The organism is Exiguobacterium sp. SH3S1 (assembly GCF_004337105.1).
In the GTDB taxonomy this organism is placed as follows: Bacteria; Bacillota; Bacilli; order Exiguobacteriales; family Exiguobacteriaceae; genus Exiguobacterium; species Exiguobacterium aurantiacum_A.
Map to the genome: position 1 here is coordinate 1 of NZ_SJUW01000007.1, position 115,343 is coordinate 115,343.

The 115,343-nt window shown below is 48.4% G+C and carries 114 protein-coding genes, 1 rRNA gene, 1 pseudogene, 1 CRISPR repeat array and 2 riboswitches (1 of these 119 running past the window's edge); of the genes and pseudogenes, 36 read left to right on the top strand and 80 right to left on the bottom strand.

Annotated features, from left to right (window positions below; genetic code table 11):
* A 16S ribosomal RNA gene (locus tag EVJ26_RS09070) occupies positions 1–111 on the bottom strand; the annotation flags it as partial.
* A 334-nt stretch (positions 112–445) separates the two neighbouring features.
* Between EVJ26_RS09070 and EVJ26_RS09075 the strand changes: the two are divergent.
* Positions 446–1,279: pseudogene (locus EVJ26_RS09075) on the top strand (VanW family protein).
* Positions 1,280–1,298: 19 nt separating this feature from the next.
* Here EVJ26_RS09075 and EVJ26_RS09080 read toward each other — a convergent pair.
* From EVJ26_RS09080 to EVJ26_RS09105, 6 genes are all read right to left on the bottom strand, one after another.
* A complete protein-coding gene (locus EVJ26_RS09080) occupies positions 1,299–2,660 on the bottom strand; it encodes an NCS2 family permease (RefSeq protein WP_131458890.1) in 1,362 nt (453 codons plus the stop codon).
* A gap of 88 nt (positions 2,661–2,748) precedes the next feature.
* Positions 2,749–2,850, bottom strand: a riboswitch (purine riboswitch).
* Between the two features lie 134 nt (positions 2,851–2,984).
* Complete coding sequence (gene guaA / locus EVJ26_RS09085) at positions 2,985–4,508, bottom strand: glutamine-hydrolyzing GMP synthase (RefSeq protein WP_035386677.1); 1,524 nt, start codon at positions 4,506–4,508, stop codon at positions 2,985–2,987.
* 111 nt (positions 4,509–4,619) lie between these two features.
* Positions 4,620–4,720: riboswitch (purine riboswitch) on the bottom strand.
* A gap of 41 nt (positions 4,721–4,761) precedes the next feature.
* Positions 4,762–6,858 (bottom strand): transglutaminase domain-containing protein, encoded by a 2,097-nt coding sequence (locus tag EVJ26_RS09090; protein WP_131470282.1) that lies wholly within the window; start codon positions 6,856–6,858, stop codon positions 4,762–4,764.
* Positions 6,855–7,922 carry a DUF58 domain-containing protein gene (locus EVJ26_RS09095; protein ID WP_131470283.1) on the bottom strand — a complete coding sequence of 356 codons (1,068 nt, stop codon included), beginning with the start codon at positions 7,920–7,922 and terminating at the stop codon, positions 6,855–6,857. The genes EVJ26_RS09090 and EVJ26_RS09095 overlap by 4 nt, the downstream gene beginning before the upstream one ends.
* Positions 7,919–8,872: an AAA family ATPase gene (locus EVJ26_RS09100; protein WP_070329107.1), complete on the bottom strand. Its 954-nt coding sequence runs from the start codon at positions 8,870–8,872 to the stop codon at positions 7,919–7,921. The genes EVJ26_RS09095 and EVJ26_RS09100 overlap by 4 nt, the downstream gene beginning before the upstream one ends.
* A gap of 171 nt (positions 8,873–9,043) precedes the next feature.
* On the bottom strand, positions 9,044–9,649 hold the full coding sequence (locus EVJ26_RS09105) for a flavin reductase family protein (RefSeq protein ID WP_131470284.1): 606 nt from the start codon (positions 9,647–9,649) through the stop codon (positions 9,044–9,046).
* Between the two features lie 234 nt (positions 9,650–9,883).
* Here EVJ26_RS09105 and EVJ26_RS09110 point away from each other — a divergent pair, with 234 nt between their 5' ends.
* Together EVJ26_RS09110 and EVJ26_RS09115 are read left to right on the top strand one after the other, a co-directional pair.
* Positions 9,884–11,722 (top strand): ATP-binding protein, encoded by a 1,839-nt coding sequence (locus EVJ26_RS09110; RefSeq protein WP_236635542.1) that lies wholly within the window; start codon positions 9,884–9,886, stop codon positions 11,720–11,722.
* Between the two features lie 204 nt (positions 11,723–11,926).
* Positions 11,927–12,247 (top strand): hypothetical protein, encoded by a 321-nt coding sequence (locus EVJ26_RS09115; protein WP_131458895.1) that lies wholly within the window; start codon positions 11,927–11,929, stop codon positions 12,245–12,247.
* A gap of 60 nt (positions 12,248–12,307) precedes the next feature.
* Here EVJ26_RS09115 and EVJ26_RS09120 read toward each other — a convergent pair whose 3' ends face one another.
* The gene (locus EVJ26_RS09120) at positions 12,308–13,570 is read right to left on the bottom strand and encodes a helix-turn-helix domain-containing protein (RefSeq protein WP_131470285.1); all 1,263 of its coding nucleotides are present in this window, start codon (positions 13,568–13,570) and stop codon (positions 12,308–12,310) included.
* Positions 13,571–13,839: 269 nt separating this feature from the next.
* Between EVJ26_RS09120 and EVJ26_RS09125 the strand changes: the two genes are divergently transcribed.
* The 3 genes from EVJ26_RS09125 to EVJ26_RS09135 all read left to right on the top strand — a co-directional run bounded on the left by EVJ26_RS09125 (position 13,840) and on the right by EVJ26_RS09135 (position 16,355).
* Entirely contained in the window at positions 13,840–14,517 is a 678-nt protein-coding gene (locus EVJ26_RS09125; protein WP_131470286.1) for a hypothetical protein, read from the top strand.
* A gap of 64 nt (positions 14,518–14,581) precedes the next feature.
* Positions 14,582–14,833 carry a hypothetical protein gene (locus EVJ26_RS09130; protein WP_131470287.1) on the top strand — a complete coding sequence of 84 codons (252 nt, stop codon included), beginning with the start codon at positions 14,582–14,584 and terminating at the stop codon, positions 14,831–14,833.
* Positions 14,834–15,026: 193 nt separating this feature from the next.
* Positions 15,027–16,355, top strand: a complete 1,329-nt coding sequence (locus EVJ26_RS09135) for an N-acetylmuramoyl-L-alanine amidase family protein (protein WP_236635543.1) — start codon at positions 15,027–15,029, stop codon at positions 16,353–16,355.
* 35 nt (positions 16,356–16,390) lie between these two features.
* Here EVJ26_RS09135 and EVJ26_RS09140 read toward each other — a convergent pair whose 3' ends face one another.
* Positions 16,391–16,912: a GNAT family N-acetyltransferase gene (locus EVJ26_RS09140; RefSeq protein ID WP_131458899.1), complete on the bottom strand. Its 522-nt coding sequence runs from the start codon at positions 16,910–16,912 to the stop codon at positions 16,391–16,393.
* Between the two features lie 25 nt (positions 16,913–16,937).
* The gene (locus EVJ26_RS09145; RefSeq protein ID WP_131458900.1) at positions 16,938–17,789 is read right to left on the bottom strand and encodes a CPBP family intramembrane glutamic endopeptidase; all 852 of its coding nucleotides are present in this window, start codon (positions 17,787–17,789) and stop codon (positions 16,938–16,940) included.
* Positions 17,790–17,951: 162 nt separating this feature from the next.
* Between EVJ26_RS09145 and EVJ26_RS09150 the strand changes: the two genes are divergently transcribed.
* A complete protein-coding gene (locus EVJ26_RS09150) occupies positions 17,952–20,306 on the top strand; it encodes a bifunctional diguanylate cyclase/phosphodiesterase (protein WP_236635544.1) in 2,355 nt (784 codons plus the stop codon).
* 153 nt (positions 20,307–20,459) lie between these two features.
* Complete coding sequence (locus EVJ26_RS09155; protein WP_131458901.1) at positions 20,460–20,795, top strand: hypothetical protein; 336 nt, start codon at positions 20,460–20,462, stop codon at positions 20,793–20,795.
* A gap of 15 nt (positions 20,796–20,810) precedes the next feature.
* Here EVJ26_RS09155 and EVJ26_RS09160 read toward each other — a convergent pair whose 3' ends face one another.
* Genes EVJ26_RS09160 through EVJ26_RS09180 form a run of 5 tightly spaced genes read right to left on the bottom strand, consistent with a single transcriptional unit; the run spans position 20,811 to position 23,090 of the window.
* Positions 20,811–21,281: a hypothetical protein gene (locus tag EVJ26_RS09160; protein ID WP_131458902.1), complete on the bottom strand. Its 471-nt coding sequence runs from the start codon at positions 21,279–21,281 to the stop codon at positions 20,811–20,813.
* Positions 21,274–21,783: a hypothetical protein gene (locus EVJ26_RS09165; RefSeq protein ID WP_131470289.1), complete on the bottom strand. Its 510-nt coding sequence runs from the start codon at positions 21,781–21,783 to the stop codon at positions 21,274–21,276. Before EVJ26_RS09165 ends, EVJ26_RS09160 begins: the two co-directional genes overlap by 8 nt.
* The gene (locus EVJ26_RS09170) at positions 21,783–22,226 is read right to left on the bottom strand and encodes a hypothetical protein (protein WP_131458904.1); all 444 of its coding nucleotides are present in this window, start codon (positions 22,224–22,226) and stop codon (positions 21,783–21,785) included. Before EVJ26_RS09170 ends, EVJ26_RS09165 begins: the two co-directional genes overlap by 1 nt.
* A 4-nt stretch (positions 22,227–22,230) precedes the next feature.
* On the bottom strand, positions 22,231–22,659 hold the full coding sequence (locus tag EVJ26_RS09175) for a hypothetical protein (RefSeq protein ID WP_131458905.1): 429 nt from the start codon (positions 22,657–22,659) through the stop codon (positions 22,231–22,233).
* On the bottom strand, positions 22,659–23,090 hold the full coding sequence (locus tag EVJ26_RS09180; protein ID WP_131468142.1) for a hypothetical protein: 432 nt from the start codon (positions 23,088–23,090) through the stop codon (positions 22,659–22,661). Before EVJ26_RS09180 ends, EVJ26_RS09175 begins: the two co-directional genes overlap by 1 nt.
* A gap of 194 nt (positions 23,091–23,284) precedes the next feature.
* Between EVJ26_RS09180 and EVJ26_RS09185 the strand changes: the two genes are divergently transcribed.
* The 6 genes from EVJ26_RS09185 (at position 23,285) to EVJ26_RS09210 (ending at position 27,823) form a co-directional block, all read left to right on the top strand.
* On the top strand, positions 23,285–23,995 hold the full coding sequence (locus EVJ26_RS09185) for a GntR family transcriptional regulator (protein ID WP_131458907.1): 711 nt from the start codon (positions 23,285–23,287) through the stop codon (positions 23,993–23,995).
* Positions 23,996–24,148: 153 nt separating this feature from the next.
* Positions 24,149–24,496 (top strand): PTS lactose/cellobiose transporter subunit IIA, encoded by a 348-nt coding sequence (locus EVJ26_RS09190; RefSeq protein WP_070329089.1) that lies wholly within the window; start codon positions 24,149–24,151, stop codon positions 24,494–24,496.
* Positions 24,493–24,801, top strand: coding sequence for a PTS sugar transporter subunit IIB (locus tag EVJ26_RS09195; RefSeq protein ID WP_131458908.1), 309 nt, complete (start codon positions 24,493–24,495; stop codon positions 24,799–24,801). The genes EVJ26_RS09190 and EVJ26_RS09195 overlap by 4 nt, the downstream gene beginning before the upstream one ends.
* Before the next feature lie 15 nt (positions 24,802–24,816).
* Positions 24,817–26,223, top strand: a complete 1,407-nt coding sequence (locus tag EVJ26_RS09200) for a glycoside hydrolase family 1 protein (protein ID WP_131458909.1) — start codon at positions 24,817–24,819, stop codon at positions 26,221–26,223.
* A gap of 12 nt (positions 26,224–26,235) precedes the next feature.
* Positions 26,236–27,564, top strand: a complete 1,329-nt coding sequence (locus EVJ26_RS09205; RefSeq protein WP_131458910.1) for a PTS sugar transporter subunit IIC — start codon at positions 26,236–26,238, stop codon at positions 27,562–27,564.
* 76 nt (positions 27,565–27,640) lie between these two features.
* Complete coding sequence (locus tag EVJ26_RS09210) at positions 27,641–27,823, top strand: hypothetical protein (protein WP_131458933.1); 183 nt, start codon at positions 27,641–27,643, stop codon at positions 27,821–27,823.
* Between the two features lie 79 nt (positions 27,824–27,902).
* Here the strand turns inward: EVJ26_RS09210 and EVJ26_RS09215 are convergent, their stop codons facing one another.
* The 8 genes from EVJ26_RS09215 to EVJ26_RS09250 form a co-directional block, all read right to left on the bottom strand.
* A complete protein-coding gene (locus tag EVJ26_RS09215; protein WP_131468144.1) occupies positions 27,903–28,358 on the bottom strand; it encodes a WapI family immunity protein in 456 nt (151 codons plus the stop codon).
* Positions 28,358–28,861 (bottom strand): hypothetical protein, encoded by a 504-nt coding sequence (locus tag EVJ26_RS09220; protein WP_131468146.1) that lies wholly within the window; start codon positions 28,859–28,861, stop codon positions 28,358–28,360. The genes EVJ26_RS09215 and EVJ26_RS09220 overlap by 1 nt, the downstream gene beginning before the upstream one ends.
* A gap of 98 nt (positions 28,862–28,959) precedes the next feature.
* Positions 28,960–30,312 (bottom strand): GH1 family beta-glucosidase, encoded by a 1,353-nt coding sequence (locus tag EVJ26_RS09225; protein ID WP_131468148.1) that lies wholly within the window; start codon positions 30,310–30,312, stop codon positions 28,960–28,962.
* A 24-nt stretch (positions 30,313–30,336) separates the two neighbouring features.
* Entirely contained in the window at positions 30,337–31,263 is a 927-nt protein-coding gene (locus EVJ26_RS09230; RefSeq protein ID WP_201738355.1) for a carbohydrate ABC transporter permease, read from the bottom strand.
* Positions 31,264–31,266: 3 nt separating this feature from the next.
* Entirely contained in the window at positions 31,267–32,166 is a 900-nt protein-coding gene (locus EVJ26_RS09235) for a carbohydrate ABC transporter permease (RefSeq protein ID WP_131458938.1), read from the bottom strand.
* A 62-nt stretch (positions 32,167–32,228) separates the two neighbouring features.
* Positions 32,229–33,542: an ABC transporter substrate-binding protein gene (locus EVJ26_RS09240; protein WP_236634147.1), complete on the bottom strand. Its 1,314-nt coding sequence runs from the start codon at positions 33,540–33,542 to the stop codon at positions 32,229–32,231.
* Between the two features lie 197 nt (positions 33,543–33,739).
* Entirely contained in the window at positions 33,740–34,753 is a 1,014-nt protein-coding gene (locus EVJ26_RS09245) for a LacI family DNA-binding transcriptional regulator (RefSeq protein WP_131470290.1), read from the bottom strand.
* Between the two features lie 146 nt (positions 34,754–34,899).
* The gene (locus EVJ26_RS09250; RefSeq protein ID WP_070329078.1) at positions 34,900–35,772 is read right to left on the bottom strand and encodes a TetR/AcrR family transcriptional regulator; all 873 of its coding nucleotides are present in this window, start codon (positions 35,770–35,772) and stop codon (positions 34,900–34,902) included.
* 154 nt (positions 35,773–35,926) lie between these two features.
* On the opposite strand from EVJ26_RS09250, the gene EVJ26_RS09255 reads away from it, so the two are divergent.
* The gene (locus EVJ26_RS09255) at positions 35,927–37,426 is read left to right on the top strand and encodes a DHA2 family efflux MFS transporter permease subunit (RefSeq protein WP_131470291.1); all 1,500 of its coding nucleotides are present in this window, start codon (positions 35,927–35,929) and stop codon (positions 37,424–37,426) included.
* Positions 37,427–37,535: 109 nt separating this feature from the next.
* On the opposite strand, the gene istB (EVJ26_RS09260) is transcribed toward EVJ26_RS09255, so the two are convergent.
* From istB (EVJ26_RS09260) to EVJ26_RS09310, 11 genes are all read right to left on the bottom strand, one after another.
* Positions 37,536–38,309, bottom strand: coding sequence for an IS21-like element helper ATPase IstB (gene istB, locus EVJ26_RS09260; RefSeq protein WP_031424696.1), 774 nt, complete (start codon positions 38,307–38,309; stop codon positions 37,536–37,538).
* On the bottom strand, positions 38,306–39,535 hold the full coding sequence (gene istA / locus EVJ26_RS09265; RefSeq protein WP_131470292.1) for an IS21 family transposase: 1,230 nt from the start codon (positions 39,533–39,535) through the stop codon (positions 38,306–38,308). The genes istB (EVJ26_RS09260) and istA (EVJ26_RS09265) overlap by 4 nt, the downstream gene beginning before the upstream one ends.
* Before the next feature lie 238 nt (positions 39,536–39,773).
* A CRISPR array of direct repeats spans positions 39,774–41,853; the repeat unit is 32 nt; unit sequence ATTTCAATCCACGCACTCACATGGAGTGCGAT.
* Positions 41,854–42,033: 180 nt separating this feature from the next.
* On the bottom strand, positions 42,034–42,324 hold the full coding sequence (gene cas2 / locus EVJ26_RS09270; protein WP_131468152.1) for a CRISPR-associated endonuclease Cas2: 291 nt from the start codon (positions 42,322–42,324) through the stop codon (positions 42,034–42,036).
* Positions 42,325–42,333: 9 nt separating this feature from the next.
* Entirely contained in the window at positions 42,334–43,365 is a 1,032-nt protein-coding gene (gene cas1c / locus EVJ26_RS09275; RefSeq protein WP_131468154.1) for a type I-C CRISPR-associated endonuclease Cas1c, read from the bottom strand.
* The gene (cas4, locus tag EVJ26_RS09280) at positions 43,362–44,021 is read right to left on the bottom strand and encodes a CRISPR-associated protein Cas4 (RefSeq protein ID WP_131470293.1); all 660 of its coding nucleotides are present in this window, start codon (positions 44,019–44,021) and stop codon (positions 43,362–43,364) included. The genes cas1c and cas4 overlap by 4 nt, the downstream gene beginning before the upstream one ends.
* Positions 44,011–44,865 (bottom strand): type I-C CRISPR-associated protein Cas7/Csd2, encoded by an 855-nt coding sequence (gene cas7c, locus EVJ26_RS09285; protein ID WP_071398950.1) that lies wholly within the window; start codon positions 44,863–44,865, stop codon positions 44,011–44,013. The genes cas4 and cas7c overlap by 11 nt, the downstream gene beginning before the upstream one ends.
* Positions 44,862–46,736, bottom strand: coding sequence for a type I-C CRISPR-associated protein Cas8c/Csd1 (gene cas8c / locus EVJ26_RS09290; protein ID WP_131468156.1), 1,875 nt, complete (start codon positions 46,734–46,736; stop codon positions 44,862–44,864). The genes cas7c and cas8c overlap by 4 nt, the downstream gene beginning before the upstream one ends.
* A gap of 12 nt (positions 46,737–46,748) precedes the next feature.
* A complete protein-coding gene (gene cas5c, locus EVJ26_RS09295) occupies positions 46,749–47,447 on the bottom strand; it encodes a type I-C CRISPR-associated protein Cas5c (RefSeq protein WP_070329072.1) in 699 nt (232 codons plus the stop codon).
* A 15-nt stretch (positions 47,448–47,462) separates the two neighbouring features.
* A complete protein-coding gene (gene cas3 / locus EVJ26_RS09300) occupies positions 47,463–49,805 on the bottom strand; it encodes a CRISPR-associated helicase Cas3' (protein ID WP_131468158.1) in 2,343 nt (780 codons plus the stop codon).
* Positions 49,806–49,943: 138 nt separating this feature from the next.
* Positions 49,944–50,588, bottom strand: coding sequence for a plasmid pRiA4b ORF-3 family protein (locus EVJ26_RS09305; protein ID WP_131458946.1), 645 nt, complete (start codon positions 50,586–50,588; stop codon positions 49,944–49,946).
* 14 nt (positions 50,589–50,602) lie between these two features.
* Complete coding sequence (locus EVJ26_RS09310; RefSeq protein WP_131468160.1) at positions 50,603–51,052, bottom strand: hypothetical protein; 450 nt, start codon at positions 51,050–51,052, stop codon at positions 50,603–50,605.
* 133 nt (positions 51,053–51,185) lie between these two features.
* Here EVJ26_RS09310 and EVJ26_RS09315 point away from each other — a divergent pair, with 133 nt between their 5' ends.
* Both EVJ26_RS09315 and EVJ26_RS09320 read left to right on the top strand, forming a co-directional pair.
* Positions 51,186–51,803, top strand: coding sequence for a glucosaminidase domain-containing protein (locus EVJ26_RS09315; protein ID WP_131458949.1), 618 nt, complete (start codon positions 51,186–51,188; stop codon positions 51,801–51,803).
* Positions 51,804–52,016: 213 nt separating this feature from the next.
* Complete coding sequence (locus tag EVJ26_RS09320; RefSeq protein WP_131468162.1) at positions 52,017–52,637, top strand: SAM-dependent methyltransferase; 621 nt, start codon at positions 52,017–52,019, stop codon at positions 52,635–52,637.
* A 28-nt stretch (positions 52,638–52,665) separates the two neighbouring features.
* Here EVJ26_RS09320 and EVJ26_RS09325 read toward each other — a convergent pair whose 3' ends face one another.
* A complete protein-coding gene (locus EVJ26_RS09325; protein ID WP_161566983.1) occupies positions 52,666–53,739 on the bottom strand; it encodes a HAMP domain-containing sensor histidine kinase in 1,074 nt (357 codons plus the stop codon).
* A complete protein-coding gene (locus tag EVJ26_RS09330; RefSeq protein ID WP_071398959.1) occupies positions 53,736–54,428 on the bottom strand; it encodes a response regulator transcription factor in 693 nt (230 codons plus the stop codon). The genes EVJ26_RS09325 and EVJ26_RS09330 overlap by 4 nt, the downstream gene beginning before the upstream one ends.
* 268 nt (positions 54,429–54,696) lie before the next feature.
* On the opposite strand from EVJ26_RS09330, the gene EVJ26_RS09335 reads away from it, so the two are divergent.
* Together EVJ26_RS09335 and EVJ26_RS09340 are read left to right on the top strand one after the other, a co-directional pair.
* Complete coding sequence (locus EVJ26_RS09335; RefSeq protein WP_131470294.1) at positions 54,697–55,176, top strand: DedA family protein; 480 nt, start codon at positions 54,697–54,699, stop codon at positions 55,174–55,176.
* 210 nt (positions 55,177–55,386) lie between these two features.
* Positions 55,387–56,886 (top strand): phytoene desaturase family protein, encoded by a 1,500-nt coding sequence (locus tag EVJ26_RS09340; RefSeq protein WP_131468168.1) that lies wholly within the window; start codon positions 55,387–55,389, stop codon positions 56,884–56,886.
* 37 nt (positions 56,887–56,923) lie between these two features.
* Here the strand turns inward: EVJ26_RS09340 and EVJ26_RS09345 are convergent, their stop codons facing one another.
* Positions 56,924–57,937 carry an ABC transporter permease gene (locus EVJ26_RS09345; protein WP_131468170.1) on the bottom strand — a complete coding sequence of 338 codons (1,014 nt, stop codon included), beginning with the start codon at positions 57,935–57,937 and terminating at the stop codon, positions 56,924–56,926.
* Positions 57,930–58,658 (bottom strand): ABC transporter ATP-binding protein, encoded by a 729-nt coding sequence (locus tag EVJ26_RS09350; protein WP_131470295.1) that lies wholly within the window; start codon positions 58,656–58,658, stop codon positions 57,930–57,932. The genes EVJ26_RS09345 and EVJ26_RS09350 overlap by 8 nt, the downstream gene beginning before the upstream one ends.
* 169 nt (positions 58,659–58,827) lie before the next feature.
* On the opposite strand from EVJ26_RS09350, the gene EVJ26_RS09355 reads away from it, so the two are divergent.
* Positions 58,828–59,445 carry a TetR/AcrR family transcriptional regulator gene (locus tag EVJ26_RS09355; protein WP_035386467.1) on the top strand — a complete coding sequence of 206 codons (618 nt, stop codon included), beginning with the start codon at positions 58,828–58,830 and terminating at the stop codon, positions 59,443–59,445.
* 3 nt (positions 59,446–59,448) lie between these two features.
* On the opposite strand, the gene EVJ26_RS09360 is transcribed toward EVJ26_RS09355, so the two are convergent.
* Genes EVJ26_RS09360 through EVJ26_RS09380 form a run of 5 tightly spaced genes read right to left on the bottom strand, consistent with a single transcriptional unit; the run spans position 59,449 to position 63,915 of the window.
* Positions 59,449–60,756, bottom strand: a complete 1,308-nt coding sequence (locus EVJ26_RS09360; protein WP_131470296.1) for a HAMP domain-containing sensor histidine kinase — start codon at positions 60,754–60,756, stop codon at positions 59,449–59,451.
* Positions 60,753–61,427, bottom strand: coding sequence for a response regulator transcription factor (locus EVJ26_RS09365; RefSeq protein WP_131470297.1), 675 nt, complete (start codon positions 61,425–61,427; stop codon positions 60,753–60,755). Before EVJ26_RS09365 ends, EVJ26_RS09360 begins: the two co-directional genes overlap by 4 nt.
* Before the next feature lie 18 nt (positions 61,428–61,445).
* Positions 61,446–62,597, bottom strand: coding sequence for an ABC transporter permease (locus EVJ26_RS09370; protein WP_236635545.1), 1,152 nt, complete (start codon positions 62,595–62,597; stop codon positions 61,446–61,448).
* On the bottom strand, positions 62,594–63,277 hold the full coding sequence (locus EVJ26_RS09375; protein WP_131458961.1) for an ABC transporter ATP-binding protein: 684 nt from the start codon (positions 63,275–63,277) through the stop codon (positions 62,594–62,596). Before EVJ26_RS09375 ends, EVJ26_RS09370 begins: the two co-directional genes overlap by 4 nt.
* Positions 63,274–63,915: an efflux RND transporter periplasmic adaptor subunit gene (locus EVJ26_RS09380; protein WP_071398966.1), complete on the bottom strand. Its 642-nt coding sequence runs from the start codon at positions 63,913–63,915 to the stop codon at positions 63,274–63,276. Before EVJ26_RS09380 ends, EVJ26_RS09375 begins: the two co-directional genes overlap by 4 nt.
* A 144-nt stretch (positions 63,916–64,059) precedes the next feature.
* On the opposite strand from EVJ26_RS09380, the gene EVJ26_RS09385 reads away from it, so the two are divergent.
* Genes EVJ26_RS09385 through EVJ26_RS09405 form a run of 5 tightly spaced genes read left to right on the top strand, consistent with a single transcriptional unit; the run spans position 64,060 to position 67,909 of the window.
* Entirely contained in the window at positions 64,060–64,785 is a 726-nt protein-coding gene (locus EVJ26_RS09385; protein WP_070329057.1) for a hypothetical protein, read from the top strand.
* A 9-nt stretch (positions 64,786–64,794) separates the two neighbouring features.
* Positions 64,795–65,043, top strand: a complete 249-nt coding sequence (locus EVJ26_RS09390; protein ID WP_131470298.1) for an ATP-binding cassette domain-containing protein — start codon at positions 64,795–64,797, stop codon at positions 65,041–65,043.
* Positions 65,044–65,088: 45 nt separating this feature from the next.
* Complete coding sequence (gene istA, locus EVJ26_RS09395; protein WP_131469566.1) at positions 65,089–66,630, top strand: IS21 family transposase; 1,542 nt, start codon at positions 65,089–65,091, stop codon at positions 66,628–66,630.
* On the top strand, positions 66,627–67,385 hold the full coding sequence (gene istB, locus EVJ26_RS09400; RefSeq protein ID WP_131469567.1) for an IS21-like element helper ATPase IstB: 759 nt from the start codon (positions 66,627–66,629) through the stop codon (positions 67,383–67,385). Before istA (EVJ26_RS09395) ends, istB (EVJ26_RS09400) begins: the two co-directional genes overlap by 4 nt.
* Positions 67,386–67,417: 32 nt before the next feature.
* Positions 67,418–67,909, top strand: coding sequence for an AAA family ATPase (locus tag EVJ26_RS09405; protein ID WP_131470299.1), 492 nt, complete (start codon positions 67,418–67,420; stop codon positions 67,907–67,909).
* A 435-nt stretch (positions 67,910–68,344) separates the two neighbouring features.
* Here EVJ26_RS09405 and EVJ26_RS09410 read toward each other — a convergent pair whose 3' ends face one another.
* The 7 genes from EVJ26_RS09410 to EVJ26_RS09440 all read right to left on the bottom strand — a co-directional run bounded on the left by EVJ26_RS09410 (position 68,345) and on the right by EVJ26_RS09440 (position 72,359).
* Positions 68,345–68,794: a hypothetical protein gene (locus tag EVJ26_RS09410; protein WP_131470300.1), complete on the bottom strand. Its 450-nt coding sequence runs from the start codon at positions 68,792–68,794 to the stop codon at positions 68,345–68,347.
* 323 nt (positions 68,795–69,117) lie between these two features.
* A complete protein-coding gene (locus EVJ26_RS09415; protein ID WP_131470301.1) occupies positions 69,118–69,507 on the bottom strand; it encodes a hypothetical protein in 390 nt (129 codons plus the stop codon).
* A gap of 20 nt (positions 69,508–69,527) precedes the next feature.
* Positions 69,528–70,013, bottom strand: coding sequence for a hypothetical protein (locus EVJ26_RS09420; protein WP_131470302.1), 486 nt, complete (start codon positions 70,011–70,013; stop codon positions 69,528–69,530).
* Between the two features lie 13 nt (positions 70,014–70,026).
* Complete coding sequence (locus tag EVJ26_RS09425) at positions 70,027–70,506, bottom strand: hypothetical protein (RefSeq protein WP_131470303.1); 480 nt, start codon at positions 70,504–70,506, stop codon at positions 70,027–70,029.
* A 67-nt stretch (positions 70,507–70,573) separates the two neighbouring features.
* Positions 70,574–71,293, bottom strand: a complete 720-nt coding sequence (locus EVJ26_RS09430) for an SMI1/KNR4 family protein (protein WP_131470304.1) — start codon at positions 71,291–71,293, stop codon at positions 70,574–70,576.
* A gap of 86 nt (positions 71,294–71,379) precedes the next feature.
* Positions 71,380–71,877 (bottom strand): hypothetical protein, encoded by a 498-nt coding sequence (locus EVJ26_RS09435; RefSeq protein ID WP_131470305.1) that lies wholly within the window; start codon positions 71,875–71,877, stop codon positions 71,380–71,382.
* On the bottom strand, positions 71,862–72,359 hold the full coding sequence (locus tag EVJ26_RS09440; RefSeq protein WP_071398977.1) for a hypothetical protein: 498 nt from the start codon (positions 72,357–72,359) through the stop codon (positions 71,862–71,864). The genes EVJ26_RS09435 and EVJ26_RS09440 overlap by 16 nt, the downstream gene beginning before the upstream one ends.
* Positions 72,360–72,437: 78 nt before the next feature.
* Here EVJ26_RS09440 and EVJ26_RS09445 point away from each other — a divergent pair, with 78 nt between their 5' ends.
* Complete coding sequence (locus EVJ26_RS09445) at positions 72,438–72,641, top strand: hypothetical protein (RefSeq protein WP_071398978.1); 204 nt, start codon at positions 72,438–72,440, stop codon at positions 72,639–72,641.
* A 3-nt stretch (positions 72,642–72,644) separates the two neighbouring features.
* Here EVJ26_RS09445 and EVJ26_RS09450 read toward each other — a convergent pair whose 3' ends face one another.
* From EVJ26_RS09450 to EVJ26_RS09525, 16 genes are all read right to left on the bottom strand, one after another.
* On the bottom strand, positions 72,645–73,118 hold the full coding sequence (locus EVJ26_RS09450; protein WP_131470306.1) for a DMT family transporter: 474 nt from the start codon (positions 73,116–73,118) through the stop codon (positions 72,645–72,647).
* 12 nt (positions 73,119–73,130) lie between these two features.
* Entirely contained in the window at positions 73,131–73,790 is a 660-nt protein-coding gene (locus EVJ26_RS09455; protein WP_131470307.1) for a Crp/Fnr family transcriptional regulator, read from the bottom strand.
* Positions 73,791–73,801: 11 nt separating this feature from the next.
* Entirely contained in the window at positions 73,802–74,227 is a 426-nt protein-coding gene (locus EVJ26_RS09460; RefSeq protein ID WP_131470308.1) for a DMT family transporter, read from the bottom strand.
* 18 nt (positions 74,228–74,245) lie between these two features.
* Positions 74,246–75,184, bottom strand: coding sequence for a DMT family transporter (locus EVJ26_RS09465; RefSeq protein WP_131470309.1), 939 nt, complete (start codon positions 75,182–75,184; stop codon positions 74,246–74,248).
* Between the two features lie 121 nt (positions 75,185–75,305).
* Entirely contained in the window at positions 75,306–76,199 is an 894-nt protein-coding gene (locus tag EVJ26_RS09470; protein ID WP_131466293.1) for a carbohydrate ABC transporter permease, read from the bottom strand.
* Positions 76,200–76,211: 12 nt separating this feature from the next.
* Entirely contained in the window at positions 76,212–77,099 is an 888-nt protein-coding gene (locus EVJ26_RS09475; protein ID WP_131466295.1) for a carbohydrate ABC transporter permease, read from the bottom strand.
* Between the two features lie 43 nt (positions 77,100–77,142).
* The gene (locus EVJ26_RS09480) at positions 77,143–78,384 is read right to left on the bottom strand and encodes a sugar ABC transporter substrate-binding protein (RefSeq protein WP_131466297.1); all 1,242 of its coding nucleotides are present in this window, start codon (positions 78,382–78,384) and stop codon (positions 77,143–77,145) included.
* Between the two features lie 146 nt (positions 78,385–78,530).
* Complete coding sequence (locus tag EVJ26_RS09485; protein ID WP_131466299.1) at positions 78,531–79,505, bottom strand: LacI family DNA-binding transcriptional regulator; 975 nt, start codon at positions 79,503–79,505, stop codon at positions 78,531–78,533.
* A gap of 17 nt (positions 79,506–79,522) precedes the next feature.
* Entirely contained in the window at positions 79,523–81,055 is a 1,533-nt protein-coding gene (locus EVJ26_RS09490) for an alpha-glucosidase (RefSeq protein ID WP_131470310.1), read from the bottom strand.
* Between the two features lie 35 nt (positions 81,056–81,090).
* Positions 81,091–84,309, bottom strand: a complete 3,219-nt coding sequence (locus tag EVJ26_RS09495; RefSeq protein ID WP_131470311.1) for a GH36-type glycosyl hydrolase domain-containing protein — start codon at positions 84,307–84,309, stop codon at positions 81,091–81,093.
* Positions 84,306–86,459, bottom strand: a complete 2,154-nt coding sequence (locus tag EVJ26_RS09500) for a glycoside hydrolase family 3 N-terminal domain-containing protein (RefSeq protein ID WP_131470312.1) — start codon at positions 86,457–86,459, stop codon at positions 84,306–84,308. The genes EVJ26_RS09495 and EVJ26_RS09500 overlap by 4 nt, the downstream gene beginning before the upstream one ends.
* 283 nt (positions 86,460–86,742) lie before the next feature.
* Positions 86,743–87,231, bottom strand: a complete 489-nt coding sequence (locus EVJ26_RS09505; protein WP_131470313.1) for a hypothetical protein — start codon at positions 87,229–87,231, stop codon at positions 86,743–86,745.
* Positions 87,228–87,680, bottom strand: coding sequence for a hypothetical protein (locus EVJ26_RS09510; protein ID WP_131470314.1), 453 nt, complete (start codon positions 87,678–87,680; stop codon positions 87,228–87,230). Before EVJ26_RS09510 ends, EVJ26_RS09505 begins: the two co-directional genes overlap by 4 nt.
* A 17-nt stretch (positions 87,681–87,697) precedes the next feature.
* Positions 87,698–88,180 carry a hypothetical protein gene (locus tag EVJ26_RS09515; RefSeq protein WP_131470315.1) on the bottom strand — a complete coding sequence of 161 codons (483 nt, stop codon included), beginning with the start codon at positions 88,178–88,180 and terminating at the stop codon, positions 87,698–87,700.
* Positions 88,181–88,191: 11 nt separating this feature from the next.
* On the bottom strand, positions 88,192–88,653 hold the full coding sequence (locus tag EVJ26_RS09520) for a hypothetical protein (protein WP_131470316.1): 462 nt from the start codon (positions 88,651–88,653) through the stop codon (positions 88,192–88,194).
* A gap of 11 nt (positions 88,654–88,664) precedes the next feature.
* A complete protein-coding gene (locus tag EVJ26_RS09525) occupies positions 88,665–89,120 on the bottom strand; it encodes a hypothetical protein (RefSeq protein ID WP_131470317.1) in 456 nt (151 codons plus the stop codon).
* 150 nt (positions 89,121–89,270) lie between these two features.
* On the opposite strand from EVJ26_RS09525, the gene EVJ26_RS09530 reads away from it, so the two are divergent.
* On the top strand, positions 89,271–90,476 hold the full coding sequence (locus EVJ26_RS09530; protein WP_131470318.1) for an MFS transporter: 1,206 nt from the start codon (positions 89,271–89,273) through the stop codon (positions 90,474–90,476).
* 21 nt (positions 90,477–90,497) lie between these two features.
* Positions 90,498–90,929 (top strand): MarR family winged helix-turn-helix transcriptional regulator, encoded by a 432-nt coding sequence (locus EVJ26_RS09535; protein ID WP_236634146.1) that lies wholly within the window; start codon positions 90,498–90,500, stop codon positions 90,927–90,929.
* A gap of 41 nt (positions 90,930–90,970) precedes the next feature.
* On the opposite strand, the gene EVJ26_RS09540 is transcribed toward EVJ26_RS09535, so the two are convergent.
* Positions 90,971–92,005 (bottom strand): flavin monoamine oxidase family protein, encoded by a 1,035-nt coding sequence (locus EVJ26_RS09540; RefSeq protein WP_131470319.1) that lies wholly within the window; start codon positions 92,003–92,005, stop codon positions 90,971–90,973.
* Entirely contained in the window at positions 92,002–92,541 is a 540-nt protein-coding gene (locus tag EVJ26_RS09545) for a DUF3841 domain-containing protein (RefSeq protein ID WP_131470320.1), read from the bottom strand. The genes EVJ26_RS09540 and EVJ26_RS09545 overlap by 4 nt, the downstream gene beginning before the upstream one ends.
* Positions 92,542–92,674: 133 nt before the next feature.
* Between EVJ26_RS09545 and EVJ26_RS09550 the strand changes: the two genes are divergently transcribed.
* From EVJ26_RS09550 to EVJ26_RS09560, 3 genes are read left to right on the top strand one after another with little or no spacing between them, the layout of a single operon-like run.
* Positions 92,675–92,902, top strand: coding sequence for a hypothetical protein (locus tag EVJ26_RS09550; RefSeq protein ID WP_131470321.1), 228 nt, complete (start codon positions 92,675–92,677; stop codon positions 92,900–92,902).
* Complete coding sequence (locus EVJ26_RS09555; protein ID WP_131470322.1) at positions 92,902–93,117, top strand: hypothetical protein; 216 nt, start codon at positions 92,902–92,904, stop codon at positions 93,115–93,117. Before EVJ26_RS09550 ends, EVJ26_RS09555 begins: the two co-directional genes overlap by 1 nt.
* Before the next feature lie 18 nt (positions 93,118–93,135).
* Positions 93,136–93,414, top strand: coding sequence for a hypothetical protein (locus EVJ26_RS09560; RefSeq protein WP_131470323.1), 279 nt, complete (start codon positions 93,136–93,138; stop codon positions 93,412–93,414).
* 37 nt (positions 93,415–93,451) lie between these two features.
* Here EVJ26_RS09560 and EVJ26_RS09565 read toward each other — a convergent pair whose 3' ends face one another.
* From EVJ26_RS09565 to EVJ26_RS09580, 4 genes are all read right to left on the bottom strand, one after another.
* Positions 93,452–93,922 carry a hypothetical protein gene (locus EVJ26_RS09565; protein WP_131470324.1) on the bottom strand — a complete coding sequence of 157 codons (471 nt, stop codon included), beginning with the start codon at positions 93,920–93,922 and terminating at the stop codon, positions 93,452–93,454.
* A 19-nt stretch (positions 93,923–93,941) separates the two neighbouring features.
* Positions 93,942–94,607, bottom strand: a complete 666-nt coding sequence (locus tag EVJ26_RS09570; RefSeq protein WP_161567615.1) for a DUF3841 domain-containing protein — start codon at positions 94,605–94,607, stop codon at positions 93,942–93,944.
* A gap of 94 nt (positions 94,608–94,701) precedes the next feature.
* The gene (locus tag EVJ26_RS09575) at positions 94,702–95,010 is read right to left on the bottom strand and encodes a nucleotide pyrophosphohydrolase (protein WP_131470326.1); all 309 of its coding nucleotides are present in this window, start codon (positions 95,008–95,010) and stop codon (positions 94,702–94,704) included.
* Positions 95,011–95,023: 13 nt separating this feature from the next.
* The gene (locus EVJ26_RS09580; protein WP_131470327.1) at positions 95,024–95,404 is read right to left on the bottom strand and encodes a hypothetical protein; all 381 of its coding nucleotides are present in this window, start codon (positions 95,402–95,404) and stop codon (positions 95,024–95,026) included.
* A gap of 136 nt (positions 95,405–95,540) precedes the next feature.
* Here EVJ26_RS09580 and EVJ26_RS09585 point away from each other — a divergent pair, with 136 nt between their 5' ends.
* The 3 genes from EVJ26_RS09585 (at position 95,541) to EVJ26_RS09595 (ending at position 98,211) form a co-directional block, all read left to right on the top strand.
* The gene (locus tag EVJ26_RS09585) at positions 95,541–96,527 is read left to right on the top strand and encodes a LytTR family transcriptional regulator DNA-binding domain-containing protein (protein ID WP_131470328.1); all 987 of its coding nucleotides are present in this window, start codon (positions 95,541–95,543) and stop codon (positions 96,525–96,527) included.
* Positions 96,528–96,658: 131 nt separating this feature from the next.
* Positions 96,659–97,507 (top strand): ABC transporter ATP-binding protein, encoded by an 849-nt coding sequence (locus EVJ26_RS09590; RefSeq protein ID WP_131470329.1) that lies wholly within the window; start codon positions 96,659–96,661, stop codon positions 97,505–97,507.
* Positions 97,504–98,211: an ABC transporter permease gene (locus tag EVJ26_RS09595; protein WP_131470330.1), complete on the top strand. Its 708-nt coding sequence runs from the start codon at positions 97,504–97,506 to the stop codon at positions 98,209–98,211. The genes EVJ26_RS09590 and EVJ26_RS09595 overlap by 4 nt, the downstream gene beginning before the upstream one ends.
* Positions 98,212–98,274: 63 nt before the next feature.
* Here the strand turns inward: EVJ26_RS09595 and EVJ26_RS09600 are convergent, their stop codons facing one another.
* The 4 genes from EVJ26_RS09600 to EVJ26_RS09615 all read right to left on the bottom strand — a co-directional run bounded on the left by EVJ26_RS09600 (position 98,275) and on the right by EVJ26_RS09615 (position 104,281).
* On the bottom strand, positions 98,275–98,841 hold the full coding sequence (locus EVJ26_RS09600) for a YdeI/OmpD-associated family protein (protein ID WP_131470331.1): 567 nt from the start codon (positions 98,839–98,841) through the stop codon (positions 98,275–98,277).
* Between the two features lie 112 nt (positions 98,842–98,953).
* Entirely contained in the window at positions 98,954–101,062 is a 2,109-nt protein-coding gene (locus tag EVJ26_RS09605) for a Piwi domain-containing protein (RefSeq protein WP_161567616.1), read from the bottom strand.
* Between the two features lie 147 nt (positions 101,063–101,209).
* A complete protein-coding gene (locus EVJ26_RS09610; protein ID WP_131470333.1) occupies positions 101,210–102,109 on the bottom strand; it encodes a DUF5655 domain-containing protein in 900 nt (299 codons plus the stop codon).
* Positions 102,110–102,121: 12 nt separating this feature from the next.
* Entirely contained in the window at positions 102,122–104,281 is a 2,160-nt protein-coding gene (locus EVJ26_RS09615) for an AAA family ATPase (RefSeq protein WP_131470334.1), read from the bottom strand.
* 255 nt (positions 104,282–104,536) lie between these two features.
* On the opposite strand from EVJ26_RS09615, the gene EVJ26_RS09620 reads away from it, so the two are divergent.
* Complete coding sequence (locus tag EVJ26_RS09620; protein ID WP_131470335.1) at positions 104,537–108,715, top strand: AAA domain-containing protein; 4,179 nt, start codon at positions 104,537–104,539, stop codon at positions 108,713–108,715.
* Positions 108,716–108,802: 87 nt separating this feature from the next.
* Here the strand turns inward: EVJ26_RS09620 and EVJ26_RS09625 are convergent, their stop codons facing one another.
* Complete coding sequence (locus tag EVJ26_RS09625) at positions 108,803–109,249, bottom strand: hypothetical protein (protein WP_131470336.1); 447 nt, start codon at positions 109,247–109,249, stop codon at positions 108,803–108,805.
* A 143-nt stretch (positions 109,250–109,392) separates the two neighbouring features.
* On the opposite strand from EVJ26_RS09625, the gene EVJ26_RS09630 reads away from it, so the two are divergent.
* Complete coding sequence (locus EVJ26_RS09630) at positions 109,393–110,022, top strand: helix-turn-helix domain-containing protein (protein ID WP_131470337.1); 630 nt, start codon at positions 109,393–109,395, stop codon at positions 110,020–110,022.
* Between the two features lie 76 nt (positions 110,023–110,098).
* Here the strand turns inward: EVJ26_RS09630 and brxL are convergent, their stop codons facing one another.
* The 3 genes in view from brxL to EVJ26_RS09645 are tightly spaced (at most 37 nt apart) and all read right to left on the bottom strand, a layout consistent with a single transcriptional unit that may run on beyond the window.
* Positions 110,099–112,144: a protease Lon-related BREX system protein BrxL gene (gene brxL, locus EVJ26_RS09635; protein ID WP_131470338.1), complete on the bottom strand. Its 2,046-nt coding sequence runs from the start codon at positions 112,142–112,144 to the stop codon at positions 110,099–110,101.
* Positions 112,145–112,162: 18 nt separating this feature from the next.
* On the bottom strand, positions 112,163–114,721 hold the full coding sequence (gene pglZ / locus EVJ26_RS09640; protein WP_131470339.1) for a BREX-1 system phosphatase PglZ type A: 2,559 nt from the start codon (positions 114,719–114,721) through the stop codon (positions 112,163–112,165).
* A gap of 37 nt (positions 114,722–114,758) precedes the next feature.
* Positions 114,759–115,343 carry the 3' portion of an abortive infection family protein gene (locus EVJ26_RS09645; RefSeq protein WP_131470340.1) on the bottom strand. Its footprint extends 249 nt past the window's final position, so only the last 585 of its 834 coding nucleotides appear in the window; the start codon falls outside the window, past its right edge; its stop codon occupies positions 114,759–114,761.

The following is a 115,343-nucleotide window of genomic DNA, read 5'->3' on the forward strand; positions in this document are numbered from 1 at the left end:
TCATTCCGTCGACTTCCCCCCGAAGGGTTCCGTCGATTTCCTGCGCTCGACTTGCATGTATTAGGCACGCCGCCAGCGTTCGTCCTGAGCCAGGATCAAACTCTCCAAAGAATTTGATATAGCTCTTGAAAATGACGAAGCTTGCGCTTCAATCAAAACTTGTAAAACTTTTTTTGCCTCATCGTTCAGTTTTCAAAGTTCGTCTGTCGCCGTTAGCGACTAAATGATAATAACATTTCTTTTTAAATCATGTCAACAACTTTTTTCTCATTTTCCGAAAGCGTTGTTGGCAACAGAGATAACTATATCATCCCCCAAACTGCCTGGCAAGCATTATTCTAAAAAAACTTCAGAAAAATTTCTCTTCTCTTTTTCATTAAAGAAGGAATCACTCTCCGCTACTCGAATACGTTCCCTATACTCATTCACAGAAGGTGGCCACAACATGCAGCAACTCCAACCAAAACACAGGTCGCCCCTACGTATCTAGGCTGGGACACAAGCATATACGCTCAAACGAAGTCTCGAATGGATGACGGACGAGAAGCACTATGCGTCCACTAAAAGTAAAGCGCCGTTACCTCATTTGATCCACACCCATCGCACACCTTTATACAGAAGACTCCGTGATGTCGATATGGAAATGCAACGAAACAAAGTGATCAACCTGAACATCGCAATCAAGCAACTTAACAACTTGATCGTCCACCCTGGTGAAGTATTATCTTACTGGAAATCAATCGGGCGGCCGACGAAACGGAAAGGATATGTCGACGGCATGATCCTTCACTACGGCAAAGTCACTACCGGTGTCGGGGGCGGCCTATGTCAACTTTCGAATTTGATTTACTGGATCACACTGCACAGCCCACTCACCGTCACCGAACGTTATCGGCACAGTTACGATGTATTCCCGGACTCTAGACGCGACCAACCGTTCGGCAGCGGGGCGACATGTTCATACAATTATCTCGATCTGCAAATTATGAATCAGACAACCCAAACGTATCAATTGCTTCTATATATAGAAGGAGATGAACTTGTCGGCGAATGGCGATCCGACATCCCGCCGGCCGTCAGTTATAAAATATACGAACAAAACCACCATTTCACAAAGGAGTGGTGGAGCGGGACAATCCGGCACAATCAAATTTTCCGAGAAGTCATTTCACAGGACGGCACACTGCTACGCAATGAGTTCATCACTGAAAACCACGCACTCACGATGTATGATCCGTTCCTGCCAGAAAACACTGCATACAAAAAGGCCGACTCCTAATCGAGTCGGCCTTAGCCATTTAAGCGTGTGGCAAGAACATGAAGTATGCGAGGAAGATGACGAGCATTCCGTACACAATCGGATGAACCTCTTTCGCCTTCCCTTTCGCCATCATCATGAGCGGATACAGGATGAACCCGAGCCCAATCCCGGTCGCAATCGATGAAGTGAGCGGCATCATGAGAATCGTCATGAACGCAGGGATCGCAATCTCAAGCTTTCTCCAATCGATATCGAGAAGTGCTGACGCCATCAATACACCGACGATGATGAGCGCCGGGGCTGTGACTGCCGACGTGACGACTGCGAGAAGTGGCGAGAAGAAGAGTGCTAGTCCGAAGAAGAGACCCGCAAATACTGCTGTCAATCCAGAACGGCCACCTGCAGCCACACCCGCTGACGATTCGACGTAAGATGTCGCTGTCGACGTACCGAAAATCGCACCAGCGACTGTAGCTGTCGAGTCAGCCATGAGTGCTTTACTCGCACGCGGTACTTTGTTGTCTTTCATGATGCCCGCTTGACGAGCGACCGCAACGAGCGTACCCGCTGTATCGAAGAAGTCGATGAAGAAGAACGTCAAGATGACGACGAGCATTTGTACCGTGAACACGTCCGCAAAGTTGATGAATGCTTGACCGAACGTTGAAGACATGCTCGGCGGCATCGAGACGATATCCGAGATCGCCGTCGGTGTCGGGACGAGGTTGAAGATCATTCCGACGATTGCTGTCGCGAGCATCCCGATGAAGATACCACCTTTAACGTTTCGGACCATGAGAAGCGCTGTGACGACAAGACCGAATACCGAGAGAAGCGTCGTCCCTGTACCGAGTGCACCGAGACCGACGAGCGTCGCTTCGTTGGCGACGACGATACCGGCGTTTTTCAATCCGATGAAGGCGATGAAGAATCCGATACCAGCGGCGACCGCCATTTTAAGCGGAGCCGGAATCGCATTGACGACCGTCTCACGAATACCTGAAAGTGTTAACACGATAAAGAACAATCCTGAGACGAGAACACCCGAGAGCGCCGTCTGCCACGGGATGCCCATCCCGATGACGACACTGTAGGCGAAGAAGGCGTTAAGCCCCATACCTGGCGCGATAGCGATCGGGTAGTTGGCGAATAGCCCCATCGTGACCGATCCAATAAGTGCGACGAGACCGGTTGCCACGAAGACGGCACCCATGTCCATCCCAGCAGCCCCGAGCACGTTCGGGTTGACGAACAAGATGTACGCCATCGCGAGGAATGTCGTGAATCCTGCGACGAGTTCGGTTTTCACGTTCGTTCCAAGTTCATTCAACTGGAAGTGACGTTCGATCCGGCTTTCTGACGGTTGATGTTTCGGTTCTTGCTTGAGCTGTGTGCTCATTGGTTTTCCTCCTTGGCTCGCCGTAAAACGAGAAAGGTCCCCGATCAATGACCGAGGACCCCACGCGAAACATACAGGGACAGACGTCCCCTTATATATGTCTCGCCGTAGTGAAATCATTTAAGGTGATTTCGTAGAGACTCTCGGGCCATATTCCCGATATTATACGGCAAAATTTAATTTGATTGTTCGGATATGAATAAGAACGTTTTTATCTTATCAGCGTTAAAATTGAATGTCAACAAAATAACGGATTTTATTAATAATTTTTTGTTAAATGTTCGGTTTTAGATAAAAAAGCAGAGGGAGTCCCTCTGCTCAAGATTATTCCCATTCGATTGTTGCTGGTGGCTTCGACGTGATGTCGTACAGGACACGGTTGACGTGACTGACTTCATTGACGATTCGAACTGAAATCTTTTCAAGCACGTCCCAAGGGATACGCGCCCAATCCGACGTCATCCCGTCAATCGACGTAACGGCACGAACGCCGACCGCATAGTCGTACGTCCGTTCGTCGCCCATGACCCCGACCGAACGGATCGGTGTGAGGACCGTGAAGTACTGCCAGATATCGCGTTCGAGTCCAGCCTTCTTCACTTCTTCGCGAAGGATCGCATCCGACTCGCGGACGATTTCGAGCTTCTCTTCCGTGATCTCACCGAGGACGCGAATTCCAAGACCTGGTCCCGGGAACGGCTGACGCCAAACGATGTATTCAGGAAGACCGAGTTCTGTCCCAAGTTCCCGTACTTCATCTTTAAATAGCGTGTTGAGCGGTTCGATCAACGTGAAGTTCATATCTTCAGGCAGGCCACCAACGTTATGATGCGACTTGATCGTCTGCGCCGTGTCGGTACCGCTCTCGATGATATCCGTGTAAAGCGTCCCTTGGGCAAGGAAGTTCATATCGACGAGTTGAGACGCTTCTTCGTCAAACACGTAAATGAACTCATTGCCGATAATTTTCCGCTTCTGTTCCGGATCCGAGACGCCGGCTAGTTTCGCCATGAAGCGTTCTTGCGCGTCGATTTTGATGACTTTCATGTTGAATCCGTCCGCGAACGTCTTCATGACGCTATCCGCCTCGTTTTTACGGAGCAAACCATGGTCGACGAACATACACGTCAACTGGTCTCCAATCGCGCGATGGACGAGTGCTGCGACGACAGATGAGTCGACACCGCCAGACAAGGCGCAGAGGACTTGTTTATCGCCGACGATCTCACGGATCTTCTCGACTTCGATGTCGATAAAGTTCTCCATCGACCACTCGCCTTTGGCACCACACACTTCATAGATGAAGTTTTTCAAGATGTCGTTGCCGTACTCCGAGTGACGTACTTCCGGATGGTACTGGACACCATACATTTTGAGGTCGTCGTTTTTGATCGAGGCGACCGGGCAAGACGGGTTCGTCCCATCGACGATGAACCCTTCCGGTGCTTCCATGACGAGGTCACCGTGGCTCATCCAAACCGTGTGCTCAACTGGCAAGCCTGTGTAAAGGGCAGATGCTTCAGGTGTCGAGAACAGCGTCGCTTTCCCATACTCGCGGTGGGCCGCACGTTCGACGCGTCCACCAAAGTGATGCGTCATCAGCTGCATGCCGTAACAGATCCCAAAGATCGGGATACCGAGTTCAAAGATTTCTGGATCGCAGCGGTACGCACCTTCCGCGTAAACGCTGTTCGGTCCGCCCGAGAAAATAATACCGGCCGGGGCAAGTTCACGAATCTCGGCAGCGGTCATCTTATGGGAATGAAGCTCACTGTACACCCCAAGGTCACGCACTCGGCGTGTGATCAACTGATTGTATTGTCCTCCAAAGTCGAGCACCAAAATCATTTCTTGTTCTATCTTCACAAAACCTCCACCTTTCTGCCTTCATCTCAAAAAAAGAGCGAGCCTCTCCCACGGATTCACCAAACCGAAGAAGAAGCACGCCCTTTTTTCTGTATACGAAACGTGCTCCTTCATAGTCGGTCCATTTACGGTGGTCCGGTAGAGACTCTCGCGCCAATTCGCGAGTATATACGAAGGAATGCTTTGTTCAATTGTCTAACTAATGCGTCTATCTTACTGTATGCACCCGTTCACTTCAACTCATAATTCGGCGAATCATGATTTTCCAATATTCTTTATATTTTGAATTCGGAGTTTGATCGGCGTAAAGGCTCTGTTCGAACAAGCGCGTCAGGCGCGTCATTTCGTCCGATTCGTAGTACGCATCGACTTCGGCCGCGAGCTCGGACGGCGTCCGGCCCTCAACTTTAAATCCGGCGCCGCGAAGCCGTTTCACGAGATAACGATGCATCGCCACGAGCCGTGGTTCATTGAGCGGACGTCTCGTCCACCAGAGGACCATGATCAACCGTTCGAGTGACTTGCGGTTCCAGACGAGCAAGGCAACTGCGAACACGATGAGCACCCAAGCCCAAACCGGTATGTTCCACGACTCGGCCGCCGTCTCGCCTGTCGCGACGTCATCGAGCGCCAAGTCTTCTTGCGGACGGTTCGTCTGTTGATTGTTTTGGTTCGCCTGAGGGTCGTTCGCCACTGGATCATCTGCCCGGATGTCCGATTCCGTCTCGACTTGCAACAAGCTGGCGTCAGAGAAACTGATCGTCGCCTCGAGCGGTACCCATCCAGCTCCTTCCACGAAATACTCGACCCACGAGTGGGCGTGGCGGTTTCGGACCGTATATTCTTCTTCGCCTTGGATGACTCCGCGTGTATCCCCCATCGTAAAGCCTTTCACCCAGCGTGTCGGCACACCGTTCGCCCGCAAGAGCACGGCAGCTGACGTCGAGAAGTTATCACAATACCCGACGAGCGTATCGAACAAGAACTGGTCGACATAGTCGGTCTCACCTTCCGGGGTCGCCACATCTTCCGTATCATATTGGAACTCGCCTGACTGGAAGAAGGCTTGGATCGCTTGCGCTTGTTCGTACGGGTTCTGACTGTCGGCCATAATCTCGACCGCTAAATCACGGACCCGGTCCGGTAGCGTATCCGGCAACTGCAAATAGGCTTGTTGTTCCTCATCCGTCAACGTCGTCACCGGTTCGTTCAGTTCGAGTTGCTGTTCTGTAAATGAAGGAACGCTGTATCGCAACTGAATCGTCTCCGGCGTCACTTGTCCGTCATTATCGAATACGATTTTTCCGGAAGGACGAATGTGGATCGTCTCATTCGGGAACGACTCGTCGATGTCTCCGACAAGGAACTCCGTCCCACTCTCCGTCTCCACCGCCTGCGGGTACTCCCCACCATACGGGACGAACGACTGGCGGCGGTCAAATCGGAGTAACGCCTGTTCCGGGGTCGTATCGACCTCATCGTCGACGAGTTGCCCCCGGTTATAGTCAGAATCGAGGACAGGGGATTCGACCCATCCTTTACCCGTGTAAATCTCTTTCGCCTCGATGCGCCAATAGCGGGCCGGCACACCGCGGGCGATGAATACGATGCCGTCATCTTGTTCGAACGGACCGCCGAGCTGTTCATCGTTCACGCCATAACCGACACGACCGCTCCCTGAACCGCCCTCGTTCACCGCGTTTTGGAAACTCGTCGTCAACCGATCGGACCAGTCACCTTCGATTGTCGGAGACACACTGCCGAGTACGATGACGACCGTCGCGAGCAGGCCGATGCTGACGTAACGGACGAGCGATTTGCTCGGACGCTTCGCAACATCGGTCACGAACAAGAGGAAGAGCGATGCCAAGATGGCGAATAGGATTTTACTTTCGCCATCATAGAGTGTCCACGTGTCAAAATACGCCATCAACCCAAGTGTCGAGACGATCATTCCGAGAACGAAGCCGTAGCTCGGATACGTCCGGCCGACCAAGATGGCAAACAAGACACCGATGAGCGCCATCGCCGAGAAGAAAATGGCTTCTTCAGGCAGCGCCCCGCTCAATACGCCCGTCAAGTCGTCGAGCCATAGCCCGAACCAGTCGAGCAAACTGCCGTGATAAATGTAGAGGACAGTAAAAAAGTTGAGGACGATGACAGCGATAAAGCCGTACCAAGGGAGCAGACTCGCAAACATCGGCACGAGCAGCAAAAATAAAAACGGCCAGTTCACGTCAAACGTCGTGCTTCCGACGATCGGTTCAACCCAAAATGACAATAAGTAAGCGGCCAGCGCCGTATAGACGATTCGCTTCAACCACTCGGTCATGTCATCACCTCGTTCGCCGTATAGAGATGATAGCTGCCTTGGGTCTCATGCATCAGTTCGCGCACCCATTTCGTCTCGAACGGACTGATCAAAATCAAGTTGCCCGTCTCTTGCGGCAAGTTGCGCTTGACCCGCTCGACGAGACGGCCTTCCGGTTCCGGCGTCGCCGTCAACAGATAATGCCCAAGCTCGGCACTTTGGTCCGGCAAGTGGAACAAGCGGACTTGCTCTTCGATGACGTACAGTTCAAATGGTAAGTTTTTGCGCTCGAGTTGCCGAATCGCCCCGACGAGCAGTGATAGCGAACGTTCGAACGCTTCCTCATGCCCGGCCGAAGCCGACGGCACGAATACGAGCGATAGTTTCTTTTCTTGCTCTTGGTCGAACGTCTTCGTCATCAAGTTGTCTCGACGGGCCGACGCTTTCCAATCGATCCGGCCGATACGGTCTCCGGCCGCATACTCACGGACACCGCTCGTCGTGTTGGCGACTTCGGTATATGTCCGGGTGCGCCGATATTGCTCGCCCCGTCCGCCGACGTGTTCATCGCGCGGCAAATCGAAAGGAAGTTCAGCCGGGGAGACTTCGACGACCGTCTCAATCCGAAGCGTCCGTTTACGGTCGAATAACCCAAAGACGTCACGCACGTGAAAAAGCGTCCGGTCAAACACATGAATGCCACGTTTAATGTGTTCCACTTCATAATGGACCGTCTCACTGCGTCGAAAGAAACGATCGACCGGGATCACGATTGGATCCGTCACCTCGGCCAAGCGCGGTGGCGGTGTCTCTTCGAGCGTGACGACACCGACGAGGAACGGGTACTTCCGTTCGATTCGAAGTGCCACGTCCATCGTCTGCCCGGAGACGAGGCGTTTTGTCGTGACGCGACGAGATACGTTCGCCGCCGTGACCGGATACACCATGAACAGCGTCCAGTACACGGTCAAGACGAAAAATGACCACCATAGCGTCGACGCGACGATACTCCCTTCGATGCGAGCGAACGCATAAAGTCCGAATGCCGCCGCCCAGACGAGGAACAGCTTCATCCAATTTTTCATACTTCCTTGACCTCGCGATCCATCGGGACAGGAAGTGTGTCGAGCCACCCTTTGACAAGTTGCTCTGACGTCTTCCCTTTATAGCGCGCTTCCGCCGTCAACAATACCCGGTGCCCGAGCACGCTTCCCGCGAGCGCCTTGACGTCATCCGGTAAGACGAAATCACGGTTATGGATGTATGCCCACGCCTGAGCCGTTTTCATTAGAGCGAGCGTCGCCCGCGGACTTCCGCCGAGGTATGTGAACGGGTCGTTCCGCGTCTCATGAATCAAGCGGACGATATACTGCTTGACCGCGCTCGAGACGTGGACGTCGCGTACTTCACGCTGCATCTGTTCCACTTCTTCTTTCGAGATGACACTTTGCAACGCTTCTAGCGGTTCTGCCTTCTCGAAACGGGTCAACAAGGCAATCTCCTCATTGAATGACGGATAGCCCATCTCGATTTTGAGAAGGAAACGGTCGAGTTGGGCTTCCGGTAACGGATACGTCCCTTCATGCTCGATCGGGTTTTGGGTCGCCATGACGAAGAACGGCGACGGAAGAATCTTCACTTCGCCGTCAACGGTCACACTGCGCTCCGCCATCGCCTCTAAGAGCGCCGACTGCGTCTTCGGTGACGTCCGGTTGATCTCGTCGGCTAGGACGATGTTTCCCATAAGCGGACCGGGACGATATTCAAACTCTTTCGTCTTTTGGTTATACATCGAGATGCCCGTCAAATCGGACGGGAGCATGTCTGGAGTGAATTGAACGCGTTTAAAGTTAAGGTCGATGGCACGGCTGAACGCACGGACGAGCATCGTCTTCCCGACACCCGGGACATCTTCTAACAGCACGTGACCTCCGGCAAGCAAAGCAGTCAAACTTTTCGCGATGACATCTTCTTTTCCGACGATCACCGTCTCAATGGCGGTGATGATCGATTGAATGGCTGGACGATAAGACATGGCCGACTCCCCTTTTTCTCTTGTTCCTGTCTCTTCCGAAATTCGAATGTTCTGATTTTATTGTGACATATTGAGCCGCTTGAATGAAAGAAATACCTCGTGCGAATCGGCTTTCCGTTCTTTACCCAAAAACAGGCACCCTCTCTCCAAAACGAGCGGGCGCCTGCTAGATTATTTAGGTCGTTCAATCTCGAACTGTTCACCGAGTTTAGCATAAAAATTGCCGGCCAGACGGCTGACCGGTGCCAATTGAGCTACGTCGACGCGCCCGGCTTGAAACAATTCGGGATCAACATGAAAACGTACGACACGGGCGATTAAAACATCGGCCGTCACTTTTCCGTCATGTTCAATTGGAACGTGATGATGAAGTTTACACTCCATCCGGATTTTCGCTTCTTTGACGCCCGGCGTTTCAATGACGTCACTCGGTTCGATGGTGAACGTCGTCCGGTCGAGCTCACTTTCCTCCGGCCCTAGGTTTGCCGCCGTCTCGTTTACGAGTGCGACGTTCGTCTCATCGACGATATGAATCACGAGTTCTTCCGTCGCAACTGCATTCCGAGCCGTATCTTTCATGACGCCGTCTTTTCGTTGAATCGACACCGAGACGAGCGGAGGGTTTGACGCGATGATATTAAAGTAACTGAACGGGGCAGCATTGATGACATCGCCATTGCGCGTCGTCACAAAAGCAATCGGCCGCGGGACGATGCTCCCGATTAAAAACTTATACGTGTCTCGTTCAGTCAATGCAGTCGGATCGATTGATAACATAACCCACCTCTTCTTTCATCATATTGTTACTTTCAAGCTAGCTGTTTCGAATGGACGATGTCAAACGTAAACGCATCGGAATGTGTAGGATCATTAAATTAGGGGTAAATCTGTCTAGATATATTAATTAGATAAAAAGAAAAATCAGACGATTTCTCTTTATGTATATTTCGATTATTTGATGAATGAATGAAGTGAAGTGGTTTTTAGATATGGAAGGAAGTAGAGAGAATTATGAGCAAGTGGGTTGAACAATTGGACAGTCGCCAAATACTCCGCATCTTATACGGAGTATGTATCGCCAGCCTCGTCTTGACCGGGATCGGAGCTTGGTTCGTTCGAGACGGGACTGTCTCGTCAAGCGAACTGATGTCGCTGCGTTGGATCTGGGTAGTCGGGTTAGCCATGTTTATCGGAGCTATTTTATTAATCGGGCGACCGCTCATTAAACGGACGTCTGCTCAAAATGAAAACATGCACGCGAAGCAGCAAGAGATGCAACAAGTGCTCGAGGAATCAAAACAAAACGAGACCAAACTACAATCCCGAAACGAATTAATTGAAGTGCTCGCCTCAAAGGAATCGTTGTTCGATTACTCGTCGGTCATCGAAAAAATCGTCTCGTTGACCGAAGCAGAATTCGGCGCGTTGTTGCTCGTCAAAGACGGAGAAATCCATTCGGTCGTCCCAAACGGAATGACCGAGGAACAACAAGAGAGCTTAATCGAAAAATCATATCTATTACAACGTACCATGACCTCACAAGCACTCGAGGCGACGTCGAAAAAAATTGCCGACGATGTTCACAACTATCCTTACTATATCCACGAGACGGCCATCCCGGTAAAGGATCCGTCTGACGGCACGATGATCGGGTGCCTCTATCTCGCTTGTTATGACGAACAGTTCGATGCGAGCGAAAAGTCGGAATTGAACGCGTTCGCGAATCAATTAGCGATTTCCTTGCTACGGACGCGCCTTTACAGTCAGATGCAACAAGATCGGAAAGAGACGGCCCAATTGATCAACTCGGTGCGCGAAGCGATCCTCTACTTGAACTATGAAGAACAGACCGTCGTCGGTAACCGGGCTTTCGTGCGCATGTTCGATGAGCTTCAGTTCGAATACAAAGGCTATGAGGAATTGGCCACCGTCTCGATCGATATCGAACAGTTGGCCGAACGCGTCGACCAACGTGAGTTGTTCATCGACTATGTCGAACGCGTCTTCAACCAAGACCCTCCGGTAGACGGACTTTCGATCTCGCTTGACCAGGGGGATTGTCACCTCCAAGTGTATGCGGAGAGTATTTACCGGGACGAGACGCTTCACGGAACGATGCTCGTCTTACGTGATGTGACGGCTGAAACCGAAATCGACCGAATGAAGTCCGAGCTCGTCTCGACCGTGTCTCATGAATTACGGACGCCGCTGTCATCGATTTACGGGTTCACAGAATTGATGCTCGAACGTAATTTGAAAGACAGCCGCCGCGAATTGTATTTGAAGACGATTCATGACGAGGCGAAACGCCTCTCCTACTTGGTCAGCGACTTCCTCGACCTTCAAAAGATGGAGGCCGGAAAACAGACGTTCGAGTGGGAACATGTCGATTTGTATACACTAGCACGCGACAGCATCACATTCTATCAAGAGACGACCGACCTGCACCACATTCACCTCGACGCCGACTCGGCCCAAGATTTTCATATCGAGGCAGATCTCGGCGGGATGCAACAACTACTCGGCAACTTGCTCAGCAACGCCATCAAATACTCACCAGAAGGCGGCAACGTCCTCGTCTCGCTCGAACGGATCGACGATCAAGTCGTCATAAAAGTACGCGATAACGGGATCGGCATCCCTTCGTCCGCTCTGCCGAACTTATTCGGAAAATTTTATCGTGTCGACAATTCGGACCGTCGTAAAATCGGCGGGACCGGGCTTGGCCTTGCCATCTGTAAGGAAATCACTAAAGCACACGAAGGCCACCTACACGTCGAATCGATTTACGGTGAAGGCAGCACGTTCATCTGTGAATTACCAACTTTAAAAGAAGCGGTTCATCAATGAACACGATTGGCATTTAAGCCGATCGTGTTTTTTACTGCCTTTTGCCTTTTAATAAAGGAATCTTTTGGCATAATATAGAAAAACAATAGCAACGGAACAGAATTCGTTCACTCGGTTACACCTATGCCAATATTCTTACACGTCTTTTATAGAAAAGAAGTTATACTAAGGAAGAAGAGAGACACACGATTGGAGGTCATGAAGTTGGATCACCAGGACCCACCCGCGTTTTCAGAATTAGGCGACTTTAAACAATGGGGACGTTTTGATTTAAACGTTCCACTTCAAGGTGGACAAACCGAACTCCAGATTGCCGTATCAATCGTGAGAAACCACATCCCGCTTCGCTTAGGTGGTTTCTACATCATCGCGAACGAGGATCATATCCTCCACAGCGGTTCCCACGATTCAAACTTGCAAAAGCACATCATCCACTTGATCCAACAAGTACAGGCAGGGCATGCGGAACAAGAGTCACTTCTCCATGAATCGTTTTGGACGATTCACTATTTCACCACACCATGAGAGAGACGATTCGGGCGTCTCTTTTTTTTGCGCGTGAAAAAACGCCTCCCGAGGGAAGCGTTAATCAGATTGAGACATAATCGTTATTACTTTTTCGTAGTATTCAGTGGCTAGTTTATACTTACCATTCTCTCTTAATTCTCGCGCAAGCCAAAATGCATACTTTTGAATATAGACATAGTCATCATGCAGTTCGAAATACTGCACTGCTTTTTTCAACGTAATTATCAGCTTAATCTTGTCTTTTTCCTGATAGCAATTTTTATAAATTTCAAAGTGATGAATGAACTCCTCTAAATTTTCCTGCTCTTCCATCAACTCATATCCCTTTGATAGCCAGTTAAGAATTCCTTCTCGATCATTATAGTTAGAATACGCTTCGATTAGTGAAAGCACACTATATAGTTTACTCTTCACTTCAACCTTATACGTAAAACTTTGCATAAAATACTCTAGCGCTTTATCTTGATCACCTAAAGCAGAATAGATTTCCCCCATATTATTGTAAAGCATCCCATTGTAATTTTTTAAATCAGTTGCGCTAATTACTTTTACTGCTCTTTGGTAATGAGAAAGTGCATCCGTAAGACGCCGTCTCCGTTTATGAGACAAACCGATAATGAGGTGACACTCTACAATTCTTTCTAAATAAAAGTTGTCTTGAAAATAATTTAAAGCACTTTTAACATTTTCTATAGCTTGTAAATACTCTGTTGCCCTATAGTATAGACCTCCCATAATATAGCGCATATCAGCCATCTCCCAATCGTGAATACCTGAACTCGGAAGATGTTCATTAAGTTTTTCTAGCAACTCAAGTGCTTTTTCTTTTTCATTATCTTGAAACGATTTCAAACATTTTATAAGAGTATACCTTAACTGATCATCGCGATTGAGTTGATCTTCAATCCAGCCAACCTCAACAAAATATTTTTGATCACCGCCTGGCATCATACCAAAACGAGTTAAAGTTACTAAAAGCATGATGTAAAGCTCTTTCGACTGACTCACAACAGGATTTGTAAGATATTTTTTTAATTTTTCATGTTTATCTATGTCTTTTCTGGTTAGAACCGCTTCTTTTAACAATTCTAAAATTTCACTTTTTATTTTGTCGATTTGCTCACTAAAATCAAAATAGAGCGGTACACTTAAGTCGAGTTTTTCAAAAATAAGTTCTAGGACTTCTTCACTAGGAGAAGTTTGATTGTTTTCAATTTTACTTAAGTAAGATACTGAGCAGATTCCTCTTGCTAAGACTGATTGCTTCATATTCCTTCGCATTCGCTCAATTTTGATTAAGTTCCCATAATTATATTCCATCTTAAGCAATAGCCCCTTCGCCCTAAATATTAGCGTTTTTTTAGTTACTGCTTTATCTTAAGTATCTAAACTAGGAAATTATGATTCATAAGCTCGAATAAAAGCTTACTTTCTGCTCTCATTTTCCCAACTGATAGCAGTCCAATAGTCTAATTATCCGTGATAAAATTTAACTATACAAAAAAAAGTAACAAAGTCTTCATCTAGGTATAACGATTCAAATTAAAAATAATAAAAGGTAATTCAATTTCCGGAGGTGAATACAACAAATGGGTAAATTAAACTTTTTACTTGCAGAAGATTACATTAAACCTAGAATTTACTTCCAGCCGAAGCAAGCGTCTTCTTTCAAAGCTTCCTATTCCTATGCTGACACTAATCAGTTTGAGGGATTAGAGCATTTGACCCAATTGTTACGTTCATCTAAAGGCTTTATCCTCAACGCGTTTCAAATTGATTACTATCAGGCTTTACCAAAACTAATCGCTAGAACGCTTCAAGAAAATCGTTCTCATAAAAAGCTATACATTCTTGGTCCTGAACTGTCTCTCTCTATTCTAAAGCGCAGTTCAAAAACAGTCTATGAGAAACATTTTCAAGAGTTCGGCTATATCAACATTGAACAGGATCAACAAAGTGTTGTTAGCCAGTGTCTATCTTTATTGAAAGAAGGACACATCTTATATATTCTTCCAGAAGCATCAATCTGCTGGCGACCAGAACCACTCCAACAGTTTGAAAATCAATTTCCTCCTCTTTGCAGCACACTGCTCAGTCAAGAAGCCCATGTTCCAATTTTGTCATCTGCTACGACAGAAGAGTCTGACAAAGTTACGCTCTATGAACCGAACATGCCACAACAATTCATCGGAGATTTTGAATCACGGATTGAACAACAATCTGAAGCAATCTACACATTGCTAGAATCACCACTCTCTGACTACTGAGCGACATCACACTAGGGATCACAGCTTATCCACATAAACCAACACACATCGGAGGAATTTAATCATGAAAAAAGTAACTGGTATCTTCTTTATCGCAGCAGCAGTATTACTTCTAGGCAGTTCATTCAAACCATTGGGTGAAGAATTACCGCGCCTTACAAAAACAGTAATTCCGGTTCAACAATTCGGGGAAGAGTTACCACGTCTTACAAAATCAGTGGTACCAACTCAACAGTTCGGTGAAGAATTACCACGTCTTACAAAACTCGACTCCACTGTTAGACCATTTGGGGAAGAACTCCCACGCTTAACTTAATACTTAAACGAGACGCCTCTGTGCGTCTCTTTTTTATTCCGGGTGCGACTATCGTTCTATTTTTTAAAAAAAGATAAACAATTTACATATTAATCTCCATTTTTTTCTTGTTTGCTTATATAATAGCGAAGACATGAAGACGATTTCATTTCATCGTTATTTCAAAGATTCAAGAAAAAGGAGCGAATCACGATTGAATATAGAAAAAACACCTTGGCATTTAAAACTCTTACTTAGCACATCCCTCGTCTTCACTGGCGTAGCAGTCATCCCGCTCGAGCTTTCACAGACCGGATTTGAATCAACTCGTGTCGAAGCGGCCACTACATATAAAACAACTGCCAATTTAAATCTTCGCCTTAGTGCAGCGACTTGGAGCAAAGTCCTTCTGACAATCCCAGCAGGCGCGACGATCAAATATATAAGCAAGTACGGCTCGTGGTATAAAGTCTCTTACGGTGGCAAGACGGGGTACGTCGCTTCACAGTATGTGAAGCAGACAACCGCTTCGACGATGACGACCAGTTCAACGAAAGCCTATACGACAACCGTCAACTTAAATTTACGGAAAAGCGCCTCGACGAGAGGTACGATTCTGTTGACGATTCCAACAGGGAAACGAGTGACTTATGTCAGCACATACGGTTCATGGTACAAAGTGACGTATGGCGGACAGACCGGTTACGTCTCCTCACAATATTTAAAAGCTTCAAGTCCATCGACAACGACAAGCTCGACGAAAGCTTATACAACGACTGTCAACTTGAACTTGCGGAAGAGTGCCTCGACGACCGGAACGGTATTGCTTACCATCCCATCTGGCCGCAATGTGACTTACCGAGGGACGTATGGCTCGTGGTATAAAGTCTCTTACGGTGGGAAAACCGGCTACGTCGCAGCGCGCTATTTGAAAGCGGGCACAACGACGACACCCACTACTTCAACCGGATCAGGACGCACCGTCGTCATCGATGCCGGTCATGGCGGGAACGATCCGGGTGCGGTTTACGAATCTGTCCAAGAGAAAGTCATTGCACTCGACATCGCTAAGCGCCTGGCGAACACTCTCTCGAGCACGTACAACTATAACGTCAAAATGACTCGTGCAAACGATGGCTATTTATCCTTAGCCCAGCGTGTCTCGTTGACAAAGTCTTATAAAGGGAGCGCTTTTGTAAGCGTCCATGCCAACTCGGCACCGAGTACAGCCTATCACGGTCATGAAGTCCTCGTCCCGACGACGGAAAGCTACACGACGAATCCTTATGCCTCCGCAAGTCGTAACTTAGGAGCGGCCATCAACCGTGAACTCGGTGTACGCATCCCGACCATCCGCAACCGTGGTGTGAAATATCAAAACGTTTACGTCGTCGGAAAGAATACCGTCCCGTCGACGCTCGTCGAATACGGATTTATTAGCAACGCGAACGATCGCGCTCATCTGACGAGTACGACATATCGTCAACGGATGGCTGATGCGACTGCTTCCGGCATTCATCAATTCATGCGTTCATCTAACTAATTCAAAGAGACCCGGCTGAATGTTCAGCTGGGTCTCTATTTGTATTGCGTCACATCGCACCGCCAGATTTTATGAGGCGCGCCGAGTCCCCAGTAATGGTCGATCGTGAGTACAGGTGGACCCATCCGTTTTTCCCAGTACGTTTGGGAAGTCGGAAACCCCGCATCGAGATAAAAAATCGGCTGTCCCCTGCTCAACAGCTCGTCCATCACGTTTTTAAGCAAGAAATGACCGACCCCTTGCCGCTGCTCACTCGGCGTCACATAGATGCATCCGACTTCCGGTACGTCCGGCTCGACATCGAGATGTGCCGTGATAATCTCGTTCGGAGGAAGGATGGCCGCTGTTCCAACGATGACGTCGTCTTTTAGCACGACAAACAATTGGACAGTCTCATCATCCAAACTATCTTGAACGGTCGTATTCAAGCGGGCTACTTCCTCGTCCAACAAATCAGCGTCTTCAAACTGTTCCCGGCGGATCAAATCGCTCAGACTCTCCATAAACAAACGCTGGAGCGGTTTGACATCATCTCGTTCAAGCGGACGAAAGTTCAATATTTCCACTTCCCTCTATCCATAATCATACGTTTCCTTCTTTACCCGCGTCTCTGCCTACCGTAACGTTCGGTTGATGCGACCCTTCCACCGCCTCGAGTTGTTCGAGATGGTCATACCCGAGATGCCCGTGCGTCTTCCAGACGAGCACGATTGCCGTCGTGAACAACAAGAGCGTCAAATAAAGAAACCCGATTGAGACCTGCCCCGGCTCGATTAAGGGGACGAGGGCAAACGAGACGTTAAACGTCGTATGCAGTAAAAAAGCCGCCCATAAGTTCATCGTCGTGACGTTATATAACCACGAGATGATCAACGTAAACGATAGAATGGCGACGGCGTAAGCCCAAAACGGGAGGGATGCCTGTCCGGTGCCCGTCATCAAGAAGAGCGGAATATGCCAAACCGCCCACACCACGCCGACGAACAGGCTCGCCTGGAGCGGCGTCTTGTTGAGTTGCAGCGCGTCGAGCAAATACCCGCGCCAACCATACTCTTGTTGAATCGTTCCCCCGAGAAATAACATGTAGAGGAAGTACGGGATGACGAGCCAAGGTTCGTTCAACAGTAACGCACCGCTCGCATCGGTCAGCCAGTACGCGAGGACAAATAAGAACGGGATGAGCAACAGGCCGAACGCATAGTACTTACCAGCCATCCGCCACTCGAAGCCTCGCTTCCACAGTGTCCGCACCCCACTCCATCCGTTTTCTCGAAACGCCATATAACCGCCGGCCACGCTCGGTCCGAACGAACCGATCAAGACGGTCGCTAGAATCGGCAGGCTTGTCCACGTATAGAGCCCCCACCAGCTTAACCATGAGAACGCGAACGCGATGATGATAAACGTTATGACTTCTTTTCGTGTCGGGATCATGCGCTCCGCCTCCTTTTATATGTAGTTTACCCACTCTAGAAGCGACTTGCCTACTTCACCGGCAAAATATTTTTACCATACGAAGCAAAATGATAGGTCGGCTACTATTTGCCGAGGTATAATCAGAATTACAACAAAATCACATTTACTAGCGAGGTACACATGGAACCAGTAGTCGAACACTCGATGAGTCACAATTACTTTCTCGTGATTCTTTCTTATATTATCGCCGCCGTTTCCGCTTATGCTGCCATCGAACTGGCACGCCGCGTGAATGCGACGAATCGCTCCACCCAAAATATGTGGATTTTGGCGGGCGGTGCCACCCTCGGACTCGGGATTTGGTCGATGCACTTCATCGCCATGCTCGCTCACGAGGCGTTGCGCCCCGTCACATATTCGATCCCTCTCGTTTTACTGTCCGTCATCATTGCGATGGCCGGCTGTATCTTTGGCTTCTTGATTGTCTCGCGCCGTAAGACTCATCCTGCTTTGATCGGTGCAGGACTGTTGATGGGAATCAGCATCGCCAGCATGCATTACGTCGGTATGGACGCGATTCAAGGCGTCGCGATTTCGTATGATCCATGGTTGGCCATGTTGTCGATCATCATCGCCATCGCCGCCTCACTTATCGCCTTATGGATCGGCTTCTACTCGAAGTACGCCAAACAAAAGATTGACCTCGAGTTAAAAGTGTTCTTTTCACTGCTCATGGGCATCGCGATTTTCGGGATGCATTTCGTCGGCATGGCCGCGTCATCGTTCGCGTTCATCGAAGCGAACGGTCCGTTCGCCAATGCCGTCGAACCGTCGCTCCTCGCCTGGCTCGTCACGGCGATCACGGTCATCTTGTTTGTCATCTTCTTCTTGTCGCTCACGCTCGATCATCATCTAAAAAAACGAGAACTCATCCAAGCGACGATTCTCGATTCGACGACGGATGCGGTCGTCACGACGACGAAAGATGGTGTGATCCAGTACGCCAACACCGCGTTTTATCGTTTGTTTGATCAGACGGACGATACTTTTTTCCAAGACTATCATTCGTCCTTGACGATCAATCAACCGTTCTATGACCCGAGACGGGTCGAGATCGACGATAAGACGATTGAAGTGACGAGCTATCCGCTCAAAGGTGAAACGATGGACCAAGTGCTCTGGTTTTTACGGGACGTCTCGGAGGCGATCGCCTCACAACGTCTCGTCGAACATATGGCGTATCACGATACGCTCACTGATCTGCCGAACCGCCACAAGCTCGAACGCATCCTTGCGGAACATATTCAAATCGAGGACCCAGTCGCTTGTCTTTACATCGACATCGACCGCTGGCGTTTCTTGAGCGATATGCTCGGACATCACGGCACGGACGAATTGACGATGCAAATCGCCGAACGTCTTCGCGTCACGATCCATCCAGATGACATTTTGACACGAGTCGGTGCTTCGGAATTCATTATCTTACTGTTCGATAAGCGCAGCACACTCGCCAAACAAAAAGCGGAGAAGTGTATTAAAGCGATCTCGCAGCCGTTCGATATCGACGGGACGACCGTCGAGCTCACGATGAGCGCCGGCGTCAGTCATTATCCGAAAGACACGACGTCCGCGGACGAGCTCGTCCAATACGCGCGACTCACCGTCCACGAATCAAAACGGATCGGGAAAAACCAAATTAAAGAGTTTGAAGACGAATCGAAACATCAAATTTTACGCACGGTCGAGATCGAGAAAGCGCTCATTCACGCACTCGATCGTCACGAGTTCACGCTCGTCTATCAACCGAAAGTATCGCTCACGAAAAATCGACTCGAAGGCGTCGAAGCGCTCTTGCGTTGGAATCATTTCGAACTCGGCGATGTCACACCGACCGAATTCATCCCGATCGCAGAAAACACCGGACTGATCCATCAGATCGGCAACTGGGTCATGCGCGAGTCGTGTCTCGCTTGGGTACGGTGGAACAAGTCCGGCGTCAAGCCGTTCACGCTCTCGGTCAACGTGTCACCGCTCCAGTTCGCGCGTGAAGACTTCGTCGAGACGCTCCAAACCATCTTACAAGAGACCGGCATGGACCCGATGTTCCTCGAGCTCGAAGTGACGGAATCATCGATGTTGTCGTACGAGGCGTCGACACGCGAGAAGCTCGCCCAACTTCATCAGTACGGGATTTTGATCTCGCTCGATGATTTCGGGACTGGTTACTCGTCGTTCCGCCAACTGCGCGAACTTCCGGTCCAAGTGCTCAAGATCGACCGCTCGTTCATCGTCAACTTGTTCACAGACCGCAACCAAGAAGCGATCGTCCGCTCGATGATCCAACTCGGCCATAACCTCGGCATGAAAGTGTTGATGGAAGGCGTCGAAACGTCTGACCAACTCGAATGGTTGCTCAATGAGCAGTGCGACTACGTCCAAGGCTTTTACTTCAGTCGTCCGCTTCGCGAGAAAGACGTCGTGAAGCACGTCAAATCGGTCACGACCTATATCGAGTTCGGGAAGACCCGGGCTTAACGAGACTGCAGTTCGCTGCAGTCTTTTCGTATGCAAAAAATCTCCTATGCCAGGGGGACATTCGTGCCCGAACCGCAAGCGTTTTTGAGACTTGTTCGTTTGCTGCGGTTCGTGCATGATAATAGTATATAGAGATGAAACGGAGGAACGGATATGAGCGGACTCTTTCTCGTCATCGGCATCACCTTATCGATTCTCTCGAAATGGCTGCAGTTTAACGGACAGAACGCGCGCGGGGATATGCTCGTGTTTCCGGCGGCGTTCTTTCTCGGCTTGGCGCTGTTGTTCAGCTTGCCGTTCTTTAAAGAGTGGTGGGAGGAACCATCAAAGCGACCGAAAGCGCTCCGCTTCGCCGGACTCGTCGCCGCTGGTCTGCTATCGTTCCAGTTGTTCGCCTGGATCGTTTTCGGCCAAGGCGAATGGCTCGGTGCACTGTTCTTAATCCCCTTCCTCGGCTGCCTTTACTTCATCATCCGTACGTTCAAATGAAAACGGGGAAAGCGCTCATGCGCTCCCCCATTTTCGTTCTTCTCGCAATTCGGCTTCGGTGACATAGTTGTTGTCGAGAGTGACCATGTGGCGTTCATACAAACGTTGTTCGACGATGGCAATCAAATACGCCACCAAACCAATCAACGCAAACGTTTGGAGCGAAATCAAATCCGTCAGCAGCGCATATACCCATACCAAAATGAGCGGTAGGAAGATGAGCCCGAACAATGAATTGAAGTGAATGAGCCGCCTCGCTTCCCGCGACTGTAAATACTGTTTCTTGATGTTCTCACGACGCCACATTTTCCGGAAGTCCGGCAGACTCGCTACCGCACCGAGAAACATAACCATCACCGGCGAGAGCCAGCCACATTCTAGCGAGAAAAACATGAGCCCAGCGAACACCGCTGAGATGAACGCGACCGTGGAATGCTTTGCCTCATCGAACGCCGTCAATTCACGCATCTGGCTCCGCTTATCCATATCGTTCTTCCTTTTCAATTTCCCGCGCTTCTTTAATTGCTTTGATATCTTGATCCGTCAAATAGTTCCCATCATGTTTTTGAATGATACGGTCGAGCCATTTCCCAAAGAACGTCGCGCCCCAGAAAAAGGCTTGTGATAAAAGAAATGCTTGGAACGATTGCGGCTGCGACGTTTGATTGAACACAACGATCCCGTAGTAGCCGAGAGCGACAAGTCCCAGTAAATAAGCGGTATGCCGCAGCATCAACAGCTTTCGCGCCTTCTCATTTTTCACGAAGCGGCGCCACATCCGAAAACGCATCACCTCTGTCGTGACGACGAGACTAAATATAGAGAACATGAATATCAGGAAAAATGAATCCGGCCTCTCCCAATACGACGCGTAAATCAGCATGCCGATAATTGCTGACACACCGATTATGCCGACGCCCCAGCTTGTCCATTTATCCATTCGCAACACTGTATCGATCTGTTGTTTCGTTTGCGGTGATAGTTCCATTATGGTTTCATCCTTTCAATCACTTGGTCGTATGTCGGCATGTCAGGGTCAACCGCTTTCAGTTTGTTTCTAATCAATCGGTCTCGATAAGAATCGGTAAAACGCATCATAGCAAATAAAGCCCCAATCAAAAATCCGATTGAGTGATTGAGAACCAGCGCCGTCATTGAAGTCGAAAGCAATAGTGCATCCAACCAAGTCATTGCATATTGTATGCGAAGCAATTTGAGGGTTTGAAAAGTTTCTGCAAAATGACGCATGATGCGATATTCTTTATTCCCCATGATGATGAGAAAAATTGCGAGTAACCACATCAAGGGAATGAGCCAGATCTGTTCAAAGAAAAGCGCGAATAGAAAGGTGGCCATATAAACAATCCATATCGGGACACCATACCTTCGAATATTGACGACTCTCTTAACATCGTGTCGCACCTGGTCCACTTCCTCACCTCCCTATTTCTTTATATGTAGAACGCCATACATCTTCCTGCTTCATCCGCTTATCGATTCTCATCGTCATCCATCCGGCTAACACAATCACGAGTAAACCGACTGTATAGAAAACTTTCGCCCCCAACAATTCATTGCCGTTCAATGCGATAAAGAAGGCAACCGTATTCAACATGTCACTCCCCAACTGTTGGCGATAGCGATGCGTCAATTTCGGATTCAACCGTTGTCGCATCTGATAGCGACGTATATACATCACATTGACGGGAACGAGCACGAGTGCCATGTAGACGATGCCCCAAAACAGACTGTCCGTCCACCAAACGATTGGAAGAATGACGACTAGAAACATCCCTACAATCCCATACATGAGTTGTTGGAACGAACAAACCCACGTCCGTTCCTGTTCTAATCGATTTGACATCATGTCACTTCCTCCGCTTCAAGCGAGCGTAATATCGGATCATGTTGATTCAAACGGCGTGACACCGTTTCTGTCAACGTCCCCCAAATGAACACCCCGAACGCCCAATACAGGTCGTCTTGATTGAAGACCAACAGGCCACTCACTAAAATGAGTAAACCGATCGAGCTCACGATATCGTACACGAGATGTCGTCTTAACACCTTCCGCGTAGCGAAATCGACTAAACGCGCACGTCTCATCTGGTATTTCTGCACGTCTAACATGAGCATTCTGACCCCAACGACAGTGAGAGGAATGATGAGCCACAGTTGCTTCCCGAAGAAGGATAAGACGATGGCCAATACAACGACGCTTAAAAAGATGTATCCGACCCGTGTCTGTTGCTTCTTCCAAGCCGTCTCTTGTTCAATTCGTGTCGGTTGATCCATGACTTCCCCTCCCTACTATTCTCTTACTGTATACGGAAATGAAACGATGAGGTTTCAAGTTATCCAAATATTCCCTCCATAATCATTCGACGTTTTTCAACAATTGGCGAATGATTTACGACCGTTACCAATTATTTCTGCTATAATGATAGCGTATTCATTCCTACAAATTGATGTGAAAGGTGCAAACAGTCATGGCCCCAAAGTATAAGCAAGTGGCTGAACAGATTGAGACGGATATCGTCAATCACGTCTATCAGCATACGAACAAACTCCTCACGGAAGACGAATATGCGACGAAATACGCCGTCAGCCGCAACACGGTCCGGAAAGCGATCGAGATTCTCGTCAACAAAGGCTACGCATATCAAGTCCAAGGGAGCGGCGTCTTCGTCCGTGACCATTACGACAGCGATTATGTGAACCTCGAAAAACTCCAAGGTCTCACGAGCGACTTCAGTGGACGAAAAGTCGAGACACATGTCCTCGCTTTTGAGGAGACGACGGCAAACGAGAAAGTCGCGGAACGGATGAAGTGTCCGGTCGGGACGCCTGTCTATTACGTCAAGCGGCTGCGTCTCGTCGACGACCACCCGTTCTCGCTCGAAGATTCGTACTTCCGCAAAAACCTCGTTGTCTATCTCGATCGAAACATCACCGAGAAGTCGATCTATAACTACTTCCGTAACGACCAAAAGCTCGCCATCGGTTTTGCCGACCGCGTCATTTACGCCGATTTCTTGAATGCCGATGATGCCGCCTTACTCGGGTTGAACGAAAACGATCCGGCCCTTCTCGTCGACAACACCGTCTATTTAACGAACGGTCAAATCTTCGACGTATCGCGCTCGACACATCATTTCCGCCATGTTAAGATGCTGAAAGTCTCTAACATCAAGTCTTAAACGCACTCGAGAGGTTGATCTCGCGTGCGTTTTTTTTCGTTCACATTTTATTCAAAAAGAAAGGGTTTACATGTAAGCGGTGTCGTGCTAGTATCAAACTATAGAATTTGTACCTATGAATCTTAGTTATCCATACAAAAAAGGAGAGATATTATGGTTTCTGAAACAATCGAAATTACACCCGAAGACATCTTCGGTTTAATCGCCCTCTCAGGTGACGCGAAAGCAAGTTACCACCACGCAATGCTCCTCATGCAAGAAGGCAAGCCAGAGGAAGCAGCTGAAGCGGTGACAGCCGGTGACGCGACGTTGAAAGAAGCACACGCTATCCAAACAAAATTCGTCACGCTCGAAGCACAAGGGAAAACGGCGACAGTCGGCGTCCTCATGGTGCACGCGCAAGACCATTTGATGAACACGATCCTCGTAAAAGAGATGCTCGGCTACATGATGAACATGCAAAACGAAATCAACCAATTGAAAGGAATGGATCAAAAATGATGAAAATCGGACTCTTCTGCGCAGCAGGTATGTCAACAAGTATGTTAGTAGAAAAAATGAAAGCGGTTGCCGCTGAACGTGGCCTCGAGGCAGAAATCGCAGCCTACCCAGAATCAGAAATGGAAACGTATGTGAACGACCTCGACGTCGCTCTTCTCGGACCACAAGTGAAGTACTTGCTTTCAAAAGGCAAACTGATCTGTGAGCCAAAAGGCGTTCCAATCGACGTCATCAACACAGTCGACTACGGCATGATGAACGGAACGAAAGTACTAGACCACGCACTTAAGCTTGTAAATAAATAAACTGAGGTGACTACTTTGAAAATGCCTAAAACTTTCTTGTTCGGCGCTGCTTCGGCTTCTTACCAAGTCGAAGGCGCATGGAACGAGGACGGGAAAGGCGTCTCGAACTGGGACGTCTTCTCGAAAATTCCTGGAAAGACATTTGAAAACACGAATGGCGACGTCGCTGTCGACCATTACCACCGTTATAAAGAAGACATCGCGCTTATGGCCGAAATGGGACTCGAGTCATATCGCTTCTCAATCTCATGGCCACGTATCTTCCCGAACGGTTCTGGCGAAGTCAACGAGAAGGGCCTCGAGTTTTACAACAACTTGATCGACGAGTGCTTGAAGCACAACATCGTACCGTTCGTGACGCTCTACCATTGGGACCTTCCACAGGCACTTGAAGAAAAAGGCGGTTGGCGCAGCCAAGAGACAGTTGACGCATTCGTTCGTTTCGCCGATACTTGTTTCCAATCGTTCGGCGACCGTGTCCGTCACTGGATCACGTTCAATGAAGCGGTCATCTTCTGCTCGCTCGGCTACTTGTCAGGAGCACACCCACCAGGTATCGAAGGTGATGTCAAAGCGTACTTCCAAACGACACATAACGTCTTTGTCGCTCACGCCCGTTCAATCGAGCTCTTCAAAGAAGCCGGTTACGAAGGTGAGATCGGCATCACACACGTGTTCAGCCCATCGTTCAGCATCGACAACGACCCGGACAACAAGTTCGCCGAGATGCATGCGAACGAATATGCGACACACTGGTTCTATGACCCGATCTTGAAAGGGACTTACCCTGAGTACGTGGTCAAAGGACTTAAAGAGAAAGGCCTGCTCCCTGACTGGACGGAAGAAGAACTCGACCTGCTCAAACGCACGGCTCCGATGAACGACTTCATCGGTCTCAACTACTACTGCCCGCAACGCGTCATGAAAAATGACACAGCGCTCGTCATGGCCGGTGGCCGTGAGAACTCGACGGGCCGCCCAGGTAACCCATCGTTCGACGGCGTCTACAAGACAGTCGAGATGGAAGACAAGGTTTACACGAAGTGGGGCTGGGAAATCGCGCCAGACGCGTTCCTCGAAGGGCTCCGCATGCTCAAAGCTCGTTACGGCGACGTCAAGATCTACATTACAGAGAACGGTCTCGGTGATGTTGACCCAATCGTCGGCGAAGAAATTATGGATACACCGCGGATCGAGTACATCGAAAGCCACTTGCGTGCCGTGAAACATGCCGTTCAAGAAGGCATCAACGTTTCAGGTTACTACGCTTGGTCGGTCATCGACCTCCTCAGCTGGCTCAACGGATATAAGAAGCAATATGGCTTCATCTATGTTGACCACGCTAACGGTCTCGCCCGCAAGAAGAAACAGTCGTTCCATTGGTACAAAGAGATCATCGCCACGCGCGCTGAAGACCTATAAGGAGGTTTCCCCATGAGCCGCTTAGAAAGAGTATTTGAAAAGTTCACTCCAGGTTTCGTTCGTTTTGCGAACGCAAAGCCCGTCCTTGCAATTAAGGACGGGTTCATCCTGACAATGCCGATGACGATCATCGGTTCACTGTTCCTGCTTATCTTGGCACTACCGATTCCAGGTTGGGCCGAGTTCATGTCAGGATTATTCGGAGCCGATTGGACGCTCCCACTCACGCAAGTCGTCGGTGCGACGTTTGACATCCTCGCTTTAATCGGGGTATTCGGAATCGCCTACTCGTACGTCAAAAACGAAAAGATTGAAGGCGTACCAGCTGGTATCCTCGGAATCATCTCGTTCTTGATCATCACACAAGCTTCTGTCCTCTCTGAATCAGGAGAAGCAGTCAACGGAGTCATCCCGAAAGTATGGACAGGTGGACAAGGTGTCCTCGCTGCCATCGTCGTCGGTTTAGTCGTCGGATTCATTTATTCGCAATTCATCAAACGCGGGATCAGCATTAAAATGCCTGACGGTGTCCCACCTGGTGTTTCGAACTCATTCTCGGCACTCGTTCCTGGTCTTGCGATCATCGCACTTGCTGCTGTGACATTCGCTGTCTTCCAAGCAGTTGCAGAGCGTACGTTCACAGAAGTCGTCTATGACGTGCTTCAATCACCACTTCAAAACTTGACAGACACGCTCGCAGGAGCAGTCATCATCATGGTTCTCATGTCAGTCATGTGGTGGTGTGGAATTCACGGTGCCGCAATCATCATGGGTATCATGGGGCCACTCCTTACAGCAAACGCGCTTCAAAACCAAGCACTCATCGATGCGGGTGAAACACTCGTTGCCGGTGAGAACGCGAAAATCGTTACAATCCAGTTCCTCGACGTCTTCACGAAGCTCGGTGGTTCAGGAATCACGATCGGATTCATCATCGCCACACTTATCGTCGCCCGTTCGGCTCACTTGAAACAGCTCGGTAAGCTCTCGCTTGCACCAAGTTTGTTCAACATCAACGAGCCGGTCATCTTCGGGATGCCGATCGTGTTCAACCCGATCATGTTCGTACCGTTCGTTATCGTACCTGCAATCGCATCGTTCATGGTGTACTTCTCAATCCTTTGGGGCTGGGTCGATCCGTTCAACGCACTTCAAGTGCCATGGACGACACCACCGATCATCTCTGGTTTCTTAATCGGCGGATGGCGTGCAGCGCTCTTGCAGATCGTCACGATCGCAATGGCAGTAGCCGTCTACCTCCCGTTCGTCCGCATGCAAGACCGCGTCTCGTACGGTGAAGAGTTGAAAGCACAAGAAGAAGCAGAAAAAGCGTCAGCCTAAGTAAAAAACGACAGCCCTTCTCAGCGATGAGAAGGGCTGTTATATTTAGGGAAACAAATAAGGAAGTTGAGATAATATGAAAAACTACACACCCAGTTTTATGATATTGTCGAGCGCAGCCCTCGCCTTCGGACTTGGATTCAAGTCTATCTTCCCTTATGCGATGCTGATCGGCGCTGGCCTACATACGATTTTCCTACTGTGCGCTGCCTATTCGTTAGGCAAGTATCGGGCCAACACATCACAACTCGACTCGTAACGCCATGACACTTACTGTCACGGCGTTTTTTTATCACGTCACTGTTCTGTTGGCCGTGGCTTTCCTGACGTATAATTACTTATTCCGTCACCATGCGAACCGGGAACTGATCCGCGATGTCCCGTAAGCCTTTTAGAAAGCGCTCAACGTTCAACACGGACGTCTCAAACTCGAACCTCAACTCTTCCGTATCGTCCCCGAGCGGATGCTCCAGATGGCCTCGTACGCCCACCTCGTCTCCGTCGCCATCTCTTCTCGTCAACGTCAAACTGACGAACGGTTCCGTCGGCTCGAACTCGACTTCCTGCACGTCACCCGCTACGAACGACTCAAATACTGGTATGTAGTGCGCGACGAGCAAACTATCAAGCATGATGTCATCGAACGTGATGCGGTGGTCCGGTGCGTGAAACCCGATCCAATTGCGGTGCCACGCCGCGTCATGGACGTTGTCGGCGTCAGGATAAGCGTACGCGTAGCTCTCAATCGTCACATCAATCGTTTCGTCGCGCGACATCAGTTTTGTGATCGCCATTACTTTTCTTCCTTCCGCAACGAATAGCCGTCAATCTCTAAGAGGCGCATCCGCTTCTGGTCGATTGCCGCATGGACGATGACGATCACCCCAGGATTGAGTTCCATCATCTTTTTGATTTTCGTCAAATCGTCCCCTTTGATTTCGACCGGTAAGACGAACTCGCCTTCCTTCAAATGAATGAACTTGATTTTGCCTTTGTCGTCGTAGCCTGTCACTTCGTACGTCGCATATTCGCGTTTCATCAACATTTCCCCCTCTTTTGAGTCGAGCTCGATCCCCATCTCGCGAATCGCTCGTTCCCGCTTGATGCGGTCATCGCGCCGAAACACGCCTTTGATTCCGAAGACGAGCAAAAAACAAGATAAGAAGACAACGGCAACGTCCCGATACACCACACCGTACAACATCCCAAAGATGAACCCGTTGAGCGTCCACATGAAAAGCGCTGTCGTCCAACGGTCTTCGGCGCGTTCTTCGTCTGTTCGATAGTCCAACGCCATCGTCGCTCCTCCTCCCTACTTCATACGTTCCCCCCTTGAATAAGTTCCACACAAAAACAGCCAATCCCCGTAGCGGCAGGGACTGGCTGTTTTGTTGGTTACGCTTCGACGCTGTCGGCGTGACCTGCTTTATGCTGTTCGATGACACCGGCGTACCATTTCGCACTATCTTTCCAGACGCGCTCTTGCGTCTCGAAGTCGATGTAGAGAATGCCGAAACGCTTCTCGTAACCGAAACTCCATTCGAAGTTGTCCATGAGCGACCAGAGGTAATATCCGGCGATGTTCATGCCTTCGTCGTTCAAGTCAGATACGGCTGTGAGGTGCTTTTTGACGTAGTCGATGCGTTTATCGTCATGGACTTCGCCGTTCTCAAGCACGTCGTCATACGCTGCGCCGTTTTCTGTGATGATGATTGGAAGATCTGTGTACTCGTTACGTAAGCGACGGATCAGGTCTTTGAATTCGTTCGGGGCGATATCCCAGCCCATGCCCGTCTTGTCGTAATCGGAGTAAGCGGCGACTGTCATGAAGTCGTTCGCTGCGCTGAACTCGACGAGTCCGCGACTGTAGAAGTTGATGCCAAAGAAATCGCACTCTGTCGAGATTGTCTCCATGTCACCTGGTTTGATGAAGTCGTACGAGTGAACGTATTTCGAGAACAAGTTCATCATGTCGACCGGATACTGGCCTTTGAAGACCGGATCGAGGAACCAACGATTCGAGTACCCGTCCGAGTTGTTCTGAGCGAGTTTGTCGTTCGCCGAGTCCGTCTTCGCGTACACCGGTGATAAGTTGAGCGTGATGCCGATCGGTGTCGTCGACTTCATGTCGTTCTTGAGCAATTCAACTGCTTTACCGTGTGACAGCAACATGTGGTGCACGGCGCGGACCGCTTCGTTCATGTCACGATGTCCCGGTGCGTGAACACCGGCATGGTAGCCGAGGAAGCCGGCACACCATGGTTCGTTGTGCGTGATCCATGAGTCGACGATGCCGTCGAGCTCATCGAAACACACTTTCGCGTACTCGAGGAACCAGTCGACCGAGTCGCGGTTCACCCAGCCGCCTGCTTCATGGGCCCACATCGGGAGGTCCCAATGGTAGAGCGTGACAGCCGGCTTGATGCCTTCTTCACGGAGACGCGTCGCAAGCGTCTTGTAGAATTCCATACCGGCCGGGTTGAACTCACCTTTGGCCGGGAAGATGCGTGGCCAGGCGATCGAGAAGCGATATGTGTCAACGCCGAGCTTTTTGATGTGCTGAATGTCTTCTTCATAACGGTGGTAGTGGTCGCAAGCGACGTCACCGTTATGCTTTTCGAACACACGTCCGTCGATGTCACAGAACATGTCCCAGATCGACGGCGTACGCCCGTCTTCGTTGTGGGCGCCTTCGATTTGATAAGACGAAGTTGCCGTTCCGAAGACGAAGTCTTTGTTAAACTGCATAGTCAATTCCTCTTTTCTGTCTAGTTATTCTTTGACCGCACCAGCCGAGATACTGCTGACGATGTATTTCGACAAGAACAAGAAGGCGATCATGATCGGCACGACTGAAATCGCGATACCGAGGTAAAGGGCGCCGAGGTTTTCGGCGACTTGCGAACCTTTCAAGAAGCCCATGAGTACCGGCAACGTGTACTTCTCTGGTGAGAACAAGAGCACGAGCGGCATCAAGTAGTTGTTCCACGAGCCGATGAACGTGAAGATCGACATCGTCGCAACAGCTGGCATCATCATCGGAAGCGCGATCGTATGGAAGATGCGAAGCTCGCTCGCTCCATCGATCCGCGCTGCTTCGATCATACTGACGTGCAGCGTCGCTTGCGTGTACTGGCGGATGAAGAAGACGACGAACGGACTCGCGATCGACGGTATGATGAGCGGGATGAACGAATCGAGAATCCCGAGCGTCTTGCTGATCTCGTAGAAACCGATGAGTCCGAGTTGTCCCGGGACCATCATCATGACGAGCATGAAGATGAAGAGTACGTTTTTCCCTTTGAAGTCGTAGAATGCAAATCCGAACGCAGTCATGGCTGAGAAGTAACCCGAGAGTAACGTCACGAGCACCGCAACAATCAAACTGTTTTTAAATCCGGTCCAAATGTTGATGTAGTCGCTCAAGATCGCATAGTTATCGAGCAGTGATGTCCCTGGGATGAGCGAGAAACCGGTCATGATTTCTCCGTTCGTCCGTGTCGCGTTGACGAGCATCATGAGGAACGGGATGAAACAGATAATCGTCAAGATAATCAAGGCCGTATAGATCAATCCACGGCTAAACCGTTTCTTTTTGACCTTGTTTTTTGGTGGCTCCACGCGGAGAGGTTTCTCCTCGCGCGGCGGCTGTACTTCGCTGTCGGCGAGCATACGCCGTGATTCTGCATTTTGTTCCATTGGTTATGCTCCCTTCTGCGCAGCGCGCTCTTTACGGAACATGCCTTTGAAGACGACCGCCGAGAAGACGAGCGTGATCAAGAACAAGCCGTAAGCAACCGCTGATGCATAGCCGTAGTTGTTATACTTGAATGCTTGGTTGTACAAGTAAAGCACCATCGTGTTCAGTGATCCATCTGGCGCACCGACTCCATCCGTCAACAAGAGCGGAAGGTCGAACAGTTGCAGGCCACCGATGAGCGATGTGATCATGATATACAAGAGAATCGGTTTAAGCAGTGGCACCGTGACGTTCGTGAACATCTGCCAACGGTTCGCGCCATCGATATGGGCAGCTTCGAAGAAGTCTTGCGAAATCCCCGATACACCGGCCATGACGATGATGAACGAGTGACCGAACCACATCCATGTCAAAATGAGTGAGACGGACAGTTGTGCCGTCACCGGTTGCGATAACCAATTGATTGGGTCTGAGATAATGCCGAGTTTCAAGAGCATCATGTTGAGTGATCCGTGCTGCCAGTCAAGCAAGATTCCAAACAAGAGTGCGACCGAACTGATCGTGATCAAGTTAGGAAGATAGAAGAATGAACGGAAGAACGCGAGGCCCTTCAATTTCAAACGAAGATCTGAGAACAAGAGCGCGAGAGCCAGTGCGAGACCGATTTGCAAGGCAAAGTTTATTCCCCAAATCTTAATCGTATTGACGAACGCCTCGATGAAGTATGTGTCTGTCAACAAACGCGCGTAGTTCGCGAAACCGACGACCTCTTCACCCGGGCTGCCGGTATAGTTGGTGAAACTGTAGTACAGGGTCAAGAAGACCGGGTAGATACTGAATGTCAAAAAGACGACCCAAAATGGGGCAATAAAGGCATAGCCGTAACGGTCTAGTTTTTTCACGTCGTGTTACTCCTTCCATAGCAACCCTTAAGGGGGGAAATCCCCCCACGGGTTAGCTTGCTTCAGTCAACTGTAATGTCTGGGTAAGCGTTCTTCGCTTGTTTTTTGAACTCTGCGATTGCTTCGTCTTTCGACTTCTTGCCTTCAACGTATTGGAGGACAGACGCGCCGTAGAGTGTGTCGAGCTGCTGGTCGTATTTCGTTACGATCCCTGGTGTGATTTTATCAGCTTGGTCGAGGAAGAACTCATAGTTGTTCTGTCCGCCGAGGAACTCGTCGCTGAAATCGTCTTTGATCTTATCTGTGACCGGTTTGTAAGAAAGAACGTCACCAGTCTCTTCAGCCCAACCTGTCAAGAACTCTTCGTCTTGCGTCATGAGTTTAACGAAGTCGTATGCTGCTTCTTTGTTTTTCGATCCTTCGTAAACTCCGAGCCATGTGCCGCCCCAGAAGTACGGGCTTGGACCGTTCGTGACTGCCCAGTCACCAGCTGTATCTTTCGCGCTGTCTTTCAAGACGCTGTGGAGACCCCATGTTGGGAGGACGTACGAGAAGACTTGTGTTTCGACTTCTTTGCCGCCTTCTTTAACTTTGATCGGTTTAGACATACCTTCGAACCAAGATGGTGACCATTCTGGAGCGAGTGCCGTGTATTGTTTCTCACGAAGCTCTTTCGCGTAGTCCATGTAGTCGATCTTGTCTTGTGTCAAGACGAGTTCGTTCTTGTCGTTTACCCATGCTTCAGGGTTTGCGCCTTGTGAGAACCAACGGATTGCGCCTTCATCTGGGAACATACGATAGCCTTTTTGTTTCATCTTCTCAGCAACTTCGAAGACGCCGTCCATCGAGCTCATCATGTTTCCGATTTCAGTCGGATCATCCGTGCCGAGCACTTCTTTCGCTAGGCTACGTTTGTAGTAGACACCACCTGGAGTCGTTTGCCATGAAAGGGCGCGCACGTTGCCTTCTTGATCTTTCCCGAGGTCAAAGACGTATGGGATGTAGTCGTCCGCGATTTCATTTACATTGTATGGCTCGTCTGAAAGGTTTTCCCAGTAGCCTGCGTCAACCCATTGCTTAAGGAACGCGATTTCCCCAGTGAATACGTCCGGTGCCCCAACGCCGCTTTCAAGTGCTGGCTTGAGTTTTGTCGGATAGTCAGCGATTGGAACGATTGTCAATTCTACTTTGACGCCGTTGCGCTCTTCGTACGTTTTGATTGGTTCTTTGAGCTCATCTGTGAACGACCAAACTTTTAGAACGTCGTCTTTAGAAGCTGTTTCAGAACCTGAAGTTTCTTCGTCGTTTGAGCACGCGCCCAAGACGCCGACTGATAGTGCTCCGATTGAAAGTAAGCTGACTAATTTTTTACGCATGTGTGAACCCATCCTTTTAATGTTTTTTAGAAAGCGTTTGCAAGAAGAGGTAATAATTTGTCGAAAGCGCTTTCGGTAATGTCGAAATAAAATATCGAAAGCGATTTCGATTTTTTGAGAATGACTTTCGAAATCGCGCTCTTCCCTCTATCCGGTTAAAGGGGAGAGAGCGACTTCGAAATATCATCGGGACTACTCTACTTTTTGACCGGTGCGCATGACAAGCGTTCGATCAATTTGACCGGAATGACGCGACGTTCTGTGAGTCGTTCTTTAGCGGTCATCTGTTCAATCAACAACTCGGCCGCTGCTTCGCCGATCTCGTCCGTATCTTGACGAATCGTCGTCAGCTTCGGCGTGATGTACTTGATCATGTCGATGTCATCGTAACCGATGATCGAGATGTCTTCCGGTACCCGGAGACCATGCTCATGGACGGCTTCAATCGCACCAATCGCCATCTGGTCACCCGCGACGAATACTGCGGTCGGAGGGGTTTCGAGCTGGAGAAGCTTCTCCATCGCTTGTTTACCTTCTTCGACTGAAAAGAATCCGGCGTTGATCAAATAACCTGGTTCAATTGGAAGATCGAGTGCCTGCATGGCGAGCTCGTACCCTTTGATTCGGGTCGCACCGGCGTCAATCGTTCTGTCACCGGCGATATGTGCGATCTTGCAATGACCGAGCTCGTACAAGTGGTTCACGGCTAGACGTGCACCCGCGATATTGTCCGAATAGACGACGCTACAATCCGCGCTGTCCATATCGACGACGACGATCGGGATGTCGCTTTGCATGAGTTCTTGAACTTGCTCATCCATCCGGTCCGAGCAGATGACGACGATGCCGTCAACGGCGCGGTGTTTGAAGTGTTCGAGATAACTCATGTCACGGTTGCGGAGGTTCCTTGAGGCAAACATCAAATCGTAGCCTTGTTCCTCTGTCGCGTGACGGAAACTCTCAATGATTCCGTTGAAGAACGGGTGTTTCATCCCGACTTCGTTCGCTTCCGAGAACATGACTCCGATCGCCCACGACTTCTTCGTCGATAACGACTGGGCGTGCGCGTTCGGCAGATAGTCCATCTCGGCGGCAGCTTTTAAAATTTTGGCTCTCGTCTTTTCGTTTACGTCCTTGTAGTTGTTCAACGCTTTAGAGACGGTCGTGATCGAAAAGCCGGTTTTCTTTGCTAAATCATAGATCGTACCCATGTCAGTCTCCTCTTCCCGAAAGCGCTTTCGGTAACTTGATTGTAGCGCATGAATTTGTAGGAATCAATTCTTTTTCGTGGAATATTTTGAGATTTATTTTTGTGACGTCTTTCTTCTATATAACAGCAACAAGAAAGTTTTTGTCGTCAATGTGTCCGTGTATACAACCAGACAAGATTCGTAAATTTTTGTACCTCGGTCTCGCCGGTCACACCTTTGAACAAACGTTGGAACGGCTTGAGCAATTGCTCGATGACAATTTTCCGAAGCCGCTCTTGATGCAGTTCATACGTGATCGCCTCAAATAAATCCCCTTGTTCTTCCGTCATCAGCACATGCTTTTGGATCCGCTCTGCCATTTTGAGCAACTCTTCTTTCGTGACCAAGTTTTTATCCGTCGTCCCCCGCATTTGATCGACCGTGACCGGGTTCAAAATATGTTCGCCCGTCTCGACCATCCGTGCCGCCATCAGCTCGACGTACGCATACAGGTTGCGGACGAGCTGTTGGATCGAGTAGGCCGTGTTGGTGATGCGAAGTGTGAATAGCACGTGTTGCAACATCCCGTTGAATAGAATCGTCAATTCGATCGAATACGGACGAATCGCTTCGCCGATAATTTCCGTCAGGCGCATGGCGAGCCACTCGATCTCATAGACGCGGTGCTGCAAGACGAGTTTTTTCAGTTCGGGTTCGTTTGCCGACATGATCGACTCGAACAAGGCGTACAGATTACGTTCCTCATTTAACTGAATGAGAATCGAGATCTGCTCAATGAATACGTCTTTATCGCGCTTGTCCCGTCCCATCTGCATCTCGATGCGACGCTGGCCGGCGTCATAGCGCAAGTTCTCAAGGATGTTGGCGACACAGTCCGTTTTCGAGGCGAAGTAGTTGTAGAAAGTCCCTTTCGAGATGTTGGCTCGCTCGATGATTTCTTGGACCGACGTCTGCTGTACCCCATTCTCGATGAACAACGTCATGGCGACGTCCGCGACTTTTCGTTTCTTATCTTTCATATACTGATTACTCCGTTCTGTTTGATTTGTATCCTAAGTATAGCATTTTAAACTCACGGTACAAAATTGTTGATTTATTTGTACAACGGGTATAAAATCATGTCATTGACACTTACTAGTATATAACTATTTATAAAATAAAGGAGCAGTCCAGATGAAACCAGAATTCCAAAAGAAACCGCCGTATCTCATGCTCGCGGTCTTGTTCGTCGGGGCATTCATCGCCTTCTTGAACAACTCATTACTTAACGTCGCGCTCCCATCGATCATGGTCGATTTGGACATCGCCGACTACTCGACCGTCCAATGGCTTGCGACCGGCTTCATGCTCGCGACAGGTGTCCTCGTCCCGGCATCGGCCTACTTGATCACCCGCTTCTCGAACCGGGCGCTCTTCATTACGTCAATGGCAATCTTCACTCTCGGGACGGCGATTGCCGCCTTCTCTCCGACGTTTGGCTGGTTACTCAGTGGCCGGATGATTCAAGCGGTCGGGGCTTCGACGATGGGACCACTCTTGATGAACGTCATGCTCGTCAGCTTCCCGCGTGAGAAACGTGGAACGGCGATGGGCATCTTCGGACTCGTCATGATCACGGCACCGGCGATCGGTCCAACACTGTCAGGCTATATCGTCGAGTATTATAACTGGCGTGTCTTGTTTGAGATGATTCTCCCGCTCGCTATCATCGGACTCGGACTCGCGATTTGGAAAGCCGAGAACGTCATGGTGCAAAACAAAGACCAATCGCTCGACTACTTGTCGCTCGTCTTGTCGACGCTCGGCTTCGGCGGAATTTTGTACGGGGTCAGTTCGGCGAGTTCGGACGGCTGGGATAACCCGATCGTCTTGACGACGATGATCGTCGGTCTCGTCGCTTTGATTGCGTTCATCGTCCGCCAGCTCAACATGGAAAAACCGCTCCTCGACTTGCGGGCATATAAATATCCGATGTTCGCCCTCGCGTCGGTCATCGCGATGGTTAACGCGGTCGCCATGTTCTCAGGCATGATCTTGACGCCGGCCTACGTCCAAAGCGTCCGCGGCATCTCACCGCTCGACTCAGGACTGATGCTGTTGCCAGGTGCCATCATCATGGGGATCATGTCACCAATCACGGGGAAACTGTTCGATAAATTTGGGCCGAAGCTCCTCTCGATCACCGGTCTCACGATCACGGCGATCTCGACGTATATGCTCGCCAACGTCCAGCTCGACTCGACGTATACGTATATCGTTACGACGTACACGCTTCGTATGTTCGGGATGTCGATGGTGATGATGCCTATTTTAACAAACGGTCTCAACCAATTGCCGACGAGCCTGAACCCACACGGCACGGCCATCAACAACACGGCACAACAAGTGTCCGGTGCGATTGGAACGGCTATTTTGGTGACAATTATGAACTCAGTGACGCGGACTGAAGCCGAGTCACTCATGACCGGCGTCGACCCGTCGACACTCACTGAGAGCGGGATGGGCGCGTTAACGCAACAAGCGCTACTGTCAGGGATTCAAGTGTCGTTCTACGTCGCATTAGGGATGAACATCCTAGCGCTCATCTTGGCGTTCTTTGTGAAACGGGTTGATGTTCGAAACCTTGATTTCAAACAAGAAGATATAAACAAAGAATTGAAACGCGCAAACTAAACAAACATGAAATTAATTTACAGGCAAATGGACGAATCTCTGAGGAGGTTTGTCAACAGCGGTTTAAAATTCCTTCTTAATAACGGATTAAAAATCCCTTTTTTACACGTTACTCTTGGAAACTATCGACACGGGTCGGCTGGATGCCGGCCCGTTTCTTTTCCCTCATCCGATATGAATCTCCCCGAATGTTAAAAGTGGTCGCATGATGAAGAAGGCGATCTAAAATTGCGGTTGCCAAAACCTCGTCACCAAATATTTTTCCCCATTCAATATATGACTTGTTTGAAGTCAGGATGATCGAGCCTCTCTCATATCTCTTCGAGATGATTTGAAACAGCGCATTCGCACTGATGGGGTCGAACGGAAAATAACCGATTTCATCTAGAATGAGTAGCTCGGATCGACAGTACCTTTTGATGATACGAGGAAGAAGGCCAGATTTCTCTGCTTTTTGACACTCCTCGACAAAATCGTTCGCGGTAATGAACGAAGTCCGATAACCTTTCGTGACAGCTTCCGCAGCGATTGAAATTGCCAAGTGTGTCTTCCCCACCCCCGGTGGGCCCAATAATAATACATTGAAGCCGTTATCGATGAACCGACAGGTCATCACCTCCCTGACGCGCTTTTCATTGATGCTCGGCTGAAACGCAAAGTCGAAGTCTTCTAGCGTCTTAAAATAGGGGAGTCTGGCACGTTTTATTCGTTTCGATAGCTCTGTTGACTCACGGTGTTCGATTTCCGTCATCAGAATACTGTTTAGAAAGTCCGAATATGCTACATTATTCTTGGAGGCATCTTCAAGGATTCCTTCAAGCTGGTTGGCCGACAATTGCCATCCAACTTTTTCTAAGCGTTCAGTGAGAAGGTCCGTGTTCATTCGTGATCGCTCCTTTCGAACTGTTCGTACACTTGAAGGGAACGACGTTCCACTTCAGGAATATCGGGCTGGAGACGACGGGTCGGCAAACCTTTTTGAGTCGTTTCTAGCCCTTTGTAATGCTCTAAATTTAATTGATACTTCAAGTTCCCGGAGGCAATCGGATGTTGGGCGATTTGTTCGCCATCAGCGTAGACCTCGAGATGATGGTCAAGGGTGATTCTAATTCGTACATGCTGTCCGACGAACCGGAACGGAACTGAATACTGTCGTCCTTGGTAGGACACAAAACAGTCTTTGCTTACTTGACGTGTTTCCCAGCGATGTACCGGATAATGCGGCTTCAAATGTCCTGGTGCTAGAAAACCTTGTTCAACCTCGAAGCGTTTCTCAGGTGACTCTTTCGTCGTATCGTTTTTCTTTTTATTGGCCGTGTTTTGTAGCCACTCCAGGACGTCACGATTCAATTGTTCCAATGTCTTTCCGATACGTCGTTTGAAAAAGTTCTGTTTCATATAGCCGAATGAGCGCTCGATCTTCCCTTTCGTCTGTGCCCGTCTGGGCTTGCACGCCTTCGGCGTAATCCCATAATAGGCTAAGAAATCTTCGAATTTCTGATTGAACTTGATACCGTTTGGATTGTGGCTGATGACCGCAGTTTTCATGTTGTCATAGAGAATCTGTTGCGGTACGCCATTGAAGAAGGCGAACGCATTCATATGGCACTTCATCAGAGTCTCCAGCGTCATGTCGGTTGTGAACTCGATGTATCGCATTCTTGAATACCCGAGGATGATGGAGAAGGCATATACCATACGCATTTCACCGTCTACTTCATACATCCCGGCATCACTCCAATCCATCTGTCCCTGTCGTCCAGGCGGTGTTTCAAACCTGACGGTAGCCTGCTTTTTAGGCTGAAGTCTGTAAGGTCTCACGTACTCTCTCAGAATCGTCATTTTCCCTTCATAGCCTAGCTTTTGAATCTCATCGAACAGAACCTCGCAATTGGTTGTACCTTCTTTTATACGTTCGTTTATGTAGTCTTTGTAGGGTTCGAGTTTTCCTTTCCTCTTTTTCCGCTTCACTTTCGTAGGTGCATTTTCCATCTTCAAATACTTTCGGATTGTCTTAGGATCATATCCCGTCTCGTCAGAGATGGCTTTGATTGTCCATCCTTTGCTTCTTAACTCACGAATCATAAAAAATCCCTCACTTCGGATCATGTCTCACACTCCATTTTCAGGTTGTCAGAATCATTATCCGTTAATTTGAGGGATTTTTAATACGTTGATATAAGGGATTTTAACAGCGTTGATTACAGAGGTTCGTCCATTTGCCTGTAAAAACGATATAAGTCACTTAGAAATGTCAATGCTTATGATACTGATTATGCCTTTTCAATCCACGCACCTACACGAGGTGCGACCTTATCCTCGCGTTCTTCGTGAAACGGGTCGATGTATTTCAATCCACGCACTCACGTAGAGTGCGATCTCGGAATCAGGACGTGCCTTATAGACATAGCGATTTCAATCCACGCACTCACATGGAGTGCGATTGCTCGCGGCAATCGACGAGTTCAACGACCGTTTATTTCAATCCACGCACTCACATGGAGTGCGATCGGGAACAAAACGGGAACACTATCACGTTAAATAAATTTCAATCCACGCACTCACATGGAGTGCGATGCCTCAGGAGGTGCTAACTAATGCGGAATGGTCATATTTCAATCCACGCACTCACATGGAGTGCGATGCCTCAGGAGGTGCTAACTAATGCGGAATGGTCATATTTCAATCCACGCACTCACATGGAGTGCGATGTCTATCGTGTCGGACACTGGCAGCAGCAAAGGGGATTTCAATCCACGCACTCACATGGAGTGCGATGAGCGCCGTCTACAAATTCCCAAACCAAATTTTATTTCAATCCACGCACTCACATGGAGTGCGATGATAAGACGAACATGAGTAGACGCAAAGCAATTATTTCAATCCACGCACTCACATGGAGTGCGATAGGCGATTTCATGGCGTCATCATCTTTTACAGGTATTTCAATCCACGCACTCACATGGAGTGCGATTAACTTCGTCGCAATTGGTTCAAATGTCGACGAAATATTTCAATCCACGCACTCACATGGAGTGCGATGCCTACAATTATGACTCGGAGTTGCCGGAAGCAATTTCAATCCACGCACTCACATGGAGTGCGATGGCGCGTCATGGCTAACACGGGGCTTTACAGACATTTCAATCCACGCACTCACATGGAGTGCGATAGGGTGGTCTAAGTGAGCATATCGCGCTCCATGTATTTCAATCCACGCACTCACATGGAGTGCGATCAGCTTCACGTTACAAGGACAAGGGCAATTCACAATTTCAATCCACGCACTCACATGGAGTGCGATCAGCTTCACGTTACAAGGACAAGGGCAATTCACAATTTCAATCCACGCACTCACATGGAGTGCGATCAGCGCCGTGTACATCTGTAGCGTCGCGGATTCATTTCAATCCACGCACTCACATGGAGTGCGATGCTCACGGCAGTGGTCGAAGACTCGGTTTTTATATTTCAATCCACGCACTCACATGGAGTGCGATGGTATGCGATGTCGAAGTAGTGCGTCGGGTCGACATTTCAATCCACGCACTCACATGGAGTGCGATGGGGAGCCCCGTATGGGACGCCACCCGCCCGGCCGCCATTTCAATCCACGCACTCACATGGAGTGCGATGTGATGAAGTATCGTGATGGATTGAACAGTGACGAATTTCAATCCACGCACTCACATGGAGTGCGATCTGCGTGCTCATAGCCCCAGTCAACACCGGCATAATTTCAATCCACGCACTCACATGGAGTGCGATGACGAAGTACAACCGACTCGCTAAGGTGGAGCAAATTTCAATCCACGCACTCACATGGAGTGCGATCCGAGAGGACGCCCTCACGTTTCAAGCGCGCGTTATTTCAATCCACGCACTCACATGGAGTGCGATCTCGGTGATGGCGATTCTCCTAGCTCTAGCCCGGCTATTTCAATCCACGCACTCACATGGAGTGCGATGGCGGATAGGTGATACGTCTCGCCCCAGTAGCTATTTCAATCCACGCACTCACATGGAGTGCGATTCGAGAGATTTACTCTTACATTGCAGACAAAATATTTCAATCCACGCACTCACATGGAGTGCGATTGCAACAGATGGTCGCGGACTTGGAGATCGGTCTATTTCAATCCACGCACTCACATGGAGTGCGATGGCAAACGCTACGAGGGCGACGCCATCATCACGATTTCAATCCACGCACTCACATGGAGTGCGATTCTGTGATGGCAATTCGTCGCGCGCGGGCTCGGCTATTTCAATCCACGCACTCACATGGAGTGCGATTCGGAAATGACTCGGTGGCACAACACGTGGATATTTCAATCCACGCACTCACATGGAGTGCGATGGGGAATGGGGCGAGCTTGGCGGACTCATCTTCAAATTTCAATCCACGCACTCACATGGAGTGCGATAGCCGATTTAAGCTAAAAAAACCGACTAAAATAAATGTGATAAACAATATTACCTATTTTTGTATTCCGAAGACTAGATTCGTTGATCTTTCATTCAAAAACTTTATAAAAACCAGGTGCGAACCTCTCTAGAAAATGATGTGCACTTCAAGTTCGCACTCACTGAAAACACCTTCATCTTTAAAAAATGAGAGGGCCTTCCAAATCTAAAGATTCTTTCACTCCATAATGCTCTACTTTAGATACATGTTGGTTCCCAAGTCTATAAAAACGAAGACTATCACGGTCTACGTCTACAATCTCTTGTAACCGCAATTTCAAGGTCGTAAATTCTGTCTGATCAACGATACATTCAAACACACTATTCTGAACTCGCTGACCGTACTGCTGACAAACTTTTGCTACTTGTCTAAGCCGTTTCGTGCCTCCGGGTGAGATAGTATTCACATCATATGTCACTAAAACGAGCACATGCATCCCTCACTTATGCAAGAAAGTTGGATATTCCTCTAAATCTCCACGCAAATGTCTAGCCAATAGCAAGGCTTGCGCGTAAGGTACGAGTCCCCACATCATTTTTTCTTTTAAATAAGGATGCTGAATCATCTCCTGTTTTCTCTTCTGCCATGCTGAGAGGAAGACTTTGCGCCCTTCTTCAGTCATGAGTACAGCACCATTTTCTTTTTGAACGAAATGTTTCGCTTGAATTACTTTCATATTTATTAGTGAAAGTACGAACCGATCCGCATAAATCCCTCTCAACTCTTCCATCAAGTCAAGAGCCAGCGAAATCCGTCCTGGACGTTCCCGGTGCAAAAATCCGACGTACGCATCGAGACCAACTGCTTCGAGTGCAGCGCCAGTATCGCGTGCCAACAAGCTATAGGCGAATGACAACATCGCATTCACGCGATCAAGTGGTGGTCTTCTCGAACGTCCTTTGAACACGAACTCTTCTTTCTGCTGAAGAATCATGTCATCAAAAAGTTGATTATAATGAACCGCCACTTTCCCTTCAAGACCTCGTAATCTTTCCAGATCTCCGCACTCACGAATTTCTATTAGCTTTTTCGAGAAGTATTGCGATGTTTCCTTGAAGCGTGTAACGTCAACCCGCATCGGATAGTCGCGAGTCGTCCGTTCAAGCATCCATTTTTGATTGTATACTTTTCCGAGAATAAAATTCCGAGCGAGTTTTACCGATTGAAGTTCACAGTCAGATTGTCGATACTGCGTTTTGCGTAACACGACATTACCTTTACTTTCTCCGATGACACGTGCTAAAAATCGACCGTTCTTTGTCATAAACGTTAGAGGCACATCGTTCTCGGCGCAATACCCCATCAATGCAGGACTAGCCCCGGTATATCCGAACGTAACGATTCCTTCAAGGTTATGGAGAGGCACTCGCCCTAAAACTTCGTCGTCTTTCTTTACTACTACATTCCCGCCATCAAGAGCAAGGTATGCATCCGATTGGTTCACGAATAGCGTATTCAACATCTTTTTCAATCCCGAAGTCTCCTCTCCATATACTCACTGACACTCTCTCGAACCATCAATTCTGGCAAGCAGATATTTTGGAGAGAACAACTTTTACAATGCGGTCCCGTTTTTACTTTTGGAGTATGTCGCCGCCTATAGTAGTCGTTCATTTTCTCAACGATCTCCCTAACTTCATGTTTCAAACTTTCCGATAGCAGTACCGGATGACGATGCTTCGTTTCATTGTAGTAAAGATAACCTTCGGTGATTTCACATAAAAACATCTCTTCCAGACAGATGGCTTGTGCAGCCAACTGAAGTTCGTCTTCTTTTCCCACTTTCGGTTTCCCACGCTTATACTCAACGGGAATGGGTCGATACGTACCAGGGTTTCCATACAAAGAGACCCCTGCTGGATCTTGGACAAATTCAACGATATCGCACTGGCCGCTAACGTTTAACACTTCTGACTTAATTGCCATCCCTCGCACAATTAGTTTATCTTTCCGTTTTTCACGCGCGAACGGATCGTTCGCTTTTTTGTGCAAGTGTTGCCCTTCAATGGTTCGAGAATTCTCTTCCCATTGCTGTTCGATGTGGATGAGCGCCCACTGCCTCGGACAAAATTGAAAGTGTTGAATGCCCGACAACAACAAATAGGAATCGTCTTGTTTATAATCCATCCAACACTTCAGGTTCTAAGCCATCAAGTGGAGCAATATGAATTTCATAATCCGAAAAGTCTTTTGGCTCTTCTGTCGTCGGATTTACCGAAATGGAACGGTGCACTTTCGCAGACGAATATTGTCCTAATTTCGAACTATGTTCCCACCAATACACTTTATGAACCTCCATGCTTCCTTCAGGACGAGCGGAAGAAGCATCATTTTCAAACAGTGTAACAAGAACCTGTTTTAATTTTTCTGCATCTTCTTTCGTAAAATTCGTCTTTTCAGCAAGTTGAGTATTAATGCTTCCATTCAACACATATACTCCGTGATCGACGCGGTGTTTCATTCCCATTGTGTCAGAGCCACGTTCTTTTCCACTCTCAGAGTTCACACTTTTTGTAATCTGCATACTCGTAATATCAATCGGTGCAACGCTTGTTGCCGTATGAATAGAGACAGGTCCTCGCACACCGATCGACACCCCAGATTTTTCACCTTTGAACGCGAACACTTGGCCAAATGAACGCACGTCCATCCAAGTCGCACATGCTTCTTGAGCGAACTGGTCACCCATGCCTTTTCCTTTCATCAATTTCTTCAGCTCTTCATTTCCCTCGGCACGGTCGCGTAGACTCTCGTAACTATCCGAACGACGGTCATTCGATTGTACAAAAATCGTCTCTCCCATATCTTGTAGACGGTTGCGAATTTTACGTTTGATGGCAACATCTGAAATCTCGCCGTAGCCATCATAATTTTGACGTGGACGATTTCCATTGAGCGGGTCTCCGTTCGGATTCGCTTTCGAAACAGATAACACAACAGTAAAATCGATTTTATGGTCTAGTACGTTCATGCTTCAACACTCTCCTCTTTGGATGTTTGCGTTTCTTCACGCTTCTGATACAAATCATGTCGCTGACTGTAGAAACCTAATAAGTATTTGCCAGACAAAGGCTTATTCGTAAAATCACTCGGATCGATTTGTGCCCCAACCTCGTCAATTAAACGATTGATGTACGTTAATTTTGTTCCGAGCTTAGCCTGATACGGCTGAAGTGCACTTTGAATCGTCATCCACGTCCGAGCCGGATTTTGAGAAAATGCATTCATATAACGGATTGCATTTGTGGCACGTTTTTCATTCCCTAGCGCCCGACGTTCCAAATAATCAGCAAGTGCCAATAGCCGTCCAAACAAATAATCTCGATCTGTCATGTCTTGATTCAATGCCATGTTCATCCCTTCTTTCTTGTTAATCATTCCGCAGGCAATTTGTAGCGTTTTCTCCCATTCCCAGTTTTCCATACCAATCGGATTCGATGCTCGCTGAGTCAAACTACGTCGAATATCGTCCGGTACGCCACGTCCATCTACTACACAAGGAATCAACCGCTCGACAGTTGCTTTGATTAATTTTTCATTAGCACGCGGTCCATAGGCCATTGTTGCAATATCGTTCAAAGCAGGTGCACCAATGAATACTCGTCGTTTCTTCTCGCTATCAAAGTAGGTGTACTCCCATGGATGTTCCGTATGCCATGCTTCAAGTCGACTAAAGTAGTGCTCTTGGTCAAATGAACGGTAATAAAGGATCGCCAAACGACCTGTCGTTGCCGCATCTAGTATTAAAATATTCACGGTTTGTCGAGGTAACTTTCTTTTATAACCGATTAGTGCGTCAGAAAATGCTCGTGCACCGCCCTGGTTCGTATCGAATACTTCTTTCTCCTCCACATCGTCAAACAATGCAGCAAGTGAGAAAGTCGAATCAACTGCACTTGGCATCTCCGTCGCTTGACTCCCCCAAACCAGAAAGACACGTTGATCAATCATTCTTCCTTGTCTTTGAATGAGCCATTTCAAAGCGTTATGCGCTTTTTGTGATACCTCGTAACTAATCGAGGCAGCTTCAGAAGATTTATCGAATCGACCTCGAAAAGTGAATCCGCTACTATCATTTGCAGAAATGAGTTTAGCTTTGTCTCCAGCATTCCGAATCTTATTCGCGTGTTTCGTCGACCCAACTTTTTGTTGTCCAGTAACGAAACATAAGGTGGATTCACCTGCCTGCTCGGCATAATAATCAATAAAGGATTGGTAAAACTCAGGATCTCGCCATGGCTCTTGGTTCAATTGTTCAGACGAATGGACATGAAAACGGATAAATGCCCCTTCAAGCCCCCCTGTCACAACAGAGTAAATCAAAGGTTTCTCCTCTTTCTCTTTCCACGTCCATTTCAACGTCCCATCAGTCTCTGCAAAAAGCACCTTCTCGTCCACTAAATCTTCAATGAGTCGTCCCTTTTGCAAATACGAATAGATGCTCTTCAACCGATCAAATCCATAAGAGGATTCAGACCATTTTTTCAAGTTATCAATATAAACCAGATGCGCATTATCTTTTTTATACACCCCGCCAAATGCTTCATAGTCTCCAGCCACATAAGGCAATTTGTCATGTAACGGATACGGTGCGACGACACTCCCTGCTCGACTAGATGAATCTTCGGTACTTGGAATCAATGTGTTTCCGTTACCCTTCTCGATCACTTCAGCCGAGTGGAATTCGCCACTTGGCGTTATGTTGACAGTTATGTGCGCTGTTTGCGTCGTATGAGAAATCGGGAGTAACGTGAACGTCTTGCCTTCCCAACGACTTTCTGGCTTACCTACTTCATCAAGATGTTGATTATACGTCTCGTATAGTTGTTGCCACACGCTCATACATTCACCCTCCTATAGTTGTTCATACAACAACTCTGCTGACTCAATATCCTCTTCTATAAATGTTTTCGCCTGCATTTTTTTAATTGGTTGGACGAGTGAACAGTCTTCTGGTCTTGTGAATGTGATCACCCCGTCTTTCATCACTGGTTGCCACAAGCGAACGGCAAGTTCATCGACACCCGTCTCATCTGGATAATTGAAGCCATGCACCATTGTCCCAAAGTGAAGATCAACTCCGTCATAGAAGCCTTCTCCTTCATCAAACTCGATGGGCTCCACGTAGGCTTGACACTCTCTCGCCCCGAGGAAGATGTCTCTACGACCCCCGGCTTCAAGCGAGCGTTTTAAAATGGCATAGTGTTTTCCTTCATTTCGATCAAACGCCAAGTCCGGGCGATGTGAATTAAACTCAAAATGAGCTCGAACGTGATAGCACACATCGCGCAAGTACGTGTAGTGTGCTAAAGAGTTCCCACCGCCGTACTCAATTGGACGCATCCCTTTCGATTCCATCTTGATCGGATTCATGATTCGAATCGCATCGACGACCATGACAATTGTCGGTTTCCAATAAATCGATTCGACAATTCCTTTGATAGCTTGATACGTCGGAATTTGATACGACATTTTCTCTCCGCCCAGTTTAGTCAGTGGATCCGTAAACAAGGCATAATTTCCGTAAACTTTAAACTCAATCGAATTTCGCATAATACTCTCCTTTCATCACATAAATAGACCTTGCATCTCAGAATCTTGCGAAAGATTTAAACCGTACTGTTCATCGTATGCCGATGGTTGGAGCACGAGCAATCTTCCTTCAAGTAGAGAAACAAGTCCTCCACTCCGTTCAAGTATTTGTCTTTCATGGTTATAAATGCTGATTGTGTATTGTTGAGACTCTTTTAACCACTTCCGCGCATCATCCCAGTTGACGTCACCATTCAACAGTGCAATCAACTCTTTTCCTTTGTCTCCATAAGGTACGAGTACGTCATCTGTCAGTTGCTCAATCACGTGAAAGTTGTCAGCCACGGTTCGATGACGAGCGACCAATAGTAGTGGCGTGTCACTCACTTGATGTTGATTCGCATTTCCTTTGAATAGCATAGGCGCAAGCGTTTCAGCCGAACCTTTTACTGGGTAATCTAAATCAACTTCACGGAGCTGATAAAATTCTTGAAAATATCGCTTCATCGCAAGCGGGGATAGTAACTCTCCACCATAAGCGTTTGGATCTCGCTCTAGATCGACAACAAGCCGCTTTACAATTTCCTGTCCTTTTGCGATATCCGTTAATTTAGAGACATTTTCCTCAATGTGATTGATCAAGTAGACCGTTTGCCTTTCTACTTCACCATGTCGATTACAACGTCCGGCCGCCTGCGCGATTGAATCAAGTCCTGCGAACGAACGAATGACACACTGAAAACTAACGTCAACTCCTGCTTCAATCAGCTGGGTGCTAATACAAATCACTCGCTTGCCCTGATCGAGTCGGCCATTGATTTCTTTCAAAATGCACTTTCGGTGAGCGGCACACATCGATGTGCTCAAGTGATACACTTCGTCTTCAGAAAACGATTGTTTCAATGATTCATAAAGCTTACGGACAACCGTTTTTGTATTTAAAATGATGAGAACGCTTTGATTGATGGCGGCCTTGTCTTGCACGAATGAACCGAGTCGCTCCGTATCAAAGTCGTCTGAAACAACTTCAATCTCTGTTCGTTTGAACGCTTCAATCACGGCCGGCAACTCGTGAATCATTTCTCCGTCACTCGTTAACCGATGTTTCACAAAATCCAGTGCCGGTTGCGTTGCCGTACATAAAATCACACTCGAACTTAGTCCGTTTTTTAAGAAGTTCAGTGATTCATTAAATAACGATACGCATTTGGTCGGAACTTTTTGAACTTCATCAAAAATCACAATTGCTTCACTTAAGTGATGAAGACGACGCGTGTTACGATTTCCTTTGGCGTAAAACGTGTTCAAGTATTGGACCATTGTCGTAAAGATAATCGGGGCGTCCCAGTTGTCTTTTGCTAAATTCAATTTCGCCTGTAGATTCATCTCATCTTCCGAAGCGTCATCTAACTGAACGACGTTCGAGTGGTGCTCGACGATTTCTTCAGTTTTTAAAATCGATCGCGCGACCTGAGCGTTCTGTTCGATAATTGTCGTGAACGGGACGACGTAAATAACTCGTCGTTTATGATAGTGAACAGCATGGTGAAGGGCATATCGAAGACTCGCTAGCGTTTTCCCTCCCCCTGTCGGAATCGAGAGCGTATAAATCCCACTTGGTTGCTTAGCATGTTGCATTGCTTGCTCTGACATTTTCTGTCGTAACGCGTTAATCGGAGAAACTTTTGACGAGGTACTCAATCCTGTTATATGTTGCTCTAAGCGCTCTTTGTAGAGAAACAGATTATCTATGAGGCCCGAATCGATTTTATTTTCCTCGAACTGTCTTGTATTCGTTCGATCGGCGTCAATCAAAATACTAAAGACTAATTTTGTAAGAAATGAGGAATTTGGTACTGTAGCACCGATCCGTTTCAAATAGTTCCATAATTGTTGATTGGCAACTTCAACGTAGTCATTGAAGTCAGTTTCTGAGATAACTTCGTCAAAGAATCGATGTTTACAAACCTCATACTCTTCGAGTGTTTTCACTTCTACTCGTTGAAGAAAAGGCGAGTCCTCACCCTGGACGTAATCATGAAGATTTCCGTGATGAGAGATGATCGCATTGCTTACAATCTCACCTAATAGTTGATTTGGTGATTTCCCTTTTAACTTGTCGAATAATAAGCGACCACCGGCCGTAGCATGGTCTACTTCTCCACGCCTCACCTTCTCACCCGACACAGCTCGGCGTATGTAATCTTGAAATGTGTCGCTGTATTTCCCCATATCATGAAGTAACGCCGCAAGACCACACACTTTCGAGAGTCCAAGCGGATCTCCCCATTGCTCAGCTAAACATTTTGCATCGAGCAAATGCTGACGAACTGACTGAATCTCTCCATCTTCTATACGAACATGAGCAATAAACTCCATAACCTCATCCTTTCTTCAGCACTAAAAACATTCCATAAAGCTGGTATACGCACCTTCATTTTATTACATTATTTTACTTTAGGTGGTTACTTTTTCTTTTAAGGTACAAACAAAAAAAGCGACTTTCGCCGCTTTAAATCATTTCACTCGCTTCACCGTCACATACTCTTTCAACAAAAAGTTGATGCGATCGACTTCATACGGCTCAACTTCTTTTCCTAACTCAATCATTTCTTCATGTTGCGGATGGTTCGGATCATTTAAAATCTCTTGCAGGTGTATGTTTCCAGCCATGCCACCGATGTCCTCGAACGGCGTCTCGCCCTCCCACTCCGTCACCAACGGATGCGGGTGCGGATAATCGGCGATGACTTTCTCCAGAGTCAGTTCATGTTGCCAATCGTCCCCATAGTCGTACGTGTAGTAGAGTGTTTGATGGGACTCGATGATACTCGGGAGCTTCACGTTTTTCATGTCCCGGACCGTTACTTGCTTGAACCGTTCCAATAGGTTCGTTTCAAATTCGCTCAGCTTTGACTGAGCCTTTAAATACGCGAGACGATCTTTGTGTTCATACACTTCTTCAGGATTTAACACGAAGCGGAACGTCGGGTTACGTAAATCGTCCTCGAATTTTGCCAAATGTGAATCTTCCCACCACATGACGAGTTGAATCGCGTCATGAAGCCGTTTGAAATTCGTCTCGGCCGGGATGATGAACCGGCGCCATACAGGGGTCGGACTCCCCAGCAATTTAATCTGGAATTGATATGCTGTAAACATGTGGTACCGCCTCTCTAAATCGATTGTTCTCGAACATCTGCCCGTCTAGGTTGCTCCGGGTCAAGCAACCGAATTTGTTGCTCATAATACCACTGCACCACATACTGACCTGCGACTGCAACTATAAAAAATAAGCCGAGGAGTGGGCGACCTAATAGAACCATGACAAATAAAATCAAGCTGGGTAACACCATGAACAAAAATGTCCACATATACTGACGACTAATCAATCGCTTGACGTTCGCCTCAGGCGCCATACTCCGCGCAAACTGACTCTCCTTATAATGGAGCCATCCCGTCACAACGATAGACAAGATAACCCCAATTCCGAGCCCGATATAAAACTGTCCGATTTGATATGCGAGTATAAACGTCAAAACGAGTAATAGAGCGAGACTAATTTGAGAACGATTTCGTTTCTGTTGATGCCGTTTTAGCGCTATGGCACGTGCTTGTTTATCCATTCCCCTCACCTCAATTCTAATCTACGACACAAATTTGGATTATGTTCCCTTTTTAGCTAAAATTAATGATTGCGACTCTGAATAATATGGTATTATCTGTATAGTTTATTCAATCGAATCGGAGGATGTCTTGATGAAAAAAGTGCTCGCGTTTGGCTTAGCTATGATCTTGATTTTAACTTCATGCTTCACCTTCGAAACAGCGGTCGAGGCCGCGCCAAAGAAAGAGAATCGTGCTATTATGGGAGCATCGACTTTAACTCCTCAACAGATGGCAGACTACGTGAAAGCGAAAAATCCTAGAACCGTCCGCCTTCATGGCGTGACAGTCGAAGAGCTCGCCAAACTGTTCGTCATCATCGGCGCAAAAGAAGGCGTCCGCGGGGACGTCGCCTTTGCCCAAGCATTGAAAGAGACAGGTTACTTCCGCTACGGCGGGGACGTCCTCCCGAAGCAGCACAATTACTCAGGGATCGGCACAGTCGGTAACGGGGTCAAAGGGCATTTCTTCCGCTCACCGCACCAAGGCGTAACAGCACAGATTCAACATTTGAAAGCATATGCTTCTAAAGAAGCGTTAAACTCGACCCGCGTCGACCCGCGCTTCCATTATGTGAAACGAGGCTCTGCGACGACTTGGCCGGCCTTGCATCGTAAATGGGCGATGCAACCGTCGGGCAATTATGGGACGGACATCCTCTCGATCTATCGGGAGATGGGACGGACCCAAATCCGGGTCGCCAAAAAATGAACGAATGATCATGACTTATAGGGGTGAACGATAGTGACTTGCAATCAAGTACGGTTATTCAGCGGACTCACGCTTCTCGTAACGGGCGTCGTCTTGCTACTTAAACGCTAACAAGCATTCAGAGCATCTGCTCGGATGCTTTTTTTGTTCATCGAGTAAAATGAAGAGACGAGATCGCATGCCGGCTCGACCGTCGATAAGGAGGAACATCACATGTCAACTTGGGATCAACGTTTTGATACGGATGAGTATGTCTATGGAGAAGAACCAAATGAGTTCGTGAAGCAACAAGCGCACTTGTTCAAAAAAGGAATGACCGTTCTCGCAATCGCCGAGGGAGAAGGCAGAAATGCCGTTTGGCTCGCGGAGCAAGGACTCCACGTCGAAATGTGGGACTATTCGCAAGTCGGGTTAGACAAAGCCACACGTTTGGCCGAACGTCGCGGCGTGACGCTGCAAACCCGTCTCGTCGATTTGGCTGAAGCGAACTGGCCTGAACAGGCTTACGATGTCGTTTTATGTATATACGGTCATTTCCCGAAAGAAGTGAAAGCGGCTGTCTTTACCGGGATTGAACGCGCATTGAAGCCAGGAGGCTACTTCGTGACAGAAGTGTATAGTGAAGAGCAACTCGCTTATGGGACGGGCGGACCAAAAGAAAAGGCGCTCTTATACACAACGCATGATTTCTCCAGTTTCACCGACTCACTCAACACGTGCCACTTGTTTGAAGGTGTTGTGGAACGACACGAGGGAAAACTTCATCAAGGTACATCCGCGATCATTCAATACATCGGTCAAAAACGCACAAACGCCGAATCTAGCGAAAGCTGATTCGGTGTTTGTGTCTATCGACAACTGTTTACATACGAAGCGTAAAGCGCGCCCGAAAACAAATACGCCCTGCTTCCGGTGAACACACCGTAAGCGTCCCCTCATGAAGCAACATGATTTGACGTGCGATCGATAACCCGAGCCCGTCGCCTGGTGTCTCACCTCGTGATGCATCGACACGGTACGTCCGGTCGAACAATTGATCCATCGCATCGATTGTCTGTTGTGCCGTCCCGTTACAGAGTTGCCATTCAACCACTGTTTCCTGTTGCACGAGTGTCAGTTCAATCGGGTTTTCATCCGTCGCATATTTTAACGCATTCGACATCAAATTCTGAAAGACACGGATAAGTTGCTCTTGGTCAGCTTCCACATAAACATCCGGTTGAACGTTCACAGTTAAACGGTGTCCCTTTTCAGCAAACAACGGTTGTAGTTCGTGAACCAATTGGCTTGTCAACAAGCTGATATTCAAGCGATGTTTCGATAACGTCACTTGTGAGGAATACAATCGATTCACATCCATCAGTTGATCGAGAAGGTGTTCGAGCTGTGCCGTTTTTTCATGTAATACGTTGAAGTGACTTTGCTCTTGATCTGTCCATTCCCGTTCAGTGTGTAGCAGCTGGACATAACCGCGAACGCTTGTCAGCGGGGTGCGCAAATCATGGGACAAGTTGGAGAACAGTTGGTTCCGTTCTTCCTCATGCGCCCGCTCTTTCTCGAACAATTGATGCAACTGCCTCGACATTTGGTTGACGCTCTCTGCAAGCGTAGCGAGTTCATCTCGTCCCGTCACTTCAACGGTTCGTCCAAGATCTCCGTTTGCGATTTGTTCAATCTCATTTGATAAATCCGTGATTTTTTGCAGCGTCTTTCGCATCATTAATGAAAAGCCAATCACAAAAATGATAATTGTAATAAATGTCACGCTTAAGAAAGCAAGATTATAAATCAACGGATCAGGCGTGGTCTCGTTCTGAATATAATACAAGCTAATCGAGTAGCCCATGATTAAAAATACGATTGTGGCGATAAGTGCGTTGATTAATATAATTCCGATTAATTTAACGAGTAACCGGTCCCATTGTCGTTTTTTCATAGGCGGTATCCCACGCCCCATACCGTTTTAATGTACGAAGGTTTCCGCGGCGTCTCTTCAATCTTCTCACGAATTTTCGTGATATGGACCATGACCGTATTGTCGACCTCGAACGCATCTTCGCCCCAAACCGCCTCATAAATCTGTTCGACCGTCAGCACTTGATTCGGATGACGCATGAAGTAGGCGAGGATATCAAATTCTTTCGGTGTCAGCCGAATCGAAGTGTCCCCTTTCGTGCATTGTCTTGTTTGAATATCGAGTGTGACGTCATCAAAGATGAGTACACCGGACTGGGCCGACTGGTCAGCACCGTAGTCCCGGTAGCGTCGAAGTAGCGACTTCACGCGAAGTGTCACCTCGAGCGGATTGAACGGCTTCTTCATATAATCGTCTGCGCCAATCGAGATGCCTTGCATCAAATCCAAATCACTTGTCTTTGCTGTCAGCATGAGGATTGGCATGAACTGCGTCTTGCGAATTTCAATACAGGCCTCGATGCCGTCCATGACGGGCATCATCCAATCAAGGATGAGTAAATCGATGGCTTCGTGTGCGACGACGTCGAGCACTTCTTGACCCGTCTTTGCAAATCGCAAGGCGTATCCTTCGTTTTTTAAATAAATGGCGAGCAACTCGCGGATTGCCTCATCGTCATCGGCAATCAGAATTGTCGGTTGTGGACGCATTCTCTTCCCCCTCACATCGTGCAATACGTGTTGACAGACGAACTTGGAATTCATCTTTTTAAACTAGCGTAGCATCTTTTACATTTCGCATACACTTTCGCCTGTGAAACGGCAAAAACATGCAGACTCATGTTTTAGTTATTACCTATATGAAGTGTATCGAGCGCATCACAACGCATTCTGTCGAACTTCTTAACATTTCTTAAGACTCCGCTAAACACTTCTTACGCTTATCGCTCCATACTAGACGTTAGAAGGAGTGACTCGATTGGAAACAATACTTACACAATACGTGGTGCTCGCAATCGGCATCATGTTTACCCCGTTGTCCGATGACGTCTTGATGGTCACCCATTTGACGATTACAGCCGTGATGACAGTTCCCGAATGGATCGTGTTCATATCCACTTGGATGGTCTTCACGTTTGCCTTTAGTTGGTTTTATTTGATTGGCCGCGGATTGAATCGATTCATCCCAACTTCAAAGCGTGATTCACGTTATTTAAAACGAGCCGAGGCGCTGTATGCACGATACGGAGCACGCGTCATTCTTGTCTCCTATTTTATTCCCGGTTTGCGCCACCCGATTCACTATGTCGCCGGATTCACCTCGTTGTCGTTTCGAACGTATACGTTTTATAACGTCTTATCTGCGCTTGGCTATACCGGTGCGTGGTTCACCGTGATTCAGTTAGCTGAACGCGTCCCAATTTTTCATCAAGCGAAAGATTGGGTCATGTCCCTTTAACGGCCGCCACTCACTTCATACATTCAGATTCCAAACGTATCCAAACGGGTATGTATACGGAGAAGAATTGAATGCCAACGGTTTATATGTTGAATGTGCAAAATTGCATCTTCCCCTCCTCGTCAAGGCAGGGAATCTGTCCACCGACGGCAAAGTACTTAAGAGCTGAATGTATGCAAAATAGATGTTGGAAGGAAGGCGACACGGTATATGAACAACGTGAACAAGTCTGTAATTGTGATCGGGGGAGGACTTGGCGGCTTGTCAGCGGCCATTTCTCTCGCCCAACAAGGGTATGAGGTTTCCTTATATGAAAAGAATGGCCATATCGGTGGGAAAGTGAATCGGCTCGAGCAAAACGGGTTCGGCTTCGACCTCGGTCCGTCGATTTTAACGATGCCGTACATCTTCGAAAAATTGTTCACGGCCAGCGGCAAGCGGATGGCGGACTACGTGCCGATCAAACGCCTCGACCTCGAGTGGCGCTCGTTCTTCCCGGATGGCACGGTATTAGATTTATATCGCGACCTCGACGTGATGGAGCGCGCCAATCCGACGCTGTCACATAAAGACATGGAAGAGTATCGGGCACTATTGGACTATGCCGAGCGCATCTACCATACGACCGAGAAGAGTTACTTGAAGGAAGGGTTTGAATCGCCGCTAGAAGCTGTTGCGAAAACCGGCCTGTTTTCGACGTTGTTCGGATTTGACTTAACGTCGACGATGTACGACGGGATCTCGAAACGGATCAGCAACCCGCATTTACGGACGATGCTCTCCTACTACGTCAAATACGTCGGTTCGTCTCCTTACAGCGCCCCGGCCGTGCTCAACATGATGATTTATATGCAGTACGCGCAAGGCTGCTGGTACGTCGAAGGCGGTACGCACAAATTGGCCGAAGGATTGACGAAACTCGCCGAGGAGACCGGCGTCCAAATCCATACGGGGCAAGGTGTCGTCCGTGCCCATACGATCAACGAGAAGATCACCGCCATCGAGCTCGAGGACGGCCGACTCCGGTCAGCCGATTACTTCGTCTCCAACATGGAAGTCATCCCGTTCTATCAAAAGATGGTCGATGCGGATGAAGACTATGTCGACAAGCTCGTGAAAAAGTATGAACCGGCGAGTTCTGGCTTCGTGATTCATCTTGGCGTCAAAAAAGAGTATCCGGCCTTAGGCCACCACAACTTCTTCTTCTCCGAGAACTTGCACGAACAGATGGATAAGATCTTCGAGAAACACGAGCTACCGGACGACCCGACCATCTATTTGGTGAACGTCAATAAGACCGACCCGACACAAGCGCCGGCAGGACACGAGAACATTAAAATCCTGCCGCACATCCCGTACATCCAAGACGAACCGTTCACACCAGAAGAGTATGCGGCGTTTGAGGAACGTGTCCTCGATAAGCTCGAACGCATGGGCTTGGACGGGTTACGAGACAATACGGTGACGCGCGACGTCTGGACGCCTCATGACATCGAACGCACGTATGGATCGGACCGGGGCGCGATTTACGGCACCGTCGCAGATAAAAAACGGAACGGCGGCTTCAAGCATAAGAAGCAAAGCGAGCTGTACAATAACCTGTATTTCGTCGGCGGCACCGTGAACCCTGGCGGTGGCATGCCGATGGTGACACTGAGCGGTCAGCAAGTGAGCGACAAGATCGCGAAGCGTGACGGCGTTAAAAACTGATCATAAAAAGGATTCGAGCCCACGCCCGAATCCTTTTTTAGTGCCCACGATACTTCCCGAGCGCCCGCATATTCAATAAATAAAGCACACCTGCGTAAACGATCAAACCGAGCACATAACCCCAGATTCCGGCGAAACCGCTCCCGTACACCATCACTTCCTTGATTGCCGTCGCCCCATAGAAGATCGGCATGGCGTAGCTCAAATTGCCGAGCCCGTACGGAATCAAGTCGAGCGGGATCAATCCTGAGAAGAACACTTGCGGGATGATCGTGAACGGGATCATTTGGACGACTTGGAGCTCCGAACGGGCGAACACCGAAATCGTCGCCCCGAACAAAACGGCCGTCCCGGCCATTAAAATCATCACAAGAAATACCCAACCGATGTTCCCGAGCGACGTCAGCCCGAGTACGTAAATCGTATAGAGCACGATGAAGACAGACTGCACGACCGCGAAGACGCCATAGCCGAGCGTATACCCTAAAATGACTTGTCCGCGTTTGATCGGGGTCATGAGCAAGCGCTCGAGCGTGCCCCCGCTCCGCTCTTTGACGAGCGCCATCGCCGACAGGATGAAGACGAAGAAGAACGAGAACAGCGACAAGAACACGTAGCCGAACGAATCAAACGTCGACTGTCCTTCTTCTCCGTATACGTAATTCATCTCGATATCGGCCGCCGGATTGAGCGCCGACAACGCCGCTTGGATCTCACGCACCGCTTTCGACGATTTCGTCGACGGTTCGCGCAACGTGATCATGGTACCCGCCTGTCCCGCTTCGAAGACGGCATCGACGTCTTTATTGTCTTCCAAATAAGCAACCGGCTCCTCGACCGTATCGAGTCGCACGTCGAGCGTCTCGGCTTCGAACGCGTCGACAAGCTGCTGCTGGGCAGCCTCGTCCAGCACGACGACCGGCACGTAATCCGAGTCGCCGAGCAAGAAGTAGACGAGCGTGAGGATGAGGAGCGGGGCGATCAAAATCAAGGCGACGCTCCGCTTGTCGTTCAACGTCTGAAAGATGACCCGTTTCGCCAAGTTACGCATCGCGCTTCGCCTCCTCTCGTCCGGCAATGAGGAACAGTTCCTCGACGCGTCCGTTCTCGGTCTGCTCGAGTAAGTGCGTCACCGTGTCATAGGCGATCAAGCGCCCGTTATAGATGAGCGCGGCCCGGTCACATTCGAGCACCTCGTCCATGACATGGGTCGAGACGATGATCGTCGTCCCACCGGCTCGAATCGTTTGAAACTGATCCCAAATCTGGCGGCGCAAAATCGGGTCGATCCCGACCGTCGGCTCGTCTAAAAACAAAACGTCCGGTTGATGGAGGATGGCGATGGCGAGCGACAACCGTTTCTTCATCCCGCCCGAATAGTTACGGACGAGCTTTCTCCGGTCGGCCGACAAGTCGACGAGGGCGAGCACGTCGTCGATGCGCTGTTTGAGCGCCGCCTTGCCGAGTTTATAAATCGAGCCGAAAAACTCGAGATTCGCCTCACCCGACAAATCGTCGTACAGTCCATCGTTTTGCGGCATGAACCCCATCTTATGAAGCATGTTCATGTTCGGCATCACCGTCTCGCCGACTCGAATCGATCCTTTGTCTGCCGCCAATGCGCCGATCATCAAACGGATGAGCGTCGTCTTCCCCGACCCAGACGGTCCTAAGAGACAACAAATGTCTCCCGAGTTGATCGTGAAGCCGACATGATCGATGGCCAGTTGGTCACCGAACGATTTACTGACGTCGTTCAGTTGAATATTCATATTGGACTCCCTCCCGATGTCTGCCTCGTGTACACTGAACTAAAAGACACCGTGTTGGTTTATACGTTCAGTATAGTCCGCGCTCGAACGGCCAACAATCATCAACCTCGGTCACAGTGTCGGTTTTCCGACAGACGGCGACAATGTGTTGGATAAAGGAGAAAAAAATATGGAACAGACAGACTTACGGGTCGTCCGGACGAAGCAGTTGATTAAACAAGCGTTGCTCGAATTGATCGAAGAACAAGGATTTGAAGCGGTCACGGTGAAGGCACTCACCGAACGCGCCGGCATCAACCGGGGTACGTTTTATAGCCACTATGTGGATAAGTACGACCTCATGGAGAAATCGATTGAAACAATCTTTCATGAGGCCGAAACAAAACTCATCAAAAATTTGCCGAACGTCTTTGGCAATCAACAAGGCTCCGCTCCCCATCAGTTACTCGTCCCGTTCATCCGTTTCATCGAGCAAAATAAGATTTTGATGAAACCGCTCCTCGGTCCGAACGGCGACCCGCAGTTCCAGGCGAGACTCCGCGCCTACATGTACACGGCGCTGTTCCACCGTTCCCCGACCGTTTTGTTTGACGAGACGCAGTCGCTCGTCCCGCCCGATTATCTAGTCTCCTATATCTCGTCGGCACATATGGGCGTCATTTATGAGTGGCTCTATAATGACCGAACTGAAACGGTAGAGGACATCGCGCGCATCATCTATACGATCACGTTTGAAGGACCGCTCGTCGCGGGCGGGTTGAAGCCGGACAGACAAAAAGACAGGTAGCAGCTACCTGTCTTTTTGATCGGGAAGCGTCACACGCACCGTCGTCCCTGACTTCAATTCGCTCGTGACGTCTACATGACCACCGTGCAACGTGACGATTTTTTGAACGATCGCCATACCGAGTCCTGACCCGCCTTGATGTCTCGAAGGGTCGGCCTGATAGAATCGCTCGTACATACGGCTCACTTGTTCCGGGGTCATGCCCTCCCCGTCATCCGTGATCTCGCAAACAATCGATTCCGCCGTTTGCATGAGCTTGATGCGGATCGTGCCGCCATCATAAGAATGGGTCATCGTGTTTTGAATCAGGTTGATCCACACTTGTTGCAGCAGACCGGCATCGCCGACCATCTCGACTTCATCAAGCTCAGCGATCAGATTCAACCGTTTGCGACTCGATTCTCGTTCAAACGATAAGATACTTTCCCGCATCTGTTCACTGAGCGAGAAGCGGCTGACGTCTAATCCGACGACCGAGTGATCCAACTTGGCAAGGCGCAGCAAGTCACGTGACAACCGTGACAGCCGCTTGCCTTCCTGTTCGATCATCGTCGCATAGTTGACTCGTTTTTCCGTCGGCACATCATCCCGTTTCAATAGCGTCGCGTAGCCGAGGATCGAGGCGACCGGCGTCTTGAATTCATGCGCCATGATCGCCGTCAATTCTTCGTTTTTAGACTCGTTCGTCGCCAACGTCTCGGTCATCTGATTGAACTGACTCGCCAATTTGCCGATCTCATCGTCCCCGCCGTCATGAACCCGTACCGTCAAATCACCAGAAGCGACTTTACTTGCTGCCTCTGTCACCCGGTCGATCCGTCTCGTCATGAGCCGGACCGCGAACAAGACAAGCACGCTCGAGACGAGTGCCGTGAGCAGCAACGTCTGGAACGATAAATCACGGAAAATCGAGACCGGATTCTCGTCCGCGTTCGGGGTCAACGTCACGACAGTCCGATCGATTAAAAGCGTGACGGCAGGCAATCGCTCGTCGCTTACGGTCAGCACGTCGCCTCGTTCAAGACGCGCGCGCTCCGCGACTGACCAATTTGTGGCCGCGTAGCGGTCGGTCTCGACAACAAGCGTCCGCTCGGAAAACAAGTTGATGACCTCATCGGCTCCTAGTTTATAACGCTCAGAAGCCGTCAGCATGCTCTCGGCCCGTTCAACGAGCATCGTCTCGACTTGCGACGTCAACGCGTTCATTTGGAACGTCAAGAAGAGCGTCAGCGTCAGTAAAATCGGAATGAGCAACAGCCCGAAGAAGATGGTCAGGAAACGTCCGTAAATTGAGCTGAAGAATCGCTTCATGACTTCAACTCCAAACGGTACCCAAGTCCCCAGACAGTACTGATTTGAAACGCGTCGACATGCTTCAATCGACTCCGGAGACGGTTAACATGGACGTCGATCGTACGGACGTCACTTTCCGTTTCATAGCCCCATATGCGATCGAGCAACTGTTGTCGCGTGAACACTTGATTAAGATGCGTCGCCAAATGATACAGCAACTCAAACTCTTTCTTCGGCACCTCGATTGTCTCGACCGGGGTGATAACCGTCAGTGACGTTTCGTCTAACACGCAATCGTTCAGTTGAATCTGGTGGTCTCGATATATATTGGCTCGTCGTAGCATCGCCTCGATACGGAGCTCGAGTTCTTCTAGATCGACCGGCTTGACGAGATAGTCGTCGGCCCCGGCCCGGAAGCCTTTCTTCTTATCAGGCAACGTCTCGAGCGCGGTCAACATGAGAATCGGGAGCGTGTAACCTGCGCCCCGCAGTTGCTCGGTCAACGCTCGACCATCGAGACGCGGCATCATAATGTCGGTCACGATGACGTCGATCGGTTGCTGATCGAGCAGATGTAGCGCCTCCTCTCCGTCAACGGCCCACAGCACGCGGTAGCCCGCTGTCGTCAAATATTCAAACAGAAGACCTCCGAGTGCCGGATCATCTTCGACAAGCAATAGCGTGACCATACGAGATTCCTTCTTTCTTTATGCGTTTCGTAACGCTTCAATCGGCTGCAAGGCGGACGCCTTACGGGCCGGGATATATCCAAAGATGACACCGATCACGACTGAAAACCCGAGTGCCAAAACGACGGTCGAACTAGCCAACGTGAACGGGACACCCATGACGACGGTCAAACCGAAGGCAAGGAGTGCGCCGACCACTACACCGACCAACCCACCGAGGACGGACAAGAGCACCGATTCAAACAAGAACTGCTGGCGAATTTTCGCCGGTGTCGCGCCTAATGCTTTTCGTAAGCCGATCTCACTCGTCCGCTCCGTCACCGAGACGAGCATCATGTTCATGATGCCGATACCGCCAACGAGTAGCGAGATGGACGCGATGCCGATGAGCAGCATGCTGAGCAAGGAGTTGATTTGGTCGATTGACGCGAGGGCGTCTTCAAAGCTCGTGACGGTAAACGCGTCCCGACCGTTAAATGCGGTCGTCAACTGCTGCGTCAATTCATCACTTACTGTCTCAGATTGTCCTGATTCCGTGTACAGGTCAAACGTCGAAATCGTATTCACATGAAACTGGTGAAGCGCGGTCGTCACCGGAATGACAATCGTCTCGTCCGTCGACATCGAAAACTCTGAAGACGGGGCGAGCGTGCCGACGACGATGTAACGGATCCCGCCAATAGTGATCGTCTCACCGATTGGCGACGTGGTCGGGAACGATTCCTTCACAATCGTATCGCCGATTACGGCGACGCGCGTCCGCTCCGAGATGTCCACTGGCGTGATGCCACGCCCGGAAGCGAGTGTCGAATCCGAGAAGAACGCGTCACTCTTCCCAAGGACGCTCTGTTCGGTCGTTTGACCGCCCAAATAGACGCCTGCTTGATGACTTGTCGTAGGCGATAACGACTCGACGCCGTCAATCGCTTCGAGACGTTCTACTTCGATTACGCTGATGCCATTCTTCGTCGCATCTTCGATTTGGACACTCATCCGGTCCGCCCCGAACGTCGCGACTTCTTCATTGATTGAGGACGTGACACCTGAGATGACCGTCATGAGTGTGATGATGGACGCCGTCCCGATGACAATTCCAAGAATCGTCAAGAAAGAGCGCATCTTATGACTGATCACCGTCAGCCAAGCCATACGTATATTTTCTCGAATCATCGTCGTTCCTCCTTCTCGATACGGCCATCCCGAACGTAGACGATGCGCGTCGCTTCTTTGGCGATGTCGAGGTCATGTGTGATCATGATGATCGTCTTCCCTTCCGCATGCAATTCATGAAATAAGTTCAGAATTTGACGTCCGTTCGTCTGATCGAGCGCCCCGGTCGGCTCATCGGCGAGCAGTAGAGACGGATTTGTCACGAGCGCCCGAGCGATGGCGACACGTTGTTGTTGCCCGCCCGACAGTTGGTTCGGGTAATGGTTCTGTTTATCGCCGAGCCCGACGCGCGTCAACATTTGGTGCGTCCGGTCTTTTCGTTCCGACTTCGACAGCCGTTGATAGATGAGCGGTAACTCGACGTTTTCGCTTGCCGTCAATCGCGGCAGTAAGTTGAACTGTTGAAAGATGAACCCGATCTGCTGATTGCGGAACGCCGACAATTCGGTCTCGGATAACCCGGTCACGTCACGGTCGCCAAAGCTGTAGCGACCGCTCGTGTATCCGTCCAGACAACCGAGAATGTTCATGAGCGTTGATTTTCCCGAACCAGACGGCCCGAGGATGGCGACGAACTCGCCGTCGTGAACCGTCAAATCGATCCCGTTCAACACGATTTGTTCGTTTCCACCCGCCCCGTACGCTTTCGTCAAATCGGTGACTTCAATGAGTGCGCTCATTGTCCTCCTCCGATCTGTGGTGGCATGATACCCCCAGCCGTTGCCTCATCCATTAAGAGGACGCTATCTTCGTCTAATCCGTCTTTAATCTCAACGCGGCTGCCGTCGCTGATGCCGAGCTCGACTTGCCGTTTCACCGGACCATCCGTGCCCTCGACGTACACGTAGGCGTCGCCTTCTTCAAACGTGATGCTGTCGAGTGATAGCGTCTCTGCTTCTTCGACACGTTCGACGACAATCGAGCCTTCGAGCGTCATCCCGTTTCGTAATCCGTCCGTTTCAGGCAACGTGACGTTCATCGCATAACGTGCTGACGAGCCCGGAGTCGTCAATGCTTCCGCTTCATCCGCAATCGATTCGACCGTTCCTTCGAGTTCAGTGTCCAATGCGTTCGCATAGATCGTCAGCGCATCACCTTCCTCGACTTTCCCTAAATCCCGCTCGTCGATCAACAGTCGTCCGGTCGCATCTTCTCCGACAGTCGTCACCTGACCGGCAAACGTATAGACGTTCTCAATCGTCTCCGTCGCCACTTGCTCTGACTTATATTCGACCGATTGCGGCATCAAGAAAATGCCTGCTCCTAACGCGATGGCCAGGGCACCGCCACCTAATCCCCACTTCAGTTTTTTGTTCATCTGTCAATTCCTCCTTTTGGTTGTACCTCAAGGATAAACAGAAGTTATAAACAAAGTATGAACGGATAAATTTACAAATAATTGAAACTATCATGCTAGTAAATGCGTATATCGAATTAATCCATATCAACCTCGGAGGTATATATGCATCAAATCACGAGTTATTTCTTTCTGTACGCAAAAATCGTCCTTACGGATAAAGTTCCATTTCTTTTAACGATGGGACTCCCGCTCGGTGTCGCCCTCCTGTACAGTCCACCAAATATCGGTACGATGACGTCTGCCGAATACGCCACGTATTTGTCGTACTTTTGGGTGTACATCATCTTGGCGACTTATTTGAACGGGATTGCGCTCGAACTCGCACGAATGCGCGAATACGGTCTCATGAAGACGTACGTCATGATCTCCGGCAACAAATATACATACATGTTGGCCATCTTATTGGCCCAGCTCTTGTTTGCCGCAATCAGTCTCCTACTGTTCACAGTTGTCGTCACGCTCGTCCACGGTCATTTCACTTTCGGTTTGCTCGCGAGCCCAATACTGCTATTACTCGCCAGCTTCCCGTTCGCGCTCGGGAGTGTCGTCTTGACGCTTCTGCCGGTGAAAGTATCGAGCTTGATGAAATTTGCGAACATTCTCACCTATCCGCTGTTCCTTTTAGCCGTCAAACAGCCAGATGTCTGGTTCGGTTATGCCAATCCGTTTTATGCCCTACTTCAACTGTCGCTCGCCGTCGTTCATGGTGTCACGCAAGTCGACGTCTCGTTTAACCTGATTACGACAATTCTCTCTCTTGTCGGTTACGTCATCGTCGGCCTGTTCGCGATGAATCGCTTCAACCTCGTCTCATCCGTCACACGCTAGGAGGAAATGATGAACATTCAAAACTTGACCTACTCTTATCCGAAAGCAACACGTCCCGTGCTCGACGACGTCTCATTCACGCTACATCCGAGTAAACTGAACGTCTTGATTGGCCTGAACGGGGCCGGGAAGACGACGTTGTTTGATTATATGACAAGGACGCTCCCAGTTGTGAACGCTAGAATAAAATTGACAGTTTTTGCTCGATACGATTTTACACTATTGCCGAAGAATCAGAACAGAACTCCGATAGAGTAGTTGAAGCTATTTTATCTGGAGGGAATGGATTTGGAGGAAAAGTTAGTGCTACACATCAAGATTCATCAAATGTATCAGCAAAACATCAAAGTGGCTCAAATCGCCACAGCGCTGAAGGTATCAAGACCGACGGTATATAAGTACCTGAAGATGACATATGAAGACGCCCTACATGAATTTGACGGAAAAGCCTGTTCACGAAAAAAGAAACTCGACATATATCGGGACTGGATCATTGCATGGTTGGAGGAGTATCCGCATTTGAGCAGCGCACAAGTCCATGACTGGTTACTTGAAAGATATCCCGACCTCTCGGTCGGATCGAGCACGGTGAGGACATACGTGAAGGAAATCCGAGAAATCTATCAGATTGAAAAGAAAAGGATTGTCCGCCATTACGAGGCCATCCCTGAACAACCGATGGGCAAGCAGATACAGGTGGACTGGGGTGAGACCAGACAACGGACTAAAGATGGGAAAACGATCAAGCTCTATTTCATCGCGTTCGTACTTGCGCACTCTCGAATGAAGTATGTGGAATGGAGAGAGCGTCCGTTCACCACCAAGGACACCATTCGCTGCCACGAGAATGCGTTTCAATTCTATGGTGGGCGCCCTTCTGAAATCGTCTACGACCAGGATCACCTCATCGCAATCAACGAGAACGCAGGTGACGTTCTATTGACCAATGAGTTTCAAGCCTATGTGAACGAACGGAAGTTCAGGATCTATTTATGTCGTAGGGCCGACCCGGAGTCGAAGGGTATGATCGAGAACGTCGTGAAGTATATCAAACGGAATTTTGCGGACAGCAGAGTGTACCGGCATATCGAGGATTGGAACGACCGTTCCATGAGATGGCTGGAGAGGACAGGAAATTATAATGTCCACCAGACAACGAAAAAAAGACCAGCTGAAGTGTTCTCCGTCGAAAAACAACACTTACAACCGGTCTCCTCGCTACTTTCTTTCGAAAGCATCCATATGGAAAGTATAGCAAGGAACGTCGGCAAGGACAACACAATCCGTTATCGCTCAAACCGTTACACCGTCCCAATCGGGACCTACTCATCGGTCAAGAAAAAGGTGGTATTCGTCGAAGTGACCGATCAGGAGCGATTATTGATCCGCGAGTCTCCCGAGGGAGAAGTGATCGCAGACCACCGGATCAGCCAAGAGAGCGGAAAACTGATTCAAAACCGTGACCACCTGCGAGATCGTTCCAAGGGAATCGAAGAACTGAAGCAACAGGTCCTCGCCTACTTCGAGGACAGAGAGTCTGCCTCTGACTATCTGGTTGAGCTCTCGAAGCGGTATCCACGTTACCGCCGCGACCAGTTCAACATCGTCAGGGACGTCGCGACCATGTATCCCAATCACTTAACGAAGGCACTGGAAAAGTGTTCGCAAGAGAAGCTGTTCAGCGCCAACGATTTCCGAGACGTGGTCCACTATCTCGCGACCCTCGCGGACGATGGGTGTGATACAAAACCCGATACCGAACGTCCGAAGAAATCCGGGATACAGGTCGCAACGAGGCCGATCCAAGCCTACACCGACATCCTGAAAGGGGTGACGGTAAAATGAGTCAAAGCGTTTCCGAGTTACAACAGGACTTTCGGCAGCTTCGTCTCGCCGAGACGGCTGACGCCCTCCCACAGATTTTGAGAGAGGCCGAAATGGCCTCCTGGACGTATATCGAATTTCTAAGTGCCATCACGAACCATGAACGCGCCAAACGAGACGCTAAAAGTTTGGAGAGACGAATGAAGTGGGCCCGATTCCCGTTCATTAAATCCCTCTCGGAGTTCAATTTAGAGGAACAGACCGCACTAACCGCCCGACAGCTGAAGCAGTTGAAACAGCTCAACTGGCTCGAGCAACAGTACAACCTGATCCTCTTGGGCCCTCCGGGCGTCGGAAAGACGTTTTTGGCTGTGGGGCTGGGAATCGAGGCGGTCAACCACGGGTTCAAGGTATACTTCGTCACGATGGGCGAACTCGTCCAACTATTAAAAAGTGAAGAGTTCTCAAGTAAGTCGAAGATCCAGTTAAAAAGGTTGCGAGATTCGGACCTGGTCATCATCGATGACCTGATGTATATGGCCATGGACCAACGAGAAGCCAATCTCTTCTTCCATCTCGTCAACCACCTTTACGAGCGCAGCTCGATCATCCTGACCTCGAACAAAAGCCCCGATCAATGGGGCGAATTGATCGGGGACCAGGGCATCACGACTGCGATACTGGACCGCTTACTCCATCGCGTCGAAATCATACATAGTGATGACGACAGTCATCGGATGAGGAACCGGAAATCATTGTTTTCGGCAGAAGTGTAAAAGGCAAACGAGCAAAAAGTGTCAAAATCAACTTGACGTCTACACCAGTCGACCGGGCCTCGCTACAGCTCGTACCATCGTCTGACATGCTGTATTTAACGCAACAGATTTTGTATCACAACGAATTAACAGGAAAAGATCTCACGTACTTCATCGGACGGCTCACAAAGCGGCCTGACTTCAAGCGACTAGCGACTTATGTCAATGGACTCACGACCGCCCGGGAACAAGAGCTGTTCGAGCATTTGTGGAAGATGAAGCTCGGCAAAATGTCGGTCGGAGAACGCAAGTGGCTATTCGTGACATTGCTCGCCTCGGTCAAACGATCGCTCTACTTGTTCGACGAACCGACGAGCGGCGTCGATCCGGCGTCACGCATCAACATCATGCGTCATTTACAGCGACTCGTAAAAGACGGTCGGACGTGCCTCATCTCGACGCACCAACTGCATGACTTATCCCAGCTGGAGTCCCATGTCATCTTCCTCCATGAAGGTCGTGTCCTGTATGAAGGAGATTTCTGAGACTGGTTGCGCGCGTCCGGGACGACCGACCCCGACGAGGCGTTCGTGAAGATGGTCGAAGGCATTCAAGATGATGTGGCGGTGACAACGTGAATGACTCGTTTTGGGAAAGACACCGCTTCAAGTTTTATACAGCTGGTATGGTCATCTGTGGCTGTTTAGTCGGTATGTTTTCATAAGAAAACCCAGCCTCTGACGAATCAGAAGCTGGGTTTTAGTCTTCCATCCAGCGATAGACAACCATAAAACCAATCCACGTTGCACAAAACTGTCACTTTAAGAGATAAAGTGCACTAATTTCAAGCTATACTTTGCACCGGAGTTGAGAAAAACCAGTAACCTTTTATAAAGATTACTGGTTTTATAATTATATATTTCATTTAGAAAAACTTCCGATAACGCAATGATATGTAAACTCATATTTACTCGGAGTTGTTACTCTTCTCCGTATTCAACAATTTCTTTTATATACTCGGCATCGCTCTCATCAATTTTATAAAAATCAATCTGATCCCAATTCTCACCCGCTCGGTCACCAATAATTGCATCATCATCAACAAACCATAATTTTGAATCAATTAAACCTACAGAAGCATATGGATTATTTAACTCGATATACATATCTGGATTTTCTATATCTATATTTGGATCATCAATCTCTTTCGCATTCAAGTAAATCATAATAAAATTATCAATAACAGTTGGATTTTCTGAATCAGTAAAATTTTTTTTGTGAATTACTTTGCTTGAATTTTCAATGCCCTCATAACTAATTTTTATTTCTTTCATAATTTCTGTCTTACTCATGTTGCCTACGAAAAAACCTCCCAAAAATATAAGTCCTACAATTACCAAGCTAATAATTAATTTTACTATTTTACTCATATAGATCCCTCCCTCATACTTATTATCAAAACTTTAACCCAATACTTTTAGTTAGTTTAAATATACCAATTTCATCCATTTTAGACTATATAAAAATCAAAGCTTTTAGTTATTTATTCTTATATTTCATTCCGTTAGAGCGTTCGTAAAAGTCCTAATACTTGTTACGAACGTTCGTTAATATACATACGCTTTTAGATGCAAGATAACGGTTAAAATCAGTGCAAAATATCAGTAGAAGTAACACACAAAACGTCAGAACGATGTTAATCAGTTGCCACATTCCATCTGTGAGGTGCATTTATTTATCTCCTTTGACGTCGTTACCGATTCATCTGAAGAATCTCGTTCACATCGTATGTGTACATCGAATCGACTTCAAACACGTCGGTCCCTTCCATTCCTCGAGTGAAAAGCATCTCATCGTCTTCTCCGACCCAAACGTTCACCATCGCTTCCATCGTCGATTCAGACAAATTGTTGACGGTGATGACGTAATCTGGAAGACCTTCGACTCCCTCCTCAGACAGTGGACTCGTTTCAATCACCTCAAGGAATCGCGCAATCTCTGCCTCGTCGCTAAGTACGTCACCTGAATAAACGATCGTACTCTCATCTACATACGTCCCGACAACGAGTTCGCGCCCATTCTCGCTACATGCGTTTAAAAACAGCAGAAACACAATCAGAAAAAAGACTAGTTTTCGTCTCATGCGTCTTCACGTCCCTTTGATTAATTGAACCGATTCTTTGATGCATCGCGATGCGCCGTCCGCAGCTCATGGTTCGTCACGTGCTCCGGGTCAATCAGTTCAAGCTTCCGGTTCACCCACACCGACAAGAAAATAAATGGGATGAACAAGGCGAGAAGCATTCCCGCGAAGACGAGGAGCGAGCCTTCAATCGACCAGGCGATGGCGATAAAGATACCCAGCAAGATGACATTGGCGAGCACGATCCCGAATTCGAGACGGACGAACTTTTGATAGCGCGCCTCGTCGTTAAAGGTGAGCAGTAAATTCATCCGGTGCCAGGCCCGATAAAGACTCGGCAGCTGGGTCGCCATGATGATGACGGCGAACGTCGCCACTTTAATGTCTTGCGTGAAAATGAAGTAAAAGGCGATCCCTAAAATCGCGAACGTGAGCAAAAGCGCCGTCCGGTTCACGTTGCGGTCGTTCTCGACCATTCGTTTCAGTCGTTCCTGCTTTTCAATCATATTTTATCCTCCATTATGATGTCTTTCGTGTGCGGCGCTCGAGTTGCGCTTTACTAAGTTCAGTCCCCGTCACATGCTCTGGGTCAATCGTTTTCAACTCACGGTCGATTCGGAACCCCAACGTCATGAACGTGATGAGTCCGACAATAATGACGATGATGAATGTAAGCAATGTGATCCATCCAAGCATCGAACTCGTAATCAATAGCAGGAGAAACACGAGATTCCCGACGGCCAAACCAAATTCGGACCGTACTTTTTGTTGATAACGGACATCGTCGTTGAAAGTAAGCAACAACTTCATGCGGTGCCAGCTTTTATAGAGCATCGGGAACTGTCCGACCAAGATGATCGGCAACAGCAACAAAATCTCCTTCGTCATGAAATAAATGATGAACAGTGCGATAAACCCAAATGTCGGGTAAAGCGTCTGTTTTTGTCGCTTCTGGTCATTTTCAATCATTCGTTCAAGTCTTACCGTATGGTCAACCATCAAATCCCCCTCATTAAATCTCATTACCTTTTTTTACGAAAGAGAACAGCAAATAGTTTCACTCGACTCAAATATCGTTGTCGAGAATGTACATCGTCTCTTCGTAACGTTGTTTACTATAGGCGTCGTCTTGCCTGTGGAGCGTCTCAAAAAATGCTTCGAACAGTTGTTGATTTAAAGGCTTCCGTCGAATGATGACTTCTTGAATGACGCTTGTCGCCGTATCTCGTAACAGCTCGTGATCCATCCATGTTAACAGTTCACGAACGAGTTCGTTCGCTCCGAGCGAGTCCACTTCATTGAACCAAACAACCGCACCGTGCAGTTTCTCTTTCGGTTCTTCGCTATAAAGCAGACGTCGTGCATCGTCCAAGAGTGACTGCCTCTGCTTCACTTCAGCGACCGGTTCTGGAATCATTTCTGCATGTACTCCCATGTCGACCGTCGTGAGCGCTTCGCTAAATTGACTGAACGAGTCGAACAAGACATCAATCTCTTCCGTATCCGTATCGATATAGGCAATCTTTGGCGTCGCTCCTTCACGGTAATCGAACACGAGGAAGAAATGTCCATCGCCTGCGAAGGCGATTAACTGGTCATCCTCGACACCCCATTCCGTCAACAAGGCTTTCGATTCGATTAACCCTTTGTGACGCCCGACCCCAGAAATTGAGTCGACGAGGGCGATGTCATCTTGTCCATTCCATACAATCGGCAAATCGCGCTGTTCGACATATCCCCCGTTTTGGATACGAATCGCCTGAAGATAATCGTCCGGCAGTTTCACCCCAAGGCGCCCTTAAACTTCACTCAATACGTCGTCCGTTAATACGGGCAACCGGTTCGGGTCGTCCGGTATATCGTTCCAAATAATCATTTTTCTCCTGCTTTCTTCATTCGTCTGTATTGGCGAATGTCTTGATTCGTCACATGCTCTGGGTCAATCTTTTTGAGTCGCTCATTCACCCACCATTCAAAATATAGGAATGGTAAAACGATTAGCGTACCAAGTAATGAATACGTTACGTTTTGAAAGTTTTGAATGACTGTGCCCCAAACAAATATAGCGAGCCCGATTACCGTCATGAAGATGAATAAAAAGTTGATTCGAACATATCGGCGATACAGCTTATCCGAACTAAAGCGGAGCAATAGCTTCATCCGCAACCAGCCCCATAAGACCAGTGCTGCGTAAATGACTACAAAGGCCGCGAACACTTGAACGTTCGTCAACGTATGCCGACTATGAAGATAGAATGAGCTTAAGATGATGACGGCGACTAGCAGACCAAACAAACGAATCGATACTTGTTCAAGTCGCATCAATTGAGGCAAGCGATTTGTATGCTCGACCATCACTTCTCGTCCCATTTCCGTTTCATCTGCTCCCGCTTCGTCAGCCCGAACAGACTGTCGACGACGTGCTCGTCATCGATGCGGAGCAATCGTTTGTCGATCAACGTCGCAGCCAATAAATGGACGACCAATATGCTGACAGCCACGCTGCTGAGCGTCGATAGTTCAAAGAAGTTTAATTCATGTCCTATCATTAAACCGAACATGCCCCATAACATTGCGATGTCCCCAATCCCTTTTACTCGAATCAATCCTTGATACGCACGATTGTCATTGAACGACAGCTGCGTGCGCGTCTTTCTCCAGGACATATAGCTAAACGGCACCGCAATAGTCGTGACAAACAGAAACATCGCACTATGAGTTAGCGAAAAATTCCCATAAAACCATAGTCCTGCGGCTAAACCAATCAGACCGATTCGAAGCGCCGTGCCCATGCTAGACTGCTTTTCAGCCAATCCATATAGTTCTTCAGTCCGTTCTTTCCGTGTAATCATCCAATCTCCCCCTTTGAAACCAGATCCATCCATGACGCGTATATACAACTAGCATACCAATTATTAGGAGGGAATTCGATGGATATCCTCATTTTAGCCGTCTTGCTCGGCATCGTCGGCTTTATTGTGACTCGTTCCTATACTTTATATCCGTCATCGTTCGAGGAACGCTCACTCATTCAACCGAACGCCTCGCACACGACAAAATGCCCGCATTGCCAAACCGTTGTGAGACGGCAGGAACACGGGCAAACTTGTACGAACTGTCGTAAATCATTCTGAAGATCAACCTACTTGTTTTACCTGTTGGCGTGCCACCACTTTCTTTCCACTCAACTGGAACAACAGCACCCCGCCGACGATCAATACGATGCCAAGCGCCGTCTTCCACGTGAACGGGATCGCCTCAAGTCCGAACCAGCCGAGCGTATCCCACAGCAAGGCGAACAAGATTTGCGACACCATCACGATCGAGATGGCGTAACTCGGACCGAGCTGCTGGACGCTTTGCGTCACGCTCATGACGACACCGACACCGATGATGCCGCTGAACCAGTACCACGTCTCCATGCCACGTAAATCAAACAGAGCACTTCCTTCACTGATCAATCCGATGAAGAGCGAGGCGAGAAAACCAAGTGCGAGGACGAGTGTCGTCGTCGCCCAAGCCCCGACCCGTTGTTTCACGTTGGCGTTGAACGTATTTTGTACACAGACGAGCATGCCGCCCATGACCGCGAGCATCATTCCAAGTGCCATTGTCGTTCCCCCTCACTCATAAATACTCTCCCCTGCGACAGCGATCAACCCGGCGCGATTGATGATTGCGATCGACCGACGATCCCGTTCAATCAATCCTTGTTCGACGAAGCGTTTGAGCGTCCGATTGACGTGGCGATAACTCGTCCCGATCAAGTCGGCGATATCGGTCAACTCATCGACCGTCGACCCGAGCGCACGCTCGTCCGGCGTCATCGACAGCAAGTAGCTCGCGAGCCGGACGTCGACCGGGTAAAACAAGTTGAAACTCATCGACTGCGACTTCAACTCGAACTTTCTCGTGATCTCTTCTAACAGATAATGGAGCCACGCCACATCGTCCGCCGCGTGTCGGGCCAAATCGTCAAACCGGATGACGAGCATCTCGACCGACGTGACCGCCTCGACCGTATTTAAGTACGGTGTCCGGCGCACGTATTCGATGTCACCGATCAAATCGAACGGACGTTTGAACGACAGTACGAGGCGTTTGCCAGTTGCCGACGTATGCGCCACGCGAATCTTGCCTTTGACGAGAAAATGAAGGTGGTGCGCGTCGTCACCTTGGGCGCAAATCGTCGCACCTGGCTCGTAACGGACGAGCGTGAAATGTTCGTGTGTCGCTTGTGGCAAGACCTGCAACTCCAGTTGCGTCAAATAGTGTTCTAGCATCCGGTCCCCTCCTACCATTTCAACAAGATGATGCCGGCGACCATCATGGCGACACCGAGCAATTGTGACACGTTCAACTCTCGGCGTATCATCCCGAACCAGCCGCGCCAATCGATGACGAGCGCGAGGGCGAGCTGCGCAATCAGAAACAAGGAGATTGTCAACGTGACACCGAGCTGATGGACGGCTGTCATGTTGCTGAACAAGATGAGGGCTGCGAACGCGCCACCCGACAAATAGAGCGGGTGCACGTGTCGCATCTGTTTATACGTCCGGTCACGCACAGCCAACATGACAAGAAGCGCCACGACGAAGCCGGTCATCTGCGTCAGTGTCGCGGCCTGCCACGTACCGATCTGTGAACTGATTCGTGCGTTGGCGACGCTTTGCAACGTTAAAAAGAACCCGCCGCTGATGGCGAATAAGACTCCGCGCATCGTATCCCCTCCTTTATATTATGACAAGCGGATCATCATGATACCGAGCACCATGACGAGCAAACTGACGAGTTGAATCCCTGTCACCGGATTTTTGGCTGCACCGAACCAACCGAATCGGTCAATCAGCAAACTACCGCATAATAAGCCGACAATGACGATGACGACGGCGATTCCGGTCCCGACCATCGGGACGATCAAGACGTTCCCGCCGATGAAGAGCGCGCCGATGATCCCACCAAGCCAAATCCACCACGGTTGTCCCGATAGCCCGCGCCATTCGACGCTCGGCCGTAGGATGAGTAAGACGAGGAGAAGTGTGACGATTCCGACGACGAACGAGACGAGCGCGCCTTTTAGCGCAGACTCGAGCACAGTCCCTAAATAGCCGTTGATGGCGGTCTGCATCGCACTCATCATCCCGGTCCCGATTCCTAGTAAACGCCAGACGTTCAAGTTACCGGTCTCCACCCGGTTCGCGATGACAAATTTTCCGCGGCGACGATTGATCCAGTCGGTGAGTGCGACCGTCCCGACGACCCCTAGCAAAACAAGCAAGGCCCCAAACACGCGCCACGGTGTGAGGACGCTCACGGTCGAATTGAACCAACCGAAGTGATCGATTAAGAGCCCCATCACGATCTGTCCAAAGATTGGCATGATGACCGTCTGGACGCTGCCGAGACGTGGGAACAAGAGGATGTTCCCCGTTAAAAAGATGACCCCTAACAAGCCGCCCGACCACATCCAGATCGGCTGTTGCTGAAAGATTGACGAGTCGAACCCGAACCCTTGTCCAGAGACAAGAAGGATGAGCGATAAAAAGGTCGTCCCGACCGCGAATGATAGGAACGAAGCGACAAACGGTGACCCTACGATCGAACGCAGACGCGAGTTCACGCTCGTCTGTATTGGTAGTAAGATGCCGATCACGAGTCCAATAATAATGGCTAACATATTTCATTTCCTCGATTCTATGATGTAGAGCAAGTTATTATCTCAATGTACATCTCACTCATCTAAAGTATAAAGGACCGATGTCCTGAGTATAAAAAAAGAACCTTACATGGCGTAAGGTTCACTTCATCCCAGATATATTGTACCCTTCGATGATGTACTTTTGGAAAATCATGAAGATGATGATGATCGGCACGACCATAAATGTGGCCCCGGCCATCTGTAACGCATAGTTCCCACCGTGCTGCCCTTGGAGGAGCGCAAGTCCGACAGACAGCGTGTAAAGCGCTTCGTCGTTAGCGATAATAAGCGGCCATAAGAAGCTGTTCCAGGCCCCGATGAACGTTAAGATCCCTTGTACAGCCAAAATCGGTTTTGACATCGGCAAGACGATTGAGAAGAAAATCCGAAACTCACTCGCTCCATCCAAGCGGGCCGCTTCTAACATTTCTTCTGGAATCGTCGTCATGAACTGCCGGAACAAGAAGACCCCGAACGCCCCGACGAGACCGGGGAGGACAATCCCCGTCATCGTGTTCGTAAGACCCATTTGATTGAGCATCAAATAAACTGGAATCATCGTAACCTGACCCGGGATCATCATTGTCGCCAAGACACCGATGAACAGGACGTTACTTCCCTTAAATTTATGCTTCGCAAACGCATAACCGGCCATTGCTGTGAGCAATAAACCGAAAAATGATGCAAGCACGATCAACAACGTATTCTTCAAATACGTCAAAAAGTTTAAATTTACGAATAAATCGATGTAATGCTCGAACGTCACGTTTTCCGGTAAGATTGTCAACGGTAGCGACAAGATTTCCGCATCCGTTTTAAAGGACGAGATCACCATCCAGAAGAACGGCAACATGAAGGCGATGCCAAGGACGGTCAAAACGAGCGCGACGAACAACTGCGACAGCTTGGCTTTTCGTTTATGGTTTAAGTCGGGAAGTGGCGAGAATTTCTCCCGCTTCACATTCACGGCAACCGGTTTTTCGTTTGGAATCATGAATGTCCCTCCTTAATAGTTATTCTCGCTCTTTTGAAGACGGAACTGAATGAGTGTCACCGTGATGATCAAAATGAACAGTACGACGGACCCGGCAGCCGCATAACCGAAGTTACTAAGCTGGAAACCGTTGTTGTAAATAAAGAGTGCGAGCGACGTCGTCGAATTGAGCGGTCCACCCTCGGTCATGATGAGCGGTTCTTCGAAGAACTGGATCCAGCCGATCAGCGTCGTGACCGTCACGAAGAAAATCGCGTAACGGAGCAACGGGATTGTGATCTTGAACATTTGCTGGAACGTACTCGCTCCATCTAACGCTGCCGCTTCATAGTACGTGCGTGGAATCCCTTGAAGCGCCGCTAGGAAAATAATCATGTTGATTCCGACTGCACGCCATACAGCGAGCATGATCAACGATAGCTTAGCGATAAACGGGTCTTGGAGCCAAGGTACGTCTGGAAGGCCGACTGTGTTTAATAGGAAGTTGAAGAGGCCGTACTGCGGATTAAACAAGAAGCCCCAGACGACGGCGACCGCAACGACGTTCGTGATCGACGGCATATAAAAGACGACACGGAACCATTCGAAGACTTTGCCAGTCCCGAAATTGATCGACATCGCAATCGCGAGCGAGAGACCGATGACAATCGGTACCCCAATGACGACATAAACGACCGTATTCAATAGCGCTTGAATGAACACTTCATCTTTGAAGATTTCGATGTAGTTGGTGAGCCCGATCCATTCGATGTTTGCCCAGTTCGCAATCCCCGCCAAATCCATGTCTGTAAAACTCATGAAAAACGCGATGAATAGCGGCATGATCGAGAACATGAGTAACAAGAGAACGGTCGGAGCGACGAGCAAATATGGCGCTCGATCATTAAGAAATTGTTTCATAAGGTTCTCCTTTAATAAAACGAGAGGGGGTGTACCCCTCCGTTTATTTTAAAATCGACTTCGCTTTTTCTTGGAACACCTTAGCTTCATCTTCTACAGTAGCCGCACCGCGATACATCTTCTCAAAACTCTGCAAGTACGTTTGCGCTACTTTTTCCCACGTTGTCATCATCGGCATCGGCTCTGCTGCTTCCATTTGCTCACCGAACGTTTTGAGTTTCTCATCGTTTTTGAGCGTCTCATTCTCTGCCCATGTCGCTTTCGTCGATGGAAGTGACTTCGTCATCTCCATCCACTCTGTCTGTGTTTCTGGTTTACTCATATAGGCGATGAATTTCGCAGCTTCGTCTTTCTTCTCACTGCTCTCAAAAATACTCAAGTTCGATCCACCAAGGAACGAGATATTGTTTTCTTTCGCTGGAAGGACGGCTGTACCCCACTTATCTTCAATGTCAGGCATTTGGTCATTGATGATGTTGATCATCCACGGTCCACTGATGAACATCGGCACGTTCGGTTCCTCGGCCCCAAACGCTTGAACGACATCAAGCCCTAAATCGATTGGCGCATATCCTTCTGTGAAGTAATTAGTTAAGTACTCTGCGCTTTCAATGAATTCCGGTTGATCAAAGAGCGGTTCTTGATCTTCTGTCAACAGCTCTGAACCGTTTTGACGAGCGAACATGAACGATAGCATTTGGTCGTTCGTGTCCAACGTGATCCCGTACATGTCTTCCCCGTCACGAGCCGCTAGTTTTTTCGAAGCGTCTTCTAATTCATCCCATGTTTTCGGTGCTTCCGGGTAACCTACTTTTTCAAGCGCGTCTTTCCGGTAATAAAGAACGCGTGTGTCGACATACCACGGTGCTCCGTAAAGGCCGTCCTCGAATTGAACCGTTTCAACCGATCCTTCATAGAAGTTCGATGGATCGAGCTCCGGGTAATCTTTTACAAGGTCTTTCATATCTGCGAGTGCTCCCGCTTCTACGAATTCAGGCATCCAAGACGTTCCCATTTGAACGACATCCGGACCATTTTTCGAAGCGACCGCAGTCAACAGTTTATCGTGCGCCGTGTCCCAAGGGATCGCCTGTACTTTGACGTTGACACCTTCATTCTCTTTTTCATACTGTTCTGCTAGTTTCGGTAAAGCTTTTCCTTCTTCGCCCATCGCCCAGACCGTGATTGTATTCGCGTCATCGCCGCTCGATCCAGAAGAACATCCCGCCAACACACCTGAAATGATTACCGTGCCCGCTACCGCTGCTAACCCTAATTTCTTCATCTGAATTCCTCCGTTTCTCGATAATCGAAACGTTTCGATTATCATGTAAAAAAATAATGTTTATACAAAGGTTTACTGCAAAATCAACAGGTTAAACGTTTCTATAAACATTATAGTTCACAATGTATCCGCTTACAATACGTATTTTATTTTTTATTATTTTTTTTTCGGATTGAAGCGTCTTTAATGAATTTTGAAGGGATTGTCTGTTTTGAATTTTCCTTCGCTTCAATCAAATGGAGCAACGCACGAGCCGCCTTCTTGCCCCAGTCCGGCTTCGAGTAGCTGACACTCGCGATTCGAGGTTGAGTATAGTTGGTGATTTCAAGTTTATCAAAGCCAACGAGCGAGATATCTTCCCCGATCCGGAGAGAAAAGTTTTGCAAGACGTCATAAACCCCGAGTGCCATATCGTCGTTCAAACAAATAATGGCGTCGCCTTCTTGAATCACTTCAAGCAATTCACTCGCTGCCCGGATACCTGAACGTTTCGTAAACTCGCCGTTCCATTCTCGAACAGCGACTCCGGCTGCGTTTGCGCGATCAACGACGACTTTCCGTCGTTCGACAGCATCATGGTTGCCGACCGGACCGTTCACAAGATGAATCTGATTAGGGTTCGTTTCCAAGATGGCGTCCATCTCTTGATTCATTCCGATTTGATTATCGAGTAGCACACAACTGATGTTCGGATGTTCAATCTCACGGTCGAGCATCGTCAGCGGATGGCCTCGATCCGCGAACTCTAAAATTTGTTCTTGGGTGAAGCGATGCCCTAAGATGAGCGCCCCGTCTACCATGCGCTCAGTCATCAGACGATGTGATTCGGGACCGTTACAAACGATCAACTCATAGCCGGTATCAGCCAGCTCTTGGTTGATCCCTTTTAGTAACTCCCCGTAGAACGATCCGGAGTAGTCCCCGAGAAACGCTCCGATGATATGCGTTTTTCTTGTCTTTAGCGTACGCGCCGCGGCGTTTGGCACGTAGTTCAACTCTTCGGCGATTTTAATGATGCGTTGCCTCGTTTTTTCTGTCACTTTCGGACTACCGTTTAGCGCATACGAAACGGTCGATATCGAAACGCCCGCCTCTTTTGCGATGTCTTTGATTCCTGCCATTTCCTCACTTCCTTCTGTCAAAAATTATAACATATGAACGCTTCATACGGCCGTAGCATTGGTGACTCGACCTGCTCTGTGGCAATCAATCGGTCCCCGCATTCAACCGGTATCGGTACCGTGTCCGGAGACAGATTCACGACGACAAGGAGTGGTGTCTCCTCCGCGAGGAAGCGGCGATAGACGTACAGATGATCTTCGGTCGGAACGAGTTCATACGCCCCGTCACGTAGCACTCGATTCGTCCGACGCAGTGCAATCAGTTCTCGGTACAAGTGAAGCAGACTCGTTTCATCCAAGCGCATCGTCGAGACGTCCCTACCTTCGTCGTGGTGAAGCGACCGAAGCCACGGTGTTCCCGTGCTGAACGTGTCCGCTCCTTCGCCCCATGCCATCGGAAGCCGGGCGTGATCACGTCCTTTCATTCGGACGGCATCAAGCGTCCCGCCCGTCCGTAAGTAATTCACCGTCTCGATATCCTGATAATCCTCTGGCGCGATCATACCGTTCGTCATGCCGACTTCTTCCCCTTGGTAGAGGAACGGGATCCCTTTCAACCCGTATAAGAGGACCGCGAGCATTTTCGCCGCCCGCTCGTCACCGTCATACCATCTTGAAATGGCACGAGGTTGATCGTGGTTGTTCCAAAACAGGCTATTGCGTCCCTCGACCGCGAACGCCCGTTGCCACGTGTCGAGCGTGGCTTTCAGCCGCGACGGCTCGAACGGGGCGAGCTTCCATTTACCCTGCCCCGCTTGTTCGTCGAGGGCACAGACTTCAAAGTTAAAGACGACGTCTAGCGAACCGTCCCGTTGCAAAGCTAGAATTTCGTCCGGGGTCAATCCGCCCGCTTCACCGACAAGAAGCAAAGAAGAGGTGTCGACTTGCGCCACTAAATCTTTTAAGTAGCGGCGCATCAACGGAAAGTCGAGCCATCGTTTGCGGTCGACATCTTTCCCGATTAAATCGATGACGTCAAAACGAAAACCAGTCACCCCGCGCTCGGCCCAAAACGCCAAGACGCCCGCCATCTCCGTCCGTACTTGCTCATTCCCCCAATTCAAATCCGGTTGCTCCGGGGCGAACGCATGGAAATAGTACTGGCCCCGGACCGGTGAATACGTCCACGTCCCGCCCCCGAAGAACGAGCTCCATTCGTTCGGCGTATCGCGCCAAATGTAGAAGTCGCCGTATGCTCCTTCCGGGTCACGCTCGGACTGGAGGAACCAATCATGCTGATGCGACGTGTGGTTGGCGACGATGTCCATCATGATGCCGATCCCTCTATCTTTCGCTTTTCGGATCAACTCGTCCATATCTTCCATCGACCCAAACATCGGGTCGATCCGCGCATAGTCCACGACGTCATAACCGTTATCGTAACCGGGCGAGACGTATACCGGATTCAGCCAGACCATGTCGACCCCAAGCCAGCTTAAATAATCAAGGCGACTGACCACTCCTTGTAAATCACCGACCCCGTCACCGTCGCTGTCTTGAAAGCTCTTCGGATACACTTGATAGACCGTGTTTATTTGTTTTGCGTCCATATGCTCCTCCTATTAAGAAAAGGGTGACGAATTCGTCACCCTTTCACCGTAATCACTAACTCATTCTTTTCCTTGGCGTAGCGTAAAAATTCATCTTTTCCGATGCGTTGTCCTGCCTCTCGGTAAGGGTTCGACAGAGCGTGACCAGTCAATTTCTGACCGTTCAATGTCACGCTCGGGTCACCCTTACGGAACTGGATCGTCGTATCCGCACCGAAGAGGCGGAGCTGGACATGCATATCGGCATCCACGATCGGATCGAGCTCGACATGGTTTGTCCCGAGACGAATCCCGAGGTAGTTCGAGACGAGCTGGTTGAACCAGATTCCCGGTCCACTCGAATAGATGCGCCATCCCGCTTTCACGGGTACTGTCCCATCTTTCAAGCGGTCGAATTGCGACTCCGCTGCGTAGCGGTCAGCGAAGTCCCCGTCCGAGCTACTGAAGTATGCGTTCCGTTGCCGTGGTGCGGCATTTTTCACTTCGTCCATCCGGACTGGGTTGATCATGTTGAAGGCCGGGCGAATCTTCTCACGATGTCCTGCTTTCGCGAGCGCCTCGATGTAACGGATATGGGCGTGCACGTATTGCAGTCCGATCTCCCGACCGAAGTTTGCCGCCTGCTCGGCCCGCATAAAGTGACGGCTGACGCCGCCGCGGTATTCAGCTGGCCGGTTCATGAGACGAACCCCGTCCGGGAACGTCAAATGCGTGGCGATCAAATCAAAGTTACGTGTCATCTGGTCTTGATCGACAAGTTCCGCGATGACACTGCGCGTCATCGGCAACAAGCGGTAGCGCATCGGCAGCGTTTCATCGGACGGGTGGAGCATTGCCTCGAACCGTCCATCGACTTCTTTCAAGAACCCTGCGATCACACCGTCACGGATCATCTCCTCAGTGAACTGTTTGCGGATGATTTGGCTCAACTCGCCTAGACGTTCTGCCAAAGCAGACGTTGGCAACTGTTCATGCAACTGACGGAACGCTTGGTATGTCAAGGTGACCGTCCATGAACTGATCAAGTGACGTTTCAAGTCCTCATCGGCCGGTTGCAGCGTATCGTCCCAATCTCCCCCGCCATAGGCGGAGAAGACCGAGCCGTCGACGAAATGCTCTTCAATGAACCCGAGCGCGCGTTCGACGTGTGTATAGAGCGAAGCGTTCGCCTCCACCTTACCTTCCCGGTCGCGGAACGGAATCGTTTCATCGAGGCACGTCACGTCCTCGGTCCGGCTCAAATAATCCGAGAGCGCCTTGAGCGGCCAAACGATGACGTCACCATGGCTATCTTCTTGTTGGATGCCCGCATATTCATCGAACATGAACCATTGCGGCCAATCCCCATCCTTGAATTGATGGCTGAAAATCACGAGGAGAAGTTTACGCGCCTCGTCAAAGTGACCGGTCGAAAGCAAGAACTCCATCGGTCCTTGCGACACGTCCCGCGTCCCCCAGGCGGCTCCACCATATTGCTCAAGACCGTGCGGCGACTGATAGTGCACCCGCATGTTTTGGACGTACCATAGCGCCTGAATATTCAACGCCTCGATGTCCGCCGTCTCACCTTCAAGTGTGAGCCCGTTCATATAGCTGTCCATCCATGTACGGTAAGCGTGTAGCTCCTGCTTTTCATCTAGCTCGAACGGAGTATGCGTCGCCAGACCAAGATGCATCGTCACACGCTCACTCGGCTCGTAAGCCATCCAGACGAGATCATCCTCGAACGGTTGATCGAACCAATCCGACGTTTTGAGGAGTTGGAACGGCTGATCGCTCTCGATCGCGTACGTCAGATCAGGTCGTGTCGCGGCGCTGTCTGCCGCCTCGTCCGCCTTGAATACGAGCCGGTTGTCCGTCTGCTCCATGTGGAACGGGGCGACGTACTCTTGCGTGTTCATCGCGATCTGGTTACTCATGACGAAGCGTCGCGGTTGCGACGATTCGACGGTCGTCTTGATGACCGGAGCATCCGAAGCGATGAACGTACGGACGACGATCGTCTCCCCGTCTAGCTCGTAGCGCCACACTGCCTCGTTCAGCCGCATCTCGAACAGACTCGGCATCGTCAACAAACGGTATGCCCCGTCCATCTCGACATAGATGCGCTGCCCTGAAGTTTTCGGGACGTTGAGCGGGTTGCGGACGTTGGTCGTCCACTTGTTGAAGTTTGTGTTGCCGTAAACGATGTGCGAGTTGAAGACGCCGTTCATGAACACGGTCGTCGCGAGCTTCGACTCGTCCGGCATCAGGCTGCCGGCGTTCAATAAGATGTTGCCGTGACTCCGCTCAACGAGGTGCTCTTTCGCCGCCAACACGACGTGCGCGCCCTCTTCTGTGAAGAAGGACAAGAGCTGTCCGTCTTCCGTCTCCTCGAGTCGGCGCACCGGATAGAGGCGCTCGACTTCGGTCATCGTGAGCCCGGCTCCGCTGATTGGTTGGAACGGTTGGCGAAGACGCGGACGCGGACGTACTGGTTGTTCGACAGGCGCTCCCGCTTCGACCGTTACGAAACGCTCGATCGATTGCTCGGTCAGCGCCTCTGGATGATCTTGAACGAATGACAATTCGAACGCGATTTCTCGGTCCGTCCCCATGTCCAACGTTTCGGTCCGAAGCGTCGGCAAGGCGAACTCATATTGATACACGCGGGAAGGCAATGCCCCGTCTAGCCCCGCGGCCCGTCCAGTCAATTTATACGATGTCCCATACACGTCAAATCCGTCCGTCGCATATTCTGCGATGGCTCGGGACGACGTCATCCGAATCGCCGGGAACCCGGTCGACTGCTTTTGGTTTTGGCGGGCCATCAGCGCCGCACCCGTCTTCACATAGTCGATATACTGGGCCATGTACGCCTCGTTCGTGCGGACACCGCCTTCATCAGCGAGCCCGAGATCTTGGACGTATGTGACGTCGAATCGACCTGTCCCTTCGAATGTCGCATCAAGGCGAACGCCAGTGTCACTGAGCGTCCCCCGTACTTCATAAGCGAACTCAGGGTATCGCCCGGACCAAACGATTTCCTGGCCTGAGGCCACGAAATCACTAGGTGAATGAAGCCCAAGCAACGGACGGGCAACCCCTTTCTCATATCGGACGTAGAGGTTGGCCATTGAGCCATCAAATGGATGGTGGATCAACTGGTTGACCATGATCGGTCCGGTTTTTAATTGACGGATATCTCCCATCGGAGTGAGCGAGAGGCTCACGTCTCCAGCTGTCAGCGTCGTCTGTTCGGTTAATACATTCACGTCGTACACCTCGTTTTTGTTTTTAGTTCAAAAGATTTTGCCAATACGTCACGGCTGTTCGGGCCCACAAAGAGCGTAAACGTTCCAGGGTCGGCGTCAAACGTACCGTTCGGCTGAAGATAGCGGAGCATGTCTGCTTCAACAGTGAACGTTACCGTCACAGACTCACCTGCTTCGAGCGTCACTTTGTCGTACCCTTTCAATTGCTTGACGGGCCGCGAGACTTTGGCCACTTTGTCTTGGATATACCATTGGACGATCTCGTCTGCCGTCGTCGTCCCATCATTCCGAATGACGACCGTCGCCTCGACGATGCCGTCCGTTACTTCTTTGACGATGAAGTCGTTGTAACTAAACGTCGTGTATGTCATGCCATATCCGAACGGGAAGAGCGGCTCGTTCGGCGCGTCGAGATATTTGCTCGTGTAGCGTGGGTCGGCGTGTTCGATGTCTGACGGACGCCCTGTCCGTAGCGCATCATAGCGAATCGGCACTTGTCCGATGTTGTAAGGAAACGACATCGTCAACTTCCCGGACGGACTGACTTGCCCATACAACAAGTTCACGAGTGCCGAACCGGCCTCGGTCCCCGGATACCAGGCTTCAAGCACTGCATCCGACTGCTCGACAACGTCGCGAAGGTCGAGCGGACGGCCGTTGAACAAGATCGTCACGACCGGCTTCCCGAGCGCCTTCAGGCGTTTAAGCCCTTCGCGTTGCGTCTTCGGAAGACGAATGTCCGTCCGACTGCCGGCTTCTCCACTCATCCATGATGCTTCACCGAGCGCCAAGACGATCACGTCCGCTTGCTCGGCGATACGGCATGCTTCCGTCCAATCAATCTCTGCTTCGACGGTCGCCCCGCCCGTAAACGTATATGGAAGTTCGGCCCGGTCGAACGCTTGTCGCAACGTCACGGCCTCTTCTTTTTTCCCGTAGCCCGCCCATGGACCGAGCACGTCGTTCGAGTCGGCGAACGGTCCGATCAGCGCGACACGTTGCTTTTGTAACGGGAGGACACCATCATTTTTCAAGAGGACCACACTCTTCTCGGCCAGACGCCGCGCTTGATCACGGTGCTCATCTGACAGATGGAGCGCTGTCTCTTTCGTCTGATCTATCCCTCGGTAAGGGTTGTCGAATAAACCTAACTCTTCTTTTAGCGTCAAAATCCGTAAGACCGCCTCATCGAGTAACGCCTCATCGATTCCTTCTTCAAGCATCGCTTCGATATGGTTAGAATATGCGCCCGACATCATGTCGATATCAACGCCAGCTCGTAGCGCGAGTTCGCCCGCATCCTTCAACGTCTCAGCGACGCCATGATGAATGAGTTCTTTGATCGCCGTCCAATCCGAGATCAGCACGCCTTCAAACCCCCACTCGCTTCGGAGGATGTCCCGCATGAGATATTCGCTCGCAGAGGCCGGAACACCATGGACGACGTTGAAACTCGTCATCACCATTTTCGCCCCTTCTTCAAGGGCCCGTTTGTAGGCTGGTAGATGGTACTCACGCAGTTCGCGATCGGACACATCGACCGTATTGTAGTCGCGTCCGCCTTCCGGTGCACCATAGGCCGCGAAGTGTTTGACGCAGGCTGCTAGCGCATCTTCTCTCGTCAAATCGTTCGTCTGATAGCCACGGACGAACGCCGCCGCCATCTCCCCGTTCAGCCAAACGTCTTCTCCGGTCGATTCCATGACACGTCCCCAACGTGGGTCGCGTGACAAGTCAGCCATCGGAGAGAATGTGACGTGTAGACCGGAGGCCGTCGCTTCGATAGAAGAAGTGCGTGCCATTTGTTCAAGTCCGTCGAGATCCCAAGAACAGGCCATCGCGAGCGGGACCGGAAAAATCGTCCGGTGCCCGTGGATGATGTCTGCCATGAACAGGAGCGGGATGCCAAGTCGATTATGTCGCAAATAACTTTCCTGCAGTTTTCGCGCTTGCTTCGCGTTGCTGATCCCGATGACCGATCCCATGTTCCACCGATTCTCGTCGGTGATGCCGTCTTCCTTAAGTAGCTCCGCGATCGGTCCGGTGATCACATCTTGCTCGTCATCCGAAAAAATGGATGGCAGTGTCTGAACAAGCTGTCCCACTTTTTCGGCTACCGTCATTTGCTGCACTAATTGTGTCGCTCTCATTCCATCCCGCCTTTATCTCTAATTTGTAAATCGAAACGTTTCACCTGTGTATATCAAAAGTATAAGCGCTTACAAAATGAGATGCAATGGTTTATCGAAACGTTTCTATAAAAAATATAATTTATGGATAAATCTTATCTTTAGGTCAATGACCTTGTTATCTATGCCCTCGGTATTCTCCAACTCTCACAAAGTGGATCCTTATGTGAACTAGAGTCTTTACGAAGCTTATCGATTCATAATTCGAGATTGCTTAATGAAAAAAAACGAACCATGACATGTGTCATTGACTCGTTTTGTGCTCGGTATTCCGTTGTTCTTTTGCTTTGCTCAACACTTTCGCGGTGACATGGTCGTCATCGAACATCAAGATGAATCGATCGAGCCAGCGTGGGGTGAGGATACTGAAAACAATCAAACTGACAATGAGTGCCAGCAGAACTTGAATCGAAACAACACCTGCATGATAGAAAGCGAACAGGCTCAAAATCGCGACGAATCCGATCCATTCGAACACGAAGCCCATGTAGACCCAGCGTGTGTAGCGACGGCTTTCGTTGAACGTGAGCAAGAGCTTCGTCTTACGCCACTCCAGACATAAATACGGGAAATAGGAGATGGCCAAGACAAACGGGAGCCACGTCGGTGCCATATAGCCGACGACGACCGTGGCGACGAGCCCGGCCATCCAAATCCACCACCGTACAAACCAATGGGTATCGTCTTGTACGAGCAGCTGATTAATGCGTTCTTGTTTTGTCAGGCTGGTCATAGGACACCTCTCGCCGTAGCTAATTCTGAACGAAGCGGTTGCTCAGGGTCTTTACTGACGGATCTGTTGGATCGGTTATAAAATAGCGTCAGCATGACCGCGCAGCACACTAGGAGCACCCATACCCACCACGGGGCCACGAGTTTATAGCTGACGACACTACCGACTGTGAGAGCGAGCCAACCGATGAGAATCCAGTAGACGTTCCGTGTCGCCCGTTGCGCCTCAGGTTTGTCAGACAGACGAGCAAACACATCGGCTTCCTTCCATAAAGATACTATCAGTCCGGCTGCTAACAATGCCATCAACCCTGTCCATAACCACCAAATCTCTTCAGCGAGTAGAGAAAAAAATAAGAATGCAGGGAACGGTGCGAATAACGTCTCCCGCCGTTTCTTCCACTGATTACGATATGTATCCATTCGGTCTATTCGTTCTTGTTTCGTCATACAACTTCAGTCCTTTTCTAATCATTGATTCCGTCAAGACGGCGCTTCAGTTGCTCACGATTGGCTTTCACTAGCATACTCGAGGTGACATGTTCCGGGTCGAGTTGAAGAAGTTTTTTGTCAATCCAAAACGGCAACAAGATGGATGGCGGTGCCCCAATCACCAGTGCCCACATAAGTGCATCCACATGAATTTTCCCCGTCAAAAGCAGCGCAATGAGACTGAACAGTAAAAAGAAAGTGAAGCATAGTGAGAAAAAATTCACTTTGATGAGACGACGATACGCCCAGTCTTCATTAAACTGCAGGTAGACAACCGTCTTTTTCCATTCGAAAAACAGCGTCGGCACGAGGCCAACAACCGCGATCATGCTGGAGTAAGTCGTCTGCATCATAAAGTAGAGCGCACCCACGAAAAGGAGTACACTGCTCCCAATCATAAAACGTCGATACGTTTTGTCCACTTGTAACAGCGCTTGGAATCGAGTTTCCCGGTCCATCAGTCTCCCCCTTAGTCCCTAACATTATCGAGTCGAATCTCCCGAAACCTCGGATGCTCCGGGTCGATGTCCGTCAATCGCTCGTCTTGTTTTCGAATCAAGCGGTATCCTCCATACAACACACCGATTGTCAGCACCACTATCCACGCATACATCCAACCGAGTTTAATTGTCAGTGCAATCGACAAAATCGAGAGAACAAACAGGACGAAGGTGAATCCGTTTCGTCGTGCAATGATTTTTTTTACACCAGCGTGCTCGGTCAACCCGATCTCGAACCGACTCACCTTTAAAAAAGAGCCCCCAAGTAACAACAAACAGACGGCTACACCGGTCACGTACCAACCGTTCCATGAATCCGATTCAATCAAACCGACGATGAAAAACGACATCGGAAACGTGATGAGGCCTTGAAGCAATGCCATTTTAACGTTCGATTTATAGATGACATTGATGCGTTCTTGTTTTATCATCGAATTCCCCCTCAAAAACTTTCTCGTTTGACGTCTCGACGCGTCGGTTGTTCAGGGTCAATCAGTTTTACCTTCTCATCAAGTAAACGCTCGACAAGCACCAGGGCTAAAGCCGTAAGTGAGAAGACAAAATACGGTACCCAACTAATTGTTTCTAACTTCAAGAGCAACGGGAAAAAGAGACAAATAAAGACAACCATCATAAAATCAAATATATATTGGATGTGAATGATGCGCTTGGCCCGGACCCGCTCGGTAAAGCTGCTCATAAACCGACTTTCGCGAACAATCATCACTCCGTACGCAAACAATGACGCAATCATCAAACTGCCGTACAAGAGAGCGTGTGTCTCGGTTTGCAAAAAGAAGAAAAGAAGCACGCCAATCGGAATCGCAAAACCGAGCCTGACGAGAAGCCATTTGCGATTTCCTTTAATCATTTTCTTTAGACGTTCATGTTTGTTCATATCGTTCACCTCTTCTGTAATTATACGTTCATCCGTCTCAAAAAGTTCCGTATTTTTACATTTTTCTCGTCGGTCCGATTTGCTTGACGAGATTAAAATCTCGTCTTATAGTTTAGTTAACTTAACTTTATTTAAAAATGAGGTCTCCTTATGAACTTGCTACACAATTCCCGTTTCATTTTCACTTGGCTGTCCGGCATGACGCTGACGCTCGGCTTTTCCATCTTCTTTTTGAGCATGTCGTGGCTCACGATCGATGTGTTGAAACAACCGGCCCTGCTCGGCATCATCATGACGGCCGTCTCGTTGCCGCGCGTGATCATGATGGTGTTCGGCGGTGTCTTTGCCGACCGTTATCAAAAGAGTCGTCTCTTATTTTTGACGAACCTCGGGCAAGGTGTCTTGATGCTCGTCGTCGTCTCATTGCACTTAAATGACGCTTATTCCGTGGTCGCACTAGTCCTCATCTCAATTGCGTTCGGACTATTGGACGGCATGTCGTATCCGGCGCTGTCTTCACTCATCCCGTCTCTCGTCAAAAAACACGAGCTCCAACGCGCCAACTCGTTATTCCAAGGGTCGCTCGAGCTCATGTTCGTGATCGGTCCATTTTTAGCCGGTCTTCTGTTGACGTGGGGCGGCTTCGGTCTTAGCTTTAGTACCGCGGCTGCGCTCATCTTTATCTCTGCTTTCTTGATGATGCCGCGGCTGATTCGAGACCATATTCCAGCGGCACAGACGATGTCGCTCAAGCACGTCGTCTTGGATTTGAAAGAAGGAATCCGCTACGTCTCGAAGACACCGATTTTGCGAAGCGGTACGTTCTCGATTGCGATCGTCAACTTGTTCATCATGGGACCGCTCATCATGAGCATCCCGATCCTCGTCGGTGAACGTGGCGGCACGGCGTTTGATTTGAGTTTGATTGAAGGTGGGCTCGCCGTCGGGACGTTCGTCGCAAGTTTTCTCGTCTTGTTGCTGCGGTCGGTCCACCGCGGCCGCTTCGTCTTCCGCGCCTTGTTCTTGACGATTGTCGCATTTCTCTTCTACACGCAAGCCGAGTCCGTCCCGATGCTCGCTTTCGCGGCGGCCATGAGCGGCTTCATGCTGATGCTCGTCTATTTGCCGGCCGTCACGCTCATGCAAGAGCATAGCGACCAAGATAAGATCGGTCGCGTCATGAGCATCATGGCGCTCGCCGCGTCCGGCCTAGAGCCGATCGCGTTCGCCGTGCTATCAATCCTTGTCGCGTTATCCGTTCCGATTCAAACGCTCCTCATCACGTTTGGTATAATCGGACTAGCATTTAGTATCGTCCTGTATGTGCGGAGCCAGACGTTCCGTGACACACGTTAAGGAATGAAAGGAGAACGGGTTTTGAAAGAGACACGCAAACAACAAGTCATTGAGATGTATCGTCAAGTCGACGAGCTCGACTTGTTGTTCACCAAATACTTTACCGACTTGAACGAGTTTGAACTCAGTTACCAGCAAGAACAGATGTTGCTGCTCTTCAAACGAAAAGACACATGGACGACGACCGAGATCGCGACGAAGATGAATATCTCGAAAAGTGCGGTCAGCCAAGTGTTGAAAGTGCTCGAACAACGCCAGTTCGTCCAAAAAGAGAAAAATCCGGACAACTTGCGTGAGAGCTTCATCCGGCTCGGTCCGGTCGGCCTCGACTACTCGAAACAAGTCGATCGAATCGAAGAACAGCTCGCCGAAGAGATGTTCTCCGTGCTCGAGGATGACGAGATGAAGATGATCAATCGCGCGCTCGCGTTGATGATTCAGAAGTTCAAATAAAAATGCGTATCGTCCCGACTTGGGAGGATACGCATTTTTGGTTAGAGTTGCTCGACGACCCGGATTGCAGAACGAAGTGCCCCTTCGATATGACCGCCGAACATGGAATCCGTCTCGGTCCCAGCAAGTGAGAGACGTCCTGCCCAAGCGGTGTCGAGCGTAATCGGTCCGTAAACAGGGAAGTCGGTCAACGGTTGGGCATCTTGCGAACTTGCCGTGTCGCGGTCACTCGACCAATCCACGTACAAGACGTCACGCGGCTCGCGTGCCTCTTCCCCGAACAGTCGAACGAGTTGCTCGACGACGAGACGATTGAGCTCGTCCCGGTCTAGTGTGGCCCGCTCAAAAGGTGATAACCGGAAGAAACCGAACAGTGCCCCGTACCCTCCCGGCGCTGACGCGTCATGAATCTCCTGCAACACCCCGGACCAACTCATACCGAGCCCCGATAAGCCGGCGTCTCGCCAAAACGGTCGGTCATACACGGCGACCACTTTTGCTTGTCCGGCCATCCACGTTGGTGTAGCCGACAGCTTCGCCTTCGTCGCTTCAGACAGTTCTGGTTGAAACGAGATGCGTGAGACGAGCCGTGGCGGGATGGCTAACATGACGTGTTGGAACGTTTTTGCCGATCCTGCTTCGACCGTGACCGATACCCCGTCTTCTGTCTGTCGAATCGACGTGACGGTCGTCTCGAGTTCGATTGTCCCTTCTGGAAGTCTCCCAGCGAGCGCTGTGGTCAGTGTCGCCATACCGCCTTCAAGCCGCATCGATAGAACGGTCTGCTCGGGTGGCAACGCGTGGCGCTCGATCACGCCAACTTTCCGCTCGAGCATCAAGTCACCGGTCGTATGTTGCGGGAACACCGGAAGTCCGAGTCGTTCGACGAGTTGCGTGATCGTCTTCTCGGTGTCCGGCCAATACCATGTCGGACCGAGGTCGAAGCCATTTTGGCTCAACACCCGTCCGCCGATGCGATCGCGTGCTTCAAATACGGTGACGTCATAACCTTTTTCGATGAGGAGCGAGGCGGCGTAAAGGCCGCTGACGCCCGCCCCGATGATGGCGATTTTCATAATGTTGCTCCTTCCTCGATAAACGTCATCACGTCAAGCACTTGGCCGACCTCGATTCGATTGACGAGATAGTAGTATTTCGTGTTCGTTTCGGGATACTCCTCAACTACTGCCTCGCACCAATCCTGGTCGAACATCTTCTCCCATGACGTCTGCAATTCTTCTTCACTTGTCGCCTCCCTGTCCTCGAACGTCAAAAACCAACGATTCACAGCAAAATTCCAATAGCCCGCCTCTATCGCGAGCACACTCAGATCCGGCAAATCGACGGTCAAGACGACACCGGGCTCTCCCGGCTCAAGATACCCTCCTCGTCCGACGTCTGGAATCGTATCACTCAACCAAACGGGATACGCTCCCGCGAGCGACTGACCCGTCCGTTTTTCGTATTGTCCGGCCAGCCAATCATAGGCAGGGCGATATAATGCCAACTCTTCATCTTGAAACACGGCATATTCTGGGTCGCCGAACAAGTAGCCTCGTTTTTCTGCGGCTTCCCAAGCTGCTGCGTGTTGATATGTATAGTAAATTGCCATAATCGAACTCCTTTAATGTCTGTTATCTATAGCATAACGAACGTGAGGTCAATCCATCCACCCTCGAGCTCTTTGAGTTTGTATGAATTTGGAAGTATACTAGTCGTGTGGATTACGTAAAGGAGGAAAGAGGATGAATGTTTTAATCACATTACTATTTAGTTTATTGGCAATAATTGTCCCACTCGCGTTAATCATTACCGGCATCGTATTGATCGTTCGATTTATCGGTCGTTATGAAAAACGAGCTGACACGCGACTCGATCTGGAGCGTCAAGCCGCAGCTCATCAGCAACAACAGTTCGACGTTTTAGTAGAACGTCTCGAACGAATCGAAGAAAAGATGGAGGCACGCCCTTAATGTCGACATCATTCACAATTTGGACGAAACGTCTCGTCATCACAGCCATCATCGGCGGTGTATTACTAGTCTCTACTATCGCCTGTCAACGCGTATTCAACATGTCGGAAATCAATCTATTGGTCGACAAGGCGAACGAACAACAACTCAGTTACGAGTTAATTATTCATAACCCGCTGACGAACGCATATAGCTTCACCATCATGCCTGACTAAAGCGAAAGGAGTGTTTCCATGGAGTTGAACACCATGTTCTTAATCGCATCGCTCCTGCTAAACGCCTTTTTAATCAATGTAATTGCTGAGCAAGCAAAAGACGTACGTGCACTGCGGCGAAAGCAAATTCAGAACGATCCTCTCATACTAGACGATGCGTTGGCTGCAATAGTGAAAGAGAAAATTGATACGCATGGGGTCGTCACGGCCGTAAAGTTTTTACGGGAGACTCATGACATGTCACTACTTGAAGCGAAACGACTCGTCGACCGCATTACTGGTCGATCGATTTCATAAAAAGGGAGTAGCGCGCGCTACTCCCTTTTTATTGATTTCATTTCGGAAAGAAACCGACTTTTCCTCGTTCGTAGACTTTATGTGTGACGTGCTCCGGGTCGATATTAGCAAGCCTTTGATCAATCTTAGAAGAGGCAATCCACGCAAATAGATTGAACGCCACAACGAGAATTAAAATATTTGCTTGTTCCGGACGTAATAGCAACGTCACAATCAAGATACAAAAAATCACAATCACGGCCATCCCGCTCCAATATTCATACCAGACAAGTCGCCGATAGTCGGGAGCATCGTTGAACGTGAGCAACGTCTTCGTTCGTGACCTTATTTTAACGAACCCAATGGCTGGAATGAACAAGACGAACCAAATTAGTTCAGCGAGTCGACGCTCGCCTGTGAACCAAAACATAAGGCCGAGTAAGACGATGAACAATCCAAGAAGGAACGCTTGGCGGGTGGAACGTTTCCCTGCTTCGTATAAGTGATCAAACCGTTCGCGTTGGGTCATGAATCCTGTCTTCCCCTCTTCAACTGATTTCTTTAAAATGACAGTTTCCTTGCCAATGGAATGGAATCGACTTCTTCAAACCAAGTCGATAGCCGAGACGCCACCCAAATCCTCGGATCCGGTCCGACCAACTGTCATTCAAGTTTTGGAACGGCATGACGGCTCGGACTTGATGTAGCTCGATGCGATGAATCACGTATTGATAGTCAGGTGCCTCGATTGACCGATTGACCGCCATCTCTTCGCACCACTTTCGATCAAAGATTTTTTCCCAAGACTTTCGTGTATATGCCGGGTCAATGTCTTCCCGGTGGTCAAATGCTTCGGCTGTATCGCAAAAAGTAGAGTTATACGGAACGAAGTCCCAAAATGAAATTTCCGAAGCCAACACTTGATCGTCCGGTAATTCAACCGTCAACACAACACCTTTGTTTCCTTGTCCGATATGTCCGTCAGTGCTTAGGTCAGGAAACTCGTCCAAACACCAGACCGGATAGTTTCCATTCAGCGAAATCCCAATTCGTTGCTCATATTGTTCAACCATCCAGTCATAAGCCGGTTTGAAAAAATCAAATCCTTCGTCATTGAACATGGCGTATCGAGGGTCACCTTGTAAATATCCTCGCTCCAATGCCACTTTCCAAGCGTCTTCATGCTGATACGTATAATAGATGCCCATATTCATTAACCCTCTCCATATTTTTTCTTTCACCACTTTATCCGATTTCATATCAACAAGTAGTGAAAATAATGGTCAGGGTTAGTCGGTCGATTGCAATTTAGGCGTTCGGACTCGGATACTTCACCGCATTTTTCTCAAGCTTCTCTTCAATCGCTTGCGACACATCGATTCCTGCCGCATGGGCGAACGTCAGCGCGTAAATGAGGACATCCGCAAGCTCTTCTTTCATCTCGACTTGTTTCGTCTCGAGCACTTCTTCGCTCGACACCCATTGAAACAACTCCAACAGTTCGCTCGCCTCAAGCGACAACGATAACGCCAAGTCTTTTGGGTTATGGTGGAACGCCCAATCGCGCTCGTCTCGGAATTCAATCACTTTGTCCATCAGTCGTTGTACTTCGCTCATGTCTTATACAGCCTCATTTCATCGTTGTTAAGATTTCTTTCCCCACCGCAAAAATACCTCGATCGATATGCTCTTGAATCAATCGCTTCGACACACTCATCGATAATTCGTTTACTCCTAATACTTCCTTTAGTCCTTCGTGGAAAGATACAAAATCGGGAACGACTTTCTCGAATTGATATTCTTTTTGCAGTCGCGTCAAATAAAAGGAAACATCGAAACGTTTTTCGATTGGTAACTCTTGTGTCAGAAAAATGTATTCTAATTCGCTTTCGATGTTGTGATGTAACGCCGCATCCTGATTGATTACCTTAAGCAACAACGCCTGGAGCATCTCTACTTCTGCTTGCAACTCAAACACTTGTGTCTGGAGTTGTTCGTATTTTGTGACCATATGATTGATTCACCCACCTTATTATAAAACGACGCCCTCTAATTTTACCAAAAGATGTAACTTGAATGAGTAATAATCTTCCTCTTAAGACCTTCTTTGTAAAATGTTATACTCCAACTAAAAAGGGAGGGATTCGGTGCTTACTTTCGACAACGTCTCTGTTCGCCAACAAGATACACTCATCCTTGAAGATATCTCGTTTACCATCAATCCCGGCGAAATCGCGGCCATTCACTGCGGCGTCACTTCCCGGGAAATATTGTTCGCGCTACTGACCGACGAGCACGCTGCCTACTCTGGAACCATCGATACAGAAAATCGTACGCTTTCGCTCTTCTCTATCCGTGACGGTTTATATGACCGGCTGACGGTCGAGGAATTCTTGCGTTTCACGCAGATGCTCTATGAATCGACGGAAGCGGTCGACTCGATTCTGCAAACCGTCCAACTCACACCATACCGGAACAAACGCTTGAACCGACTCAGCCTATCGCTCGTCCGGCGCGTCCAATACGCGGCGCTCCTATTACATAATCGAGACATCTACGTGCTCGAAGAACCCGATCAAAACGTCGACCAAGAAACAAGGCATTTGTTTGCGACCGTGTTGATGAAACTGAAGCAACAACAAAAGACGATCCTGCTTCTGACGAGCAATATGGAGAGTGCCCTCTTCGTCACATCGACCGTCTATCGCATCGACCATCGGCACTTGCGCCTACTCGATGTCGAACCTGATGAACCGGATGCGAACGAAGATGTCACGCCTGATGTGATGCACGTCCGCTTCGAGAAAATTCCGACGAAAGTGAACGAGAAAATCGTCTTGCTCGATCCACCGGAAATCGACTACATCGAAAGTCAGGATGGCCAATCCGTGTTGCACAGTCAATCCGAGCAGTTCCCAAGCGTCTTCACGATGAACGAGCTCGAGACGCGTCTGACTCCTTACGGCTTCTTTCGCTGCCACCGGTCGTACATCGTCAACCTCCAACGGGTACGAGAAGTCATCACGTATACGAAAAACAGTTTTAGTCTCGTCTTAGATGATGCCGAGAAGACGACCATTCCGCTCTCAAAGACGAAAATGGCCGAATTGAAGACGATGATCGGGCTGAAATAAGCTCCATTCACCGTCTCCTTCGCTTCACTCGCTCCTCAAAAAGCGCCGTTTATCGCCATTCTAATGCGTCCTCCTTTTCTTCTCGATATGATGTAAGCAAGCAAGACGACATCAACAAGGAGGAACGAGCGATGCAGGATATCATTACAGTGAATCAATTGAAAAAGTTGTTCGGCAATGAAGAGGCGTTACGAAACGTGACGTTTTCCGTTAAAAAAGGAGAGGTGTTCGGCTTTCTTGGACCGAGTGGATCTGGGAAGACGACGACCATTAAAATCTTGACGTCACAACTCGCCCAGACGTCAGGTGACGCGACCGTGTTCGGTGTACCGGTCTCGGAGTTAAAACAAGAACAGTATCGGAAGCGGATCGGCGTGTTGACCGATAACAGCGGACTGTACACACGTCTCTCGATTGAAGAGAACTTGCAGCTCTACTGTGACCTATACGACGAGCCACGAACACGAATCGATGAAGTGCTCCAGATGGTGAACTTGGCTGGAGAACGCAAAAAACGCATCTCCGCTTTATCACGTGGGATGTTGCAGCGGGTGACACTGGCTCGGGCGTTGTTGCATGAACCGGAACTGTTGTTTTTAGATGAGCCGACGTCCGCGCTCGATCCGGTCAACTCGCGCCACATTTATAAAGGGATTGAACGCTTGAAGGCAAAAGGGACGACCATCTTCTTGACGACGCACGACATGAACGAGGCAGAGGAACTGTGCGACCGCGTCGCCTTCTTACACCAAGGCGAGATCCAACTGCTCGACGCCCCGAAACGATTGCGCCGGAAATATGCGAACGGCTCGATGCGCGTCGAACTGCATGACGGGGAGACGGTTGACTTGAAACAAGGGAAAGACGGGGCCGACTGGCTCCATGAACAGATGCGCGATCAGAACGTCGCGGCGATTCATTCGAACGAGCCGACGCTCGGGGATATCTTTATCGAAGTGACGGGGAGGAAATTATCATGACATTTTCAATGAAACGGGCACTCGCCATTTTCCAGAAAGACTATAAAGACTTGTCGCGGAACTTATTCGTCTCCTCGACGTTGATCATGCCGCTGTTCTTCGCCGTCTTCTATTCACAGCTCGGCGGAGGAGGCATCGACGTGACGTACTTCGTCATCAATATCACGTTCAGTCTCGTCGCGACGTTCGTCCAGTGCGCCTTGATCGCCGAAGAAAAAGAGAAGAACACGCTCCGTGGGCTGATGTTGTCACCGGCGAGCACGCTCGACATCTTGCTCGGAAAGAGTGCGCTCACCTTCGTGACGACGCTCATCCTTATCTCGGCGTGTGCCTTCATCATGGGCTACACCCCTGCGAATCTGTTCGTCATCTCACTCGCACTTATCGTCTCAACGTTCTTTTATATCGGGATTGGGACGATTCTCGGATTGATGACGAAGACGGTCATGGAAGCCTCACTCATCGTCATGCCAGCGTTCTTCTTCTTCTCGTTTTCACCGATGTTGTCAGTGTACGAAGACCGGTTCGCAATCATCGGCCTTCTCGACTACTTACCGAACGTTGTCTTAATCGATCTTGCGTTTCAGATTGAGGCTGGCGCTGGACTCGGCTCTACATGGGTGGAGCTTCTGATTCTGTCCGCCTGGGCGCTCGTCACGTTCGTCGGAAGTATTGTCATGTATAACCGGAAACAGACGGATTGATTGAAACTAGGTGTCGCTTCGATTTTAAAAGCGACACCTTTTGTATTCTCTTAAGTTGGTTGGCTACTCTACCAAACGTCCATTATCATTCCACTGTCCGTACATCTCGTTCGCTTTCGTTTTCTCAATGAACTTATCAAGCCGTTTCACATACAAATCGCGATCTTGACGAACACTTTGTATCGTATCGGTGCGGATGCGGCGATACAGTTCGGGAAAGCCGTTAAAGTGTCGATACAGCTGTGTATCTTCTTGCAATCGCGCTATGATTTCCTCAGCAATGACAAACGACTCACGTCGCATATCAGGGAGCACGCGTTCCCCGTGCTCTGTCATCAACCCCAATCGTTGTAGTCTGCGGACACGTTCTTTATTCAACTCGGTCCAGTCGCTTCGTTTTCGTCTTGGTGAAAAGCGCTGCGCTAATTCCCCAGCTGCCGTCTTTTTCGCAATCCCGTCAATCCAACCGAAACATAACGCTTCTTCCACGGCGTCTAAATATAATAAGCCCTCGCTGCCATCCTTCCGACTGAGGATGACCCAGCAAAACGATTGTTCGTCTGCATGTTCGTAGAGCCATTTCCGAAAATCATTTCGATGTTCGAAGCGTAAGACGTGGTCGATTTCCATGTGCTTCCCTCCCCGATCAACCTTTTCTCAATTATCATATGTACGAAGCTAAAAGATAAACAAAAAGCAGCGTCCGTTTGGACACCACTTCTGTTCATGACGTAGCAAAAAATCAAACGAATGGTAGCGCATCTTCGTGTCGCGTATTTGCATTGATCAATCCACGGTTATGGAACGTCGAACTCAAGTCTGCATAATGTGTGGTAATCGGTAGTCGTGTCTTCAACAGCGAGTGGACATGCATGAACGACAAGCGATACACATCAGTCAAAATGGACTCAAACGGTAATACGCTCGTCTGTTGTACCACTTTGAGCGGTTTCGCCATACCAACACGCACGTGAGGGTTGGTCGAAAGAAGATAGCCCATGCGCTCTTTTGTATAACTAAGCCCTTGTGATGTCTTCCATTCCTTCTCATGAATCGCCATGCGTCGATTGACGTTCTTCAAAATTTCCACGTAGTCAAATCGGATTCCACGCGGAGAAAGAAGTGAATCGATGAGAGCCAAATCCTCACGGCCGAATCCATCTCGATGGAACGTGATATGGGCTGGTGCATGTCCGTACTGTTCTTCAAACGCATGAAGCGTGTCATAGATGATTTCAGTCATCGTCTCAGAACTGATTTTTTCGCCTGCCTCACTTGTCGAGAGTGACTTCTGTTTAATCATCGCCCCGTCTTTCCCAATAATTTGAATGATGCCCGATGCATGCTTTCCATTTTCATGGCTCACGTCTAACCCGACAAAACAATCCGAATGGAGCGGTTCACCGAGGATCCAAGGTTGCAGACCCGCCTTCACATATACACCGAGTAGAATGTTGTACAGCGTATCCTCAGAGTTCAGCACGCGGTCATGTAGCTCGACACATTGAGTCACTACATCATGTTTCCCACCAAATTCGCGTTTAATGGCTTGATACGAATGATCGAGTGATGCACCTTCTCCGATGACGATGACAACACCTTCAAAGTGTTTCGGGACATTCTTCAATTGGAACACCACATCTTCCGCCTGCAACATATCGATAGACAACGTTTGGCTCAAGCCCTTCGGTTTATTCGAGACGTTTAGCGTCACCCCGAAACGTTCAGACGTGGTCTGCAGTTTCTTGATAAAATCAAGGACTTGTTGCACTTTGTGGCGATCACGCAATTTCGGATCGACAAAGAAACTGACGGTCGCTTCCCCTTTTTCAAACACGCCACCTTGATTCAAACCACCCTTCGCATAGCTCGCCGTCTTCCCTTGACCGAAGCGCAGTCGCGGAGAAGATAACGTTTTGATTGTATAGCCGAGACGGGCTGCTCGCACATCTTGCCGCTCAAACCGGAGCATCGGCAGTCGACCGATCAAGTCGGTTGCTTCAGGCATCAGTTTCGACATCCGCGCGTCTGGCGACAATTTGATGATTCGATTGACTGCTCCAAGCTGTCTAGCCGGAATCGTTTCGAATGAACAACTCTGTTTTAGTTGCTCGGGTAAGTATGGAAGGATGTGATTGTTTCGATCTTTGACGTGTACGACGAGTGCGTCTGGGGCGATGATCCGCTTGGGATCCTTCTTTGCGAAATAATCAATGATTGAACACTTCATAATCGGACTCACTTCACTCGCTCGATAGGACGCGACTTCTACAAATTCATACTCATACGACTTCGGATGAGTCGAATCGATGACACGCATTCCCGCAGACACGGATTTCGGCTCACGCTTGAGCTGCTCTAGTAGGTTTTCGCGGTATTCAAATTGATGGGTCAAATCGAATCCGAATACAATTTCATCCGTCTGAGACACGTTCACGTTGAGATCTAGTGCCGGATAGATGAGTAGCCCACTTGTCGACTGTGGGTGCGCCTGTTTCGAGCGGAACTTCCCCCGGTTCATCATGTACTGCGGATGTCCCAATCGCTCCAACTGCTTTTTCAACAGTCGTTCGAGTAACGTTCGCTCGACGTTACGTGAAAGATTGATCGGACGAGCTTCGTATTGTAGAAACGCCTCGTTTCCCCATTGTTTGATTTCCTCAAACGAAGCAATGTACTGATCAAAGAACACAATCGGTTGAAAGTTGTTCAATTTATTTAATTGAAAAATCAACTTCCCACCTTGCGTATGTCGTGACGATGGATCCTGGAGCGGTACGGTATATAGATGGAGTGTCACTTCCGTTGCTTTTGTTAACGCTCGCCATTCCGTCAAATAGTACTGGTTCATCTTTCCCTCATCCTTCCCTGTGTGCAATCGTTCCATTCACTATAACGAATTTCCAAAGATTAGGGAGGCAAAATAATGGATAGGGTTCAAATTAGAAGTTGACTCATGAGACAAAAAAACTCCGTCACCCTGACGGAGTTACCATAATCAATTGGCTTCATAACTTTTTTCAATATATGGCTTCGCTTTTTCGAAATCTGCGGAAGAGTACAGCACTACTTCTAAATCACCCGTTCCATAATGTCCAATTCCTCGCATATCTCGTGTAAAGCCAGGTTCGAGCGTCACCGTGTCCGGATTAACTTTTACATACATGAGAATCTTTTGTGTGCTCGGATGAAATTCCACACAGGCGAAGTTTTTAATGCGCTTGTAGGCAATGTAATGTTTCGTAACGTTTTCCTGCACATCGTCACCGAGTGCCATGAGGTAAGACACAAGCGCATCAAATAAATCCTTCGACTCTAGCGTCGCTTGTTTTAAGTAGTCACTAACCGTCTTGCTTGCCACGGAAAAATCTGACGAAGTAGTGATAGGCTTCGCTGTCGTCGCATTAACGAGATCTAGTAACAACAGACCATTCTCATAATATTTGTACTGATATAATTCAATATTGCGGTTAATTTGCTTAACAGCGTGCTCATCGTACTTTGTAAACCCGCCAGCGATACAAACAAGACGTGGATTGCTCCAATCAATCGTATCGGACACGTCTTTTCCATACTGCTTCAAAATCGATAGTTCAAACTCTGCTTTGTGATCTAGTAGCCAGTCTAAGTAAAATAACCCCTGGCTAATCACATTCTCGTTTGTAGAACGTTTATATTCAATAATCACTGGCGAGTTATTCTCATCCAAACCAAGTGTATCAATTCGGCCACCATGTGTACGACCCGTGCTGTATTCAGAGGCGACAAAGCGGATACCAAGCAACTGCTCTAAATTTTTCTCGAAGAGTTGCTGCAGAGATTTTTCAATTGCCATCGATTGGCCGTATAGTTCTTCTGTTCCTTGCTCGCTTACTTGAAATAGTTTGAGATCACCCATGTTATTCTCCTTTTACACTTCTAATAACTGATCAGCTAATAAAAGTGAATATTCTTCTTTCGTATGAATGACGACTTCGTGCAACGCCCGTGTTAACGATACGTATAATCGTCGTGCCTCCTGAGGCGTGTCTACATAATTCACTTCATCCACGTCCATAATCAATACCGCATCGAATTCCATCCCACGTAAGTAATCAATCGTTGAAATGATGATTCCCTCGCTCACTTTTGTTTTTTCTGACTGAATGAGTTGCGTCGACAACTGTAATTTTGAATGTAAGAACGACGCACGTTCCATCGTCGGTGTGATGATGCAAATCGAATATTCTTCTTTTCTCCATCGAGATAGCACTTCTTTTAATTCACGACTCTTTTTCGATATTAGCAACTCGACCGGCTTTGCGTCCCTTTCAAATGGATCAATCCAACTAGTATCGTGGCCCGCATAAGCTAATAACGCTTTGGCTAGGTCAACAATTGGCTTCGCAGTACGGAACGTTTTTGTTAAGTACTCAATCGTCCAATTCGATCGTCCATGCATTTTAATCGCTTCCCATGATTCCAGCTCAAGCGCACGGTAGCTTTGAAGCGTATCGCCAAACACCGTCATCCCATAGCACAACTTCTCGAGCACGAAAACGTCGAGCGGTCGAAGCGTCTGTCCCTCATCGACAAAGAGATGACTCCATTTGTCGGGATATCCAGTCGTCTCATAATGAAGATACATCCAGAAGAAACGGTCAAGCTCAGTCGGACGTTTTAACTTATGCCACATTTCCAACAGTTCTTCTGGCTGCGTTTTTTTGAGATAAACGAGACGGCCTGGTTGCTTCATGATCGACCAAATCGTAGCCGCCTCAAGTTTCGTCGTTTTCTTCCAGAAGTCGACGATTTGTAGATACTCTCGTTTTTCACGGGCCAATTGCCGCTTCATATTTTCTTGCATTAACTGTTCAAGCGTACGAGTTTTCGTCGAATCTAAATCCCCGCTCCATCTCTGCATATCCGTAATCAGTTCGTTCTTATACTTCTCTTTGTTCAAGATAGATGTTCGTTCCGATTCACTGCGGATCATTTGTAAAATCCGTTCCGTTTGTGCGCGTCCAGGACGCTCTTGGCCGAACCAAATAGCCAGTGCCCGTTCATGTAATTCCTCTAAACCCTTAATCGGTTCGTATCGTCTAAGCAATACAGCGACGTCCTCGTACCATTCTTCGATCGCCGCTTCAGCCCATTCGAATAAATCTCGTCCTTGGTATAACGGAAGAAGTTCGTGAACGATACTCGCTGAAAAGTCTTTGGACGACACCGTCTTTAACCATTCATCAAATGCCATCGTTGACACCGATTGAATTTGTAAGTGTTCCGCGTCCTTCAACAGTTGATGAATCGTCGCCTCATTAGGAGCTAAATAGAGCATCTTCCGACGTTCATCTTGATACTGTAAGTAAGACATCCGGTGCAACGCCGTCAACGATTTCCCGGTCCCGGCCGCCCCTTGGACAATCATATATGTATTGGCCGGTGCTTGGATGATATGGTTCTGTTCGGCTTGGCGCGTCGCGATGAACCCGTCGATCGAGCGATCTTTTTGTTTCTTTGTCAGTTCCCGCTCCATGAAGTTCTCTTGTGGCACATCTGTTACAGGCGAAGGCTTTTTAAACGTCGCCTTGATTTGATTCGTAAACCGTTTCGTCAGTGACGCAGGACGTCGTTTTGTGTCACGACGATGACTCGCCTGCACGACGCGTCGTTGTTTCCGGTCAAGTTCGAGCTGCGTCATCCCGATGATGTCACCGCCCGGCATCTCAATCGTCTCCCCGTTGAACATAGATGCACGCATCGCCATTTCACTCCGCCAATCAAGGACGAGTGGAATCTCAGGCGAGCTCGGATGGGCCACCCCGAATTTACCAACCGGATACGTCTCTTCTTCGCCTTCGTCCTCAACCACAAATGTGAAAGAATACAGCTCGTTCAATGCGTCTTCGTATTGTTGTCGTTCCTGTGCATTCTCCGAACGACGTGAGTGCCCCCGCATATCAATCATTTCATAGTCGCTTGATTCAAGTCCTGGCTTCTCACCGTGTGGTTTGCCATGCAAATGCGATTCGATGACAAGACAAAACTCATCGAGTCGACGTTGTTCATTATCTAATACTGCCTTCATCACTTGCACCTCTGGTATTTTGATATCCTCATTTTACCAAATTCAAAAGTCATTAAGTGCTATATTTTCGTGAAATTAGGTAAATCCTCACGTGTAAGTTAGAAGCAATTGTCACCCAGTACAATTTTTATCTCCCGTTATTTATATATGGGCGTTATAATGTTAGTTGATTCCTAATTACACTGGAAACATTCCCTATGTTTGGAATGAGGCGACCATCACACCATTGTTTTTGAAAGAAAGAAGGATTTCACTATGACGCAATCAACCCAAAAAAAGACAGCTGATCTATTTAAGTTTTTAGCAGCCGTCAAACGAATGGATATACGAACAGAAACCACTACCAAAAATTACGACTTACTCTTGTCTCCCGTAGCGCTCACCTACCCAAACGTGCGGGTCCAACAGGAAGATGAGTTATCGATCGAAGTTCATTTTCTTGCGCCGTTTGCCAAAAAGCGTCCGAGCTTGCCACGAGAACTTTTCGCCTACGTCCTTCAAGACGGTGACACGTATAAACGTACTGAACTTTTCCCGGAGAAGCTTGATTCCGTCTTCACTGACTTTTTAGAATCGCTTGACGTTTGGGCGAAAGAAAAGACGGCGCACGAATCTGCCCGTCAACTGTATGACACGATGTATCGGACCTTGCAACTTCTCTCGACTGAGAGTGATACATACGAGCTCATCTATTCGTTCGGGATGTTGCACTGGCCAAACGATAGCGTGGAGCGCCCATTGTTCACACGGGCGGCTGTATTGGAATTCGATCAACAAAAAAGCCTTTTCCGTATCGAGGCGTCGGCGTTGCCAACGAAGCTCGAGCTCGATATGCTCGACCGCGATCACGTCTGGATGTCAGCCGAATTGTCACGTTACGAGGTCGACTTCAAAGAAGAGTTGGCATTCGATTTTAAACCGTGGACCGAAACTGATCTTGAACAACAGTCGCAGCGCGTTTTGAAGCTATTAAGCGATGATCATGCTTACGGTGACATCGCTACCGTTTATGCGATGCCAGGCATGCGATTATTCGTTCGGAAGAAATCAGCCCACGCGTGGGTCGAGGAGCACGAGAACTTGGCGACACTCATCGAAGATGGGATGTCCCCTTCGCCTGCTCTGCAACAGTTTTTGACGTCGAATGACGAAGAGATTCATGCGCTTGACGAATTAGACCGAGAAGTATGGAAACCTGTCGGTGAAGAGATCCTCTTCCCACTCCCGTATAACGAAGAACAGAAACGGATTTTGAGTCAGTTGAGCAACCATGCGGGTGTCGTCGTCCAAGGGCCACCTGGAACCGGGAAAAGTCACACCATCTCAAACTTGATTTCGCACTTGCTCGCCCACGGGAAGCGCGTCCTCGTCACGAGTGAGAAAGAACACGCGCTTCACGTCTTGCGAGACAAGTTGCCAGAACAAATCCGTCAACTCGCCGTCTCCGTACTCGGATCCGATTCGAAGACGACGAAGCAGACAGAGAGCTCGCTCCAAGAAATCGCGTCTTACTTGAACCGTACGACCGCTACTGAACTTGATACACAAGGTAAGCAAAAACAACAAAAGCTCTATGACACGCGCGAGGAAATCGCCCGATTACGCCGTAAAATGATTGAACAAGCCGCAAGTGAACATACGAATTTGAGCTATATGACCGAATCACGGACGCCGACCGATTGGGCAAAATGGACGAGTGAGCAGAAAGTCACGATGCAACTCCCACTCCCTATCCTTGAAGAGACGTGTCCACTCTCAGCGGAAGAGTTGGCGGATTTTTATCAACTCATGGCAGAACGGTCTGCGCTCGACAGCAATGTGGATTTGAACAAGTCCCCAAGCACTCAAAGCTTTCCTGATCGTGACGTGTATTCGACCGACGCGGAAGCCTACCATCGACTGTCAGACTTGGCAGATCAGTACGCATCCTCAGAATGGCTACTAAAGAAGCCTCTCGCCACCCGTCAAGAGCTGCTTCAACAAATCGAGACGCTGTTACGTACTGTGAAAGAACTGCCTGAATGGGTGCGCGATGTCTATCGACACTGGGCAACGCACCGCAATGACTACGACCAATGTGAACGCGATTTGAAGAAGTTCGAGTATGACGCTCTATCATTAGAGGAAGTAGAGCGCCGGATCGCTGTTCATGAAGTGACGCTCCCTTCTACGCTGCCTGAGAATTTCTGGACACTGTTAGACGAGTTAGGTCTGTTGCTCGACCAAGGGAAAACAAATGGATTTTTCTTTAAATTGACACAACGAAAACGCTATGCAGTCCTCCTAGACGAAGTCAAAATCGATGGGAAAGCGCCACAATCCTCTCGTGATTTAGCAATCTTGAAACAACGAGATGAGTTTGAACAAAATCTCACCAAACTCACACGCCATTTCCGATACATTTGTGAGCATTATCAATTTGACTTAGAGACACCGACGTTTACGTCTTATCGAATGGTCCGCCAAGCTTTCCGAGAATGGAACGCCATTCTTCCCAACTATGTCGAATCGATCGTTCCAGTTATTCAAGTGTATGGAACACGCGCTTTCCACTATGAAGAGAAATGGTTACGACAAGCGAAAGAAGACCTCGAACAATCATTTGTACTTGATGAATTGAAACGCCTTCAACAAGTCCAGGATGATCTAGTAAGTGTGTTTACAAAAGATCATACGCACTCGTCCGCCTTCCGTTTGAAACAAGCAATCGAATCATGGGACAGTTCACTCTATGCGAAATCGCTCGATGAACTCCAACTGCTCGAACAGCAAAACGCGAAAGCGACTCGGTTGAAAGGATTAATTGAGCGACTAAAACAAGTCGCGCCAGGTTGGTTGAACGCGTTTTACGACGGGACGGCCCCGACGCTGCAACTCCAGACGTTCGAACTCGACTGGAAAGTCGCCCGCGTCTTGACGCTACTCGAAGCACTCAGTGACGATGACTATCGGGAGAAAATGAAGCAGCTGGAGAAAGAGGAAGGAAAAGCGACAGCGGACTTGTGTGCGACGTATGCGTGGAAAGAACAGCTCACACGAATGACACCGTCGAAACAAGAGCGCTTGAACAGTTGGGCGAAGTTGATTCGCCAGATCGGGAAAGGGACCGGGAAACACGCGGCACGTCATAAACGCGACGCAGCTCGACAAATGGCCGCAGCCCAAGACGCCATTCCGGTATGGATTATGCCGGTGAACCGAGTCCTCGAATCGTTTAAAGAGATCGATGAGTTGTTTGACGTCATCATCTTTGACGAGAGCTCACAAAGCACGATGGACGCGATCTCGCTCCTATCTCGTGCTCGAAAAGCCATCATCGTCGGAGATGACCGCCAAATCAGCCCGACGACGTTCCAAGACCAAAACGCGATTCAAGAGAAGAAAAAGACGTACTTCGGCAACGATACGACGATGACACTGTTTGATGGCTCATCAAGCCTGTATGACCTCGCCTCGGTCAAGTTCAGCGCGACGGTCGGACTACGTGAACACTTCCGCTGCGTACCGGAGATCATCGGCTTCAGTAACGCCCATGTGTATGAAGGACGCATCGTTCCGCTTCGTCTGCCACAACGGGCTGAGCGATTGACACCGGCGGTACAGAGCGTCTTTGTCGAAGATGGTAACGTCGCCGAAACGACGAAAGACAAGTTCAACGTCCCGGAAGCGAAAGCGCTCGTCGACCACTTGAAACAATTGATTGACGATCCGCGTTATGCGAAGCGTACGTTCGGGGTGATCTCGCTTCTTGGGAAAGTGCAGACTGAACAGATCGAACGGATGGCGACTGATTTGATCGGCATCGATAAGTTGATTGAACATAACGTCCGCTTTGGTGACGCCTATACGTTCCAAGGTGATGAGCGTGACGTCATGTTGCTGTCACTCGTCGTCGCACCGAACCGTCGTTTTGCGGCACTCACGAAAGAGACCGACAGTCAGCGCTTCAACGTTGCGGCGAGCCGGGCTCGGGATCAAATGATTTTGTTCCATTCCGTGACACTGCAAGACATCGGCAATCAGAACTGCATGCGCTATAAACTCGTCAACTATTGTCAAAACCCGCTCGGTGATCAAGAATCGTTCGAAGCGGTTCAGCACTTGTTCGACTCTCCATTCGAAGAAGAAGTGTATAAGCGCTTGACGAACCGCGGTTACCTCGTCCGTCCGCAAGTTCAAGTGAACGGCTATCGCATCGACCTCGTCGTCGAAGGCGAATCGAACCGTCTTGCTATCGAATGTGACGGTGAGCGCTGGCATGGACCTGATGTGTACGAACAAGACATGTTCCGTCAAAAAGTGCTCGAACGGGCCGGTTGGACATTCTGGCGCGTCCGTGGTCGTCACTTCTACCGCGATGCCGATCAAGCGATGGAACCGTTATGGACGTTGCTTGATGAGATGGGGATTGAGCCGATACGGTTGAACAATTGAAATAAGTCTAACTTTGAATGATATTAACTGATTAAATAAAAGTCGTCCTTAATGAACTTAGAAGTTCATTAAGGACGACTTTATATTTTACTTATCTTGATTAATCTTTGCTATGGACACTATTACTCCAGCTACCAACACCATTAAAAATATTCCTACCTGGACAATAGCATTCATCCCTTTTTTCATAAATCTTTGAAGTTCTTTAATTCCTTCAGCTTTTCTTACACCATTTTGCTTGAACTCATCTAATAAACAATCCCTTACTGCATCATCAAGTTTACGATCTTGATCCGTAATAACCTCAATGATTTTTTCATTGTTCAAGTCATAACTCTCGATACTTTGCTTAGAATGCTTTAGGGCATAATCCAACATAGTCTCGTAAGATTTACATACAATCTTGAAAGGAAAAGCAATAGGTTCAAGTAAACCAAATTTCATATTTGAACCTTTATTTAATACGTTTTTCAAACTTACTGCCCAATCATTATTTTCATCTTCCGGACTACCAACCAAAGTGAAATCAGCCATTTTGTTTTCCTCCTTAAAATATGATTGTTTTCTTAAGTAGATAATATCATGACAAAAAGACAATATCAATACTAAAAGTAAAATATTTTACATTTAGTATTCTTTTTATCAAATTGTGCTATTATTGTTACGAGGTGAATTATATGGCTAATAAATTCTTAATTGAACTCGGAATACATCTTCCTGAAATCAGAAATCAGTTCTCATTAACTCAAGAAGAATTCTCATCACTGCTTGGTATGAGCCGACCAACGCTTATTAAAATCGAGCAAGATCCAACTCGTCTTACAAAAACAATTGCTATGACACTTTATGTTGCTGTTCAATATTTAATTGAAAAAGACAAAGTTGTGCTGAACAATTTGAATCCGAACAATTTTGATAAGGTAGATTCTGTTCCACAATTACTTCAAATTATCACTTCAAAAACTTCTATATCTCCTTCTTCAATTCTCGGAGGGACTATTAGCGTTTTAGGAAGTAAAGTACTGAGTAATGTTTCTATGTCTTCTATAGGATCATTCCTAGGAAAAATCAAAAAAAAATCCTCAACCGAGGATTCTGATGCTTTAGAACACCTACCTTTAAAAAATGAATTACAAAAAAGCATCGATTTTGAAGCATTAAGTAAAGTTTGGGACAATAAAGCAGCCTCAGATTTAATTGAAAATAATTTAAATGCAGTGAACAAAAAAGAAAAAAACTGTCTCCAATTTTTTAATCTAGAATCATGGAATGTTATTGAATTCATGAATCAACTAGAAGAGTCGTAAACTAAAAAAGCTAAGTCAATATCAAACTATGCCATAAAAACTGGATAGTTCGGTTTGACTTAGCTTTTTAATTCAATCAGCTTACCCCCAACGCCTTAAACACCGCATCAGTCGGATCAGAGTAAAACACTGGCTGCACTTTCACTAACAAGTCAGGAGGAACGGTTTGTAAGTCCATCACAGATGCTGCCGGAATCAACACTCTTTTCGCCCCTGCATCCACGCAAACCTGAAGTACGTTTGCGAACTCCGATACTTTTGCGATAGTGCCTCCGACTGTCATATTACCTATGATCACGGTCGATTCTTGCACTGGTTTCTCGAGTGCCCCAGAGCAGAGCCCGATCAACTCTGCAATCGCCAGCTCACTTGTCAGACCGATTCCTTGTAGGTCACTAATGTGCATCAAGTAATCTTTCGTTTTCGTGCTAATTGTATTACTAATCGTCTTGCTGTTTGAAGTAAAGTAACGAAACGCTGTGTCTAGACTCTCACGCGCTCCGCGATGTGTCCCGACTCCAGACTTATCAAACTTACCTGTACCGCTTACGACTTGGTTCTCTATTTTATAGACGCCAATCATGCCAGAGTCACTTTGCCCGACAACATACACATGACCCGGTTTCCCCATACCTTCTGGAATGAGCTTGCCGCCTCCTTGTTCAGGTACGGACACGTACTCTTCCGCCATCGTCTCTTTGTTGAGATAAGAGAACATGACATCGTAAAATTCCATGCCACCAATCTTTTTCAGCTGCTCTTTAACACGGCGACGTCCCTCAAGCGCATACTGTAGAACTTCTTCGACATCAGCTCTCGTATATTCGCCATGGGGATAAATCAACTTCATTAATCCCGATACCGTTTTACGAACGGCAATCGTGTCACGCTGATTTAAGTTATTACCGAGGCGATAGTACAAATCAATACTATCTGCAAATGAACGCTTACGCATTTCTCGGAAAAACTCAGCAATATAATCCACGATGAATCCGTATTTATTCGTGAAGAAATCCGGTCGCATTTTCGGAATTTCCCATCCAGGCAAATAATAATGCATCCGATCGAAGAAAGCCGTATCATTCGCCATTTCCTCGGGGAACGGCGCGAATAAGTGAGACGTCTTCAGCAAGACGTCGACACTCTGATTAATATTCCCGACGAATACCATTGATGCACTAGCGTTTTTCTCTTCTTTCCCTCGAGCGAACGAGCCAGATGCCATATAGTCTTTCATAATTTGAATGCCATCTTTGTCTTTAAATCGAATCCCCGCGACTTCATCAAACGCGACACAGTCCCACATTCCGACGAGCCCAATTTTCCGAGTCGACATATTGTAAAAGAGGTTGGCGACTGTTGACTGTCCACCTGATACCAAAATCGAGTTTGGTGAGATTTCCTTATAGACATGAGACTTCCCAGTGCCGCGAGGTCCAAGCTCACATAAGTTATAGTTGTTCTCCACGAGTGGGACGAGACGAAGCAACAAATGCCACTTCACTCGTTCCTCAAGTTGCGTTGGTTCCATGCCAATCGAACGAATCAAGACATCAATCCATTCAGATTTCGTGAACTTAGCTCGTCCTTCAAACACCTCATTAATATCCATATTTGGCATTTGAATCGGCTGCAAGTTGCTCACACTGAACGGACTCTTATTGCGTGCCTCCTCGTCGTAAAAATAGTCAATTTTAATCATGCACCAAATCCCACCGACTAGAAGCTTATCAAACTCTTTTACGAAGGATGAAGGGACAGGCACACCCTTCAATCCTAAATTGGAGAACTCGGCTTCGTACACATCAAGTTTTGGATTCAACGCGACGGTCACTTTATCGATGATTGAATATTGACCAATCTCTCGAATCCGTGACTTTACTTTCTCTGCCTCATCTGGTCTCACAAAATTATCCGAGAGGATTTTCTTTACTCGTTCGATACCATCCTTGATACTGGCTTCATCGTCCGTCGCACAGTACATACCAAGTAAGTACTCTAGTACATAGACAGGAACGTTGGCTCCTTCTTTGATCAATTTCGTTAAGTCTTTCCGAACAACTCGACCGGCAAACGCCTCATTTAATTTCTGATCAAGATTCACTGACATCGTCTCTTCCATCTCCTCCCTCCTCGCACATTAAAAATCAAAGTCACTGACAATCCCTAAATTAATTGTAAACGGAACTCGTTCTGTCACTATCCCTGTTTCTGTATCTTTAATGATCAAGTCATACGATTGATTCCGATCATACGTTTTGCCTTTCAAAACAAATTGAAGTTTAAATGTTCGTTCCATTGGATCACTTGATACACGGTCCCCAATGACTGTTTCTTCGTTCGAAAGCACGTTACCTTCCTGATCGGCCATATAAATGACAACGGTACGTGACTTTGTTTTCTCCTCAACTTTTTCCGTTTGGAAGAAATTCAACGTAAAGATACTGTTCGTGATTTTATTGGCTGTACTCGTCAGTTTAATATCAACTTTCGTGATTTGTTGCGTATCTTTTTGACCGCTTCGTTTGTTTTTGTATGACAACAAAGGCACCATGACTTCTTGAAGACTTACCCCACCATGGTTGAAATTCACTCCAGATCCTTGCATTCGGTTTCGAAGTGAACCGTTTGGTACGTATGCGATGAGACTATTTTCATTTTTAATGACCGAATTCAAATCAATTGTGATTTGACCTGCGACTTCTGTTTTCACAGTAGACAACGCATATCGATGTTTTGTTTCAATCATGTCGACTTGTACTTTCTCGATCTTGTCACTTTGTTCTAAAGGCTGGCGCTGGTACAAGAATCCATGGTCGGCAGTAATTAAAATATTCGTCCCTGACAAATCATCACGAATCATCTTGATCAAAGTAGACAATTCATTTAACGCTTTTTCCACTGCATCAAATGTGTACATCTCAGTTAATACTTTATCTCCCATAGCATCAATACTGTCGTGATAAATGTAAATCAGCTTTTTCCCTTTAAACGTCTCACGACGACCTGCCTTATTCATATTCATCATCTCTTGATAATGAATTGCCATACTATCGGTTACTGTCGACTCAAGAATGGCTCTTCGGTTTTCTAATCCTGAAGTACTTTGCCCGTTCACGTAAACCTGACCTTTTGTATTCATATCGAGTGTTTGGTGCGGGAGCAAAGATGCCATGCCTAGTTTGGTGACAGAAGGAACAACTCCTAACATGGATTGGATTTCACATGTCCCTAACGTCTCATTATTCAATCTTTCCGCCAGTTCTACTCCAATCTCATATCGGAACGCGTCAGAAATAATCACGAAGACGCGATCTCCTTTTCGAATAGACGGGGCAACCATAGATGAATAGAATTGTTGTTGATTCAACACACCCGGTAACGACCACTTTTCAGTCATTTCTGCTTTCACAGCTTGAGACCAGTAGACATTCAATTCTCCCATGAACCAATGTGTGTAGAGATGTTCTACCATTTCTTTTAGCTTCATGAAGATTTCAATATTACTCTCCGAGTCAAATGCCACATAAAATTTACGATAATATGTATCCATTTGATAATAAATTGTTTGATAATCTTTGAACAAATCGATTGCTGGTTTAGTTGAAAGTACCTGTTGGTGCGTCTTATAAAATTCGTTCATCTTGACCGCATAGAAAAGCCCTTCATACACGTTTTTAAATTGATGATAATAATGTTTGGCACGTCTCAATTGAATCAATTTAATGTAAGCATCGTAATCCTCGCGCTTTTCCAATAAACCGTTCGCGATATAAATAATGATAGCTCGATCGATAGACGGGAACGTATCAGCCTTTTTAAATTCATCGATTGGCATGTGTTGTAATAATTGAGTTAATTGAATTTCATCTTCCACCATTTTGATATACCGTTCGAACACTACATTGTCAGTTCGATGATGCATCCAATGGTCGATAAATACTAAGCAATTCGTGCGATTGCGTTTTGCTAAAAATGCATCGATGTTTGTTAAATACTGCTCGTTAATTGAATGACTAAATGCCGTCACTGCTAAATGGATAAACAACGTTTTAAGAGACGGTGTCTCACGTTCGTATCCATATTTTTTAGAGACGTACTCCCAGAAAATATCCGTATTAAAAAATTTGTCGAGTTGCAGCAAATATTTATTTTCGATGTCTTCTAATGTATCGAGTAGAACGATTTTTAATACTTCTTCAAAATTAGGAACTTTAACGTTACATAGAACACTCATAACTGCCAACTCAATCAATTCTTCATCGTAAGTCTCAATCCCAAGTGCTTGAAACTTACGATAGCGTTCTTTGTTGAGGAAGAAGCGTTCATGTTTTTTGACAACACCTCGGAAAGATGGGTCGATTTTGAGCTCACTTAGAATAAGCGAGACACGATCAGCGTAAAATGCTTTCGCATAATACATCGTATCTGCTAACCAATTGTTCTCTGCCCCAAGTTCAAGTGAGGTATAGATTAAATACGAAGTATTTGGTTGTTCTTTCTCGAGCAAATGTTTCGTATAAAACTGATTATTTTCTGTTAAGACATGCACTTGCACATCATCGATATGAAGTTGGTCAATGTCTTCTATAAACTCTTGATCTTTATCAATCCAAAATATTATTTTTCGCGTCTCTCCATCTTTTAAGGACTCTTGGAACTGTTCTTTTAGAGTGGAGACGATTTGAGTAAGGTTCACACTATCCACCTCGAAGTCATAAAATTTCTAAAAGTAATCAAAACAACAGCTCAACATCATGATTTGTTTCGAATTGATTTTTAGACACACTATCACTACCAATTGCTTCAACTTTATCTATAAAAGTTAGAACGTTAGCCATCGTCCGAACTATAAAATCGGCTTCTACACTATTCAAAATATCATTATCATGAGCAAAGCTTTGATTGTTTCGTACGTTGTTGTATTCATCAAACAAGGAAATGCTGGCTTGAATCGCTTTTATGGTGAATGAAGATTCAAATAGTTGTTCTGTTTCGTACTTCTTTTTAAGCATGCCTGCTAAACTATGTAGAGGCAAGTTATTCCCTTTTTCATTTTGAATCGAAATACCATGATTTAAGCAAATTTGGCGCAACATTTTTGTTGAAAAAGTGTGTAGGCGATCTAATACGAGAATAGGTTGTTGTCTTAAAAGTGACTGACGTATATCTTCTAAAAGTATTTTTAGGGTCTCTTCTTCTCTTTCGGGAAAATCGATGTCAGAATTCGTTTCAATTAATCGTTGTGTAATATCTCGCAACTCAGTCATTAATTTTGTTTGTCGATCAGTCGGAGAAATCCCGATCCTAGTTTGATAGTC

Excerpts from the sequence above, each read along its gene's own strand:
- EVJ26_RS09250 (WP_070329078.1), bottom strand. The coding sequence starts at position 35,772 with ATGAAAGATAAGAAACGAAAAGTCGCGGACGTCGCCATGACGTTGTTC.
- EVJ26_RS09225 (WP_131468148.1), bottom strand. The coding sequence starts at position 30,312 with ATGCAGTTTAACAAAGACTTCGTCTTCGGAACGGCAACTTCGTCTTAT.
- EVJ26_RS09125 (WP_131470286.1), top strand. The coding sequence starts at position 13,840 with ATGGGTAAATTAAACTTTTTACTTGCAGAAGATTACATTAAACCTAGA.
- EVJ26_RS09500 (WP_131470312.1), bottom strand. The coding sequence starts at position 86,459 with ATGAGAGCGACACAATTAGTGCAGCAAATGACGGTAGCCGAAAAAGTG.
- EVJ26_RS09440 (WP_071398977.1), bottom strand. The coding sequence starts at position 72,359 with ATGATTACACGGAAAGAACGGACTGAAGAACTATATGGATTGGCTGAA.
- EVJ26_RS09195 (WP_131458908.1), top strand. The coding sequence starts at position 24,493 with ATGATGAAAATCGGACTCTTCTGCGCAGCAGGTATGTCAACAAGTATG.
- EVJ26_RS09330 (WP_071398959.1), bottom strand. The coding sequence starts at position 54,428 with ATGCGTCCACAACCGACAATTCTGATTGCCGATGACGATGAGGCAATC.
- EVJ26_RS09355 (WP_035386467.1), top strand. The coding sequence starts at position 58,828 with ATGGAACAGACAGACTTACGGGTCGTCCGGACGAAGCAGTTGATTAAA.
- EVJ26_RS09360 (WP_131470296.1), bottom strand. The coding sequence starts at position 60,756 with ATGAAGCGATTCTTCAGCTCAATTTACGGACGTTTCCTGACCATCTTC.
- brxL (WP_131470338.1), bottom strand. The coding sequence starts at position 112,144 with ATGGAAGAGACGATGTCAGTGAATCTTGATCAGAAATTAAATGAGGCG.
- EVJ26_RS09450 (WP_131470306.1), bottom strand. The coding sequence starts at position 73,118 with ATGGCACTTGGAATGATGCTCGCGGTCATGGGCGGCATGCTCGTCTGT.
- EVJ26_RS09340 (WP_131468168.1), top strand. The coding sequence starts at position 55,387 with ATGAACAACGTGAACAAGTCTGTAATTGTGATCGGGGGAGGACTTGGC.
- EVJ26_RS09365 (WP_131470297.1), bottom strand. The coding sequence starts at position 61,427 with ATGGTCACGCTATTGCTTGTCGAAGATGATCCGGCACTCGGAGGTCTT.
- EVJ26_RS09390 (WP_131470298.1), top strand. The coding sequence starts at position 64,795 with ATGAACATTCAAAACTTGACCTACTCTTATCCGAAAGCAACACGTCCC.
- EVJ26_RS09545 (WP_131470320.1), bottom strand. The coding sequence starts at position 92,541 with ATGGCAATTTACTATACATATCAACACGCAGCAGCTTGGGAAGCCGCA.
- EVJ26_RS09530 (WP_131470318.1), top strand. The coding sequence starts at position 89,271 with ATGAACTTGCTACACAATTCCCGTTTCATTTTCACTTGGCTGTCCGGC.
- EVJ26_RS09160 (WP_131458902.1), bottom strand. The coding sequence starts at position 21,281 with ATGGATAAGCGGAGCCAGATGCGTGAATTGACGGCGTTCGATGAGGCA.
- EVJ26_RS09230 (WP_201738355.1), bottom strand. The coding sequence starts at position 31,263 with ATGGAACAAAATGCAGAATCACGGCGTATGCTCGCCGACAGCGAAGTA.
- EVJ26_RS09415 (WP_131470301.1), bottom strand. The coding sequence starts at position 69,507 with ATGAGACGAAAACTAGTCTTTTTTCTGATTGTGTTTCTGCTGTTTTTA.
- EVJ26_RS09445 (WP_071398978.1), top strand. The coding sequence starts at position 72,438 with ATGGATATCCTCATTTTAGCCGTCTTGCTCGGCATCGTCGGCTTTATT.
- cas3 (WP_131468158.1), bottom strand. The coding sequence starts at position 49,805 with ATGGAGTTTATTGCTCATGTTCGTATAGAAGATGGAGAGATTCAGTCA.
- istB (WP_131469567.1), top strand. The coding sequence starts at position 66,627 with ATGAGTCAAAGCGTTTCCGAGTTACAACAGGACTTTCGGCAGCTTCGT.
- EVJ26_RS09310 (WP_131468160.1), bottom strand. The coding sequence starts at position 51,052 with ATGGATAAACAAGCACGTGCCATAGCGCTAAAACGGCATCAACAGAAA.
- EVJ26_RS09590 (WP_131470329.1), top strand. The coding sequence starts at position 96,659 with ATGCAGGATATCATTACAGTGAATCAATTGAAAAAGTTGTTCGGCAAT.
- EVJ26_RS09465 (WP_131470309.1), bottom strand. The coding sequence starts at position 75,184 with ATGTTAGCCATTATTATTGGACTCGTGATCGGCATCTTACTACCAATA.
- EVJ26_RS09510 (WP_131470314.1), bottom strand. The coding sequence starts at position 87,680 with ATGACGAAACAAGAACGAATAGACCGAATGGATACATATCGTAATCAG.
- EVJ26_RS09615 (WP_131470334.1), bottom strand. The coding sequence starts at position 104,281 with ATGAAGGCAGTATTAGATAATGAACAACGTCGACTCGATGAGTTTTGT.
- EVJ26_RS09555 (WP_131470322.1), top strand. The coding sequence starts at position 92,902 with ATGTCGACATCATTCACAATTTGGACGAAACGTCTCGTCATCACAGCC.
- EVJ26_RS09570 (WP_161567615.1), bottom strand. The coding sequence starts at position 94,607 with ATGAATATGGGCATCTATTATACGTATCAGCATGAAGACGCTTGGAAA.
- EVJ26_RS09185 (WP_131458907.1), top strand. The coding sequence starts at position 23,285 with ATGGCCCCAAAGTATAAGCAAGTGGCTGAACAGATTGAGACGGATATC.
- EVJ26_RS09435 (WP_131470305.1), bottom strand. The coding sequence starts at position 71,877 with ATGGGACGAGAAGTGATGGTCGAGCATACAAATCGCTTGCCTCAATTG.
- cas8c (WP_131468156.1), bottom strand. The coding sequence starts at position 46,736 with ATGAGCGTGTGGCAACAACTATACGAGACGTATAATCAACATCTTGAT.
- EVJ26_RS09145 (WP_131458900.1), bottom strand. The coding sequence starts at position 17,789 with ATGATCCCGACACGAAAAGAAGTCATAACGTTTATCATCATCGCGTTC.
- EVJ26_RS09475 (WP_131466295.1), bottom strand. The coding sequence starts at position 77,099 with ATGAAACAATTTCTTAATGATCGAGCGCCATATTTGCTCGTCGCTCCG.
- EVJ26_RS09455 (WP_131470307.1), bottom strand. The coding sequence starts at position 73,790 with ATGCTAGAACACTATTTGACGCAACTGGAGTTGCAGGTCTTGCCACAA.
- guaA (WP_035386677.1), bottom strand. The coding sequence starts at position 4,508 with ATGATTTTGGTGCTCGACTTTGGAGGACAATACAATCAGTTGATCACA.
- EVJ26_RS09490 (WP_131470310.1), bottom strand. The coding sequence starts at position 81,055 with ATGGACGCAAAACAAATAAACACGGTCTATCAAGTGTATCCGAAGAGC.
- EVJ26_RS09215 (WP_131468144.1), bottom strand. The coding sequence starts at position 28,358 with ATGGCGATCACAAAACTGATGTCGCGCGACGAAACGATTGATGTGACG.
- EVJ26_RS09375 (WP_131458961.1), bottom strand. The coding sequence starts at position 63,277 with ATGAGCGCACTCATTGAAGTCACCGATTTGACGAAAGCGTACGGGGCG.
- EVJ26_RS09080 (WP_131458890.1), bottom strand. The coding sequence starts at position 2,660 with ATGAGCACACAGCTCAAGCAAGAACCGAAACATCAACCGTCAGAAAGC.
- istA (WP_131470292.1), bottom strand. The coding sequence starts at position 39,535 with ATGATCCGAAGTGAGGGATTTTTTATGATTCGTGAGTTAAGAAGCAAA.
- EVJ26_RS09625 (WP_131470336.1), bottom strand. The coding sequence starts at position 109,249 with ATGGCTGATTTCACTTTGGTTGGTAGTCCGGAAGATGAAAATAATGAT.
- EVJ26_RS09370 (WP_236635545.1), bottom strand. The coding sequence starts at position 62,597 with ATGATTCGAGAAAATATACGTATGGCTTGGCTGACGGTGATCAGTCAT.
- cas4 (WP_131470293.1), bottom strand. The coding sequence starts at position 44,021 with ATGGATTATAAACAAGACGATTCCTATTTGTTGTTGTCGGGCATTCAA.
- EVJ26_RS09580 (WP_131470327.1), bottom strand. The coding sequence starts at position 95,404 with ATGGTCACAAAATACGAACAACTCCAGACACAAGTGTTTGAGTTGCAA.
- EVJ26_RS09565 (WP_131470324.1), bottom strand. The coding sequence starts at position 93,922 with ATGACCCAACGCGAACGGTTTGATCACTTATACGAAGCAGGGAAACGT.
- EVJ26_RS09595 (WP_131470330.1), top strand. The coding sequence starts at position 97,504 with ATGACATTTTCAATGAAACGGGCACTCGCCATTTTCCAGAAAGACTAT.
- EVJ26_RS09165 (WP_131470289.1), bottom strand. The coding sequence starts at position 21,783 with ATGGAACTATCACCGCAAACGAAACAACAGATCGATACAGTGTTGCGA.
- cas7c (WP_071398950.1), bottom strand. The coding sequence starts at position 44,865 with ATGAACGTACTAGACCATAAAATCGATTTTACTGTTGTGTTATCTGTT.
- EVJ26_RS09120 (WP_131470285.1), bottom strand. The coding sequence starts at position 13,570 with ATGGAATATAATTATGGGAACTTAATCAAAATTGAGCGAATGCGAAGG.
- EVJ26_RS09520 (WP_131470316.1), bottom strand. The coding sequence starts at position 88,653 with ATGATAAAACAAGAACGCATCAATGTCATCTATAAATCGAACGTTAAA.
- EVJ26_RS09255 (WP_131470291.1), top strand. The coding sequence starts at position 35,927 with ATGAAACCAGAATTCCAAAAGAAACCGCCGTATCTCATGCTCGCGGTC.
- EVJ26_RS09460 (WP_131470308.1), bottom strand. The coding sequence starts at position 74,227 with ATGCGCGGAGTCTTATTCGCCATCAGCGGCGGGTTCTTTTTAACGTTG.
- EVJ26_RS09095 (WP_131470283.1), bottom strand. The coding sequence starts at position 7,922 with ATGAAAAATTGGATGAAGCTGTTCCTCGTCTGGGCGGCGGCATTCGGA.
- EVJ26_RS09105 (WP_131470284.1), bottom strand. The coding sequence starts at position 9,649 with ATGTTATCAATCGATCCGACTGCATTGACTGAACGAGACACGTATAAG.
- EVJ26_RS09345 (WP_131468170.1), bottom strand. The coding sequence starts at position 57,937 with ATGCGTAACTTGGCGAAACGGGTCATCTTTCAGACGTTGAACGACAAG.
- EVJ26_RS09325 (WP_161566983.1), bottom strand. The coding sequence starts at position 53,739 with ATGAAAAAACGACAATGGGACCGGTTACTCGTTAAATTAATCGGAATT.
- EVJ26_RS09470 (WP_131466293.1), bottom strand. The coding sequence starts at position 76,199 with ATGATTCCAAACGAAAAACCGGTTGCCGTGAATGTGAAGCGGGAGAAA.
- EVJ26_RS09410 (WP_131470300.1), bottom strand. The coding sequence starts at position 68,794 with ATGAGTAAAATAGTAAAATTAATTATTAGCTTGGTAATTGTAGGACTT.
- EVJ26_RS09560 (WP_131470323.1), top strand. The coding sequence starts at position 93,136 with ATGGAGTTGAACACCATGTTCTTAATCGCATCGCTCCTGCTAAACGCC.
- EVJ26_RS09350 (WP_131470295.1), bottom strand. The coding sequence starts at position 58,658 with ATGAATATTCAACTGAACGACGTCAGTAAATCGTTCGGTGACCAACTG.
- EVJ26_RS09130 (WP_131470287.1), top strand. The coding sequence starts at position 14,582 with ATGAAAAAAGTAACTGGTATCTTCTTTATCGCAGCAGCAGTATTACTT.
- EVJ26_RS09155 (WP_131458901.1), top strand. The coding sequence starts at position 20,460 with ATGAGCGGACTCTTTCTCGTCATCGGCATCACCTTATCGATTCTCTCG.
- EVJ26_RS09150 (WP_236635544.1), top strand. The coding sequence starts at position 17,952 with ATGGAACCAGTAGTCGAACACTCGATGAGTCACAATTACTTTCTCGTG.
- EVJ26_RS09175 (WP_131458905.1), bottom strand. The coding sequence starts at position 22,659 with ATGTCAAATCGATTAGAACAGGAACGGACGTGGGTTTGTTCGTTCCAA.
- EVJ26_RS09315 (WP_131458949.1), top strand. The coding sequence starts at position 51,186 with ATGAAAAAAGTGCTCGCGTTTGGCTTAGCTATGATCTTGATTTTAACT.
- EVJ26_RS09630 (WP_131470337.1), top strand. The coding sequence starts at position 109,393 with ATGGCTAATAAATTCTTAATTGAACTCGGAATACATCTTCCTGAAATC.
- EVJ26_RS09385 (WP_070329057.1), top strand. The coding sequence starts at position 64,060 with ATGCATCAAATCACGAGTTATTTCTTTCTGTACGCAAAAATCGTCCTT.
- EVJ26_RS09240 (WP_236634147.1), bottom strand. The coding sequence starts at position 33,542 with ATGCGTAAAAAATTAGTCAGCTTACTTTCAATCGGAGCACTATCAGTC.
- EVJ26_RS09620 (WP_131470335.1), top strand. The coding sequence starts at position 104,537 with ATGACGCAATCAACCCAAAAAAAGACAGCTGATCTATTTAAGTTTTTA.
- EVJ26_RS09210 (WP_131458933.1), top strand. The coding sequence starts at position 27,641 with ATGAAAAACTACACACCCAGTTTTATGATATTGTCGAGCGCAGCCCTC.
- EVJ26_RS09100 (WP_070329107.1), bottom strand. The coding sequence starts at position 8,872 with ATGTCTTATCGTCCAGCCATTCAATCGATCATCACCGCCATTGAGACG.
- cas5c (WP_070329072.1), bottom strand. The coding sequence starts at position 47,447 with ATGCGAAATTCGATTGAGTTTAAAGTTTACGGAAATTATGCCTTGTTT.
- EVJ26_RS09485 (WP_131466299.1), bottom strand. The coding sequence starts at position 79,505 with ATGGCAGGAATCAAAGACATCGCAAAAGAGGCGGGCGTTTCGATATCG.
- EVJ26_RS09380 (WP_071398966.1), bottom strand. The coding sequence starts at position 63,915 with ATGAACAAAAAACTGAAGTGGGGATTAGGTGGCGGTGCCCTGGCCATC.
- EVJ26_RS09190 (WP_070329089.1), top strand. The coding sequence starts at position 24,149 with ATGGTTTCTGAAACAATCGAAATTACACCCGAAGACATCTTCGGTTTA.
- EVJ26_RS09600 (WP_131470331.1), bottom strand. The coding sequence starts at position 98,841 with ATGGAAATCGACCACGTCTTACGCTTCGAACATCGAAATGATTTTCGG.
- EVJ26_RS09505 (WP_131470313.1), bottom strand. The coding sequence starts at position 87,231 with ATGACCAGCCTGACAAAACAAGAACGCATTAATCAGCTGCTCGTACAA.
- EVJ26_RS09610 (WP_131470333.1), bottom strand. The coding sequence starts at position 102,109 with ATGGGTGATCTCAAACTATTTCAAGTAAGCGAGCAAGGAACAGAAGAA.
- EVJ26_RS09420 (WP_131470302.1), bottom strand. The coding sequence starts at position 70,013 with ATGATTGAAAAGCAGGAACGACTGAAACGAATGGTCGAGAACGACCGC.
- EVJ26_RS09220 (WP_131468146.1), bottom strand. The coding sequence starts at position 28,861 with ATGGCGTTGGACTATCGAACAGACGAAGAACGCGCCGAAGACCGTTGG.
- EVJ26_RS09425 (WP_131470303.1), bottom strand. The coding sequence starts at position 70,506 with ATGGTTGACCATACGGTAAGACTTGAACGAATGATTGAAAATGACCAG.
- EVJ26_RS09110 (WP_236635542.1), top strand. The coding sequence starts at position 9,884 with ATGAGCAAGTGGGTTGAACAATTGGACAGTCGCCAAATACTCCGCATC.
- EVJ26_RS09320 (WP_131468162.1), top strand. The coding sequence starts at position 52,017 with ATGTCAACTTGGGATCAACGTTTTGATACGGATGAGTATGTCTATGGA.
- EVJ26_RS09575 (WP_131470326.1), bottom strand. The coding sequence starts at position 95,010 with ATGAGCGAAGTACAACGACTGATGGACAAAGTGATTGAATTCCGAGAC.
- EVJ26_RS09605 (WP_161567616.1), bottom strand. The coding sequence starts at position 101,062 with ATGAACCAGTACTATTTGACGGAATGGCGAGCGTTAACAAAAGCAACG.
- EVJ26_RS09090 (WP_131470282.1), bottom strand. The coding sequence starts at position 6,858 with ATGACCGAGTGGTTGAAGCGAATCGTCTATACGGCGCTGGCCGCTTAC.
- EVJ26_RS09480 (WP_131466297.1), bottom strand. The coding sequence starts at position 78,384 with ATGAAGAAATTAGGGTTAGCAGCGGTAGCGGGCACGGTAATCATTTCA.
- EVJ26_RS09205 (WP_131458910.1), top strand. The coding sequence starts at position 26,236 with ATGAGCCGCTTAGAAAGAGTATTTGAAAAGTTCACTCCAGGTTTCGTT.
- EVJ26_RS09550 (WP_131470321.1), top strand. The coding sequence starts at position 92,675 with ATGAATGTTTTAATCACATTACTATTTAGTTTATTGGCAATAATTGTC.
- istB (WP_031424696.1), bottom strand. The coding sequence starts at position 38,309 with ATGAACACGGACCTTCTCACTGAACGCTTAGAAAAAGTTGGATGGCAA.
- EVJ26_RS09245 (WP_131470290.1), bottom strand. The coding sequence starts at position 34,753 with ATGGGTACGATCTATGATTTAGCAAAGAAAACCGGCTTTTCGATCACG.
- EVJ26_RS09540 (WP_131470319.1), bottom strand. The coding sequence starts at position 92,005 with ATGAAAATCGCCATCATCGGGGCGGGCGTCAGCGGCCTTTACGCCGCC.
- EVJ26_RS09180 (WP_131468142.1), bottom strand. The coding sequence starts at position 23,090 with ATGGATCAACCGACACGAATTGAACAAGAGACGGCTTGGAAGAAGCAA.
- EVJ26_RS09515 (WP_131470315.1), bottom strand. The coding sequence starts at position 88,180 with ATGGACCGGGAAACTCGATTCCAAGCGCTGTTACAAGTGGACAAAACG.
- EVJ26_RS09305 (WP_131458946.1), bottom strand. The coding sequence starts at position 50,588 with ATGTTTACAGCATATCAATTCCAGATTAAATTGCTGGGGAGTCCGACC.
- EVJ26_RS09525 (WP_131470317.1), bottom strand. The coding sequence starts at position 89,120 with ATGAACAAACATGAACGTCTAAAGAAAATGATTAAAGGAAATCGCAAA.